At 54.0% G+C, this 112,494-nt stretch carries 128 protein-coding genes (1 of these 128 only partly in view); 106 read left to right on the top strand and 22 right to left on the bottom strand.

Features of this window, described 5'->3' with window-relative positions:
* From KNP78_RS00640 to KNP78_RS00625, 4 genes are all read left to right on the top strand, one after another.
* Positions 1-243: the final stretch of a M42 family metallopeptidase gene (locus KNP78_RS00640; protein WP_214823119.1), read on the top strand. Its footprint begins 780 nt before the window's first position; 243 of the gene's 1,023 nt are visible here — the last part of the coding sequence; its start codon lies off the left edge, out of view; the stop codon is at positions 241-243.
* Positions 240-434 carry a YqgQ family protein gene (locus tag KNP78_RS00635; protein ID WP_034778034.1) on the top strand — a complete coding sequence of 65 codons (195 nt, stop codon included), beginning with the start codon at positions 240-242 and terminating at the stop codon, positions 432-434. Before KNP78_RS00640 ends, KNP78_RS00635 begins: the two co-directional genes overlap by 4 nt.
* Positions 435-527: 93 nt before the next feature.
* Complete coding sequence (locus KNP78_RS00630; protein ID WP_034778031.1) at positions 528-1,490, top strand: ROK family glucokinase; 963 nt, start codon at positions 528-530, stop codon at positions 1,488-1,490.
* Positions 1,491-1,733: 243 nt separating this feature from the next.
* Positions 1,734-3,650, top strand: a complete 1,917-nt coding sequence (locus tag KNP78_RS00625) for an LTA synthase family protein (protein WP_214753112.1) — start codon at positions 1,734-1,736, stop codon at positions 3,648-3,650.
* Between the two features lie 80 nt (positions 3,651-3,730).
* Here KNP78_RS00625 and KNP78_RS00620 read toward each other — a convergent pair whose 3' ends face one another.
* Positions 3,731-3,910, bottom strand: coding sequence for a DUF2759 domain-containing protein (locus KNP78_RS00620; RefSeq protein WP_029595254.1), 180 nt, complete (start codon positions 3,908-3,910; stop codon positions 3,731-3,733).
* Between the two features lie 158 nt (positions 3,911-4,068).
* Here KNP78_RS00620 and KNP78_RS00615 point away from each other — a divergent pair, with 158 nt between their 5' ends.
* Positions 4,069-4,689: an MBL fold metallo-hydrolase gene (locus KNP78_RS00615; protein WP_214823118.1), complete on the top strand. Its 621-nt coding sequence runs from the start codon at positions 4,069-4,071 to the stop codon at positions 4,687-4,689.
* A gap of 38 nt (positions 4,690-4,727) precedes the next feature.
* On the opposite strand, the gene KNP78_RS00610 is transcribed toward KNP78_RS00615, so the two are convergent.
* Positions 4,728-4,991, bottom strand: coding sequence for a DUF2626 domain-containing protein (locus tag KNP78_RS00610; RefSeq protein ID WP_021067727.1), 264 nt, complete (start codon positions 4,989-4,991; stop codon positions 4,728-4,730).
* A 250-nt stretch (positions 4,992-5,241) separates the two neighbouring features.
* Between KNP78_RS00610 and KNP78_RS00605 the strand changes: the two genes are divergently transcribed.
* The 13 genes from KNP78_RS00605 to gcvPB all read left to right on the top strand — a co-directional run bounded on the left by KNP78_RS00605 (position 5,242) and on the right by gcvPB (position 14,006).
* A complete protein-coding gene (locus KNP78_RS00605) occupies positions 5,242-5,628 on the top strand; it encodes a Spx/MgsR family RNA polymerase-binding regulatory protein (RefSeq protein ID WP_052090134.1) in 387 nt (128 codons plus the stop codon).
* 58 nt (positions 5,629-5,686) lie between these two features.
* Positions 5,687-6,493, top strand: a complete 807-nt coding sequence (locus tag KNP78_RS00600; RefSeq protein ID WP_214706164.1) for an ATPase, T2SS/T4P/T4SS family — start codon at positions 5,687-5,689, stop codon at positions 6,491-6,493.
* On the top strand, positions 6,475-7,452 hold the full coding sequence (locus tag KNP78_RS00595; RefSeq protein WP_214823117.1) for a type II secretion system F family protein: 978 nt from the start codon (positions 6,475-6,477) through the stop codon (positions 7,450-7,452). Before KNP78_RS00600 ends, KNP78_RS00595 begins: the two co-directional genes overlap by 19 nt.
* 17 nt (positions 7,453-7,469) lie before the next feature.
* Positions 7,470-7,781: a prepilin-type N-terminal cleavage/methylation domain-containing protein gene (locus tag KNP78_RS00590; protein ID WP_034778021.1), complete on the top strand. Its 312-nt coding sequence runs from the start codon at positions 7,470-7,472 to the stop codon at positions 7,779-7,781.
* A complete protein-coding gene (locus tag KNP78_RS00585; protein ID WP_138859259.1) occupies positions 7,778-8,215 on the top strand; it encodes a prepilin-type N-terminal cleavage/methylation domain-containing protein in 438 nt (145 codons plus the stop codon). Before KNP78_RS00590 ends, KNP78_RS00585 begins: the two co-directional genes overlap by 4 nt.
* Positions 8,202-8,438 (top strand): hypothetical protein, encoded by a 237-nt coding sequence (locus KNP78_RS00580; protein ID WP_214823116.1) that lies wholly within the window; start codon positions 8,202-8,204, stop codon positions 8,436-8,438. The genes KNP78_RS00585 and KNP78_RS00580 overlap by 14 nt, the downstream gene beginning before the upstream one ends.
* Positions 8,374-8,856 (top strand): prepilin-type N-terminal cleavage/methylation domain-containing protein, encoded by a 483-nt coding sequence (locus KNP78_RS00575; protein ID WP_214823115.1) that lies wholly within the window; start codon positions 8,374-8,376, stop codon positions 8,854-8,856. Before KNP78_RS00580 ends, KNP78_RS00575 begins: the two co-directional genes overlap by 65 nt.
* A complete protein-coding gene (locus tag KNP78_RS00570; RefSeq protein ID WP_034778012.1) occupies positions 8,856-9,134 on the top strand; it encodes a hypothetical protein in 279 nt (92 codons plus the stop codon). Before KNP78_RS00575 ends, KNP78_RS00570 begins: the two co-directional genes overlap by 1 nt.
* Positions 9,127-9,612: a shikimate kinase gene (locus tag KNP78_RS00565; protein WP_251128399.1), complete on the top strand. Its 486-nt coding sequence runs from the start codon at positions 9,127-9,129 to the stop codon at positions 9,610-9,612. The genes KNP78_RS00570 and KNP78_RS00565 overlap by 8 nt, the downstream gene beginning before the upstream one ends.
* A complete protein-coding gene (locus tag KNP78_RS00560) occupies positions 9,609-9,947 on the top strand; it encodes a hypothetical protein (RefSeq protein WP_214823114.1) in 339 nt (112 codons plus the stop codon). The genes KNP78_RS00565 and KNP78_RS00560 overlap by 4 nt, the downstream gene beginning before the upstream one ends.
* Positions 9,948-10,094: 147 nt before the next feature.
* A complete protein-coding gene (gene gcvT, locus KNP78_RS00555; protein ID WP_214823113.1) occupies positions 10,095-11,168 on the top strand; it encodes a glycine cleavage system aminomethyltransferase GcvT in 1,074 nt (357 codons plus the stop codon).
* A 25-nt stretch (positions 11,169-11,193) separates the two neighbouring features.
* Positions 11,194-12,531: an aminomethyl-transferring glycine dehydrogenase subunit GcvPA gene (gene gcvPA / locus KNP78_RS00550; protein ID WP_214823226.1), complete on the top strand. Its 1,338-nt coding sequence runs from the start codon at positions 11,194-11,196 to the stop codon at positions 12,529-12,531.
* Positions 12,531-14,006, top strand: a complete 1,476-nt coding sequence (gene gcvPB, locus KNP78_RS00545; RefSeq protein ID WP_214753118.1) for an aminomethyl-transferring glycine dehydrogenase subunit GcvPB — start codon at positions 12,531-12,533, stop codon at positions 14,004-14,006. Before gcvPA ends, gcvPB begins: the two co-directional genes overlap by 1 nt.
* A gap of 91 nt (positions 14,007-14,097) precedes the next feature.
* Here gcvPB and KNP78_RS00540 read toward each other — a convergent pair whose 3' ends face one another.
* Positions 14,098-14,478: a rhodanese-like domain-containing protein gene (locus KNP78_RS00540; protein ID WP_034778003.1), complete on the bottom strand. Its 381-nt coding sequence runs from the start codon at positions 14,476-14,478 to the stop codon at positions 14,098-14,100.
* A gap of 164 nt (positions 14,479-14,642) precedes the next feature.
* Here KNP78_RS00540 and mntR point away from each other — a divergent pair, with 164 nt between their 5' ends.
* On the top strand, positions 14,643-15,071 hold the full coding sequence (gene mntR, locus KNP78_RS00535; RefSeq protein ID WP_034778001.1) for a transcriptional regulator MntR: 429 nt from the start codon (positions 14,643-14,645) through the stop codon (positions 15,069-15,071).
* A gap of 178 nt (positions 15,072-15,249) precedes the next feature.
* On the top strand, positions 15,250-15,777 hold the full coding sequence (hpt, locus tag KNP78_RS00530; protein ID WP_034777998.1) for a hypoxanthine phosphoribosyltransferase: 528 nt from the start codon (positions 15,250-15,252) through the stop codon (positions 15,775-15,777).
* 55 nt (positions 15,778-15,832) lie between these two features.
* On the opposite strand, the gene KNP78_RS00525 is transcribed toward hpt, so the two are convergent.
* Entirely contained in the window at positions 15,833-16,246 is a 414-nt protein-coding gene (locus KNP78_RS00525; RefSeq protein ID WP_034777995.1) for an SA1362 family protein, read from the bottom strand.
* A gap of 16 nt (positions 16,247-16,262) precedes the next feature.
* On the bottom strand, positions 16,263-17,207 hold the full coding sequence (locus tag KNP78_RS00520; protein ID WP_214711441.1) for a DUF1385 domain-containing protein: 945 nt from the start codon (positions 17,205-17,207) through the stop codon (positions 16,263-16,265).
* Positions 17,208-17,349: 142 nt separating this feature from the next.
* Here KNP78_RS00520 and aroQ point away from each other — a divergent pair, with 142 nt between their 5' ends.
* The 15 genes from aroQ (at position 17,350) to spo0A (ending at position 31,075) form a co-directional block, all read left to right on the top strand.
* Entirely contained in the window at positions 17,350-17,787 is a 438-nt protein-coding gene (gene aroQ / locus KNP78_RS00515) for a type II 3-dehydroquinate dehydratase (protein ID WP_034777992.1), read from the top strand.
* Positions 17,783-18,850 carry a M24 family metallopeptidase gene (locus tag KNP78_RS00510; RefSeq protein WP_371819156.1) on the top strand — a complete coding sequence of 356 codons (1,068 nt, stop codon included), beginning with the start codon at positions 17,783-17,785 and terminating at the stop codon, positions 18,848-18,850. The genes aroQ and KNP78_RS00510 overlap by 5 nt, the downstream gene beginning before the upstream one ends.
* 29 nt (positions 18,851-18,879) lie before the next feature.
* Positions 18,880-19,446: an elongation factor P gene (efp, locus tag KNP78_RS00505; protein ID WP_021067706.1), complete on the top strand. Its 567-nt coding sequence runs from the start codon at positions 18,880-18,882 to the stop codon at positions 19,444-19,446.
* A gap of 113 nt (positions 19,447-19,559) precedes the next feature.
* Entirely contained in the window at positions 19,560-20,015 is a 456-nt protein-coding gene (gene accB, locus KNP78_RS00500) for an acetyl-CoA carboxylase biotin carboxyl carrier protein (protein WP_214823111.1), read from the top strand.
* A 7-nt stretch (positions 20,016-20,022) separates the two neighbouring features.
* The gene (gene accC / locus KNP78_RS00495; RefSeq protein WP_034777987.1) at positions 20,023-21,366 is read left to right on the top strand and encodes an acetyl-CoA carboxylase biotin carboxylase subunit; all 1,344 of its coding nucleotides are present in this window, start codon (positions 20,023-20,025) and stop codon (positions 21,364-21,366) included.
* Between the two features lie 112 nt (positions 21,367-21,478).
* Positions 21,479-21,862: a transcription antitermination factor NusB gene (gene nusB, locus KNP78_RS00490; RefSeq protein WP_138859270.1), complete on the top strand. Its 384-nt coding sequence runs from the start codon at positions 21,479-21,481 to the stop codon at positions 21,860-21,862.
* A gap of 84 nt (positions 21,863-21,946) precedes the next feature.
* The gene (locus KNP78_RS00485) at positions 21,947-22,783 is read left to right on the top strand and encodes a bifunctional 5,10-methylenetetrahydrofolate dehydrogenase/5,10-methenyltetrahydrofolate cyclohydrolase (protein WP_214823110.1); all 837 of its coding nucleotides are present in this window, start codon (positions 21,947-21,949) and stop codon (positions 22,781-22,783) included.
* Complete coding sequence (gene xseA / locus KNP78_RS00480; RefSeq protein ID WP_214823109.1) at positions 22,776-24,125, top strand: exodeoxyribonuclease VII large subunit; 1,350 nt, start codon at positions 22,776-22,778, stop codon at positions 24,123-24,125. Before KNP78_RS00485 ends, xseA begins: the two co-directional genes overlap by 8 nt.
* A complete protein-coding gene (gene xseB, locus KNP78_RS00475) occupies positions 24,094-24,324 on the top strand; it encodes an exodeoxyribonuclease VII small subunit (protein WP_034777980.1) in 231 nt (76 codons plus the stop codon). The genes xseA and xseB overlap by 32 nt, the downstream gene beginning before the upstream one ends.
* Entirely contained in the window at positions 24,321-25,199 is an 879-nt protein-coding gene (locus tag KNP78_RS00470) for a polyprenyl synthetase family protein (RefSeq protein WP_034777978.1), read from the top strand. The genes xseB and KNP78_RS00470 overlap by 4 nt, the downstream gene beginning before the upstream one ends.
* A 123-nt stretch (positions 25,200-25,322) precedes the next feature.
* Positions 25,323-27,215, top strand: a complete 1,893-nt coding sequence (gene dxs / locus KNP78_RS00465; protein WP_214720373.1) for a 1-deoxy-D-xylulose-5-phosphate synthase — start codon at positions 25,323-25,325, stop codon at positions 27,213-27,215.
* A 6-nt stretch (positions 27,216-27,221) separates the two neighbouring features.
* Positions 27,222-28,043, top strand: coding sequence for a TlyA family RNA methyltransferase (locus KNP78_RS00460; RefSeq protein ID WP_214823108.1), 822 nt, complete (start codon positions 27,222-27,224; stop codon positions 28,041-28,043).
* Between the two features lie 139 nt (positions 28,044-28,182).
* A complete protein-coding gene (gene ahrC / locus KNP78_RS00455) occupies positions 28,183-28,632 on the top strand; it encodes a transcriptional regulator AhrC/ArgR (RefSeq protein ID WP_021067696.1) in 450 nt (149 codons plus the stop codon).
* Positions 28,633-28,645: 13 nt separating this feature from the next.
* A complete protein-coding gene (gene recN / locus KNP78_RS00450) occupies positions 28,646-30,343 on the top strand; it encodes a DNA repair protein RecN (protein WP_034777974.1) in 1,698 nt (565 codons plus the stop codon).
* Positions 30,344-31,075, top strand: coding sequence for a sporulation transcription factor Spo0A (gene spo0A, locus KNP78_RS00445; RefSeq protein WP_034777972.1), 732 nt, complete (start codon positions 30,344-30,346; stop codon positions 31,073-31,075).
* A gap of 613 nt (positions 31,076-31,688) precedes the next feature.
* Here spo0A and KNP78_RS00440 read toward each other — a convergent pair.
* Positions 31,689-31,937, bottom strand: a complete 249-nt coding sequence (locus KNP78_RS00440) for a DUF2627 family protein (RefSeq protein ID WP_034777970.1) — start codon at positions 31,935-31,937, stop codon at positions 31,689-31,691.
* Positions 31,938-32,067: 130 nt separating this feature from the next.
* Between KNP78_RS00440 and KNP78_RS00435 the strand changes: the two genes are divergently transcribed.
* From KNP78_RS00435 to KNP78_RS00400, 8 genes are all read left to right on the top strand, one after another.
* Positions 32,068-33,705, top strand: a complete 1,638-nt coding sequence (locus KNP78_RS00435) for a sigma 54-interacting transcriptional regulator (protein WP_214823107.1) — start codon at positions 32,068-32,070, stop codon at positions 33,703-33,705.
* A 122-nt stretch (positions 33,706-33,827) separates the two neighbouring features.
* On the top strand, positions 33,828-34,724 hold the full coding sequence (gene yqiS, locus KNP78_RS00430) for a phosphate butyryltransferase (RefSeq protein WP_138859278.1): 897 nt from the start codon (positions 33,828-33,830) through the stop codon (positions 34,722-34,724).
* A 24-nt stretch (positions 34,725-34,748) separates the two neighbouring features.
* Positions 34,749-35,870, top strand: a complete 1,122-nt coding sequence (locus tag KNP78_RS00425) for a Glu/Leu/Phe/Val family dehydrogenase (protein ID WP_214753129.1) — start codon at positions 34,749-34,751, stop codon at positions 35,868-35,870.
* A 1-nt stretch (position 35,871) separates the two neighbouring features.
* Positions 35,872-36,963 carry a butyrate kinase gene (gene buk, locus KNP78_RS00420; RefSeq protein WP_214823106.1) on the top strand — a complete coding sequence of 364 codons (1,092 nt, stop codon included), beginning with the start codon at positions 35,872-35,874 and terminating at the stop codon, positions 36,961-36,963.
* Positions 36,947-38,356 carry a dihydrolipoyl dehydrogenase gene (gene lpdA, locus KNP78_RS00415; RefSeq protein WP_214753133.1) on the top strand — a complete coding sequence of 470 codons (1,410 nt, stop codon included), beginning with the start codon at positions 36,947-36,949 and terminating at the stop codon, positions 38,354-38,356. Before buk ends, lpdA begins: the two co-directional genes overlap by 17 nt.
* Positions 38,357-38,377: 21 nt before the next feature.
* The gene (locus KNP78_RS00410) at positions 38,378-39,376 is read left to right on the top strand and encodes a thiamine pyrophosphate-dependent dehydrogenase E1 component subunit alpha (protein ID WP_034779950.1); all 999 of its coding nucleotides are present in this window, start codon (positions 38,378-38,380) and stop codon (positions 39,374-39,376) included.
* Positions 39,376-40,353 carry an alpha-ketoacid dehydrogenase subunit beta gene (locus tag KNP78_RS00405; RefSeq protein ID WP_214753135.1) on the top strand — a complete coding sequence of 326 codons (978 nt, stop codon included), beginning with the start codon at positions 39,376-39,378 and terminating at the stop codon, positions 40,351-40,353. The genes KNP78_RS00410 and KNP78_RS00405 overlap by 1 nt, the downstream gene beginning before the upstream one ends.
* 11 nt (positions 40,354-40,364) lie before the next feature.
* Positions 40,365-41,687, top strand: coding sequence for a dihydrolipoamide acetyltransferase family protein (locus KNP78_RS00400; protein WP_214753137.1), 1,323 nt, complete (start codon positions 40,365-40,367; stop codon positions 41,685-41,687).
* 83 nt (positions 41,688-41,770) lie between these two features.
* On the opposite strand, the gene KNP78_RS00395 is transcribed toward KNP78_RS00400, so the two are convergent.
* A complete protein-coding gene (locus tag KNP78_RS00395) occupies positions 41,771-42,547 on the bottom strand; it encodes a sporulation protein (protein ID WP_214753139.1) in 777 nt (258 codons plus the stop codon).
* Positions 42,548-42,646: 99 nt separating this feature from the next.
* Between KNP78_RS00395 and KNP78_RS00390 the strand changes: the two genes are divergently transcribed.
* The 8 genes from KNP78_RS00390 to KNP78_RS00355 all read left to right on the top strand — a co-directional run bounded on the left by KNP78_RS00390 (position 42,647) and on the right by KNP78_RS00355 (position 48,401).
* Complete coding sequence (locus KNP78_RS00390; protein WP_214753141.1) at positions 42,647-43,831, top strand: class I SAM-dependent methyltransferase; 1,185 nt, start codon at positions 42,647-42,649, stop codon at positions 43,829-43,831.
* A 34-nt stretch (positions 43,832-43,865) separates the two neighbouring features.
* Positions 43,866-44,294 (top strand): BrxA/BrxB family bacilliredoxin, encoded by a 429-nt coding sequence (locus KNP78_RS00385; RefSeq protein WP_034777946.1) that lies wholly within the window; start codon positions 43,866-43,868, stop codon positions 44,292-44,294.
* A 55-nt stretch (positions 44,295-44,349) separates the two neighbouring features.
* Positions 44,350-44,691 carry a DUF952 domain-containing protein gene (locus KNP78_RS00380; protein WP_021067681.1) on the top strand — a complete coding sequence of 114 codons (342 nt, stop codon included), beginning with the start codon at positions 44,350-44,352 and terminating at the stop codon, positions 44,689-44,691.
* 184 nt (positions 44,692-44,875) lie between these two features.
* On the top strand, positions 44,876-45,664 hold the full coding sequence (locus KNP78_RS00375) for a transporter substrate-binding domain-containing protein (RefSeq protein WP_214753400.1): 789 nt from the start codon (positions 44,876-44,878) through the stop codon (positions 45,662-45,664).
* 57 nt (positions 45,665-45,721) lie between these two features.
* Positions 45,722-46,381, top strand: a complete 660-nt coding sequence (locus tag KNP78_RS00370) for an amino acid ABC transporter permease (RefSeq protein WP_034777942.1) — start codon at positions 45,722-45,724, stop codon at positions 46,379-46,381.
* Positions 46,378-47,100: an amino acid ABC transporter ATP-binding protein gene (locus tag KNP78_RS00365; RefSeq protein WP_034777940.1), complete on the top strand. Its 723-nt coding sequence runs from the start codon at positions 46,378-46,380 to the stop codon at positions 47,098-47,100. The genes KNP78_RS00370 and KNP78_RS00365 overlap by 4 nt, the downstream gene beginning before the upstream one ends.
* Before the next feature lie 39 nt (positions 47,101-47,139).
* Entirely contained in the window at positions 47,140-47,814 is a 675-nt protein-coding gene (locus KNP78_RS00360) for a metal-dependent hydrolase (RefSeq protein ID WP_034777938.1), read from the top strand.
* Positions 47,814-48,401: an HD domain-containing protein gene (locus tag KNP78_RS00355; RefSeq protein WP_214823105.1), complete on the top strand. Its 588-nt coding sequence runs from the start codon at positions 47,814-47,816 to the stop codon at positions 48,399-48,401. Before KNP78_RS00360 ends, KNP78_RS00355 begins: the two co-directional genes overlap by 1 nt.
* Positions 48,402-48,433: 32 nt before the next feature.
* Here the strand turns inward: KNP78_RS00355 and fadH are convergent, their stop codons facing one another.
* On the bottom strand, positions 48,434-49,198 hold the full coding sequence (gene fadH / locus KNP78_RS00350) for a 2,4-dienoyl-CoA reductase (protein WP_034777934.1): 765 nt from the start codon (positions 49,196-49,198) through the stop codon (positions 48,434-48,436).
* A 92-nt stretch (positions 49,199-49,290) separates the two neighbouring features.
* Complete coding sequence (locus tag KNP78_RS00345; RefSeq protein WP_235420230.1) at positions 49,291-50,370, bottom strand: N-acetylglucosaminidase; 1,080 nt, start codon at positions 50,368-50,370, stop codon at positions 49,291-49,293.
* A 67-nt stretch (positions 50,371-50,437) separates the two neighbouring features.
* Between KNP78_RS00345 and KNP78_RS00340 the strand changes: the two genes are divergently transcribed.
* Both KNP78_RS00340 and KNP78_RS00335 read left to right on the top strand, forming a co-directional pair.
* A complete protein-coding gene (locus KNP78_RS00340) occupies positions 50,438-51,427 on the top strand; it encodes an aromatic acid exporter family protein (RefSeq protein WP_214823104.1) in 990 nt (329 codons plus the stop codon).
* 179 nt (positions 51,428-51,606) lie between these two features.
* Positions 51,607-52,737 (top strand): M20/M25/M40 family metallo-hydrolase, encoded by a 1,131-nt coding sequence (locus KNP78_RS00335; RefSeq protein ID WP_214823103.1) that lies wholly within the window; start codon positions 51,607-51,609, stop codon positions 52,735-52,737.
* 44 nt (positions 52,738-52,781) lie between these two features.
* On the opposite strand, the gene KNP78_RS00330 is transcribed toward KNP78_RS00335, so the two are convergent.
* The gene (locus KNP78_RS00330; protein ID WP_167491781.1) at positions 52,782-52,955 is read right to left on the bottom strand and encodes a hypothetical protein; all 174 of its coding nucleotides are present in this window, start codon (positions 52,953-52,955) and stop codon (positions 52,782-52,784) included.
* A 75-nt stretch (positions 52,956-53,030) separates the two neighbouring features.
* Between KNP78_RS00330 and rnz the strand changes: the two genes are divergently transcribed.
* The 7 genes from rnz to KNP78_RS00295 are packed head-to-tail and all read left to right on the top strand — an operon-like array spanning position 53,031 to position 57,686.
* Positions 53,031-53,936 carry a ribonuclease Z gene (gene rnz / locus KNP78_RS00325; protein ID WP_138859294.1) on the top strand — a complete coding sequence of 302 codons (906 nt, stop codon included), beginning with the start codon at positions 53,031-53,033 and terminating at the stop codon, positions 53,934-53,936.
* Position 53,937: 1 nt separating this feature from the next.
* Positions 53,938-54,828, top strand: coding sequence for a hypothetical protein (locus KNP78_RS00320; protein ID WP_138859295.1), 891 nt, complete (start codon positions 53,938-53,940; stop codon positions 54,826-54,828).
* Entirely contained in the window at positions 54,825-55,235 is a 411-nt protein-coding gene (locus KNP78_RS00315) for a DUF4430 domain-containing protein (protein ID WP_214823102.1), read from the top strand. The genes KNP78_RS00320 and KNP78_RS00315 overlap by 4 nt, the downstream gene beginning before the upstream one ends.
* Entirely contained in the window at positions 55,213-55,881 is a 669-nt protein-coding gene (locus KNP78_RS00310; protein WP_214823101.1) for a hypothetical protein, read from the top strand. Before KNP78_RS00315 ends, KNP78_RS00310 begins: the two co-directional genes overlap by 23 nt.
* A complete protein-coding gene (locus tag KNP78_RS00305) occupies positions 55,850-56,812 on the top strand; it encodes an ATP-binding cassette domain-containing protein (protein ID WP_214823100.1) in 963 nt (320 codons plus the stop codon). Before KNP78_RS00310 ends, KNP78_RS00305 begins: the two co-directional genes overlap by 32 nt.
* On the top strand, positions 56,785-57,330 hold the full coding sequence (locus KNP78_RS00300; protein WP_214763205.1) for a hypothetical protein: 546 nt from the start codon (positions 56,785-56,787) through the stop codon (positions 57,328-57,330). Before KNP78_RS00305 ends, KNP78_RS00300 begins: the two co-directional genes overlap by 28 nt.
* Before the next feature lie 35 nt (positions 57,331-57,365).
* Entirely contained in the window at positions 57,366-57,686 is a 321-nt protein-coding gene (locus tag KNP78_RS00295) for a hypothetical protein (RefSeq protein WP_214823099.1), read from the top strand.
* Between the two features lie 68 nt (positions 57,687-57,754).
* Here KNP78_RS00295 and KNP78_RS00290 read toward each other — a convergent pair whose 3' ends face one another.
* Positions 57,755-58,549, bottom strand: a complete 795-nt coding sequence (locus KNP78_RS00290; RefSeq protein WP_251128396.1) for an SDR family NAD(P)-dependent oxidoreductase — start codon at positions 58,547-58,549, stop codon at positions 57,755-57,757.
* A 150-nt stretch (positions 58,550-58,699) separates the two neighbouring features.
* Between KNP78_RS00290 and KNP78_RS00285 the strand changes: the two genes are divergently transcribed.
* The 3 genes from KNP78_RS00285 (at position 58,700) to KNP78_RS00275 (ending at position 62,333) form a co-directional block, all read left to right on the top strand.
* Positions 58,700-59,602, top strand: a complete 903-nt coding sequence (locus KNP78_RS00285; RefSeq protein ID WP_084592826.1) for a peptidase U32 family protein — start codon at positions 58,700-58,702, stop codon at positions 59,600-59,602.
* Positions 59,603-59,612: 10 nt separating this feature from the next.
* Positions 59,613-60,866, top strand: a complete 1,254-nt coding sequence (locus KNP78_RS00280) for a peptidase U32 family protein (RefSeq protein WP_138859303.1) — start codon at positions 59,613-59,615, stop codon at positions 60,864-60,866.
* Between the two features lie 81 nt (positions 60,867-60,947).
* Entirely contained in the window at positions 60,948-62,333 is a 1,386-nt protein-coding gene (locus KNP78_RS00275) for an MATE family efflux transporter (RefSeq protein WP_034777906.1), read from the top strand.
* Here the strand turns inward: KNP78_RS00275 and KNP78_RS00270 are convergent.
* Positions 62,328-63,197 (bottom strand): DMT family transporter, encoded by an 870-nt coding sequence (locus tag KNP78_RS00270; protein ID WP_138859304.1) that lies wholly within the window; start codon positions 63,195-63,197, stop codon positions 62,328-62,330. The genes KNP78_RS00275 and KNP78_RS00270 overlap by 6 nt on opposite strands.
* Before the next feature lie 126 nt (positions 63,198-63,323).
* Here KNP78_RS00270 and KNP78_RS00265 point away from each other — a divergent pair, with 126 nt between their 5' ends.
* Positions 63,324-65,450 (top strand): DNA topoisomerase III, encoded by a 2,127-nt coding sequence (locus KNP78_RS00265; RefSeq protein ID WP_214823098.1) that lies wholly within the window; start codon positions 63,324-63,326, stop codon positions 65,448-65,450.
* 30 nt (positions 65,451-65,480) lie between these two features.
* On the opposite strand, the gene ytzI is transcribed toward KNP78_RS00265, so the two are convergent.
* On the bottom strand, positions 65,481-65,648 hold the full coding sequence (gene ytzI / locus KNP78_RS00260) for a YtzI protein (protein ID WP_131436521.1): 168 nt from the start codon (positions 65,646-65,648) through the stop codon (positions 65,481-65,483).
* A gap of 161 nt (positions 65,649-65,809) precedes the next feature.
* Between ytzI and KNP78_RS00255 the strand changes: the two genes are divergently transcribed.
* The gene (locus tag KNP78_RS00255) at positions 65,810-66,922 is read left to right on the top strand and encodes a PP2C family protein-serine/threonine phosphatase (RefSeq protein ID WP_138859306.1); all 1,113 of its coding nucleotides are present in this window, start codon (positions 65,810-65,812) and stop codon (positions 66,920-66,922) included.
* 41 nt (positions 66,923-66,963) lie between these two features.
* On the opposite strand, the gene KNP78_RS00250 is transcribed toward KNP78_RS00255, so the two are convergent.
* Complete coding sequence (locus KNP78_RS00250; protein WP_034777898.1) at positions 66,964-67,899, bottom strand: magnesium transporter CorA family protein; 936 nt, start codon at positions 67,897-67,899, stop codon at positions 66,964-66,966.
* Positions 67,900-68,040: 141 nt separating this feature from the next.
* On the opposite strand from KNP78_RS00250, the gene KNP78_RS00245 reads away from it, so the two are divergent.
* Complete coding sequence (locus KNP78_RS00245; RefSeq protein ID WP_214823097.1) at positions 68,041-68,418, top strand: Hpt domain-containing protein; 378 nt, start codon at positions 68,041-68,043, stop codon at positions 68,416-68,418.
* 43 nt (positions 68,419-68,461) lie between these two features.
* On the opposite strand, the gene KNP78_RS00240 is transcribed toward KNP78_RS00245, so the two are convergent.
* Positions 68,462-69,337: a chemotaxis protein CheV gene (locus tag KNP78_RS00240; protein ID WP_214823225.1), complete on the bottom strand. Its 876-nt coding sequence runs from the start codon at positions 69,335-69,337 to the stop codon at positions 68,462-68,464.
* A 227-nt stretch (positions 69,338-69,564) separates the two neighbouring features.
* On the opposite strand from KNP78_RS00240, the gene KNP78_RS00235 reads away from it, so the two are divergent.
* The 9 genes from KNP78_RS00235 to KNP78_RS00195 all read left to right on the top strand — a co-directional run bounded on the left by KNP78_RS00235 (position 69,565) and on the right by KNP78_RS00195 (position 77,879).
* Positions 69,565-71,001 (top strand): NADP-dependent glyceraldehyde-3-phosphate dehydrogenase, encoded by a 1,437-nt coding sequence (locus KNP78_RS00235; protein ID WP_214823224.1) that lies wholly within the window; start codon positions 69,565-69,567, stop codon positions 70,999-71,001.
* Between the two features lie 101 nt (positions 71,002-71,102).
* Positions 71,103-72,080: an MBL fold metallo-hydrolase gene (locus tag KNP78_RS00230; protein ID WP_214707548.1), complete on the top strand. Its 978-nt coding sequence runs from the start codon at positions 71,103-71,105 to the stop codon at positions 72,078-72,080.
* Entirely contained in the window at positions 72,077-72,823 is a 747-nt protein-coding gene (locus tag KNP78_RS00225; RefSeq protein ID WP_034777889.1) for an SDR family NAD(P)-dependent oxidoreductase, read from the top strand. Before KNP78_RS00230 ends, KNP78_RS00225 begins: the two co-directional genes overlap by 4 nt.
* Positions 72,824-72,857: 34 nt before the next feature.
* Positions 72,858-74,027 (top strand): ABC transporter substrate-binding protein, encoded by a 1,170-nt coding sequence (locus KNP78_RS00220; protein WP_214823096.1) that lies wholly within the window; start codon positions 72,858-72,860, stop codon positions 74,025-74,027.
* On the top strand, positions 74,014-74,787 hold the full coding sequence (locus tag KNP78_RS00215; protein WP_138859311.1) for an ABC transporter permease subunit: 774 nt from the start codon (positions 74,014-74,016) through the stop codon (positions 74,785-74,787). Before KNP78_RS00220 ends, KNP78_RS00215 begins: the two co-directional genes overlap by 14 nt.
* Positions 74,784-75,485 (top strand): ABC transporter permease, encoded by a 702-nt coding sequence (locus KNP78_RS00210; RefSeq protein ID WP_214823095.1) that lies wholly within the window; start codon positions 74,784-74,786, stop codon positions 75,483-75,485. Before KNP78_RS00215 ends, KNP78_RS00210 begins: the two co-directional genes overlap by 4 nt.
* Positions 75,482-76,369 carry an ABC transporter ATP-binding protein gene (locus tag KNP78_RS00205; RefSeq protein ID WP_138859313.1) on the top strand — a complete coding sequence of 296 codons (888 nt, stop codon included), beginning with the start codon at positions 75,482-75,484 and terminating at the stop codon, positions 76,367-76,369. The genes KNP78_RS00210 and KNP78_RS00205 overlap by 4 nt, the downstream gene beginning before the upstream one ends.
* Positions 76,369-76,950, top strand: a complete 582-nt coding sequence (locus KNP78_RS00200; protein ID WP_138859314.1) for a CDP-alcohol phosphatidyltransferase family protein — start codon at positions 76,369-76,371, stop codon at positions 76,948-76,950. The genes KNP78_RS00205 and KNP78_RS00200 overlap by 1 nt, the downstream gene beginning before the upstream one ends.
* Positions 76,947-77,879, top strand: a complete 933-nt coding sequence (locus tag KNP78_RS00195; RefSeq protein WP_214823094.1) for an NAD(P)/FAD-dependent oxidoreductase — start codon at positions 76,947-76,949, stop codon at positions 77,877-77,879. Before KNP78_RS00200 ends, KNP78_RS00195 begins: the two co-directional genes overlap by 4 nt.
* Before the next feature lie 35 nt (positions 77,880-77,914).
* On the opposite strand, the gene KNP78_RS00190 is transcribed toward KNP78_RS00195, so the two are convergent.
* Positions 77,915-78,229, bottom strand: coding sequence for a thioredoxin family protein (locus KNP78_RS00190; protein WP_214823093.1), 315 nt, complete (start codon positions 78,227-78,229; stop codon positions 77,915-77,917).
* Between the two features lie 127 nt (positions 78,230-78,356).
* Between KNP78_RS00190 and KNP78_RS00185 the strand changes: the two genes are divergently transcribed.
* On the top strand, positions 78,357-78,896 hold the full coding sequence (locus tag KNP78_RS00185; RefSeq protein ID WP_034777872.1) for a PadR family transcriptional regulator: 540 nt from the start codon (positions 78,357-78,359) through the stop codon (positions 78,894-78,896).
* A gap of 3 nt (positions 78,897-78,899) precedes the next feature.
* Here KNP78_RS00185 and KNP78_RS00180 read toward each other — a convergent pair whose 3' ends face one another.
* Positions 78,900-79,730, bottom strand: coding sequence for an aldo/keto reductase (locus tag KNP78_RS00180; RefSeq protein WP_240731321.1), 831 nt, complete (start codon positions 79,728-79,730; stop codon positions 78,900-78,902).
* Positions 79,731-79,806: 76 nt separating this feature from the next.
* On the opposite strand from KNP78_RS00180, the gene KNP78_RS00175 reads away from it, so the two are divergent.
* Both KNP78_RS00175 and fur read left to right on the top strand, forming a co-directional pair.
* Positions 79,807-80,337, top strand: a complete 531-nt coding sequence (locus KNP78_RS00175; RefSeq protein WP_138859318.1) for an NUDIX domain-containing protein — start codon at positions 79,807-79,809, stop codon at positions 80,335-80,337.
* A 112-nt stretch (positions 80,338-80,449) separates the two neighbouring features.
* Positions 80,450-80,929, top strand: coding sequence for a ferric iron uptake transcriptional regulator (gene fur / locus KNP78_RS00170; RefSeq protein WP_024371580.1), 480 nt, complete (start codon positions 80,450-80,452; stop codon positions 80,927-80,929).
* A gap of 46 nt (positions 80,930-80,975) precedes the next feature.
* Here fur and KNP78_RS00165 read toward each other — a convergent pair whose 3' ends face one another.
* Genes KNP78_RS00165 through KNP78_RS00150 form a run of 4 tightly spaced genes read right to left on the bottom strand, consistent with a single transcriptional unit; the run spans position 80,976 to position 84,387 of the window.
* Positions 80,976-81,812: a Cof-type HAD-IIB family hydrolase gene (locus tag KNP78_RS00165; protein ID WP_214823092.1), complete on the bottom strand. Its 837-nt coding sequence runs from the start codon at positions 81,810-81,812 to the stop codon at positions 80,976-80,978.
* Positions 81,813-81,824: 12 nt separating this feature from the next.
* Positions 81,825-82,205: a VOC family protein gene (locus tag KNP78_RS00160; protein WP_214712621.1), complete on the bottom strand. Its 381-nt coding sequence runs from the start codon at positions 82,203-82,205 to the stop codon at positions 81,825-81,827.
* Entirely contained in the window at positions 82,202-83,383 is a 1,182-nt protein-coding gene (locus KNP78_RS00155) for an MFS transporter (RefSeq protein ID WP_214823091.1), read from the bottom strand. The genes KNP78_RS00160 and KNP78_RS00155 overlap by 4 nt, the downstream gene beginning before the upstream one ends.
* An 11-nt stretch (positions 83,384-83,394) precedes the next feature.
* Positions 83,395-84,387: an ROK family transcriptional regulator gene (locus KNP78_RS00150; protein ID WP_214823090.1), complete on the bottom strand. Its 993-nt coding sequence runs from the start codon at positions 84,385-84,387 to the stop codon at positions 83,395-83,397.
* 225 nt (positions 84,388-84,612) lie between these two features.
* Between KNP78_RS00150 and xerD the strand changes: the two genes are divergently transcribed.
* The 6 genes from xerD to KNP78_RS00120 all read left to right on the top strand — a co-directional run bounded on the left by xerD (position 84,613) and on the right by KNP78_RS00120 (position 89,841).
* Positions 84,613-85,497 carry a site-specific tyrosine recombinase XerD gene (gene xerD, locus KNP78_RS00145; RefSeq protein WP_034777856.1) on the top strand — a complete coding sequence of 295 codons (885 nt, stop codon included), beginning with the start codon at positions 84,613-84,615 and terminating at the stop codon, positions 85,495-85,497.
* Between the two features lie 23 nt (positions 85,498-85,520).
* Complete coding sequence (gene deoB, locus KNP78_RS00140) at positions 85,521-86,687, top strand: phosphopentomutase (RefSeq protein WP_131471227.1); 1,167 nt, start codon at positions 85,521-85,523, stop codon at positions 86,685-86,687.
* A 13-nt stretch (positions 86,688-86,700) separates the two neighbouring features.
* Positions 86,701-87,510, top strand: coding sequence for a purine-nucleoside phosphorylase (locus tag KNP78_RS00135; protein ID WP_034777854.1), 810 nt, complete (start codon positions 86,701-86,703; stop codon positions 87,508-87,510).
* A 28-nt stretch (positions 87,511-87,538) separates the two neighbouring features.
* Positions 87,539-88,840: a pyrimidine-nucleoside phosphorylase gene (locus KNP78_RS00130; protein ID WP_131471226.1), complete on the top strand. Its 1,302-nt coding sequence runs from the start codon at positions 87,539-87,541 to the stop codon at positions 88,838-88,840.
* Positions 88,841-88,954: 114 nt separating this feature from the next.
* On the top strand, positions 88,955-89,395 hold the full coding sequence (locus KNP78_RS00125) for a peptidylprolyl isomerase (protein WP_029334855.1): 441 nt from the start codon (positions 88,955-88,957) through the stop codon (positions 89,393-89,395).
* 89 nt (positions 89,396-89,484) lie between these two features.
* Positions 89,485-89,841: a GNAT family N-acetyltransferase gene (locus KNP78_RS00120; RefSeq protein WP_034777852.1), complete on the top strand. Its 357-nt coding sequence runs from the start codon at positions 89,485-89,487 to the stop codon at positions 89,839-89,841.
* A gap of 12 nt (positions 89,842-89,853) precedes the next feature.
* Here KNP78_RS00120 and KNP78_RS00115 read toward each other — a convergent pair whose 3' ends face one another.
* Positions 89,854-90,324: a DUF309 domain-containing protein gene (locus KNP78_RS00115; RefSeq protein ID WP_029595323.1), complete on the bottom strand. Its 471-nt coding sequence runs from the start codon at positions 90,322-90,324 to the stop codon at positions 89,854-89,856.
* Positions 90,325-90,402: 78 nt separating this feature from the next.
* Here KNP78_RS00115 and KNP78_RS00110 point away from each other — a divergent pair, with 78 nt between their 5' ends.
* The 22 genes from KNP78_RS00110 (at position 90,403) to KNP78_RS00005 (ending at position 112,476) form a co-directional block, all read left to right on the top strand.
* Entirely contained in the window at positions 90,403-91,170 is a 768-nt protein-coding gene (locus tag KNP78_RS00110; protein ID WP_029595324.1) for a segregation and condensation protein A, read from the top strand.
* Positions 91,148-91,741 (top strand): SMC-Scp complex subunit ScpB, encoded by a 594-nt coding sequence (gene scpB, locus KNP78_RS00105; RefSeq protein WP_029595325.1) that lies wholly within the window; start codon positions 91,148-91,150, stop codon positions 91,739-91,741. The genes KNP78_RS00110 and scpB overlap by 23 nt, the downstream gene beginning before the upstream one ends.
* The gene (locus KNP78_RS00100) at positions 91,742-92,500 is read left to right on the top strand and encodes a pseudouridine synthase (RefSeq protein WP_029595326.1); all 759 of its coding nucleotides are present in this window, start codon (positions 91,742-91,744) and stop codon (positions 92,498-92,500) included.
* A gap of 136 nt (positions 92,501-92,636) precedes the next feature.
* Positions 92,637-93,218 carry a redoxin domain-containing protein gene (locus tag KNP78_RS00095; RefSeq protein ID WP_029595327.1) on the top strand — a complete coding sequence of 194 codons (582 nt, stop codon included), beginning with the start codon at positions 92,637-92,639 and terminating at the stop codon, positions 93,216-93,218.
* Positions 93,219-93,237: 19 nt separating this feature from the next.
* The gene (gene resB, locus KNP78_RS00090; RefSeq protein WP_029595328.1) at positions 93,238-94,785 is read left to right on the top strand and encodes a cytochrome c biogenesis protein ResB; all 1,548 of its coding nucleotides are present in this window, start codon (positions 93,238-93,240) and stop codon (positions 94,783-94,785) included.
* The gene (ccsB, locus tag KNP78_RS00085) at positions 94,785-95,969 is read left to right on the top strand and encodes a c-type cytochrome biogenesis protein CcsB (RefSeq protein WP_029595329.1); all 1,185 of its coding nucleotides are present in this window, start codon (positions 94,785-94,787) and stop codon (positions 95,967-95,969) included. Before resB ends, ccsB begins: the two co-directional genes overlap by 1 nt.
* A 158-nt stretch (positions 95,970-96,127) precedes the next feature.
* Entirely contained in the window at positions 96,128-96,844 is a 717-nt protein-coding gene (locus tag KNP78_RS00080; protein ID WP_214753188.1) for a response regulator transcription factor, read from the top strand.
* Entirely contained in the window at positions 96,844-98,547 is a 1,704-nt protein-coding gene (locus KNP78_RS00075) for a sensor histidine kinase (RefSeq protein ID WP_214753190.1), read from the top strand. Before KNP78_RS00080 ends, KNP78_RS00075 begins: the two co-directional genes overlap by 1 nt.
* Before the next feature lie 53 nt (positions 98,548-98,600).
* Positions 98,601-99,152: a cob(I)yrinic acid a,c-diamide adenosyltransferase gene (locus KNP78_RS00070; RefSeq protein WP_034777834.1), complete on the top strand. Its 552-nt coding sequence runs from the start codon at positions 98,601-98,603 to the stop codon at positions 99,150-99,152.
* 8 nt (positions 99,153-99,160) lie between these two features.
* Entirely contained in the window at positions 99,161-100,399 is a 1,239-nt protein-coding gene (gene yfmF, locus KNP78_RS00065) for an EF-P 5-aminopentanol modification-associated protein YfmF (RefSeq protein WP_138859321.1), read from the top strand.
* Positions 100,396-101,655 carry an EF-P 5-aminopentanol modification-associated protein YfmH gene (gene yfmH / locus KNP78_RS00060; protein WP_214753192.1) on the top strand — a complete coding sequence of 420 codons (1,260 nt, stop codon included), beginning with the start codon at positions 100,396-100,398 and terminating at the stop codon, positions 101,653-101,655. Before yfmF ends, yfmH begins: the two co-directional genes overlap by 4 nt.
* Positions 101,652-102,347, top strand: a complete 696-nt coding sequence (ymfI, locus tag KNP78_RS00055; RefSeq protein ID WP_214753194.1) for an elongation factor P 5-aminopentanone reductase — start codon at positions 101,652-101,654, stop codon at positions 102,345-102,347. The genes yfmH and ymfI overlap by 4 nt, the downstream gene beginning before the upstream one ends.
* A 97-nt stretch (positions 102,348-102,444) precedes the next feature.
* Positions 102,445-103,221 carry a YmfK family protein gene (locus KNP78_RS00050; protein WP_034777827.1) on the top strand — a complete coding sequence of 259 codons (777 nt, stop codon included), beginning with the start codon at positions 102,445-102,447 and terminating at the stop codon, positions 103,219-103,221.
* Positions 103,222-103,269: 48 nt separating this feature from the next.
* Positions 103,270-104,121, top strand: a complete 852-nt coding sequence (locus KNP78_RS00045) for a helix-turn-helix domain-containing protein (protein WP_233004332.1) — start codon at positions 103,270-103,272, stop codon at positions 104,119-104,121.
* A gap of 31 nt (positions 104,122-104,152) precedes the next feature.
* A complete protein-coding gene (pgsA, locus tag KNP78_RS00040) occupies positions 104,153-104,731 on the top strand; it encodes a CDP-diacylglycerol--glycerol-3-phosphate 3-phosphatidyltransferase (RefSeq protein ID WP_021067614.1) in 579 nt (192 codons plus the stop codon).
* A 69-nt stretch (positions 104,732-104,800) separates the two neighbouring features.
* Entirely contained in the window at positions 104,801-106,027 is a 1,227-nt protein-coding gene (locus KNP78_RS00035; RefSeq protein ID WP_214797214.1) for a competence/damage-inducible protein A, read from the top strand.
* Between the two features lie 76 nt (positions 106,028-106,103).
* On the top strand, positions 106,104-107,153 hold the full coding sequence (recA, locus tag KNP78_RS00030) for a recombinase RecA (RefSeq protein WP_021067612.1): 1,050 nt from the start codon (positions 106,104-106,106) through the stop codon (positions 107,151-107,153).
* Positions 107,154-107,340: 187 nt separating this feature from the next.
* Entirely contained in the window at positions 107,341-108,903 is a 1,563-nt protein-coding gene (gene rny, locus KNP78_RS00025; protein WP_029595337.1) for a ribonuclease Y, read from the top strand.
* A 48-nt stretch (positions 108,904-108,951) separates the two neighbouring features.
* Positions 108,952-109,746: a TIGR00282 family metallophosphoesterase gene (locus tag KNP78_RS00020; protein WP_034777819.1), complete on the top strand. Its 795-nt coding sequence runs from the start codon at positions 108,952-108,954 to the stop codon at positions 109,744-109,746.
* Positions 109,747-109,772: 26 nt separating this feature from the next.
* Positions 109,773-110,033 (top strand): stage V sporulation protein S, encoded by a 261-nt coding sequence (locus KNP78_RS00015; RefSeq protein ID WP_012726477.1) that lies wholly within the window; start codon positions 109,773-109,775, stop codon positions 110,031-110,033.
* A gap of 169 nt (positions 110,034-110,202) precedes the next feature.
* Positions 110,203-111,279 carry an L-threonine 3-dehydrogenase gene (gene tdh, locus KNP78_RS00010; protein ID WP_138859327.1) on the top strand — a complete coding sequence of 359 codons (1,077 nt, stop codon included), beginning with the start codon at positions 110,203-110,205 and terminating at the stop codon, positions 111,277-111,279.
* Between the two features lie 15 nt (positions 111,280-111,294).
* On the top strand, positions 111,295-112,476 hold the full coding sequence (locus KNP78_RS00005; RefSeq protein WP_214707601.1) for a glycine C-acetyltransferase: 1,182 nt from the start codon (positions 111,295-111,297) through the stop codon (positions 112,474-112,476).
* The last annotated feature ends 18 nt before the right edge of the window (positions 112,477-112,494 follow it).

The raw sequence follows: 112,494 nt of genomic DNA, 5'->3' as shown, positions 1-112,494 counted from the left end.
TTACGCCGTCAGTTCACCGCGTTGTGCCGGGAACACGGTATCGCCCATAAAGTCGATATTTATCCGTATTATGGATCCGATGCCTCGGCAGCAATCAGTGCCGGCTACGATGTACGCCATGCACTCCTCGGACCAGGCATCGAGTCGAGCCATAGCTATGAGCGGACGCATACAAAATCGCTCGAAGCGACACGGGAACTGCTCTATCGTTATGTGCTCACGACGATGGGAGACGGACGATGAGAAATTTTTATGATGTCCAACAATTCTTGAAATCATTCGGGACGATCATTTATATCGGCGAACGCGATGCCGAGATTGGCCTCATGATGATGGAACTCGACGAGTTGCATGCCGGCGGGATGATTGAACAACGAGAGTATGACACGGCCAAGATCATTTTGACGCATGAATTGAAAAATTCAATAGATTGACAGAAAAACCCCTAGTGCAAAGGTTTGCACTAGGGGTTTAATAGTGTAAACTATGGGATGAAAGCGATTTAATCGAGATGAGGAGTGGAACAGATGAAGTGGTTATTAGGAATCGACATTGGTGGGACGACGGTGAAAATGGCCGTCTTAGATATGAACGGGATCATTTCTGACAAATGGGAGATCACGACGGACATTCGAGAAAACGGGGTACATATTCCGACTGATATCGCTGCTTCATTCGAGGCTTATCTAGAAAAATCGGGCAAAGCGAAAGAGGAGTTCGCCGGTGCGGGGATCGGGGCACCTGGATTCATCAACTTCTCCGAGGGTGTCGTCGAATACTCGCCGAACATCGGTTGGAAAAACTTTGCGCTCGTCAGCGAGTTTGAGAAAGCCGTGGGATTGCCGGCCGTCCTAGAGAACGACGCGAACGCCGCCGCACTCGGTGAGATGTGGAAAGGTGCCGGTGAAGGCGCGTCAGAACTCCTTGCCATTACACTCGGCACGGGCGTCGGTGGCGGTGTCATCACGAATGGAAACATCGTCCACGGGGCAGCAGGGATGGCTGGAGAGATTGGTCACATCACTGTTGAACGTGACGAGTCGAAAGCCGTCATGTGCGGTTGCGGACGCAAAGGTTGCATCGAGACGATCGCTTCGGCGACAGGTGTCGCCCGCTTGGCGCTCCAAAAACGAAAAAATCGGACGACGTCGTTGAACGAGTTGAAAGAAGTGACGGCACGTGACGTGTTTGAAGCGTTCAAGGCGAACGATCCCGTCGCCACAGAAGTCGTCGAAGAGATGACCGAATATCTCGGCCTAACGATCTCAAATATCGCCAACACGTTGAATCCAAAGATGATTGTCATCGGTGGAGGGGTCTCGAAAGCGCGTGAAGCGCTCCTTGAACCGCTCGATGAGCAGTTCAAACGGTTCGCGCTTGAACGCGTCTACGCCTCGACCACGTTCAAAATTGCGGAACTCGAGAACGACGCCGGTGTCATCGGGTGTGCTTGGCTCGCCCGCAAACATTTCTTGCCAACCCGTGTCTAATAATTGTCCATGCACGCCTGCGTCTTGACGCAGGCGTGTTTTTCATATGGAACGGGTATGGGATAATGTAAAATTTGTAATGACAGAGTTGATTTTTTGTTAAAAAAGGGGTAAGATTTGGACTTGATACCGGACTGTTATCGTACGTGAAATGGATAACAAGCTTACTGGACTTATAAAAAAAATAGGGGGACGGACTCCGTTTGAGCTCGTCACCCGTTGAACAGAGGAGGAGGCCGTCAGATGAAGTCATCTCAGAGCTTTTCGAAGCTTACTATGCGACTGAATGATACGGTCCGCGCTTCGTTTCAAGAATATCGGTTATTTTGGATCTTTTCGCTATTACTTTGGACGAAGACGTACGTAGTTTACCAATTTTTCTTCAATATCCCGATTGAAAACACCGCACAAGCATTCATCTTGCTGATCAGCCCGATCAGCTCCACTTTATTCCTATTCGCCTTCAGTTTCTTCTTTAAAGGAAACAAGCAGAAATGGGTATTGTACATGCTCTATGCTGCGGCGTCGTTCATCTTATTCGCAGACGCCGTCTATTACCGCGAGTTCACCGACTACTTGACGATGCCGGTCATTTTGCAACCGTCGAACATGGAGACGTTGTCGACGTCGTTCACGTCACTGTTGGAGTGGAAAGATTTGATCATCCTTGGGGACGTCCTTATCTTGCCGTTCATCCTCTGGCGCATTAATGCGACAGCAACGGCTGCTTCCCATCGCAGAGCGCTCGTGACGTTCGCGACGGCGGTCGTCGTCTTCTTGTTCAACTTGTCGCTCGCTGAAACGGAACGTCCTGAACTGTTGACGCGTTCGTTCGACCGGGAGCTGTTGGTCAAGAATATCGGGACGTTCAACTTCCACGTCTATGACGCCATGCTTCAAACGAAGACATCGGCTCAAAAAGCGATGGCCGATGGGTCGGAGCTTGCAAAGATTGAACAGTACACCCGTCAACATTACGCGGCACCGAACCCGGACTACTTCGGGAAATATAAAGGCAAAAACGTGATCGTCGTCTCTTTCGAGTCGGCCCAAAACTTCACGCACAACATGAAGGCCTCGAACGGCGAATACATCACGCCGAACTTGAACAAATTGATCGAAGAGTCCCACTACTGGCCGAACTATTACCATACGGTCGGACAAGGGAAGACGTCAGATGCCGAGTTCGCGCTCGATAACTCGCTCTATGGCCTCCCGCGTGGTGCCGTCTACTTCACGAACGCCGACAACGAGTATCAGGCGCTTCCTGAATTGATCAAGGAAGACAACTATTATTCGGCCGTGTTCCACGCCAACAACAAGTCGTTCTGGAACCGGGACTTGATGTATAAAAATATCGGCGTTGATCAATTCTTCGACGAGAAGAGTTATGACCTCGGTAACCCCGAGGATATGACGGAGTGGGGACTTCTCGACGACAGTTTCTTCGAACAGTCGATCCCGATGCTCGAAGAGTTGCCGGAGCCGTTCTACGCGAAGTTCATCACGCTCACGAACCACTTCCCGTACACGATGCCGAGCGAAGACTATGAGCTCGTCCCGAAATTCGAGACGAACTCGACGACGCTCAACAACTTCCCGCAGGCGCTCGCGTATCAGGATTACGCGCTCGGGTTGTTCATCGATGAGTTGAAGGCGAACGGTATGTGGGATGACACGATCTTCGTCGTCTACGGTGACCATTACGGCATCTCGACGAACCATAACGACGCGATGGCCGACCTGCTCGGGAAAGACGAGTTGACGCCATACGACGTCGCCAAGCTCCAAGCGGTCCCGTTCGCGGTCCACTTACCGGGACAAGCCAAGGGCGAAGTACATGACACGATCGGCAGTCATGTCGACATGAAACCGACGATCCTTCACTTGCTCGGAATCGACACGTCGGACACGGTCGGATTCGGTAGCGACTTGTTATCGGAAGACCGGACGAGCCGCGCCATCTTCCGTGACGGCACCGTTATCACCGAGGAGTATGTCTGGACGCAATCGACATGCTATGACGCCTCGAGTGGTGAAGTCGTTGAGGACGTTTCACTTTGTGGACCGGATAGTGAAGAAGCAGAGAAGATTCTCCAAATGAATGATGACTTGATTTATTCGGATCTGCTTCGTTTTAAAGAACAGACCGAACAGTAACAAACAGCGCCATCCCGGCTAAGCCGGGATGGCGCTGTTTGTTATACAAAAAAAGACGACCGAGGTCGTCTTCATGCTCATTAGCCTGGGATTCCACCGTAAATCAATGTCGCGACGCCGAAGAATCCAAATACGAGTACAGTGACCGCGGCGAAAGCCAGTGGAAAGAATTGGCGTTTCTTAAACGAACGGGCCATTCCCCAGATTGCAACGAGTGCAACGATGAGCGAGATCCATCCAAATGGTTCATACAAATGCATGACGAGTTCCCCCTTTATTATACGTCATGAAATTCATAAAAATTTCACTGAAATATCATTATTATTTTATCCGATAATGTACACGCTGTCGAGCAAAGAAAGCCTCCGCTACAATTTTGCCACAATATCGATTAGAATGGGATGTGGAGGTGTTCTGAATGAATATTGTAAAAATCACATCGGGCTTGGCCCAAGAGAACGGATACGTGCTCGAGAAAGACGGGACGGTCCTCATCGTCGACCCAGGTACGGACGATCCGAAATTCTTTGAGGCGGTCGAACGCTTCGGTGGCTTGAACGCCATCTTGTTGACACACGCCCATTTTGATCATATCGGTGGCATCGATGCCCTGCGTGATCGTTACGCCGTACCGGTGTACGTCCATGAAGCGGAACGGACGTGGTTGATGGACGACGAGAAGAACGGGGCGGCGAAGTTCCATCTGCCGAGCGCATCGATGCGTCCGGCCGAACGGGTCTATCAAGGTAAAATGCTCGAAATCGGTGCCTTCACGATTGAGTTGCATCACACGCCTGGTCATTCGCCGGGCAGCGTCACGCTCCACATCCCGACGGAACGCATCGCCTTCTGTGGGGATTTGATTTTCAAACAGTCGGTCGGACGGACCGATTTATACGGTGGCGACCAGGCCACTTTGCTCGGATCGATCGATCGGATGCGACAGCTGTTACCAGGCGAGACCGTGCTCTATTCCGGACATGGGCCGAAGACGACGCTCGAGGCCGAAATCCGGACGAATCCATTTTTCGAGCGATGAATCAAAAAAAGATTGTCTCACGAGGAGACAATCTTTTTTTACATTTGGAAGTTACTCCAATACGTGAAGACGACGAAGAAGACAGTCAAATACGCGCCGAACACGTATACATACGTTTTTTCAGTGAGTTTCAAGTAGCCGAGTGCGACGAAGAAAATAGTTTGAGCTAAAAAGACAAGACCCATTACGACGAAGTCACCACTATGTTCGCTACTGCTTTGATCTCCACCGAGTGCGCCTACGAAAGCAAGCGCCGCGATCAACCCAGTCCAAAAGCCTAGGACACGGAACATTCTCGCCATGTTAATCCCCCCATACGTGCATTATTCCATTCTCATTCACTATTTTACCAACACATTCAGAAAAATGCTATGGAAACGTGTGAATTGAGCAAAATAATCGTGAAAAATATGTGAAATAATTAGGTTGTACAAACTTGTACAAAAAAAATAAAAAAACTTGTACAAACTATGTACAAAACGGGTATAAGGTTGTATAATCGATTTACACACATCGAACGAATTGGTTCTCAACTTCAAAGGAGGTATTAAAATGGCAAATGAATTGATGTTCTATACGTATCCGAGCTGTACCTCATGCCGTAAGACGAAAGCGTTTTTACAAGAGCAACACCTCGAGGTGAGCGAGCGCCATATCTTCCGGAACGCCCCGACGGTAGATGAGTTGATGACGCTGTTAGCACTCAGTGAAAACGGTGTCGACTCGCTTCTCGCGACGAGAAGTCAGGCGTTCAAACAACTCGACATCGACGTCGAAGATTTGAAGCTAAGTGAATTGCTCAAATTGATGAGCGACAACCCGAAACTATTGAAACGTCCAATCTTGACGGATGGCAACGAAGTCATTGTCGGCTATGACAAAGCGACAATCGAGGCGTATGCCCGCCGTTTCGAATCAACAACTGCAAACGTATCCTGACACAAGTCCACTTTCCAAGGAGTGGGCTTTTTTTTATGCTCTTATTGAGGTGGTGGAGATGAAACGAGTGATCGAGCGTGTCGTGGGAGCGGCGCGAAATTTGAATGCGAGCGATGTCCATTTTATGCCATACGGAGACGAGGTGATGATTCAAGTTCGCCACGGGACGCTCTTGCATCGACTGGAGTCGATGACACGGTTTGACTACGAACGGTTGACGTTACATATGAAATATTGGTGCTCGCTAACGGAAACGGATCATCGCGTGCCTCAGTCTGGTATGTACGTCGGGACGGAGGACGCGATCCGGGTCACGTTTTTACCTTCGTTCGACCATACGCTTATGTCGTGGCGACTCCCGAACGCCTCGTTTCAGTTGTCCGAGTTGCTAGACGATGAGGATGTGAACCGCTTTTTGAAGTTGGCTATGCTCCGGCAGGGATTGTTATTGATTGGCGGCGCGACGGGGGCAGGTAAGACGACGGTCCTCTACGCATTTTTGCAAAGTTTGGGCGGCCGCCGAATCGTGACGATCGAGAACCCTCCGGAGAAGCAGGTGCCGGGAGTGATTCAACTCGAGGTCAACCCGAAAGCGGGACTTGACCATCGCAGTCTATTGAAAGAGACACTTCGGGCCGACCCAGACGTCATCGTCATCGGAGAGATCCGGACGAGCGAGGAGTTGCGGGTGGCACACGACGCGGCGCTCAGTGGCCATTTGACGATCGCGACGTTCCACACGGCGAGTGTCGAGGACGGCGAACATCGGCTCGAACAGCTCGTCGGCAAGATGGAGGTCGCCCGTCATTGGTGCATCCTGCACCGCGAAGAGGAGGTGAGCTGTTCATGGTCCGAGACCAGATGAGTAAAGACTTGTTCACGATCCGTCGCTTTCTCAGGCTGCAGGCCCGTGGTGTCGGATTGAAAAAGACGTTCGAAACACTTGAGCTTCATGAACGAGGGAGAGCAAAACAAGTGATTCGGGACATGCGGCTTCAACTCGAGCAAGGTCGGCCGCTCGCCGAAGTGTTCTCGGGACTCGTCACCGATCCAAGAATGCGCGAGATGCTCGTCACGGCGGAGCGGGGCCATCACTTTTTAGAAGGGCTCGAGCAAGTGCTCGTCTTGTCGACGATGCGCCGGAACCTGCAGCAAGAGCTCAAGCAGTTAGCGCGGTATCCACTCGTGATTTTGACGATGCTGCTCGGACTCGGGGCGATTTATGCGCTCTATATTTTCCCGAAATTGCTGTCGATGGTGGACGTCGCGGCGCTAGATGGGGTAAGCGCAATTCTGTTGTCCCGTTGGTTTTTCCCGGGTCTATTCATCGGCTTGCTCGTGACCGGGGCGGCCCTCTACTGGAACGGGAGACGCGGTCGGCTCTTGCCGCTACGTCTCGTCGAACGGGGCAGGCGGCTGTACGTCACGTATTTGTTCGTCAGTGAGCTCTCGCTCTTAAGTGAAGGGCAAGGTTCGGTCCGTCATATCATCGAGCGTTTGTCTCGGGGTGACGGGGAAGTCGCGGCCATCGCGAGACGGATCCATGAGCGTATGTCGGACGGTCTTGAACTCGAAGAGGCGGCCCGGCAAGAACGGTTGCTCGAGCATGAGGTCGTCAGTCTCTTCGGCGTCGGTACGGTAAGTGGTGAGCTGGGATCGATCATGACGTTGCATCGTGATCTCGTGTTTGAAGAGATGGAATTGTATTGGAAACAACTAATCACTAAGGCCGAGCCGGTATTATACGGATTTTTGACGATGATGGTGACAATGATTTTTTACACGATTTATTTGCCGGTCAAATTGATCATGGCCCAACTATAACAAGGAGGAACAACAACATGACACGATTCAAATCAGAACAAGGGTTCACGCTCGTTGAAATGGCTGCCGTCTTACTCATCATCTCGGTTTTACTGTTACTGCTCGTTCCCTCGATGTCAGACGGGAAATCCCGGGCAGATAGTGTCAGTTGTGAAGGGAGTGTGCGCATTGTCGAGTCGGAAATCAACTTGTATTATGCGGAACACAAATCCTATCCGGAGACGTTGGCGGTCATCGAACGGGCCTCGACGGAGAGTCCGCTCGAGTACAGTTGTCAATCGATGGTCTACACGTACGCCCCGACGACCGGTACGTTGACAAAACAATGAGGCAAGACGGATATACGTTCGTCGAGATGGCATCCGTCCTCGTCATCTTGTCGCTCCTGCTGTTAATGACGACCCCGGTCGTCCGTTCGATGGATCGATTGGCCTTGTTTGATTTCACCGAGGCACTTGTGAGCGATATCAACGAGGTTGGCCAATATCCATACGTCGCCGCCGATGAATCATGTGTGCCGCGTCTACGGTGGTACATAAAAGAACGGCGCTATCAAATCGCCTGTGGGATGACGCCGATCGCATCGCGCGTTGTACCCGATGGGGTCGAGATGAGTCTCCCGGCCACAAGTGAGATCGTCTTCTCACGTACAGCGGCGACGTATGCAGGGCAGTGGAAGTTTTATACGGGACCGACGATGGTGACGTTGAAGTTTAGAATGGGGACGTATGAGCCGGAGGTGCTTCGCGTTGAAGGGCGATGAACAAGGTATCACGTTTTGGGAAATCTGCCTTAGCCTGGCGCTCCTCCTGGCATGGGTCGGGGTCGTGGCACCTTTTGTCGAGGGCGCGACGGAACGGGTCGACCGTCTCGAAACGACCGTTCGGCGTTATGAGCGGCTTCAAGGGGAGGTGTTGCACGATGCGGTCGAACCGAGCGGACGTACGGAAATCTGTGATGGCGACCTATGTCTCCCGGCGCTTTGAGCGGGGGTTCACGCTACTTGAAGTGAGCTTCACGTTGCTCTTAATCCCGCTGTTCATTGGACTCACGGTTCACTTGTTGGCACTTGGCCAGGCGTTTTATGAGCAACCACGAGAAATAGTGCCGACGACGCCCCAACTGATCGTGCGTAAACTTTTCGATAGCCGGGATTGCGTTGTCGAATCGGGACGTCTTGTCGGCACATACGTGCGCCCGGACGACACAACGTGGACGTGGACGCTCAAACAGATCGATCGCAATTTGGTCATGGTCGGAGACGAGGGAGGGAATTTACTATTTTTAAGAGGAATCGAGACGTATCAGGTCGAACCGGTAGGAGAGGGTTTTCGCATCCGGTGGACCGACGCGACCGGCCCCCGCGAGAAGAGCGTGATGTGCATGCGCGCGGATACTTTGTGATGTCGACGTTAATCGTGTTGACGTGGTTACTCGGCGGAGCGATGTTTTGGTATACTGATATGGAACGAACGACCGACCGACTGGCGCTCGATATTTTGGCGATCCGCTTCGAATCACACGTCATGGTCGCCAAACGGTCCTGTGGTCCGTCCGCCGTCACGGTGACAAAACCGACCGGGACGATTAACTGTCGACCGCTCGGCAGCGGGACGGTCGAGGTCGAGATTCGCCTTGAGACCGGAGAACGACATAAAGAGGTGATTTATTTCGATGACTAAACCGTTTTACATCATCGGGTTTATGGGTACAGGTAAATCAAGCTTAAAACGATATCTTGAAAAATCGAATCACGTCGTCGATTTGGATGAGCTGTTCGAAATGGACGTCCAAATGGACATCCCCGCATATTTTGACTGTTACGGGGAGGAAGCGTTTCGCCTGCAAGAAAGTGAGATTTTGCGACAGGCGAGCGCTGCCTATATCGTGACAGGCGGCGGAATCGTCGAACGAGACGAAAATCTCGATTGGATGCGCGAAAACGGTGTCGTCATCGCACTTGATCTACCGTATGAGATGTGTTGGGACCGAATCAAAGACTCGGACCGGCCTCTCGTGCGCCACGGCAAGGCGGCCGTCGAAGCGTTGTACGAACGTCGGCGGCCGCTCTACGCGCGTGCCGATTACGTGCTTGACGCCTCGCTCAGCACAGAAGCAATCGCGCATACCTTATATCGGTTGAAGGAGGAAGATACATGATTTGGATCAATCTCGGCATCATTGTGCTCGCACTAGTCGGGCTCGGTTTGTATGGGTTCTTATTGTACCGTAACAAGATGAAGACGGACGTGCGGCGGGTCACCCGTTTGACGGAACGTTTCCAGATTCGCGCGAACGTCATCCAAGGTCTCGTCAATGAAATCAAGCAACACGTCGATACGGTCAACGCCTCTGTGAAGCAGATGAAGGCCTATTCCGTTAACGTGAAAGATGAGACGACGGAGCTTAAGCAAGCGACGATCGGACTGACGAAAGAAATTAAACGGACAGCTGGAATCGAACGCCCAGACGTTTCCACTGAGACCAAAATATGAAATAATGAGGATGAAAACGTTTTCGTTTTCCATCCTCTTTATTTTTGCCCATTTTAGCTAGGCATAGCCATGAAAAATTGATAAAGTGGAATAGAAAACGAAATATTTCACGCATTACATTATTTACGTTCGGGATTGGGGGATAATATGGAGAAAGTATCGTTAAAACGTACGCCTTTGTATGATTTGATTTCCGTAAAGGCGAAGATGGTGGATTTTGCGGGGTTTGAGATGCCGATCATGTTCTCATCGATTAAAGAAGAACATCAGGCGGTGCGTAACGAGGTCGGCATGTTCGATGTGTCGCATATGGGGGAGATTCGGGTCGAAGGTCCGGATGCGCTCGAGAGCGTGCAACGTCTCGTCACGAATGACGTCTCGAAATTACAGATTGGTCAGGCCCAATACAACTTGTTCTGTTTGCCTGACGGCGGTGTCGTCGATGATTTGCTCGTCTATCGACTCGATGAAGATGCGTTTTGGCTCGTCGTCAACGCCTCGAACATCGAAAAAGACGTGGCCCACGTTCGTCAGTATGTGACTGGTGACGTCACGGTGACCGATGAGTCTGACGCCTATGGTCAAATCGCGATTCAAGGACCGATGGCCGAACATGTGCTGGCTCGCTTGACGGACTTGCCGCTAGCAGACATCAAATTTTTCCGGTTCATGACCGGCGACGTGGCCGGCGTGTCGACCATCGTCTCACGCAGTGGCTATACGGGAGAGGACGGGTTCGAACTCTACGCCCGGGCCGAGGACGTGGCCGTAATCTGGTCGGCGTTAGAAGCAGAAAACGTCACTCCATGCGGACTCGGGGCCCGCGATACGCTCCGTTTCGAGGCATGTTTGCCATTATACGGGCATGAGCTCGATGAGACGGTCACGCCGTTCGAGGCGAACTTGAACTTTGCCGTCAAACTCGATACCGATTTCGTCGGTAAGGATGCCCTCGTGAAGCAAAAAGAAGATATCCCGCGCCGATTGATCGGCTTACGCTTGCTTGGGCGCGGCATCGCCCGTCAAGGGGCAACGGTCGAAGTTGACGGGGAGACGATTGGTGTCGTCACGACCGGCACGATGCCGCCGACGGTGAACGAATCGATCGCCTGGGCGCGTGTCGACCGCCGTTTCGCGGAGGCGACACACTTTATCGTTGAAGTTCGGGGCAAAAAAATAGAAGCCGAACGAGTGCCGACACCGTTCTATAAACGTAAATGATACAGGGGGATTCAGAATGAACAGAATGGAGTTTCGTTATTTACCGATGACAGAGCAAGATGAGCGTGACATGTTGCAGACAATCGGCGTCGAGTCGATTGAAAACCTACTCGAAGATATTCCGGCATCGCTCCGGGAGACGGCTTCTTTAGCGGCCATCGGTGCGCCGCTTCCGGAAGTTGACCTTGTTCGTCATATGACGAAGCTCGCCGAGAAGAACGTGCACACGAAATCGACTCCGAGTTTCCTCGGGGCCGGAATGTACGATCACCTCTCTCCGAGCGTCATGAACCACATTCTTCTCCGTTCCGAGTTCTATACAGCCTATACGCCGTATCAGCCGGAAATCTCGCAAGGTGAACTCCAAGCGATGTTCGAGTTCCAAACGATGATTTGCGAATTGACGGGCATGGACGTGGCCAACTCGTCGATGTACGACGGCATCACAGCCCTCGCTGAAGCAACGTATCTCGCGAGTGCCCATACGAAGAAAAAACGTGTCGTCGTCTCGGGAGCGGTCCATCCGGAAGCGAAGGACGTCATCCGGACGTATGCCGGTGGGCCAGGGCTCACGGTCGAGTATACGGACGTTAACGCCGGATTGACCGACGTGACAGACATCGATTTGACGGACGCCTCGTGTCTCGTCGTCCAATATCCGAACTTTTATGGACGCGTCGAGGACTTGTCAGCCCTCGCGAAAGCAGCGCACGACGCCGGCGCCTTGTTCGTCGTGTCGAGCAATCCGCTCGCGCTCGGGATTTTGGAGTCGCCGGGTGCGCTCGGGGCCGACATCACGGTCGGTGACGCCCAACCGTTCGGGATTCCGCAAAGCTTCGGCGGCCCGTCATGTGGATACTTCGCCGTCAAAAAAGCGCTCATGCGCAAACTTCCGGGTCGTCTCGTCGGACAGACGGTCGATGAGGATGGCAAGCGCGGCTTCGTCTTGACGCTTCAGGCCCGAGAGCAGCACATCCGTCGTGACAAGGCAACGTCGAACATTTGCTCGAACCAAGCGCTCAATGCGCTCGCAGCATCGATCACGATGTCCGCACTCGGGAAGTACGGGATTCGTGACATGGCCGTCCGTAACATTCAAACGGCCCATTACATGAAAGAAACGCTCAAAGCGGCCGGCTATACGGTTATCGATGAAGGACCGATGTTCAACGAGTTCGTCGTCGACTTCGGAATCGATGCGGAGCAAGTATCGCGTCACCTGCTCGACAATGGTATCATCGGCGGTTTGCCGCTCGGGACGTATGAAACGGACCGTCAGACCCAGATGTTGCTCTGTGCGACGGAGCTTCGAACGAAAGAAGAAATCGATTTATTTGTTGAAGTGGTTGGGGGGATGAACTGATGCAACACGAACAAACGCTTATCTTTGAGGTGTCACGTGAGGGGCGGACTGGCTACAATTTGCCGACGCCGACGGTACCGGAAGTCGATTTGGAGACGCTCTTGCCGGCTTCGATGGTTCGACAAGAGGCGGCCGAACTGCCAGAAGTGTCTGAACTCGATGTCGTACGCCATTACACGTCGCTCTCGACACGTAACCACGGAGTCGACTCCGGTTTCTATCCGCTCGGTTCGTGCACGATGAAATATAACCCGAAAGTGAATGAAGACATGGCCCGACTTCCTGGCTTCGCCCATATTCACCCGTTGCAGCCGGTCGAGTCGATTCAAGGGGCGCTCGAGCTCATGGTCGATCTGCAAGAACAACTTGCTGAGATCACTGGCATGGATGAAGTGACCCTGCAACCTGCAGCCGGGGCCCATGGGGAATGGACCGGTCTCATGCTCATCAAGGCGTTCCACCATCACAACGGTGATATGGAACGGACGAAAGTACTCGTGCCTGATTCGGCACACGGAACGAACCCGGCCTCGGCCGTCGTCGCCGGTTTCGAGACGGTAACGGTCAAGTCGGATGAGCGCGGGCTCGTCGATTTGGAGGATTTGAAAGCGAAAGTCGGGACGGATACGGCAGCGCTCATGCTGACGAACCCGAACACGCTCGGTTTGTTCGAGGCTGATATTTTAGAGATTGCCAAAGTCGTGCACGAGGCCGGCGGCAAACTGTATTACGACGGTGCTAACTCGAACGCGATTCTAGGCATCGCCCGTCCTGGGGATATGGGCTTCGACGTCGTCCACTTGAACTTGCACAAAACGTTCACAGGGCCGCACGGCGGTGGCGGGCCGGGTTCTGGTCCGGTCGGGGTGAAACGCGATTTGATTCCGTACTTGCCGACGCCGATCGCGCGCCGCTCTGAGTCTGGCTTCACGCTCGATTATGATCGCCCGCAATCGATCGGTCGCATCAAACCGTTCTATGGCAACTTCGGGATCAACGTCCGGGCTTATAGCTACATCAAGACGATGGGTGCGGAAGGGTTGACGCGCGTCTCACGCGAAGCGGTATTGAACGCCAACTATATGTTCGCCCGTTTGAAAGATGCGTTCGATGTGCCGTATGACACGTTCTGCAAGCATGAGTTCGTCTTGTCTGGAAAACGTCAGAAAGCACTCGGCGTTCGGACGCTCGATATCGCCAAACGCTTGCTCGATTTCGGTTATCACCCACCGACGATTTACTTCCCGCTCAACGTCGAGGAGTGCATCATGGTCGAACCGACGGAGACGGAGTCGAAAGAGACACTCGATGCCTTCTGCGATGCGATGCTCCAAATCGTCAAAGAGGCGGAAGAGAATCCGGAAATCGTTCAGACGGCCCCGCATACGACGGTCGTCAAACGCTTGGACGAGACGCTTGCGGCTCGGAAACCGGTGCTCAAATACGAACGACGCCAACCGTCGTCAATCAATTGAATCCGAACCCGCTCACTATTCGTGAGCGGGTTTTTTTCTGGAAATAAAAAAACGTCCCTCCTCGGAGTGAGGAGTGGACGTGGTGGGCAGGTCAGTCTTTCTTGACTTTCCCTTTCCAGTTTTTGAAACCGCCATCGAGCATGTAAATGTCGGTATAACCATTTTTCATAAGCAATTTGGCCGCCTGGTTCGAACGCGACTTGCCTTGGCAATACATGAGGATCGGCTGATCTTTGCGAAGTTCTTTCATGCGTAGTTTTAATTGGCCGACCGGGATGTTACGGGCGCCGACGATGTGGCCTCCCTTATACTCGTTCGGTTCACGGACGTCAATCAATTGTCCTTTACGGAGCGACGCACGAAACTCTTCTTGTTTCATTTTCTTCAAACCGCGTGCCGGCAAGAAACGCCAGACGATGTATGCGATGAGCGCAGCCCATAGGATGATGACGAGGATAGTTTCGATTCCCATTGATGTTCTCCCTTTCTCTATTAAGTTTCACCAACATCCATTATAAAGAATTTAAGGTCATGAGACAATGATTGACTGATGGATTTACCCGTTCTGCTTTCGGTTTCTAGGTGGTTGCGTTAAAATAGAGGTTGCAGAACGGAACATAAGGGGAGGCTACGCCCATGCCGACACCGAGTATGGAAGATTACTTAGAACGAATTTATTTGCTAATGGTCGAGAAAGGATACGCCCGCGTGTCCGATATCGCCGAACATTTAGGGGTGCATCCCTCCTCTGTCACGAAAATGGTGCAAAAGCTCGACCGGGAAGACTATTTGATTTATGAGAAATATAGAGGACTCATGTTGACGAAAAAAGGTCAAAAAATCGGGAAACGACTCGTCGAGCGTCATGCGATGCTCGAATCATTTTTACGTTTGATCGGTGTCGACGAGGCCCATGTCTACGAAGACGTCGAAGGGATCGAGCACCATTTGAGCTCGAACACGCTTGATTGCATGACCCAGTTCGTCGAATTTTTTGAAGATAAGCCCGAACTGATGGCCCAGTTTCGCGCGTTTCAAGAACTGAATACGAACGACGATGAGTGAGTCTAGATGACCGCGACCGATGAATCGATTCGGGAGCGGTCTTTTTTTATCAAAACGCCTCTAGAACCGAACAATGAAACGTTTTAATTGAATTTTAGTCTGTTTTTGGTTTGTTTTTGTGATAGAATGGGTGCTGGTAAGAATGATAAGGGGGTGACGGCGAACAATCGCCGACATGATGGATATTCAAATCAAAGGGAAACTGTTTGACGAAGCACAAATCAAACAGCGCGTGGCGGAACTCGCTGAACAAATCGAACGGGATGCGGCCGGGACACCAATCGTCCTTGTGGCCGTCTTGAAAGGGTCGCTCGTCTTTGCGGCTGATTTGATGAGACAGATGACGGGCAGTGTCCAACTTGATACGGTGGCGACGTCTTCTTATGGGAAGAAATCGACTTCGAGCGGGAACGTCCAACTCCGGAAAGATTTAGACCTCGATGTCGAAGGGAAGTACGTCGTCATCATCGAAGACATCATCGACACGGGACAGACGCTCAAATTCTTATGTCAGCATATGACGTTACATCAACCGGGGCAATTGAAGATTTGTACACTTCTCGACAAGCCGGCCCGCCGACTCGTCACGCTCGACGCCGATTACGTCGGCTTCGAGATCCCGGATGAGTTCGTCATCGGGTACGGTATCGACTACGCCGAACAGTATCGCAATCTACCGTATATCGGTTTCGTTGAAACGGACTGACTTCCGAATCACGATAAAAAACGAACCAGGTCGCCCGTGGCGATCTGGTTCGTTTTCACATGTTCGCTTTCTTTTTCTTCTTGCCTTTCTTCCCCTCGATGACGGTGAGGTGAGGGGCGTCGCTACGATGCGTCGAACGAGCCGGGCGCTTCGAGAGTTTCGTCACGTTTGAACCAGGTTTCGCTTTCTTTTTCGTCGTCGCGGACGGTTTCACTTTAGGGTTCGCACCGGGACGTTGCATCCGTTTTTTGGAAGCCTGAGCGGTCTTCCGGTACCGCATATCCTCGGCTGAGATTTTAGGAGCCATGAACACACGGTAAATCACATAGAAGATTAACCCGAAAATACCGATGAAGAGCAACTGTCTGAACAAGCGACCGGGGTCGGTCGCGAGCATATGTCCGACTCCGATGAAGCCTAAGATGAACACGATCGTGGCAGCGGTCGTACCGATTCTTTGTCTGATCATGGTGCTTTCCTCCTCTTTATCCCTCTCTTTGCGCGGCCGGTTGACCTAGTTCTGAACGTTCCCATGTTTCGAAAGCCTCGATGGCGACGCGGATTTGCTCATCGTTTGGTTCACGCGTCGTCAACAGCTGTAGCGATAGTCCCGGCTTGCCGAGGACGGATAGGAAGCGATGTTCACGAAAACGGTTTGTGAATTGGAGCACCTCGAACGAGATGCCGATGACCACCGGTAATAAGGCGATGCGGCTGACGAGTCGGACCCAGAGCGGGTCGATCGGGACGACCATATAGACGCCGATGCCAACGAAAACGGTGAACAGGATGAAGCTTGACCCACAGCGATAGTGGAGGCGTGAGCTCGAGCGGACGTTGTCGACGGTGATCGGTCGTCCGGACTCATAACAGTTGATGACCTTGTGTTCAGCGCCGTGATATTGAAACACGCGTCGAATGAGCGGTGTCAAGGAAATCAAATAGAGGTAACTGAGCAGCAATACTAATTTTATTCCCCCTTCGAGGAGGTTTTGAATCACGTGACCGGACAATGCGGGCACGCTTTGGAACATGGCGGCGAGCAGGGCCGGTGTGACGTTAAAAATCAGCTTGCCGAACACGTACGAGATGATCCCGACGACCGCGATCATGATGACCATCAAGATGTTCTGTTTCTTCTCATCCGGTTTCGTCGCCTCGTCCTCGCTCGGGTCGACGTCATAGCGATCACTGGCGAAGTTCATGTGGGCGGAACCGTTTTTGAGCGATTCGTATAAGGCGACCACGCCGCGCAGGAACGGGACTTTCTTTAACGATTGGACCCAGGGGACGAGGATGCGAGGTTGCTCGAACGTCTCGATGGATCCGTCCTTCCGGCGGATTGCCGAGGCACTCTCGGCGCGTCCTTGAAACATGACGCCTTCCACAAGCGCTTGGCCTCCAACGGGGATCAGTGGTTTAGTTTTCATGACATTTCCTCGATTCCTACAGTTATATAGTTGAATTATACCGTGATTCACCTAAAAAACGAAACCACATGAACGTCAATTGTCGCTACAACCGTTAAATTTGTTACAATAGAGGCGACTTGACGAACAGGGGGGAAGACTTGTGCACATACTCGTCTTGAATGGGCCGAATTTGAATCTACTCGGGAGACGTGAACCGGACGTATATGGTGACGTCTCGTTGAAGGGACTGACAGCGGAGCTGTTGCTCGCCGCACCAGATGACGTCCAGTTGACGTTCGTCCAATCCAACCATGAAGGCGAACTGATCGACGCGCTACACGAAGCGTACGATTATGCGGGGGTCATCTTCAACGCCGGGGCGTATACACATACGTCAATCGCGCTCCGAGATGCCATCGCCGCCATCAAGGCCCCGGTCGTCGAAGTACATATCTCGAACGTGCATGCACGAGAGTCGTTTCGTCATGAATCCAAGCTCGCCGGCGTCTGTCTCGGCGTCATCAGCGGCTTCGGGTTGACGAGTTACACGCTCGCGTTGCAGGCGCTGATCGAACATTGGAGGAATCGACATGATTGAACGGGTCAACAAACTGCAAGCTCAGCTAGAAGCGAACGGAATTGACGGATTGCTCGTGACGAAACGGAAGAATATCCGCTACTTGTCGGGGTTCACCGGGTCGAGTGGCGTCCTTGTGATCACGCCAAAGTCGGCGAGCTTCATCACCGACTTCCGCTACACGGAACAGGCCGCGAGCCAAGTGAAAGGGTTCGACATCATTGAACACAAGACATCGCTCATCAAGTCGGTCGCAGAAGTCGTGGACCGGGAAGCGGTCGCACGCCTCGGTATCGAGCAAGATGACATGACGGTCGGGCAATTCCGGACGTATGAAAAAGACGTCAACGCCGAACTCGTCGAGACATCAGGCATCGTCGAAAAGCTACGCTTGATTAAGGATGAGTCAGAGATTAAGATAATGAAGGAAGCTGCGGCGATTGCGGATGCGGCGTTCACCCATATCCAGTCGTTTATCCGCCCGGGCCGGACAGAGAAAGAGGTCGCGAATGAACTCGAGATGTTCATGCGTGCTCAAGGAGCCGACTCGTCGTCGTTTGATATGATCGTTGCATCGGGCCATCGCTCGGCATTGCCGCACGGTGTGGCCAGTGATAAGGTCATCGAGGCAGGCGAACTCGTGACACTCGACTTCGGGGCTTACTATCAGGGGTACTGCTCGGACATCACGCGCACGCTCGCCGTCGGAGAGATCTCAGACGAGTTGCGCAACATCTATGATACGGTACTCCGCGCACAACTCGCGGGTGTCGAAGGCACGAAAGCCGGGATCACGGGAATCGAGGCGGACGCGTTGACGCGTGATGTGATCAAAGAAGCCGGTTATGGTGAGTACTTTGGGCATTCGACGGGACACGGTCTCGGCATGGAAGTCCATGAGGCGCCAGGGTTGTCATTCCGTTCGGAGACGATGCTCGAACCGGGGATGGTCGTCACGGTCGAACCAGGCATCTACATCGCCGGAATCGGCGGATGTCGCATCGAGGACGATATCGTCATCACTGAGACTGGCAATTTCCGTCTCACGCAGTCGCCAAAAGAGTTAATTACGATTGAGGCTTGAGTCTCAGCTCATCTTAGGAGGAAATCAACATGGTATCAGTTAACGATTTAAAAACAGGCTTAACGGTCAAAACGTCGGACGGATCGATTTGGCAAGTCATCGAATTCCAACACGTCAAGCCGGGTAAAGGCGCGGCTTTCGTTCGTACGAAGATGCGTAACTTGCGCACGGGGGCGATTCAAGAGACGACGTTCCGTGGCGGCGAGCGCATCGAGCGTGCCCACATCGAACGTAAGCGTATGCAGTACCTCTACCCGATGGGCGACACGTACGTGTTCATGGACACAGAGTCGTATGAGCAGCTCGAACTCACGGGCGAGCAAGTGAAAGCGGCGCTCCCGTACATGCTTGAAAACATGGAAGTGAGCATCGCTGACTACGATGGCGAGATTCTCGGCATCGAGCTCCCGACGACGGTCGTCTTGACGATTGTCGAGGCCGATCCAGGCGTCAAAGGTGACACGGCATCGAACGTGAAGAAAAACGCGACGGTCGAAACGGGCCACATCATTCAAGTGCCGCTCTTCATCGAGCCAGGCGAAAAAGTAACGGTCGACACGCGCACAGGCGAGTTCACGGGCCGCTATAACGGGTAAGGCAAAGGGTGTCCATTCTTCGGAATGGGCCCTTTTTTTGTCGTTGCATTCACTGGTCTGACCAGTTATAGTAGAGTAGAGATTAGTACCAGGTATAAACAGGGGGTTATTTCATGCAAATCGAACATATTAAAGAGCTGATCACAATGCTCGATCAGACGTCCGTCCACGAGTTGGAGCTCGAGACGTCTGAATTTAAACTATCATTGAAAAAAGAAGCGGCCCCGCAACTCGCCGCCCATCATACACCAGTCGCCCAAGCGGCGCCGGTCGCTGCACCTACACCGGCCGCTCAGGCGGAGCAAGCAGTCACACCGGAAGCGGCCCCGAGCAACCTACGGACGATCACGTCACCAATGGTCGGGACGTTCTATTCGCGACCGGCACCGGACAAGGATGCCTACGTCCAAGTCGGCGATCGTGTCGAAGCTGGACAAGTGGTCTGTATTTTAGAAGCGATGAAGCTGTTCAATGACGTCGAGGCGGAAATCAGCGGAGAAATCGTCGAGATGCTCGTCGCTGACGGCGATTTAGTCGAATACGGTCAAGCGCTCTTCAGCGTGAAGTGAGGTGTCTATGAAACTACTCATTGCAAACCGTGGAGAAATTGCGGTCCGGATCATCCGGGCCGCGAAAGAGTTGAACATTCCGACGGTCGCCGTCTTCTCCGAGGCCGACCGTGAGGCGTTGCACGTCCGTCTCGCCGACGAGGCGTACTGCATCGGACCGAACCCGTCCAAAGACTCATACTTGAATATCCCGAACATCCTATCGGTCGCTTGTGCGGTCGATGCGACGATGATTCATCCGGGGTACGGCTTTTTGGCCGAAAACGCCGAATTCGCCGAGATGAGCGAGGCGTGCGGCATCCAATTCGTCGGACCGAGCAGTTATGCGATTCGGAAGATGGGCATTAAAGACGAGGCGAAGCGAACGATGATCGAGTCGGGCGTTCCGGTCGTCCCGGGATCGAGCGGTGTCGTGACCGACGAGGAAGCGGTAGAACTCGCCCGTGAAATCGGTTATCCGGTCATCATCAAAGCGACGGCCGGAGGCGGTGGACGCGGAATCCGTGTCGCCTATGATGAGACAGAGCTTGTCAAAGGGCTCACGGATACTCGTAAAGAAGCGAAGCAGGCGTTCGGCAACGGCGACGTCTATCTCGAGAAGTACATCGAGTCGTTCCGCCACGTCGAGGTGCAAGTGCTCGCCGACCAGTACGGCAACGTCATCCATCTCGGAGAACGTGATTGCACGATTCAGCGCCGGATGCAGAAGCTGATCGAGGAGGCACCGTCGCCGGCGATCGATGAGGCGACGCGCCAAGCGATGGGAGATGCGGCCGTGAAAGCGGCCAAAGCGATTCGTTATTCTGGTGCCGGTACGATCGAGTTCATCTACGTCCCGGAGTCGAACGAGTTCTATTTCATGGAAATGAACACGCGAATCCAAGTCGAACATCCGGTCACCGAGATGATCACCGGCTTCGACCTCGTCCAAGCACAACTCGAGGTCGCGCTCGGTCATCCGCTCGCGATCAGTCAAGCCGACATCACGTTCAGCGGACACTCGATCGAGTGCCGCATCAACGCCGAGGACCCGTTTGCCGACTTCCGTCCGATGGCTGGGAAAATTGATCAGTACATCGTGCCGGGCGGTATGGGTGTCCGGGTCGACAGCGGCCTGTTCGCAGGCGCGGTCATCCCGCCGTTCTATGATTCGATGGTGGCGAAGTTGATCGTCCATGCCCCGACGCGGGAAGAGGCGATCGCGAAGATGCTTCGCGCGCTCGATGAGTTCACGGTATCGGGCATTCATACGACAATCCCATTCCATCAACAAGTCATGGCGCACGAACGTTTCCGAGCGGGCGCGTTCGACACGAAATTTGTCGAAAAAGAAATGACGCTCACAAAATGAACCATACCAGGAAGCCCGAACATTATTTGGGCTTCCTGGTTTTTTGTACTGAATTTATGGAGGCTTTATGCTAAACTATCACAATGAAAGCATGCAAAAGGAGAGTATCTGAATGAAACGTCATGAAGCACGAGAAAAAGCGATTCAAACGCTTTTTCAAATCGAAGTATCAAAACTTAAGGTGGACGAGGCCATCGAATTCGCCCTCGACGGTATGGATTCGGATCCATTCTACGAACAACTCGTCGTCGAGACGTTAGAAAAGAAAGACGAAATTGACGAACTGCTCGTCGAAAACTTGAAAAACTGGAGACTCGATCGCCTCGGCAACGTCGAGCGGACGATTCTCCGCATGGCGACGTACGAGTTGCTCTATGTCGAGACGATTCCGGACAAAGTGACGATCAACGAGGCGGTCGAACTCGCCAAGTCGTTCGCCGACGAAGAAGCGGCCAAGCTCGTCAACGGCGTCCTCGGCAACATTATCAAAGCGTAAACGAAGAGAGAGAAACGCGTCATACAAATAGAGAAGACACCACACCAACTACAGAGAAACCTAAAACAACGGGGGATGAGAGAGATGGCAGTAGTGATCGACGGGAAACAAATCGCAGCATCATATCGGGAAACGTTGAAAGAACGGGTCAGTGCGCTTCGTGCGCGCGGCATCGTTCCGAAACTGAAAGTCATTTTAATCGGGGATGATCCGGCGAGCCACAGCTACGTCCGGGGTAAAGAACGGGCAGCAGCTGAGATCGGGATCGATTCACAAGTGATTCGTTTCGATGAGACGATCTCGGAACGTGAAGTGCTCGAACTGATTGATTCGATGAACGAGGACGACGAGCTCCATGGCATCCTCGTTCAATTGCCGCTACCGAAGCATATCGATGAGAACCGTGTCATCATGCGCATCTCGCCAGACAAGGATGTGGATGGGTTCCATCCGACCAACGTCGGGAAGATGATGCTCGGTCTCGAGACACTGTTGCCGTGCACGCCGCACGGAATTCTCCATCTCGTCAAGACACAGACTGACCTCGTCGGTAAACACGTCGTCGTCGTCGGTCGCAGCCAAATCGTCGGGAAACCTGTCGGGATGCTGTTTTTGAACGAGTCGGCCACGGTGACATATTGTCACTCGAAAACGGTCGACCTCGGTGCGATGACGCGTCAAGCCGACATTTTGATCGTCGCCGTCGGTCGGGCCGGTCTCGTCACGAACAAGATGGTCAAACCGGGAGCGATCGTCATCGATGTCGGTGTCAACCGCGTCGACAGCCGTCTCGTCGGAGATGTTGACTTTGATGGTGTCCGCGACGTCGCTGGCGCCATCACCCCGGTTCCGGGTGGTGTCGGTCCGATGACGATCACGATGCTCATGCACAATACGGTCGAGGTCGCCTCACGTGGCTAATCCGATTCAAGTCTCTGAAGTCGTCCGTTATGTGAAACGTCAACTCGACGGTGACCCGGTGTTGCAACAAGTCGCCGTCATCGGCGAAATCTCGAACTTTAAACGGTACGCCTCAGGGCACTGCTATTTCACACTGAAAGACGAATCGTCCCGCATGAAGGCGGTCATGTTCTCACGAGATGCCCGCACGCTCAACTTTGAACCTACGGACGGGATGAACGTGGTCGTCGTCGCTCGAGTGACGATGTATGAGTCGACCGGTGATGTTCAATTGTACGTCGAGCTCATGCGGCAAGACGGCATCGGCATCTTGTTCGAACGCTATGAGGCAAGGAAACGTGAGCTCGAGGCGAAGGGCTGGTTCGCGGCGGAACGGAAACGTCCGCTACCGGCGTTCCCTGAGCGCATCGGAATCATCACGTCTCCGAAAGGCGCAGCCTTGCACGATATCGCGACGACGCTTAGACGGCGGGCACCGCACGTGGCCATCACGTTCGCTCCTGTCGCAGTCCAAGGTGAACAAGCCGCTCCGCAAGTGGCGAGTGCGATTCGGTGGATGAATGAACGCACCGACTGCGATGTATTGATCGTCGGACGCGGAGGTGGATCGATCGAGGAATTGTGGGCGTTCAACGAGGATGTCGTCGTCGAAGCAATCTACGATTCCGAGATTCCTGTCATTTCGGCCGTCGGTCACGAGACAGATTTTACGTTGGCTGATTTCGTCGCCGACGTACGGGCTGCCACTCCGACAGCGGCGGCGGAGCTCGCGACGGCAACGATCGAAGCGCAACGAAAAGATGTGGAGCGCTTAAGTCGCGCACTCACGCGGGTCGTGACGACGCAAATGGCCTCGCTTCGCGAACGTGTCGAGCGCATGAAAAACAGTTACGGCCTCAAGTCGCCCCGCTATACGATCATTCAAAAGCGAGAGCGGTTCGCCCAGGCCGAGATTCGGCTCGAACAGAGTGCCACGAAACAAGTGACACATGCGCGGCACCGTTTCGCAGCGTCGTCCCAACGCCTCGACGTCCGCAATCTGATGCAAGTGTTCCGAACGCAAGACGACCGTTTCCGGCAATATGAAGGACGGTTAGAACGCATTCGACCTCTCGAGAGACCGGCGGATCAATTCGCACAGTTGGCAGGACGATTGCAATCTGTCAGCCCGCTCGCCGTGCTCGCGAGAGGATACACGTTCGTCGAACAGGACGGGACGTACGTGAAAGATGTCAAACAACTACATGACGGCCTGGTGACGATCCGATTTCGGGATGGCCATGCCGTCGCGGAAGTGAAGGAGAGACACGATGGCGAAGAAACAAGAAGAACTGACGTTTGAAGCGGCGCTCGCCCGGCTCGAGGAAATCGTGACACAACTCGAGACGGGAGAAGTCGCCCTTGAAGAAGCGATGACCCTTTACGAGGAAGGCGTACGATTGTCTGCCCTCTGTCAGACCAAATTGACGGCGGCGGAACAAAAAATGGACGAAATTCTTGAACTCGACGGGACGCTCCGTGAAAAAGGAGGGACCGTATGAGCGTGCAGGTCCATCTACAGGCATGGAAAGAAGAGGTCGAACAGGCGACGCGTCGCTTGCTCGATTCGTCTCTGATGCCGGAGCGCTTGTTTCAATCGATGACATACTCCCTCGAGGCGGGGGGGAAACGGATTCGTCCGGCCCTTCTTTATGCCGTCCTCGATACATATGGCCGTCCGCGGGCGCTCGGGCATGAAGCGGCCGTCGCCCTCGAGATGGTCCACACCTACTCGCTCATCCATGATGACCTTCCGGCGATGGATGACGATGACGTCCGTCGCGGGCGTCCGACGAACCATCGTCAGTTCGATGAGGCGACGGCGATTCTCGCAGGCGACGCCTTGCTGACGGATGCGTTTCATCTCATCGCACGGGCCGATTTGGAAGCGACGAAAGTCGTCGCCCTCATGACACGGTTCAGTGAAGCGGCAGGCAGCGCCGGCATGGTCGGCGGTCAGCTCGATGACATGCTCGCTGAAAAACGGAGCGGTGTGACACTGTCGACTCTGCAATCGATCCATGAGCGGAAGACTGGGGCGCTTCTCGTGTATGCCCTTGAAGCGGGGGCCATCCTTTCGGACGCTTCCGAGACGGATCGTCAGGCGCTCGCACGGTTCGGAAAACACCTCGGGGTCGCCTTCCAAATCCAAGATGATATTTTAGACGTCGAAGGAGACGAGGCGCTCATCGGGAAGCGGGTCGGTTCGGACGAAGGAAACGATAAAGCGACGTATCCGAAACTGCTCGGTCTCGATGGAGCGAAAAAAGCGCTGGAACAAGAAGTCACGGAAAGTGAGGCCGCACTGGCCGAACTTTCGGTCGAGGCCCCGCTTTTACGGGAGCTTCTCGACTTCGTCGTACGACGCAATCATTAATCTCGGTGACACGATGAGCACATCGTGTCACCTTTGTTTTTGTGAATGTATAGCATCTATGGACACATTCTTGTAAAATGTAAGGTACGAATCAGTAATAAGACAGGAGAAAGGATGGTCATCATGGACTTGACATCCATTCAAGACCCGTCATTCTTAAAAAAGATGTCGGTACCCGAGTTAGAAGCGCTCGGCGCAGACATCAGACGGTTTTTGATTGAAAAATTGGCTGAAACGGGAGGGCACTTGGGACCAAACCTAGGGGTTGTCGAATTGACGCTTGCCTTGCACCGTGTATTTGACAGTCCGAAAGACCAACTCGTATGGGACGTGGGGCATCAAGCGTACGTCCACAAAATCTTGACAGGACGAACGAGTCAGTTCGATACGCTCCGTCAATACAACGGCTTATGCGGCTTCCCGAAGCGTTGTGAGAGCGATCATGACGTCTGGGAGACGGGGCACAGCTCGACGTCCTTATCGGCCGCGATGGGAATCGCCATCGCGAACGAGTTGAAAGGACGCTCGAACGACCGGGCCATCGCCATCATCGGGGACGGGGCGCTCACTGGGGGAATGGCGCTCGAAGCGCTCAACCATATTGGCGCCGAGAAACAAAACGTCATCGTCATCTTGAACGATAACGAGATGTCGATCGCGCCGAACGTCGGTGCGATGCACAATATGCTCGGCCGGATGCGGTCGTCACGTAAACTGAAACACGCCCGTGAGGAAGTCGAGACGCTCATCAAACATATCCCGATCGTCGGCAACTCGCTCGAACGGAGCGGGGAACGCGTGAAGGATATGCTGAAATCAGCGCTCATCCCAGGGACGTTCTTCGAAGAGCTCGGATTCACGTACTTCGGACCGACGGACGGTCACGATTTACGCGACCTGCTCGAGACGCTCGAGTACGCCAAGAAAATCGATGGACCGGTCATCGTTCACGTCATCACGAAAAAAGGCAAGGGCTATCGTCCGGCCGAACTCGATGGTGTCGGCACGTGGCACGGTCTCGGACCGTATAAAATCGAGTCGGGAGAAGTCATCAAAGGCAAGGTCAAAGGACCGAGCTATTCGAAGGTCGTCGCTGAGACGATCACGAAAGTCGCCGAGACGGACGAGCGCGTGACACTCATCACACCAGCGATGAGCGTCGGCTCGAAACTTGATTGCTTCAACAAGCAATTCCCGGAGCGGATGTTTGACGTCGGCATCGCCGAGCAACATGCGGTCACATTGGCCGGAGGACAGGCGACACAAGGCTTGAAGCCGGTCGTCTCGATCTATTCGACGTTCTTCCAACGCGCCTATGATCAGCTCGTGCACGACATTTGCCGTCAAAACTTGAACGTCGTCTTCACGATCGATCGTTCTGGTCTCGTCGGAGCGGACGGGGAGACGCACCAAGGCGTGTTCGATATCGCCTTTATGCGCCACGTGCCGAACATTCGCATCTTGATGGCGAAAGACGAAGAGGAATTGCAACATCTCGTCTATTCGGCGCTGAAGTATGATGACGGTCCAATCGCCGTCCGTTTCCCGCGCGGCGAAGGAATCGGGACACCGATGAGCGAGACGCTCCGCGAATTGCCGCTCGACGTCTGGGAGACGGTCGCGGACGGAACGGATGTCGCCATCTTGACGTTCGGTCCACAAGTGCAAGACGCGCTTGAAGTGCGTGCACTGCTTGAAGGACAAGTGAGCGTCCGTGTCATCAACGCTCGGACGATCAAACCGCTCGACGACGTCATGCTCTCCGCTTTATACGCGGAAGGCATCCCGCTCGTCACGTTAGAGGAAGCGGCGCTCGCCGGAGGTTTCGGCAGCAGTGTGCTCGAACATGCGAGCGATGCCGGGCAGTTCCCGCGTGTGCTCCGACTTGGCATTCCGGACCGCTATATCGAACACGGCGGCGTCAATCAATTGCTCGAAGAAATCGGGCTCCGTCCGACGCAAATCGCTGACTCGGTTCAGCAGTTCGTTCAAGTGACAAATCGACAGAATGTGTGAGGAACTATGGAAAAACGAAAGAAAACTAGATTAGATGTACTCCTCGTCGACCGCGGGTTAGCGGAGACGAGAGAGAAGGCGAAGCGGTCTGTCATGGCCGGGCTCGTCTATAGCGGGACCGAACGGCTCGATAAGGCAGGGGACAAAGTGTTTGACGACATCCCGCTCGAAGTGAAAGGCCAAGTGTTGCCATACGTCGGACGGGGGGGACTGAAGCTTGAAAAAGCGCTCCAAGTCTTCCCGTTCAATGTGGCTGGTAACATCGGCATCGATATCGGTTCATCGACAGGCGGTTTCACCGATTGTGCGCTCCAAAACGGGGCCACGCAAATGTATGCCGTCGACGTCGGTTATAACCAATTGGCATGGAAGCTGCGGAGCGATGACCGTGTCGTCGTCATGGAGCGGATGAACTTCCGCCATGCGACCGCGGACCAGTTTCCGGTGGCGCCGGACTTTGCGACGATTGACGTCTCATTTATCTCGCTTCGGCTCATGATTCCGCCGTTGAAGACGATTTTGAAGCCTAACGGCATCGTCATGGCGCTCGTCAAACCGCAATTTGAGGCCGGGAAGGCCGATGTCGGCAAGAAAGGCATCGTCCGGGACCGTGCCATCCATGAACGGGTCGTCGACGACATGGTCCGTTACTTCGCCTCGGAAGGGTTCGAAGTTGCGGGACTCGACTTCTCGCCGATCACCGGTGGGGATGGGAATATCGAATTCTTATTGTTCGCCCGTTTCACCGGCGTCGGCAGTGTCGACCCAGCCATCGACGTGGACGCGGTCATCGACGCCGCCCACGCGCAATTGAAGAAGAACGCTTGAGCTGCAGACGTCCTGTCTGCAGTTTTTTTGTGTCCGCTCGCCGATCCAGGGAATTCATCCCGCGAAAGCTAGACCTTTTTTCGACAATACTTTAGAATGATACTGAGTATGCGAAACATAAAATGAGGTGTCAGCGAGTATGAACAAAGGACAGCGCTTGATTAAAATTCGAGAAATCGTGACCAATCGTGAAATCGAGACACAAGACGAGCTCGTCGATGAGCTCCACCGCTCCGGCTATCCGGTGACGCAAGCGACAGTTTCGCGGGATATCAAAGAACTTCATCTCGTGAAAGTGCCGCTCAACGACGGTCGCTATAAGTATAGTCTCCCGGCCGATCAACGCTTCAATCCGTACGGCAAGATGAAGCGGATCCTCGGTGACAGCTTCGTCTCGGTCGACTCGGCTCAAAACTTGGTCGTCATGAAAGTGTTGCCGGGCAATGCGGATGCGATCGGTGTCTTGATCGATCATTTGTCATGGGACGAGCTGATCGGAACGGTATGTGGAGACGACACGATTTTGATGATCGCCCGTGACGAAGACCAGGCGAAACGAATCATCGAACGACTACTCGGAATGTTATGAGGTGAATTATCGTATGTTAGCAGAACTATCGATCAAACAATTTGCGATCATCGATGAACTGAATATCACGTTCAAACGTGGGATGACCGTATTGACAGGGGAGACCGGGGCCGGGAAGTCAATCTTGCTCGACGCCATCGGTTTGCTCGTCGGGGGACGCGGCTCGAGCGAGTTCGTCCGTTACGGTCAAGACAAGGCGGAGATCGAAGGGCTGTTCATCGTCGAACCGGACCACCCGATCCTCGAGGCGGCGACCCAATACGGGATCGAGATCGAAGAAGGGACCGTCATTTTACGCCGCGACTTACATAGCAGCGGAAAGAGCGTTTGCCGTGTCAACGGCAAGATGATGCCGCTATCGACGCTACGCGAACTCGGCCGACTGCTCGTCGATATCCATGGCCAGCACGAGCATCAGCACTTGATGGAAGCCGAGTACCATCTCGGTATTTTGGACAGCTTTGCCGAAGCCGAGCTCGCCCCGCTCCTCGAGCGATATCGCGAGGCTTACGTCGATTGGAAAAACGTCGCCGATGAGTTGAAACGGTTGAGTCAAAGTGAACAAGAGTTGGCCCAACGCATGGACTTGCTCGCGTTCCAGACGAATGAGATCGAGGCGGCCGAGCTGAAAGTCGGTGAAGAACAGGCGCTCACGGAGGAACGGAACGAGCTCGCCAACTTCGAGCGGATTCATCAGCACGTCCGGTTATCGTATGAGGCGGTCGCGGATGAGGCGAAAGGGCTCGACCAGATCGGCATCGCCATGCGCGAGATGGAGGAAGCTTCCGCATTGTCGACATCGCTCGCGCCGATGGCCGAGACGATCTCGAACGCTTACTTCTTGCTCGAAGACGCGAAATTTCAGTTGCGTGACCAGCTCGACTCGCTCGAATTCGATCCGATCCGGCTCGATGAGATCGAGACGCGGCTCGCTTTGTTCCAACAGCTGAAGCGGAAATACGGGGCCACGATCGACGAGGTCATCACGTACGGGGAAAAAATTGCTGATGAGTTAAAATCGATGACGAATCGGGAAGAACATTTGCAAGAACTATCGGACCGGCTCGCCCAGCTCGAACAAAAAGTACGTACGTCCGGGCTGGCGCTATCGGCGGCCCGTAAACAAGCGGCTACCGAGCTCGAGAAGGCGATTCAGCGTGAATTGAAAGAATTGTATATGGAGAAGACCCAGTTCGAAGTTCGGTTCAAAGAAGGGCCGTTCAAGGCGGACGGGCTCGATCAAGTCGAATTCTATATGATGACGAACGTCGGGGAGCCTTTCAAGCCGCTCGCCAAAGTGGCCTCCGGCGGAGAATTGTCCCGCGTCATGCTCGCCTTGAAGTCGATTTTCTCGCGAACGGTCGGCGTCGCGTCGATCATTTTCGATGAAGTGGACACGGGTGTCTCAGGACGGGTCGCCCAAGCGATGGGTGAGAAGATCTTCCGTCTGTCGGTTGGCTCACAAGTGCTCTGTATCACCCATTTGGCTCAAGTGGCCGCCATGGCAGATCAGCACTTGTACATCACGAAGACGGAGACGGATGATCGCACGAAGACGAACGTCTCCACGCTCGGTCATGCCGAACGAGTCGATGAGCTCGGGCGCATGATCGCCGGGGCGCAGATGACGGATTTGACGAAACAACATGTGGAGGAACTGCTCACTATGTCTCTCCAATTAAAACGGAAGTTTATCGAAGGGGTGTCTTAATTGATCACATTATGCATCGCGGACGACAATCGAGAAATCGTCGACTTGTTGACCCGCCAACTCGAGTCCGAGGACGACTTAAAAGTCGTCGGGACCGCCTACGACGGCGAGGCATGCTTAGACGTCGTCAAGACACACCAGCCGGACGTGCTGCTGCTCGACATCATCATGCCGCACCTGGACGGCATCGGCGTCCTCGAACGGTTACAGACGGAATTGGCTCACGCCAAACCGGAAGTGATCATGCTCAGTGCGTTCGGGAAAGATGAAGTGACGAAACAGGCCGTTCAACTCGGCGCTTCTTACTTTTTGGTCAAGCCGTTCAACATTCAACAATTGATCACGAAAATCCGCGAACTCGCCGCTGGTTCGAGCCGAGAATTCGAGGCGATGTCGCCGGAAGAACTCGATATCTCGCTGTTATTGCAACAACTCGGGATTTCACCGCGCATCAAAGGGTTCAAATATATTCGTCAAGCCGTCGTCTACGTCCGGGAGCGTCAAGAGCTGCTCGGATTGATCACGAAGGAACTGTATCCGATGATCGCGAAAGAGCATGAGACGACGTCGTCCCGTGTCGAGCGAGCGATGCGCCATGCCATCAAGACGGCATGGGAGAACGGGATGCGCGACCATGAGATGTTCGATGGCCGGCCTGAGCGCGAGCGCAGTCCGAAAAACTCCGAATTCATTTCATATTTCGTCACGTATCAATCGTTTAAACAGCAATGACCGATCAGGGGGTTCTCCTCCTGATTTTCTTTAATATTGTGAAAGAAAGCGCTTGCAAAATTACCGGAACTTGTTATAATAAAGGTGTACCAAGTTACTTGGACGAGCGTCAGATGAACGCTTTCTAACGTGTTCCGGAACAGGTTAGAGCAAGAAATCATCTCGGACCGCTATCCGTCAATAGCTCAGAGGTGGGAACGACATCTCAAATCGTCATCGTCCCGACGAGAGGTCGCGACGTACGCTCATTCGCGAGGCGATTCCGGCATCGGTTCGAAGCTAGGGACCGTGTTCGGGGAAAACGAATCGTTCAGTTGACCAAAAGGAGTGTTGTCAACCGTTGAACAGTTTATGGCAAGCGTTCGACTTCACGATGGATGGTTCGACATGACCCGATGACTATTTGTTAGTAACTCGAATGGGTACGTTTCCGTTCACGCAAGACGGCAGTTACTAATTTCTTTCAAACTTCTTCATTAAGAAGACCATTGGACCTCATGTCACAAGATTGTAGCAAGTAGGAGAGGAGATCATCCGTAGTGATCACAATTCAATACGAATAAAAAGGTTCCGCACTTGAAATGAAGTCAAGTTAGGGAACCTTTTTTTGTGTTCAAGAATCTATTCGCGGGACTTTGCCTGTTTTCTTGTCACGATTGAAGATATAACCTGCCACAAAACCAATCCCGCCCATCGCGATCAACAGCCCGAACGTTCCTTGGAGCATGGAGGCGGCTGCCACCGACTCGATCCAAGAGAATGGGACGCTCGTCTTGAGGAAGAAACTGTCGCGAAGCAACTTGATGCCATAGACACCAAGTAGGCCAGGGATGATCAAGATCAGCAGTGCGATGATACGCATAGGATCTCCTCCTTAACACTCATTATTTTAACAGAAAATACATAGCTCGACACGGCCTTTTTTGTGAGGTTGCGAAATCAGTTCAGGTTCAGTAGCATGGATGCAGAACGGTAAAATGGGGGATATTAGAATGAATAAACGATTGATGATTGTCGGTGCGGGGAAAGGCGGGACCGAGGTGTTGAAGATGTTGCTCGACTCGCCGCTCGTCACCGTCGTCGCCGTCATCGACCCGGAAGCGATGGCCGAAGGCGTGCAGCTCGCGCGCAACCACGGGATTATGACGGCGGGGGATTGGCGGGTATGTGCTGCAACACGTCTCGATTTCGTGATTGAGACGACCGGACGCTCTGAGACGTTTGATGAGTTGAAAGAACATTTTGCGGACGCGGTCGTCTTGCCCGGGGAGTTCATCCGTATCGTCGTCGAACGCTTGAAACAGAACCAACAGATGCTCGAGGCAATCATCGACTGTACGAGCGAGGCAATCTCCGTCGCCGACCATAACGGGAATACGATTTTAATCAACCCTTCTTATACCCGATTGACGGGATTCAAAAAAGAAGACGTGGTCGATAAGCCGGCGACGGCCGATATCGGCATGCAGGAGAGCGTCCATTTGAAAGTGCTCTCGACAGGCCAAGGTGTCCGTGACATCCGGATGCAAATCGGTGCGACGCGGCGCGACATTCTCGTCAACGCCGAACCGATCATCGTTGAAGGGAAACTGCGCGGCTCGGTCGGCGTCATTCGCGACGTGTCCCAAATTCGGGCGCTCCGGGACGAGTTGCAAGAAGCAAAGACACGAATCCGAAACCTCGAGGCGAAATATCAGTTCGCCGATATCATCGCGACGAGCGATACGATGCGGTTCGTCATCGACCAGGCCCGTCTCGCCGCTGTCACACCTGTCACCGTCCTGATCCGAGGTGAGTCGGGAACAGGTAAGGAGTTGTTCGCCCATGCGATCCACGGAGAGTCTCCGCGGAAATATAAAAAGTTCGTCCGCGTCAACTGCGCCGCCATCTCACCGACGCTCCTCGAGAGTGAGTTGTTCGGTTATGAGGACGGTGCCTTCAGCGGGGCGAAACGTGGTGGGAAGGTCGGCTATTTCGAAGAGGCCGATGGCGGCTCACTCTTCTTAGACGAAATTGGCGAACTGCCGGTCGACGTCCAAGTCAAGTTGCTCCGCGTCCTGCAGGAGCATGAGATCGTCCGGGTCGGAGGCACGAGTGCGATCCCGGTTGACGTACGCATCATCGCGGCGACGAATGCCGACCTCGAACAAAAAGTGGCCGATGGGACGTTCCGTGAAGATTTGTACTATCGGATCAATCGGATGCCGATCCATATCCCGCCGCTCCGGGACCGGCTTGAAGAAGTCGAGCCGCTCTGTGAGCGCATCGTCCGTAAATTGAATCAAGAGTACGGCCGCAGTGTGCGCGGTGTGAACCGTGAGGCGACCGAACTGTTGAAGAGCCAATACTGGAAAGGCAACGTCCGAGAACTCGAGAACGTGCTCGGCCGGGCGATGATCTATATGGCGAGCAGCGAACAGTGGATCGTCCCGCACCATCTTCAACTCTCGGCCCGTGTCCCGTCGACACGACCGACCGACGCGCTTTCCTTGCAAGACGCCGTCGCACGTTACGAACGAGATTTGATTGAACGGGCGATCGAGGAAGCGGACGGCAACAAGTCGGAAGCGGCTCGTCGATTACACATCTCGATCCGAACGCTGTATAATAAACTTGAACGTCTGCAATAAATTACCTGCACTTTTTTTCATACCATGCAATAATGTGCGTAATACGCAACCGATTAAAGCGCTTTCAAAAATGGAAACAATCTTGCATGATAGTAAGTGAAGACAGGCAAGGGGGGACACGCATGAATTTTGAACGGATGCTCGAACAAGCGAAACAACTGAACGGGCGCACCGTCTCGATCGCCGGGGCGGCCGACGTAGAAGTCATCCGCGCCGTCAAGCTCGCGACCGATCACGGATTATCTCGGTTCAAACTGATCGGGGAGGCCCGAGAGATTAAACGATTGTGTGATGATCACGGCATCGACGAGGACGCGGTCGACATCATCCACGTCAAAGGCGACAAAGAGATTGCCAAACGGGCCACACTCGCCGTCAAAACGGGGGAAGCCGATGTGCTCATGAAAGGAATGGTCGCGACGTCGACGTTCATGAAAGCCGTGCTCAGCCGGGAGACGGGGCTGAGGACGAACCGGACGCTCAGCCATATCGCCTTGTTCCAAATCCCGAATCGGGACCGGCTGATCGGGGTGACCGACGCGGCGATCCATATCGCGCCGACACTCGATGAAAAAGTCGACATCATTCATAACGCCGTGGCGGCGATGCATGACATCGGTTACGCGTCGCCGAAAGTGGCCGCCATCGCGGCGGTCGAAGTCGTCAATCCGCAGATGACGGCGACACTGGACGCCGCACTGCTCAGTCAGATGAACCGGCGCGGACAAATCAAAGGTTGTATCGTCGACGGGCCGCTCGCGCTCGATAACGCCGTCGACATGGTCGCGGCCAAACAAAAAGGCATCGCCAGCGACGTCGCCGGACAAGCCGACCTATTGCTCGTCCCATACATAGAGGTCGGCAACGTCCTTTATAAGTCGATGATGTACTTTGCCGGAGCAAGTGTGGCGGCCATCGTCGTCGGCGCGGCCGCCCCGGTCGTCTTGACGAGTCGGGCCGATACGGCCGAGGCCAAGCTGTACTCACTCGCGTTCGCATTACTGCACGCCAAAAAATAAACTACGCATATGGAGGAATCATCAATGATGGAAACTAACATGGAACCACGCTTTCGCATTTTCGACGTCTTACAGGCTGAAGACTATGAGCAAATCGTCTTCTGTCAAGATCAGGCGTCGGGATTGAAGGCGATTATCGCGATTCATGATACGACGCTCGGACCGGCTCTCGGGGGGCTGCGGATGTGGAACTACGCTTCAGAAGAAGAAGCGCTCACGGACGTTCTCCGTCTCGCCAAAGGGATGACGTATAAGAACGCGGCAGCGGGACTTAACCTTGGTGGCGGCAAGGCCGTCATCATCGGGAATGCGAAGACGGACAAGTCCGAGGCGCTGTTCCGGGCGTTCGGCCGTTACGTCCAATCGCTCAGCGGCCGTTATATAACGGCCGAGGACGTCAATACGACGGTCGCCGATATGGACTTCATTCACATGGAGACTGATTACGTGACCGGTGTCAGCCCGGCGTTCGGATCGAGCGGCAACCCGTCACCGGTGACGGCGTATGGCGTATACCGCGGCATGAAGGCGGCAGCCAAATGGAAATTCGGCTCGGACTCACTTGCTGGCAAGACGGTCGCCGTCCAAGGGGTCGGGAACGTCGCCTATAACTTGTGCCGCCACTTACATGAAGAAGGGGCACACTTGGTCGTCACCGACATCAACGAAGAGGCGCTCAAACGGGCCGAGACGGACTTCGGCGCGACGGTCGTCAAGCCGGACGAGATTTATGCGGTCGATTGTGACATCTTCGCCCCGTGTGCGCTCGGTGCGGTCATCAATGACAAGACGATTCCGATGCTCAAAGCCCAAATCGTCGCCGGAGCGGCGAACAACCAGCTCGCTGAGGATCGTCACGGGGACGTGCTCGAGGAGCGCGGTATCCTTTACGCCCCAGACTTCGTCATCAACGCGGGCGGTGTCATCAACGTGGCCGACGAGCTCGAAGGCTATAACCGCGAGCGGGCGATGAAGAAAGTCGAGCTCATTTACGACAACATGCAGCGCGTCTTCGAGATTGCCGAACGGGACGGTGTACCGACCCACGTCGCGGCCGAGAAGATGGCTGAAGAGCGCATTCAGATGATGGCACGTTCACGCAGCCAGTTCTTGAAAGTCGAAAAGAGTCTGTTAGGTGGTCGCTAAAATGACAAGACAGCTCATTCTTGCCATCAACCCTGGTTCGACTTCGACGAAGGTCGGCTTGTTTGACGGAGCGGTCGAGATCATGTCTCGGACCGTCCGTCATGGGGCCGACGTCACAGGATTGTCAATTCCGGAGCAACTTTCGCATCGGGAACGGGAAGTACGGGCCTTGTTGGCCGAGACGGGCATCGCGGGCGAGGACTTGTCCGCGATCGTCGGTCGCGGTGGCTTGCTTGCCCCGATGACGTCGGGGACGTACGCCGTCAATCCGCTCATGCGGGAAGACTTGGCGAGCGGACGTTTCGGCATGCACGCCTCGAACTTAGGCGGTTTGCTCGCCCACAAGCTCGGCGAGTTATTTCAAGTATCAAATTTTATCGTTGATCCAGTAGTCGTCGACGAGCTAGGACCGCTCGCGCGACCAACGGGAATGCCTGAAATCAACCGACGCAGCATCTTCCACGCCTTGAACCAAAAGGCGGTCGCGAAGCGTTTTGCAGCCGAAAATGGAAGCGATTACACAGAGCTTAACCTGATCATCGCTCACCTCGGAGGCGGCATCACGGTTGGCGCCCATGCCAAAGGGACGGTCATCGATGTGAACAACGGACTCGATGGCGACGGACCGCTCGCGCCGGAACGAGCCGGTTCGATTCCTGTTGGACAGGTAGTAGAACTATGTTATAGTACCAGGTATAAAGAGTCGGAAATGAAACAGAAAATCGTCGGACACGGAGGTCTGTTTGCCCACCTCGGGACGTTCGACGCGATCGAGATCGAACAGCGGATGGCAGACGGTGATGAGCAAGCCGCACTCCTTTACGAGACGATGGCGTACCGGGTCGCCCAAGAGATCGCCAAACATGGCGCCACCTTATTTGGTGACGTCGACGCGATTCTGTTGACGGGCGGCATCGCCTATTCGACTTGGCTGACCGAGCAAATCAGTGCGCGCGTCGGCTATTTGGCGCCGGTCCACATCTATCCTGGTGAAGATGAGTTGAAGGCACTCGCCGAAGGTGCACTCCGGGCCATCCGACAAGAAGAAGCAGTTCGAGAATATGAGGGGGATACACATGGCACGAGAATTTGAGATCGTCGTCATCGGCGGCGGTCCTGGCGGATATGTCGCGGCCATCAAGGCGGCCCAAGCCGGTAAAACTGTCGCAATCGTGGAGGCCGAGAAACTCGGCGGGACATGTCTACATAAAGGCTGCATCCCGACGAAGGCGTTGTTGAAAGCGGCCCACGTCTATCAGACGGCGAAACATGGGAGCGCCTACGGCGTCGAGACGGGAACGGTCACGTTCAACATGGAACGCGCCCAGTCGTTCAAACGCGATTTGGTCGCAGGGCTTGAGAAAGGCATCGAGCACTTGATGAAACAAGGCAAGATCGAGGTATTCCGCGGCAAGGCCTCGATTTTAGGGCCGAGCATCTTCTCGCCGCAGCCGGGAACGGTCGCGGTCGAGGACAGCTCGGGCGAGTCTGAGCTCATCTTGCCGAACCAGCTCATCATCGCGACGGGGTCGATTCCGCGCGAACTGCCTGGTCTGCCGTTTGACCATACACGGATTTTAAACTCGGACGACCTGCTCCAGTTCGAACAGTTGCCGGCATCGATCGCCATCGTTGGCGGTGGGGTCATCGGTGTCGAATGGGCCTCGATGCTCATCGACCTCGACGTTGACGTCACCTTGATCGAAGTCGGAGAGCGACTGTTGCCGCTCGAAGACAAGGCGGTGTCACGGGAAGTCGAACGGCTGCTCAAAAAGCGCGGCGTCAAAGTGAAAAAGAACGTGACGGTCGATCCGGAGCGTACAGAAGTAGCAACCGATGCCGTCTCGCTCGCGGTCGGCGAAGAGACGCTCTCGGTCGAGTGTGTGCTCGTCTCGGTCGGACGGGTCGCCAATACGGAACATCTCGGGTTACAGAACACATCGATTGTCGTCGAGAACGGTGTCATCCAAGTCGATGAGCAGTATCGGACGAAAGAACGTCACATCTTCGCCATCGGGGACTGCATCGGCAAGCTTCAACTCGCCCATGTCGCCTCAGCGGAAGGTGTGAAGGCGGTCGAGACGATTCTCGGTCACGAGCCGACTCCGCTCGATTATGCGTTGATCCCGCGTTGCGTCTACGGGGTGCCGGAAGTCGCATCAGTCGGCATGACCGAGGAAGCGGCCAAAGCGGCCGGTCATGAAGTGAAGACGGGCACGTATCGTTTCAACGGTCTCGGCAAGGCCCGCATCGAAGGACAGGCGGACGGATTCGTCAAGCTCGTGTCCGACAAGACGACGGACGACCTGCTCGGTGTGCATATCGTCGGGCCAAAAGCGACAGAATTGATCACAGAAGGCGGACTCGCTCTCGTCTTGAACGCCACGGCATGGGAAATGGGCCAACTCGTCCATCCTCACCCGGCGCTGAGCGAAGCGTTCCAAGAAGCGGCACTGGCCGTTGACGGATTACCGATTCACGCCTAAGGAGGAAACAGAATGGAACAGATGACTGTGAATTCATATGAGGAACTAGGATTGACGAAACAAGACCTCGGTGCGATGTACGAGACGATGGTCCGCGCCCGTAAAATCGATGAGCGCATGTGGAAATTGAACCGTGCCGGAAAAATCCCGTTCGTCGTCTCGTGTCAAGGACAAGAGGCGGCCCAAGTCGGGGCAGCGTTCGCGCTCGAAAAAGGGACGGATTATATTCTCCCGTATTACCGCGATGTCGCCGTTGTCCTCCACTTCGGACAGACGGCTCGCGACTTGATGTTGTCGGCGTTCGCCAAGGCGGAAGACCCGAACTCGGGCGGTCGTCAGATGCCAGGGCATTTCGGTTCAAAACAGCACCGCATCGTGACGGGCTCGTCTCCGGTGACGACGCAAGTACCGCATGCGGTCGGTGTGGCGCTCGCCGCCAAACTGAAAAAAGAAGAACTCGTCACGTTTGTTTCGTTCGGAGAAGGCTCATCGAACCAAGGTGACTTCCACGAAGGTGCGAACTTCGCCGGTGTCCACAAGCTACCGGTCATCTTGTTCTGTGAGAACAACAAATACGCCATCTCGGTACCGCTCTCGAAGCAACTCGCTTGTGAGCGCGTATCGGACCGCGCCAAAGGTTACGGGATGCCGGGCGTCACGGTCGATGGGACGGATCCGATTGCCGTCTATGTCGCCGTGAAAGAAGCCCGCGCCCGCGCTCTTCGCGGCGAAGGCCCGACGCTCATCGAAGCCGAAGTCGAACGTCTCGTACCGCACTCGTCGGATGACGATGACAAAGCGTACCGCTCGGTCGAAGAGTTGGCTGACCTTAAAAATCGCGACGGGAATCAATTGTTCCGGAAGCGTTTGATTGAGGATGGCGTCATGACCGAGGAAGAACTCGCAGAGATCGAGGCGAACGTCGATCGTGAAGTCAATGAGGCGACTGCGTACGCCGACAAGGCACCATATGCGTCTCCTGAATCGACGATGGACCATGTGTACGAGGAGGAAATGTGATGAAAACGTTTATTGAAGCGATCAATGAAGCGATCCATGAAGAGATGGAACGCGATGAGAACGTCTTCGTGCTCGGGGAAGATGTCGGTGTCCGAGGCGGTGTGTTCCGCGCGACCCAAGGCTTGATTGAGAAGTACGGCGAGGACCGCGTCATCGATGCGCCGCTCGCCGAGAGCGCAATCGCAGGTGTCGGGATCGGGGCGGCCATGTATGGCATGCGTCCGATTGCCGAAATGCAATTTGCCGACTTCATCATGCCGGCGGTCAACCAAATCGTCTCGGAAGCGGCGAAAATCCGCTATCGTTCAAATAACGATTGGACGTGCCCGATGGTCATCCGTGCACCGTTCGGCGGCGGGATCCATGGTGCGCTCTATCACTCTCAATCGGTCGAGGCGATGTTCAACTCGACGCCTGGACTCAAAGTCGTCATCCCGTCCGATCCGGTCGATGCGAAAGGATTGCTCAAGGCAGCCATTCGTTCGAATGACCCGGTCCTCTTCTTTGAGCACAAACGGGCGTATCGTCTATTGAAGTCGGAACTCCCGACCGAAGAGTATACGGTCGAGATCGGCAAGGCCGCCGTCAAGCGGGAAGGTGACGATATCACGATCATCACGTACGGTCTGTGCGTCCACATGGCCCAGGAAGCGGCGAAGATGCTTGAAACCGAAGGGGTCAGCACGCACATCCTCGATTTGCGCACAATTTATCCGCTCGACCAAGACGCCATCGTTGAAGCCGTCAAGAAAACCGGGAAAGTGCTCCTCGTCACCGAGGACAATAAAGAAGGCAGCATCATCGGGGAAGTCGCGGCCATCATCGCTGAGAAAGCACTATTTGAACTCGATGCGCCGATCGAACGTCTGGCGGGACCGGACGTTCCGTCGATGCCGTATGCACCACCGATGGAGAAGTTCTTCATCGTATCCCCTGAAAAAATTGCGGAGCGGGCACGTCAGCTCGCCGCCTTTTAAGGAGGGGTCATATGGAACAGACAATTAAAATGCCACAGCTCGGGGAAAGTGTCACTGAGGGGACGATCACAACGTTTCTCGTCAAACCAGGTGACCGCGTTGAGGAGTATGAGCCGCTCGCCGAGGTCATGACCGATAAAGTAACCGCTGAGATTCCGGCGACGAGTGCCGGTGTCGTGAAACAGATTTTAATCAGTGAAGGGGACACGGTCGCCGTCGGCACACCGGTCCTCGTCATGGAAGTCGAAGGTGCCGATTCGGCGCCAGCGAAAGCAGAAGTGGTAGCAGAACCGGCACAAGTCGAAGCGGCCCCGGTCGAGACGAAGCAAGCGGTCACTGTAGCGTCGGCCGCACCACGAAAACAGAATAACGGCCGTTTCTCGCCGGCCGTCATCCGACTCGCCAATGAGAACGCGATTGACTTGAACGAGCTCGACGGCAGCGGCCTCGGTGGTCGCATCACGCGCAAAGATGTCCTCCGCTACTTGTCAGAAGGCCGTCCGGTCAAACCGGAAGCGGCGACGCAGGCGCCAGTCCAAGAGACGATGACCCAAGTGAAGCTCGAAGTGCCTGAAACAGTTGCTGCCCCGGCTGTAACGCCAGCTGCTACGACTTCTGCTGACGTCTCAACGGACCGCGTCGAATTGATTCCGACAGCCGGTGTCCGTCAAGCGATCGCCAACAACATGGTCCGCTCGAAACATGAGGCCCCGCATGCGTGGCTCATGATCGAGGTCGATGTGACGAACCTCGTCTCAGCGCGGGCCAAGTTGAAAGACGAGTTCTTCAAGCGGGAAGGTGTCAAACTGACATTCATGCCGTTCTTCATGAAGGCGGCGATCGAGGCGTTGAAAAAACATCCGATGATGAACTCGGAATGGGCGGGCGATCACATCAAAGTCCATCAAGATATCCATCTGTCGGTCGCCGTCGCAGCGAACGACGCCCTCTACGTCCCGGTCATCAAACATGCGGACGAGAAGAACATCAAAGGGCTCGCTGTCGCCCTTCAAGACGTGGCGGCCCGTGCCCGCGGCAACCGTTTGAAAGCGGACGAGATGCGCGGCGGCACGTTCACGATCAACAACACGGGTGCGTTCGGTTCGATTCAATCGGCACCGATCTTGAACTATCCGCAAGCGGCCATCCTGTCGGTCGAGTCGATCGTGAAACGTCCGGTTTGGGTGAATGGGATGTTCGCGGCGCGTGACATGGTCAACTTGTGTATGTCGGTCGACCACCGTGTCCTCGACGGTCTCGTCGCCGGTCAATTCTTGCAGGCGATCAAGCAATCGCTCGAATCGATCGATCCAGACACGTATACGCTCTATTGATTCACGTCCTGCCTTCAGTCGAAGGCAGGACTTTTTATATGAAAAATAAAAAAAGCCACGGGAATTGTCCGTGGCTGCATGGTTCAGATGGAACGTTCAATCAATGCCTCGAGATCGCGGCGAATCCGTTCGGGCGAGGCGAGCTCGGTGTTCGTATAGCTGAGTCGGTGCGTCGACTCGTCGGTCCCCGTCAAGTCGGCGAACAGGCTGCCGAGATTATGGACGCTCTTGTCGACTTGAATCAATAAGTCTAGAGACGACTCCGTTTGGAGCATGACGACTTCAAGCTCATCGAGTTTGCGTCCATAGCTCGTGCCGTTCGGTGAATATTCGAGTTCTTGGGCAATCGGGAGACGGCCGGAACGATGGCGGGCCGGGAGCATCTCCGTATCAGCTTTTTTCAAGCGGAAACCGATGTCATCGAGCACGTCGAGGACGACCTGTTGAGCGTGGTTCGGTTTGACGAGAATCGAGTCCTCGTCTTTCGGGTCGACGGCCTGGGCGATATCGAGACCGGTCTCAATCCACGATTTCGATTGGCTGACCGAAATCGGCGTGTTGAACGGCACGTCGATCGTGAACGGGATTTCTTTCACTTCTTCGGGACCAATCATGAACGGCGCCTCGTTCAACAAAATCTTCTCAATCGTGAACGTCGAGTACGTTGTCTTGTCGTTCACCTCATGCTTATAGAGCGTGTTGAAGAAGATGTAAATCCGGTCGACCGATTGCTCGGTGCTGCCGCCCTTGATATGGACGACACCATCGAGCGTCCCGCCTGGCACACAGGCGTTCTCCGCGAGCCGTGTATCGACCGTCGCGGCACCGATCCCAATCGATGATAATAACTTTTTGAACATACAATAATCCTCCTTTGACGTTTGCACGTGTTCGTGTAATAGTATGTACGAATACACGTGACTAAAAGTTTCGAAACTATTGAAAAAAGGATGAACGCAGTGGAATATACAGAGTTAAAACAGCGACTCGCTGATGTGATTCGCCAGAACGAGCTCGTGACGGCGACAGTCAGCCAACCGCGTCAAAAGTCGAACGATTTGCGCCGGGTCAAATTGAAGCCGGTCCTGTTGAAAGGCGAGTACCATATACAGTTCGAATACCAATTTGAACGGGTGATGAAACATAAAAATCTCACACCGGACGAGGCGGTCATCGAGCTCGATGAATTGCTCGAGACGTTCCGCCAAGGTCAGTTCCAGTTGACGGCGTCCGAGGTCCACTTTCAACTGTCTAAAAAGTTCAAAGTAACGTTCAAAGAACGTGAGACTGCCGTCAAACAAGTGAAGCTGAGCCATAACCGCGAGAAGCAGTATTTGTTACCGCTCGATGAACCGGTACCGTTCCTCATCCGCCTCGGCGTCCAGTCCGAGGACGGAAAAGTGAAGCGTCAAAAATACGACAAGTTCAAACAAATCAACCGCTTCCTCGAATTTATCGAAGACTCAATCAAACATTTACCGACCGACCGGACCGTCCGGATTCTCGATTTCGGCTCAGGGAAGTCATATTTGACGTTCGCCCTCTATCACTTCTTGCATGAAATGAAAGGCTATGACGTCCATATCACAGGGCTCGATTTGAAGAAAGAAGTCATCGAAGAATGTGCCGGGATTGCCCGTGACCTCGGCTATGAGCGCCTCGAGTTTCTCGTCGGGGACATCAACGAGTTCGAAGGCGAGACGGCGGTCGATATGGTCGTCACGCTTCATGCCTGTGACGTCGCGACGGACATGGCGCTCGCCCGGGCCGTTCGCTGGGGAGCTAAAGTCATCTTGAGCGTCCCTTGTTGTCAAAAAGAATTGAATCGTCAACTCGAGGCGCCGAGCCTCGACGTCATGTTGCAGCATGGGCTCATCAAAGAACGGTTCGCGGCGCTCGCCACCGATTCGATTCGGGCCGAATTACTTGGACTCGTCGGCTATGAGGCGCAACTGCTCGAGTTCATCGATATGGAGCACACGCCGAAGAACATCCTCATCCGGGCCTATTTGACGAACCGGGAAGCGACCGCTGAAGCGCGGGCCCGTTATGTGGCCTTCAAGACGCTGTTGAACGCGACACCGTTCCTCGAAGGACAATTGAGCGATAGACTTGTCCTAACCGATCCACTAGACGTAAAATAAGAAAGAACAGACGCAAGTCGAAAGGGGAAACAATATGGATTTTCAATTATACTTTCAAGATGTAGTCGAACAAGCTCGCAATGAGGTACGCGCTGCAGGGTACACAGAACTCACGACACCGGAAGAAGTCGACGCGGCGTTAACAAAAGAAGGCAAAACGCTCGTGCTCGTCAACTCGGTATGTGGCTGTGCTGGTGGCATCGCTCGTCCGGCAGCAGCGTACGTGAACAAGATGGAAGGCGTCAAACCGGACCAGTTCGTGACTGTGTTCGCGGGTCAAGACCGTGAAGCGACGGACCGGGCCCGTGAATACTTCGAAGGTTACGCCCCGTCGTCACCATCGATCGCGCTGTTAGAAGACGGCAATATCGTCACGATGGTCGAACGGAGCACGATCGAGTCATCGACGGCCGAAGAGCTCGTCGAGCAGTTACAGACGTTGTTCGATATTTACTACGCCTAAGAAGTGAGCGCAGAGGCCTTGCCTTTGCGCTTTTCCTTAAGAAGGGATCGATGAGATGGAACCAGTCGTCAAAATCATGAGCGAGGCCGAATATACGATTGCTTTGTCGCGCGGCGAGATCAATGAACCAACCCTCCAGACGGAAGGTTATATTCGTTGTTGCACCCCGCAACAGATCGGCAAATTCGTGCGTCGACATTATCATGGGGAGCGAGTCGTGCTCGTCTCGTTCCATGTCGGACGTCTCGGCAGCCTGCTCCACTACGAGTTTGACGAGGACGGGGAACGCTATCCCCACGTGTATAGCGCCATCCCGATCGCGTCGGTCAAACGGGTGCAGCCCTACGGCTCTCGCGACAACGGTACGGTCACTTATTTTGCTTACGAGCGAATGTGACCGTATTTTTTTATATTTTATGCATGAATATACTTTACAAGTAATAATTATGTGTATATAGTGGTTGAAGAACAAGTCGGACATATGATGAGTCGAAGAACAGTTGAGCACTATTCACATATATGTCATAATTTTGTTAAAGTTCTGATAATTTTATCCTATATAGAAGAAAGGGACGATGAACATGAAAAAAGGTTTTTTAGCATTATGTATCGCAAGTCTTGCCGCTTTCACGGTAGCTTGTGGGGCAGACGTGAACGAAGGAGGTTCGACGTCGACCGATGAGGAGGATAAAGTCATCGTCATGGGGACGAGTGCGGACTACTTCCCATATGAGTTCGTCGATACGGCGAACGGCGACGAGATCGTCGGTTTCGATATCGACATCGCCAAGCAAGTGGCCGAGAATATGGGCTATGAATTGAAAATTGAAGACATGGATTTCGGTAGCCTACTCGGGGCGCTGAACGCTGGCCGTGTCGATTTCGTCATGGCAGGTATGACACCGACAGAAGAACGAAAAGAGAACGCTGATTTCTCAGACATCTACTTCACTGCGAAAAACTTGATCTTGTCAAAAGGGGATGCCGTCCAGTCGCTTGAAGATTTAGACGGGAAACAAGTCGGGGTCCAACTTGGTTCGATTCAAGAAGGGATCGCTAAAGAACAAATCCCGGGCGCTGAAATTGTCGCCTTGAACAAGATCCCGGAGATCATCCAGGAAATCAAGACTGGTCGCATCGATGCAATGGTCATCGAGGACACGGTCGCGAAGAAATACCTCGACCAAGACAGCGAACTTTCAACGTTTGAAATCGTCGATGAAGAAGAGGCCGGTTCTGCCGCCGCCTTCCGTAAGGACGATGAGCTTCGCGATCAATTCAATGAAGAATTGAACAAGATGATCGATTCAGGAGACATCGAGAAGTTGGCACAAAAATGGTTCGAACAAGAAGCAGCACCAGCTGAATAAAGATTGAAGAAGGCTGACTGAAAATATCAGTCAGCCTTTTTTTAGGAGGAACTCACAATGGATTTTAGTCGGATTTATGATTCTATACCGTATATTCTCGAAGGGATCCCGGTCATGTTTCAAGTCGTGCTCGTCTCGGCCTTGCTCGGGATCACGCTCGGGGTCGTCGTCGCCACATTCAAGATCGTCCCAAACCGTCTCGTCAACTTCATCGGGCACGCCTACACGGCCGTGTTCCGCGGGACACCGCTCATCTTGCAACTCGCGATCATCCACTTCGGGTTGCCGCAATTGACCGGTTATATCACGACGCCGTACCAATCGGCCGTCATCGCCTTCTCACTCAACTCGGCGGCGTATATCTCGGAAATCATTCGGGCCGGGATTCAAGCGGTCGATAAAGGACAGTGGGAAGCGTCGGATGCCCTCGGCGTCCCGTACGTCAAACAACTGCGGTCAATCATCTTGCCGCAGGCGTTCAAAAATATCTTGCCGGCCCTCGTCAACGAGATGATCACGCTCACGAAAGAATCGGCGCTCGTCTCGACGGTCGGTGTGCTCGACATCATGCGTCGGGCGCAAATCGTCGGTGGGCAAAAGGCGATCTACTTTGAACCGCTCCTGTTTGCCGGTGTGATATACTTTACAATAGTGATGGTGTTGACGTATCTTGGTCAACGTCTAGAAAAACGGCTTAGAAAGAGTGATGGCAGATGATACAAGTAAAGGATTTATACAAACAATTTGGTGACCTCGAGGTCCTCAAAGGAATTACGACATCGATTGAGAAAGGGGAAGTCGTCGCCGTCATCGGTCCGTCCGGTTCCGGGAAATCGACGTTCCTCCGTTGCTTGAACATGCTTGAAGTGCCGACGTCCGGCACGGTCAGCGTCGCCGGCTATGAGCTCACGAAAAAAGGGGCGAACGTCTCGAAGGCTCGTCAAAACATCGGCATGGTGTTCCAACAGTTCAACTTGTTCCCGCATATGAACGTACTCGACAACTTGACGTACGCGCCGATTAACGTCTTGAAAGTGAGCAAGGCCGAAGCGATCGAACGAGCTAAAAAGCTCCTCGAACGCGTCGGATTATCGGAGAAGATTGACGCTTACCCGAGCCAACTGTCGGGTGGACAGAAGCAACGGGTCGCGATCGCCCGGGCGCTCGCCATGGAGCCGAACGTCATGTTGTTCGATGAGCCGACGTCGGCGCTCGACCCAGAGATGGTCAACGAAGTGCTCGACGTCATGAAAGGACTCGCCGATTCAGGGATGACGATGGTCGTCGTCACGCACGAGATGGGCTTTGCCCGCGAAGTGGCGGACCGCGTCCTCTTCCTTGACGAAGGTATCTTGATGGAGGAAGGCAAACCGGCCGACCTGCTCCTCAATCCGCAGACCGACCGTGCGAAACGCTTCTTAGAAAAAGTCTTATAAGTGAAAGATTCCATCTGATAACAGAAAGGGAGGATTTCTATGAAGATCACCTACTATGGCCATGCAACCGTACAACTCGATATCGACGGGACGTCCGTTTTGATTGACCCGTTCCTGACGAGCAATCCGCACACGGACGTCGATCCGGCGAGCGTCAAAGCAGATTATATCCTGCTCACCCACGCTCATTTCGACCATATCGAAGACGTGGAACTGATTGCGAAACAGACGGGTGCGACAATCGTCGCGACGCACGAACTGGCGACATATTATGAGAAAAAAGGCTATTCGGTCCACGGCATGAACATCGGGGGCGGACATTCGTTTTCGTTCGGTCGCGTCACGATGACGCAGGCGTTCCATAGCTCGAGTCTTGATATGGGGGACGTCCCGATCTACATGGGTATGCCGGGCGGGTTCATCATCGAGACAGAGGCGCTCACGGTGTATCACGCCGGGGACACGGCCCTGTTCTCGGACATGAAACTGTACGGGGAGCGGTTCGATATCGACGTCGCGTTCCTCCCGATCGGTGACAACTTCACGATGGGACCGGTCGACGCACTCGATGCCGCGCACTGGCTCCAAGCGAAACGGGTCGTACCGATTCACTTCGACACGTTCCCACCCATCAAACAAGACGCACAGGCTTTCTGCGATCAACTGCACCAACGCGGCCTCTTGATCGAGCCGAACACGACGATCGAGATTTGATGACGCAACCAGCAGTACTCGAGACCGAACGGTACGTGGCGGCGCTGCATGCCGGGGACTGTACCGGTCATGACATGGCCCACCTCGAGCGGGTGCGCCGCTTAGCCATGCATCTCGCCGAAGGGGGAGACGTCGATCGGCTTGTCCTGACGCTTGCGGCGCTCTTGCACGACGTCGAGGATGAGAAGCTCGGTCGCGAGGCGGGGCTCGTCGCGCGTCACTTGGACACGTTAGCGCTCGACCCGAATCGACGGGCACACGTCCTGACGATCATCGGCGAGACATCGTTCTCGAAACATAGAAGTCCATCGACGTTGGAGAGTGCCATCCTGCAAGATGCGGATCGACTCGACGCGATTGGGGCGATCGGCATCGCCCGCACGTTCCAATTCGCGGGGTCACGCGGAACGGCTTTATATGACCCGAACGATGCGACAAGTGCGGTCGCCCACTTCGATGATAAGTTGCTCCGGCTCGCGGATGGGATGCATACGGAACGGGCACGACAGATTGCCCGGGAACGCCACGCATTCATGGTCTCATTTTTGGACAGGTTCGAAGCGGAATGGACGGGACAAGACATATGAAACGGCCGAGGAATCTCCTCGGCCGTTTTCGGTTAGAACGGATGTTTATTGAGCCAATGGCCGCCGTCGAGCGAGATACATTCTCCGTTCAAATAGCGCATCTCGTCCGACGCCATCCAATAGGCGAGGTCGGCAATCTCTTCGGGTGTGCCGAACCGTCCGAGCGGCACGTTACGACGGATGCGCTCGACTTCTTTGACGTGGACGGCGAGTTTGTCGGCACCACCGGTCCGCTCGATTGGGCCCGGGCTGATCGCGTTCACGCGTGCCCCGAACTGATACCCCCATTCGACGGCGAGCGTCCGCGTCAAATTGAGCACCCCGGCCTTGGCGGCGGCGCTCGGGGCGACACCGGCGCCCGCTTGCCAGGCGTAGGAGGCGACCATGTTGATGATGGAGCCGTCCCGCAGTTGCTCCCGTTCCCAATGTTTGCCGAGGACGTGGGTACAATTGAACGTCCCGTTCAAGACGATGTCGATGACGCTCGTCCAGCCGTTCGGCGTCAAGTCGAGCGTCGGACAGACGAAGTTGCCGGCTGCGTTATTGACGAGCGCATGCACCGGTCCGAACCGTTCGCTGATTTGATCGAGTGCTTGTGAACACGCCTCGTAGTCACGCACATCGTGTTGCACGGCCATCGCTGCTCCGGCCCCGATGGCCTCCAGTTCGCCCATCGCTTCTTGTAGCCGCTCCTCGTTGCGGCCGCTGATGGCGACGTTCCAACCCTCGGTTTTGAATTTTAGCGCCATCGCCTTGCCCATCCCCGATGAGCCACCTGTGATCCAAATCGTTTTCATACAAATCCCCCTTTGGAATGAATGGTCGTTCATTTAGGTATTCGCTCAGCGAAGGGGGGATTCCTGCAAAAAAATGACGGCCGCCGTGGCCGTCATTTTAGCTGTTTGAAATAGGTCAATCCGAGTTCACGATCGATGCGATACATCGTCCCGGCGACTTTCTCGCCCCAATATGGGTCCGAGGCGTAAAAGACGTTGACGCCTTCTTGTTTATTGCCCGGAAACGGACCGCGGTCGTAATCTCCGGTCACGTACTTCTCGGCGAATAAACGAGCCGCCGCATCGATGCTCGCCTCGACGGATGGATAAGAGGCCGCATTTCCGCTCGGATCGTTGTCGGTCGCTTGGAAGCCGAACAAGTTATTTTTTTCACGGGCGATGGCAGACGTACCGAAACCGGACTCGTGTCCGGCTACCGCCATGAGGAACAAGGCGTTGATGCCGAATTCGGCCTCGGCGTCCTTGAAGGCGTCGCCTTTCCCAGCGAGCGGGCTATCGTCGAGTGAGCCGAGGAACTCGTCGAGCTCGCGAGCCGAATACGGTGCCTTCGACGCGATTGAAGCGAATTGGTAGGGCGAATCGAACACGTCGCGTACGTCCTCCGTGTAATATCGGTCGGACGACTGTTGCGGCGCCGGTCCGACGAGAAACGTCCCGGCCAAATTGCCGTTCGCCTCGACGGTATGGAACACTTGTCCGTCCCTCATCTGATAGAAACCGCGCCGCTCGACGACGGCGTCCGGGTAAAGCGTCATGTCGGCCGGCTTCACGTAGACATCGGCCCCAGAGATATTTACCAACAAATGCTTGTCGCCCGTTTGCATGAGACGGAGACGTGTTCCACCGGCGACATAGGACTGCCGTTTCTTAAACTCGGCGTCCTGATATAGGTTTGTGATTCGGTCGGTCGGGGTGACCGCGATTCCAGTACCCGTGAAATCGATGACGTCTCCCGACGCATCGAGTAGGGCGCGATTGCCCCCGCGTTCCATGTAGGCGCGCGCCTCATCGAGCGACTCGAACGCCCGGGTCGAGACGTCCCCGTTGTCATAGGTCTGAACGGTATACGACCCGCTCGGACGATCTTGGAGCCAAAGGAAACCGGATATGGCGAGAGCGAGCGTGAGAATCGTCGGGATCACGCCGCGTTTCTTTCTTTTCAATACGATCACTTCCAAACATATGGATTGCCAAACGGAAGAAACTAGTGAACAATTTTGTGAGAGAGGAGGAGATATTATGAAAATCGGATCACGTACGCTCAAGACGGCGGCAGCCGCCGGGATTGCCATGCTCATCTCGGAGACGATCCATCTCGACTATTACGTCTTCGCGGCCATCATCGCCATCCTCAGTATTCAGGAGACGCGGAAAAAGTCGTTTCGGGCCTCCTATGAACGGGTCATGGCCAGCTTGATTGCCATCGGCATGGGTGCGTTGATGTTCACCTTGCTCGGCTATTCGCCAGCGACGCTCACACTTTATTTTGTCATGTTCATCCCGCTCGTACAACAGCTCAAACTGCAAGATGGCATGATCACAAGTGTCGTCATCCTGACCCATCTGTATACGGAAGGACAGTTCTCACTCGATTTGTTCGTGAACGAGTTGTTGTTGATCGCCATCGGGGTCGGGGTCGGGCTCGTCGTCAACATGTATATGCCGACGCTCGATAAAGAGATCGAACGCATCAAGGACAATATCGACCGGGCGCTCGCCGTGCATTTTTATGATGTGGCCGCATGTGTCGAGACCGGCGTCTACAACGACCATTCGATGATGCTGTTGAAGACACGCGATTATTTGAAGCAAGGAAAAGATCTTGCGCTCCGCCGGATGGGGAATTCGATCGGGAAGCGGAACGAGGACATGGATTACTTGTACTTCCGAATGAGGGAGCGGCAATATGACACCTTGAAACGCATCGCCGAGAACTCACGGGAAATCACACTCGTCGTCAATGAAGCCAAACCGGTCGCGACATTCCTTCGACTCGTCGGCGACAACGTCAACCAACAAGCCGACGCCTCGACGTTCTTGCGGGAGCTCGAGGAGACGATTGAGCATTATCGAAAAAACGTACCCCTCCCCACGTCACGTGAGGAATTTGAGGTACGTTCATCGTTGCTCAATATTTTGTCTGATGTGAAGAGCTACTTGATTTTGAAAGAGCGCTATATCCTATTGTTACAGGAACATGGCCATCCCCGACAAAAACGTGCTCAATAAAAAGATGGATACGATGACGACGACACCGATTTGAATGATGCGTTGCCGCTTTTTCTGTTTCTTACTCATGACGTTCCTCCAAATGTGTTTGTCCTCATTGTACAGAATGGAAAAGGTTCGTGCAAACGGCACGAGTTTGTTATAATAACCTAGAAATGTTTGGATGGAGGGATGTTTTCATGGTAAACGAGAAACGGGTGCTTGACACATTTTTACAGTTGGTCGGCATCGATTCGGAGACGAAAGAAGAGGCAGTCATCTGTGAGCATTTAAAGGCGGTCTTCACTGAGCTCGGATGTGACGTCTACGAGGACGACGCATCGACGAAAACGGCTCATTCAGGTAACAACCTCATCATCACGCTACCTGCGACGAAACAAGGCGTCGACCCGATTTATTTCACGGCGCATATGGATACGGTCACACCAGGTAAAGCGATCAAGACGAGTATTCAAGATGGCTACGTCGTGACGGATGGGACGACCATCCTCGGCGCTGATGATAAAACTGGTTTGACGGCGATGATTGAGCTGGTCCGTGTTTTGACGGAACAAGCGATTCCGCACGGTCAAATCCAATTCGTCATCACGGTCGGCGAAGAGTCAGGTCTCGTCGGGACGAAAGTACTCGACTTGTCGAAAATTGATGCGAAGTTCGGTTTCGCGCTCGACTCGGACGGCCCGGTCGGCGATATCATCGTCGCTGCCCCGACACAAGCGAAAGTGAACGCTAGAATTTACGGTAAGACGGCGCATGCCGGTGTCGCGCCTGAGAAAGGGGTCTCGGCCATTCAAATCGCGGCGAAAGCGATCGCGAAGATGAAGCTTGGACGAATCGATGACGAGACGACAGCGAATATCGGACGGTTCGAAGGCGGACGTGCCACGAACATCGTCTGCGATTACGTCGAGGTGCTCGCCGAAGCGCGCTCGCTCATCCACGAGAAGATGGAAGCCCAAGCCGAGTCGATGAAACAAGCTTACGTCGAGGCGGCAGCGGCACATGGTGGCCGAGCCGAAGTCGACATCGACATCATGTACCCGGGCTTCAAGTTCGAAGAAGGCGACGAAGTCGTCGAAGTCGCGAAAGCGGCGGCGGCGGCCATCGGACGCCCGACACGAATCTTACATTCAGGTGGAGGGTCAGATGCGAACGTCATCGCTGGGGGCGGGATTCCGACCGTTAACCTCGCTGTCGGTTATGAAGAGATTCATACGACGAACGAGCGCATGCCGCTCGTCGAGCTATACAAGTTGGTTGAATATGTCGTTCAAATTGTCGAGCACGTCGCGACACCGAAAACGAAGTGAAAAAGAGCCGACGCGATGTCGGCTCTTCCTATGTGTTCGAGTGATTATGCGGCGAATTCCAATGATTCCAAGACGAGTTCGTCTGAACAGTGAAGTTCCATCGCTATGTCGTGAATGTGGATTGAGGTGCCTAGTTCTTGTTGGTGTTTGCGATTCATTGAAGTCGCCCGTTCCCGGATCAGTTCATAGATCGAGTCGGAATGTTCAACTTTATTCATCACGGATCACATCCTTTATCAACGATTGCCTACAGTATAGCATGGAATGCACTAGAAGAAAGGACAAAATTATTTATGAAGTTACAATTTTTAGGAACTGGCTCCGGCATGCCCTCGAAACAACGGAACGTTTCCGGTCTGGCGCTCACGCTTTCGAAACAGACGTGGCTCATCGATTGCGGTGAAGCGACCCAGCACCAAATGCTTCATACGAAAGTCAAACCGCGTAAAGTCTCGGCCGTCTGGGTGACCCACCTCCACGGTGACCACGTGTTCGGCCTGCCCGGTTTCTTGTCGACGCGTTCAGCGCTCGATGGGTCAAGCCCGCTCACGCTTTACGGACCGAAAGGCATCAAGAAGTGGCTCGAGTTGACGATGAAAGTGACTGGGTCGTATCTCGGTTATGACTTGTCGATCGTCGAATATGAGGACGGCGATACGTTCGAACAGGACGGTCATCTCGTCACGGTCAAACGATTGGACCATCGTTTTCCGTCGTACGGATTCCGGATCGAGGCACCCGAAAAGCCCGGTGCGCTTCTCGTCGATAAAGTGAAGGCGCTCGGGATTCCGAGCGGACCGATCTATCGGACGATCAAGCAAGAGGAGACGTTCGAGTTTGAAGGAGAAACCTATCTCTCTAAAGAATACGTCACTGACGCGGTCCGTGGACCAATCGTGGCGATTCTGGGGGATACGATTCCTTGTCCGAACGCGGTCGTCCTCGCCGAAGGCGTCGATGTGCTCGTCCACGAGGCGACGTTCATGGACGAAGAGGCAAAGCTCGCCCGTCAATATGGTCACTCGACGACGGTCGAGGCGGCGACGCTCGCGAAGACGGTTCAAGCCGGACGCTTGATTGTCACCCATATCTCGGCCCGCTATCAAGGTCGGGATGATGAATTTTTAGACGAAGTCCGAGCCGTCTTCAAAGACAGTTTTGTCGCCAGCGACTTCTTCGAGTTTACAGTGGGGGATTAACGTGACAGTACAACTATACGTATGGCTTGGATTTTTTGTCATCAGTACGTTGCTAGGTTTACGCTTGAATCAACTGAAAGAACCCGAACCGAACTTTTTCTTTAAATTTTTATTTTTCTCTTTGCTCGGAATCGTGTCGTTCCCGATTGGCGGGTTCCATATCCCCATCGGTTTTCTCATGTCATTCTTGTTTTTTCCGAAACGAAATAGCCGCTATAAATGGTACGGTGCGCTCGTCGGCTTCTTTTTCTTCATCGTCTTGTTGTTCGTCCCGTTGTTTGATCAATCTGAGTTCCGGGCCGAGTCGCAACAAATCGGGGCGGTGTCGATTCAAGACGAGACATTTGACCGGATGACGGACAATATCTTACGTCGCATCAATAGTGACTCGATTAAACTCGACCGAAGCAAGATGGTGTTCACCGAGGACGGGGAACTCCGCTCGCTCGAATATTTGCTCATGGTCGAGCGCTCGAACTCGTTTCAACAGATTCGAATCAACTATGACGAGTCCGGTGAGTTGTCGTATCGCCAAGTCGACGAACTGAACATGGACTCGGGAAGTGCGTTTTTCGAGAAGCTGGTCGACTTTGAACATATGCTCGATGCCGTACGCGACACGCCTTGGTCTGAATTTGCGGACCGAGTCGACGCGCCGCTTCTCCAGTTCTCGTTTGACGGCCTGTACGACATGTACACGTTCGAGAACGAGTCGATGCTCATGATCAATCGTGATCGCCGGCTCGTCAAGTTCTGGTTGCAACGAGAACCTGTGCTCGCCAACAGCATCCAATTGTCTGGGCTCAGTCAAGAAGGCCGGACGACTGGTGAAAAATATACGATTCTATACAATTATTCTATCCATCAACGAGAGGATTTGACCGACCAATGAAAAAACTGCTCTTGATGAGTTTACTCGTCCCACTTTTGACCGCATGCGGCGGGGAAGAAACGACGAACGGAGATGCGGCCTGTGACGTCAAACCGACGATTTCCGTTTATGATGCTGCGACCGAGGAGACGTTGTTCCATGAGAAGAGCGTCTGTTTAGAGGACGGGGCGACAGTGCTCGATGCCCTTGAAGCGACTGAACTCGACATCGAATCGGTCGGTAGCGGGGAGATGACGTACGTGACGGCGATCGACGGCATTCAAGAGAAGTCGGCCGGTCAATCGTCGGGCTGGGTCTACGCCTTTAATGGAAGCCCGGGCGACGAAGGCGCTGGGGCCAAAGAAGTCGAATCGACCGATATTATTCAATGGCGTTTCGAAGAAGATGCGATTTCTTTCTTCGAATAAGGCAGATTGGGAGCGCAGACATCCGGTCACGCTCCTTTTCTTCTTAGTGGCCCATCTGTTCATCCTGACTTATTTAAATGACTCGGTCTGGTTCCTTCTTGGACTTGTCGGCCTGTTGCTCCTCGAACGACGGTTTCCGCTGGCGACGCTCGGTGTTTTGGCCGCGTTCATGTTGATCTCGTTTGCACCGATTGTTTTTGGGTGGAACGTCTCTCTCATGGGCATCACGAATCAATTGATTCCATTAGCCACATTTTTGTTCGGTATGATCTGGGTGAACCGGTTCATGCGACTCGAACGATTGCTTCCGTTCTTGAACAGATGGCCGCGTTCGACCCGGTTGCTCTATGGGGGATGGGCCCTCGTCCCGTCGATGGAGCGGGCGGTGCGATTATCCATTGCGAGCCATCCGAGGCGCGAGTGGCAAGAGGCGATCGTGGTCGGTATCGACAGTCAACGCCTTGAACCGGTGTATGTGACGAATCGAATGCGACGTTTCGAACGGCATGACACCGTCCAATGCCTCGTCTTGCTCGGTTTCGTGGCGATCGCCTCGATGGGAGTGCCGGTCGTGTGGTTACTGTATCCATATTTGACGAAAGGAGGGTTGCGCGATGCGTTGGTTATCCTTGACAGACGGACATGATGAATTCGATGAGTGGGTGAGGGAAGAACGAGCGCGAGTCATCCGCCTTGATACCCCGCTTGCCGGGAAGGTTTCATCGCTCATTTCTGGGAGTGACGCCCTGCGAGGAGCCGAACTGGCTGCCATTCTTCAAATCGATCATCTATTTCATAAGCGATTCGATGAGTGCTCAAGTGGAGAACGGCAACTCGTCCGCATCGCTCACGCCCTCGCCGATTCAGCCGAGGCGCTCGTCTTGATTGAGCCGTTTCGACATTTAGATCGGTTTCGGGTCGAGCATTTAACGATGTTGCTCAGCAGGCTGACCGGGCTCGGCGTTCGGATTGCTTACACGGATAGGGCGCGCGAACATAGTCCGTCCGGCGCGTTTCACGTCAATCCGACCATGAATCAGCCTCAACTTATCGTCACGGACGTGTCCTATCGCCACCCGTTACAGGCGTCCTATGCGGTCGAGCATGTGTCTTACGAAATGAAGGGCCCGGGTCTGACCGTCTGTATCGGTACGAATGGCAGCGGGAAGTCGACGTTGCTCGAATTGATTGCCAAAAGCGTGCGTCCGTTGTATGGGAAGGTCAAATGGACCGAGCGGCCGGTTTATTTACCGGCCGAGCAAGAGTTTGGTCCGTTCCCGCATGCGACGAATCGTCGCCTCGCTCAACTGCAAGCCATATTCGATTCTGAGGCATCTCTGTTCTTGTTGGACGAGCCAAGCGTGGGCTTGACCGAGCAAGAGCGCTCTCAGTTTGAACGGGCGTTAATCGAGAAAGCCGGGACGGCGCACATCATGTGTGCCACCCATGACGAGCAACTGATTCAGGCGGCAGACCGCATCATTTGCCTGTCGAACGGGATGCTCGTCTTTGATGGGGATCGCAGCGACTATATGAAACGGAGTGCGCTATGGTCACATATGTCCTCATCCTCTTGATTGCAGCGGGGGTCATGTCGAGGTTCGAACGGAGTGACGCCCCGATTGCCGTCTTGACGCAAATTCTCGCTCTCGCGGTCATCGGACGTTGGCTGTTCGTGGCCATCCCGAATGTCCAACCTTCGACAGCGCTGCTCATGCTGACGACCCTTTATTTTGGATTCACGAGTGGGGCCATGTTGGCATTGTTCGTTCCGATTTTATCAGGTCTGTTGCTCGGGGTCGGCCCGTTCGTTCTGTTTCAATTTTTAGGGTGGCTCCTTGTCGTCGTCGTCGTCTCGTTCTTGAAGCCATTGCTCCGTCGCTCCCGGTTGTTCCTTGCCGCCGTCGGTCTCGGGGCCGGCTTTTTATTCGGATGGACGGCCAACCTGTCCTTCGCCGAGGTGATCGGGGTCGACTTCGTCAAATTGCTCGTGCTCAGTTTGCCGTTCGATATGGCCCATGGCATCGGGAATGCCGTCTTTCTCGTCTTATTGCACGATCTGTTCGTTCGCATATTTGTACGAGAAGACGGGTAACAAGTAGATATCACACCGAGTGAGGTGACGCGTGCATGAGCGGATACGTCAATCTAGTTGAAATCGGTTGGTTTCTTTTCATTGGACTGTTGTTTATGGGACTCAATTTATTGTTGATGTCTCGTCGTCTCATTCGAACGCGCTATGGGATGCTCAGTATTTTCGGCGCGAGTGTATGGCCTGCACTAATGATCGTCCTGTCTGTACAAGGGGGACGCGTCCTTGACGGACTGGCCGAGCGAGCGGTCACGCTCGAGAGCGTGTTGGCCTGGGCAGTCGTCGTGGCGACGGCTCTGATGGTGTGTATTCCGGGTGTTTCACTGATTCGGCGCATGGTGCAGTTGGCTCGACATTGAACAATCACTATACGTAAAAGGAGGAGGTCCCACAACGGGAACCTCCTCCTTTTTATTGATTATGATTGTCAGGTCGTCGGCACATCTTCCGTTCCGGCATTTGACGGTTTTTGGAACCGGCGCAAGATCTCGAGGCTGACCGCCCTAGGCATGAGTTTGGCCGCGGCCACGAGCAACTGGTTCGAGACGCCGGGAACGACCACGCGTTTGTTATTCATGACGCCTTTATAGCCGAAGAAGGCGACGAGGTGGGACGGCATTTTCGACACCATCATTTCGCTGCCGGCACGATTGAAGAAACCGGTATCGGTCGGTCCCGGGCACAGGACGCTCACGTTCACACCTGTTCCTTTCACTTCGGCATGGAGCGCCTCGGTGAGTGACAACACGTACGCTTTCGTCGCATAATAGACCGCCATGTAAGGGCCAGGTTGGAAGGCGGCGACTGAGGCGACATTTAAGACATAACCATGATTTCGCTCGACCATGCCAGGTAAGTAGGCTTTCGTCAGTTCGGTCAAGGCGTTGACGTTCAAGCGGACCTCTTCGGCCTCGGTCTCGGCGTCGAGGTCGATGAACTCGCCGGCCGTCCCGAAACCGGCGTTGTTGATTAAAAAGTCGACCGTCAGTCCGGCGTCTTCAATCGCGTTTGTCAGTCGTTTTGCGGCCTGATGTTCAGACAAGTCGAGGGCGAATACGTGCACGTGGACACGGTACCGCTTCTCCAGTACTTTTTTCAATTCGTGCAAACGGGGCTCGTTGCGAGACACGAGGATACAGTCAAACCCGTCCCGGGCCGCTAAAACGGCAAGATCGAGGCCAATTCCGGTCGAGGCTCCAGTAATTAAGGCGGTTTTTGTCAAAATCGTCCACTCCTTCGATGTAAAAAGTCATACTTTGTTACTGATTTCTTCACGAGTTGTTAAATTCCTGCACGGCCACCACATCAAAACGTGTGCTAGAGTATAGCAAGAATATGTGATTAGACTCACAAAGTGAGGAGAAGAAAGCAAATGATGATTCAGCTAGTGACTACGGCACAAAGCGTCGAGCAAGCAGAGGCGCTAATCATGGCGGGCTCCGACCGCATCTATATCGGAGATTCAAAATACGGGTTACGCCACAAAGGTGACTGGTCACTTCCGGCTGTGCGAGAAGTCACAGCAGTAGCCCACCGATACGGCAAAGAAGTGACGGTCGCTGTCAATAACTTGATGCATAACGAGCAGATCGAGACGCTCCCTGAATATTTGCAGGAACTCAAAGCGATCGGAATCGACAGTGTGACGGCAGGCGACCCTGGCGCCATCCGTCTGATCCGTAATGCCAATATCCCCTATTGGTATGATGCTCAAACGCTCGTCACGTCGGCGAGACACATTCAGTTTTGGGGGAAGCGTGACGCCATCGGGGCGATCGCAGCCCGTGAAGTGACGTTGACCGAACTCGGGATGATCCAACAACAGATCGGTTTGCCGGTCGAAGTGCAAGTGTATGGCCCGACGTGCATCCATCATTCGAAACGTCCGCTCTTGACGAACTACTTCAACGAGATCGGCCGGTCGAACACATTGGCAGAAGCACGAGAGTATTATGTGAGCGAACCGTCGGATGCGGACAGTCGCTACCCCGTCTATCAAGACGACAACGGTACGCACGTCTTCTCTGAAGATTTGACACTCATGGGACAATTGCCCACGCTCTTGAAGGGCGGGTTGCACACGTGGAAACTCGAAGGCTGGCATGCGGGCGATGCGTTCGTCGACATCGTCCGTCTGTTCGATAAAGCCCGGTCGGATCTATTGAACGGGCGGTTCGACCGTCATGGCATGGAACGGCGTCTCGCCGAACTCCAACCTGAACAATTCCGGCTCGGGACCGGACTGTTGTTACGAAATCCAGAAGAGATCAAGTGAGGGAACCGAGATGAAAAAACGTCCAGAACTATTAGCACCAGCTGGGAACTTAGAAAAATTGAAGATGGCGATTTTGTACGGGGCCGATGCGGTCTTTATCGGGGGGCAACAGTTCGGGCTCCGTTCCCGGGCGGGTAACTTCGGTTATGAAGAGATGGCCGAAGGAGTCGCGTTCGCCCATGCTCGTGGCGCAAAAGTGTATGTCGCGGCCAACATGGTGACGCATGAAGGGGATATCGACGGTGCTGGCGAGTTCTTTTGCAAGCTTCGCGATATCGGCATCGATGCCGTCATCGTGTCCGATCCGGCCATGATCGAGGTGTGCCTCACGGATGCACCGGGACTTCCGGTCCACTTGTCGACGCAGGCGTCAGCAACAAATTACGAGACACTCCGTTTCTGGCAAGAGGAAGGATTGGAGCGAATCGTCCTCGCCCGCGAAGTTTCGATGGAGGAAATCAAAGAAATGAAACGGCAAGTCGATGTCGAAATCGAGACGTTCATCCATGGGGCGATGTGCATCTCGTACTCGGGGCGTTGCACGTTATCAAATCATATGGCGCTCCGCGATGCGAACCGGGGTGGCTGTGCCCAATCTTGTCGTTGGAAATATGGTTTCTTCGAGGCGGACGAGCTGTTGACCGACGAGATGGCGGCACGCGACGAGGAACCGTTCTCGATGAGCTCGGTCGATTTGGCGATGGTACGCCACATCCCGGACTTGGTCGATGCTGGCGTCGACAGCTTGAAAATTGAGGGACGGATGAAATCGATTCACTATGTGGCAACCGTCTGTAACGTCTACCGTCAAGTCATCGACGCCTACTGCGCCGATCCTGAAGGGTTCGAGTTCGACCCGGCGTGGGAAGAAGAAATTTGGAAAGCGGCACAACGAGAACTCGCGACCGGATTCTATTACGGCGTCCCGACCGAGAACGAGCAACTGTTCGGCAAGCCGCGCGCCATCCCGCAATATGCATTTGCGGCACGCGTCATCTCCTATGATCCGACGACACAAATGGCAACACTCGAGCAGCGGAACCATTTCCGACGCGGAGAAGAAGTCGAGTTCTTCGGCCCCGGCTTCGTCCGTTTCTCCCAGCGAATCGATGAGCTGTACGATGAGTCGGGAGAAAGACTTGAGACGGCGAACCAGGCGATGATGACGGTGCGCGTCAAAGTCGAGCAGCCGGTCGTGACCGATTTCATTATGCGCAAACGAAAAGCCGGCGTCGTGAGCCCTCCAGTGCCGAGCCCGGTCTGACACATCCGGTAAGACAACATAGTCGACCGTTCCATCCAATCTTGCTACCCTATTAACATAGACGAAAAAGGGGATGGAAGCATGAATCAAAATACGGAGCAGCTCCGGACCGACCCGATCGGACGCCTGCTATTCAAGCTGTCGCTACCTGCGATGATCGGCATGCTGGTGACGGCGCTCTACAATATCATCGATACGATCTTCGTCGCCCGCGGCATCGGGGCGACCGCCGTGGCCGCCATCGGGATCGCTTTCCCGATCCAGATGATTCTCATGGCCGTCTCGAGCGCGGTCGGGTTGGGCGGCGCCTCGATCAGTTCACGGAAACTAGGTAAAGGGGATGATGCCGGTGCCGCCGTCACGTTTTTGAACGTCCTCGTCCTCGTCGGGGTGTTTGCGGCCTTCGCAGTCAGTTCCGCCTTTTTCATGTTAGATGACATTTTGACAGTGTTCGGAGCGACGTCGGCCATCATGGAACTGAGCCGTCAATACTTATCTGTCGTGCTGATCAGCTCGCCGTTCTTCATGTTCACACTCGCGGCGAGCGCGATGGTACGGGCTGAAGGGCAAGCGCCCTATCAGATGAAAGTGATGCTCACGACCGTCGTCGTCAATTTGGTGACGACACCGCTATTCATCTTCACGTTCGACTGGGGCATTTACGGTGCGGCCTGGTCGACTGCGCTCGCCCAAGTCGTCGGATCGGTCCTCATGCTTCGGTTCTTCTTCGCGAAAAAAAATCGCCGGACCGAGCTCGACTTCCAATGGCGGAAGTTTCGACTACGGTTCGGCGAATTAAAAGAGATTATGGCGATTGGGTCGTCCTCATTCATCATGATGGTGTCGCAATCGATTCTATTCGTCGGCGTCAACGTCATGCTCGGAACGTATGGTGGCACCGAGGAGCTCGCCATCTTTGCGATCATCAATAAATTCATGGCGCTCGTCGGGATGCCGATCATGGGCATCGTTCAAGGCATGCAGCCGATCGTCGGGTACAATTTCGGGGCCAGACAATTCGACCGGATGCGCGAGACGATTTGGACGGCGTTGCGGGTCGGGATTGCCATCGCGGTCATCATCTGGCTGACGCTCCAGTTGATTCCGGAACAGCTCATGCGGATGTTCACGACCGACGCGAACTTGATTGCCGGCGGGGTGACGGCCATCCATGTGTTGTTCGCCGTCTCGTTTCTCCCGAGCGTGCAAATGCTCATCAACGGCATTTATCAATCGCTCGGAAAGGCTCGTGTCGCGATGTTCTTGTCACTGTCGCGCCAAACGCTCTATACGATTCCGCTCGTCTTCATCTTGCCGAACTTCTTCGGCGTGTTCGGGGTGTGGCTCGCGTTTCCAATCGCCGATGCCATGACCTTCTTGACGGCGGTCGGTATGGCGGTGTGGGACCGCAAGTTATTGTTCCGCCCGTCTGAGGAAGAAGTCGAAGCGAAAGCGACCAATTTATAAAGCGACGTCCGTTCTGGTGGAACGGGCGTCTTCTTTTAGGAACAAATAGATTCCGCCGAGCAGGACGGCCGCGCCGATCCATTGCATCACGCCGAGACGTTCGTCGAAGAAGACGAACCCGAACAGCATGCCCCACAGTGCCTCGCCAAGGATGGTGATGCTGACGACGGTGGCACTGACCCGGGCGAGCGCATAGTTGAACAAGTTATGCCCTAAAATCGTCGGGAAGAAGGCGAGGGCGAGGAAATACCACCAGTTGACCGATTCGAACGCGGTGAACGTCGTCCCCCGCACGAGGAGCATGAAGCAGAGGACGACCGTCGCGACGAGATAGACGCTGAACGAGTAAGTATTCGTGTTCATCTCGGTCCGGACGTGTTGACCGACGAGCCAATAGCCGGCGATAAGAAGGGCGGCGATTAAGGCGAGCAGGTCCCCGAAGAGCGCTTCGCGTCCAAGTTGGATGTCACCCGCCGCGACAAGCATGCCCCCAAGGACGGCGATGAGTGCAAAGGCTAAACCTTTTCGGGTCGGATTCTTTTTAAAAATCAAGGCGTTCCCGATTAAAACGAAAATCGGACTCGACGTCACGAATAACGTTGAACTCGCGACGGTCGTATAATCGAGCGATAAAAACCAGAGCCAAAAGTGGAACGCCAGCAACGTCCCGCTGAGCAACAAGGCATATCTCGTCATGAGACGCGTCCCGATGAGTGACTTGAAGTCGACAAACGGCAACAACATCAGACACGTGATCAGCATTCGGTAAAACGCGGCCGTTTCGGCCGGCGCGGACGTCCATTTGACGAATAATACGCTCGTCGACAAGAAAAATACAGCGGCGAATAAAATGAGATAAGACAATCGACATCCCCCTTTATGTTGTACATACTCTTCTAATGATATTATAGAATAGATAAGAAAATACATTCTTTCTCGAAAGTGTCGTTCCGACGAGATATTTCGGATGACTTTGAAAGTAGGGATCCTATGAGACTAATCATCGCGGAGAAACCGTCGCAGGCTCAAAAACTGGCTGCGCCGTATCCATCAAAAAAGAAAAAAGACGAGATTGAGATTGCTTCTTGCGCCCGTTTCCCGGAAGGTGCCATCGTCGTGTGGGCGGTCGGTCACTTATGCGAGCTTCAAGAACCGTCCCACTATAAACCGGAATGGAAGTCGTGGAAATATGAGTCGCTCCCGATTGTGCCGGACCGATTCGACTATCGCATCTCGAAAGGTAAATCGAAACCGTTCCAGACGATCAAAAAATGGCTGCACGATCGCTCCATCACCGATATCATCATCGCGTCCGATGCCGAGCGAGAAGGAGAAGCGATTGTCCGGCTCATTTTACGACTCGCTGGCAATAAAAAACCGTTGTCACGCCTTTGGATCTCAAGTTTGACCGAACAGGCGGTCGAACGTGGTTTCGCCGAACTGTTGCCCGGCGACCAGACCGTCCCTTATTATCATGAGGCGATGAGTCGTGCTTGTGCCGACTGGCTCGTCGGTATGAACGCCTCAAGGGCATATACGACGCTGTTGAAGACGATCGGTATCGAGGACGTGTTCTCGCTCGGTCGTGTCCAGACGCCGACGCTCGCTTTGATCGTCAATCGTGAACGTGAGATTAAACAGTTCGTCCCAGAGCCGTATTTCGAGGTCGAGGCGACACTTCAAAAAGGACGTGGCACGTTCAAAGCGAAATACACGCTCGGGAAGACGACGAAACTGAAGACACGCGAACAAGCCGATGCGGTCGTCAACCGGGCGACCGGGACAGCGATTGTCCGTTCGATTGACAAAGAGGACAAGACGGAATACCCGCCGTTTTGGTTCAGTTTATCGGGTTTGCAGGCCGAGGCCGGCAAGCGGTTCGGCTTTGGGGCGAAGAAGACGCTCGATATCGCTCAAAAGTTGTATACAAAAGGGTGGATCAGTTATCCACGAACCGACTCGAGCTTCGTCACACCGGACGAAGCGACACTGTTCCCGCAGACGAAAGCCCGGCTGTTGAAGTCCGCGGCCTATGCCGGACTTCAGGACGTGTTGACCGAGAATCCGTCGCGAAACAGTCGCTACGTCAATGCGAAAAAGGTCAGTGATCACTATGCGATCATCCCGACGGAGGCGTGTGGCGATGTGGCTCGGCTCAGCGGGGACGAGGCAAAACTATACGATTTGATTAACCGTCGCTTTCTTGCGGCGTTCGCCCCTCCGGCGAAGCTTGAGAAGACGACGGTCGACCTCATGGACGGGGACGACCTATACCGGGCGAAAGGGACGGTCGTCGTCAGCCCCGGGTACCGGCAAGTCGTCGAGATGAAGTCCAAGGACGTGGAGCTCCCGGCACTTACGGTCGGTGAACCGTTGACCGAAAAAAAAGTCGAAGTATTATCGAAACAGACGGAGCCACCGAAACGGTATACGGAAGGGGCACTGATCATGGCGATGAAAGTGGCCGGCAAGCAACTCGATGATGAGGAACTGATTCACATCATGAAAGAAGTCGAAGGGCTCGGCACCGAGGCCACGCGGGCCAATATTATCGACGGATTGAAAAAACGGGGTTATGTCGACCTGCAAAAGAAAGAGCTCGTCCCGACCGACAAGGGCCGTCTCTTGATCGATGTGCTCGGCGACAGCATCCTCGCCTCGCCGGCCATGACAGCGAAGTGGGAGAAGCGGCTCCATGAGATTGGACAGGCATCGGCATCCGCCGCCGAGTTTATCGAACAGGCGAAAAAGATGTCGATTCATCTCGTCGAAGAGGCGAAAGCGCGTGTCGAGTCGGCAAACCCGGAAGGCTACACGATCGAAGCAAGACGTTTCGGGAAAAAATCTGCGGCACGGCCAAAAGCGTCGTTCGGCATCTGTCCGAGCTGCGGCAAAGGGCTCGTCGAGCATCCGAAGTTTATCGGCTGCAGCGGTTATCGCGAAGGATGCAAGTTCACGATGTCGAAACAAGTGCTCGGCGTCGGGATTGCCAAGGATGAGCTGAAACAGATGATCAACGGCGGCCAGTCGAACGTGCATACGTTCAAAAAAGGGGACAAGACGTTCGACGCTGCGCTCTATCTTGAAAAAGGGGCGCTCCGATTAGAATTTAAATAAAAAATAAGAGCCATCCGTCGTGGATGGCTCTTATTTTTTCTGCTGCTCATCTTCGGTGATGCGGCGGTTAATTTCCTCGTAATCGAGCACGATGTCGTCTTTGTTGTCCTTGTAGGCGTATCCTTTTTGAATGACGACGATCGAGGCAATCAAGACGAGCAAGATAATCAAACCGCTCACTGCAAAAATCCATCCCATGGGCCATTCCTCGCTTTCGTACTTCTAGTATGCCAAAAACGAAAGAGATTCTCCATCTTTCGGGTACTTCGAACTGTCACAGCATTGAAATACCTAATGAGGCGATTAGATATGATACAATAATATGCAGAAGAACACTGACAGAGAAAGTAGGGATGACTATGGCGATTTTGATTGTGGACGACGAACCGGTCAATACGATGGTTCTCGAACAATTATTGCATCAACATGATTATGAGACGATTTCGGTCTCAAGTGGTGAAGATGCGCTCGCGCTCCTGATGGATCCGCAAGCCCCGTCGCTATACGACCTTGTCCTGCTCGATGTCGAGATGCCAGGGATTTCTGGGATTGAGACATGCAAACGGATTCGACAGATGACCGGTTACGAGGAATTGCCCGTGATCATGGTCTCGGGCCGCACCGAAGAAAAGCAGATTGCGGAAGGACTTGACGCTGAGGCGTCCGATTATACGACGAAACCGATTAAAATCACGGAACTGCTCGCACGGATCCGTTCGGCGCTTCGCTATAAAGCAGCCGTGGATGAACGGAAGAAATATGAGGCACGTCTTCAATATGACCTCGATCTCGCGCAAAAGATTCAACAGAGTGCCTTGACCCCACCGATCAGTAACGATGAGATTGACGTCCGGGCCTTGTATTTGCCGTCTAAAAAACTGGCCGGTGACATGTATGCCTGGTTCCAGGTCGCACCTGATCGCTACGGCGTCATCATCTTTGATGTGATGGGGCATGGCGTGTCGTCGGCGTTGATTACGATGGGCATTCGTTCGATTTTACCGGGCCTCGTCGGCAACGTCCAATATCCGGTCGATGTGATGAGCGAGTTGAACCGCCAGATGACGTTCTTGTTCTCGGGAGAGGACATGCAGAGCTACTTCACGGCCGTATACTGCTATATCGATACGACGAAGCGTCAAATCGAGTACGTCAACGCCGGACATCCGCCAATCATCGTGACGTCTGATACAGGCGTCACGCGCCTCGAGACGACCGGAGTGCCGGTCGGTATGTTCGAGGAGCCGAACTATGAGTCAAACGTGATTGACATCGAGCCGGGTATGACGATGCATATGTATACGGATGGGCTGATGGAATGTTACAGCAAAGACATCGATGACGGCATCCGTTGGCTCGAGAAGGACATCGCGTCCTACGGGCTCGACTACGCACGCCATGTCGCCGAACAGCTCGTTCCTAAAATCGAGATCGACGATGACCTTTGTCTCGTCACGGTCAAATTGATGTAAATAAGAGGGTGTCACCGTAGCCGGCGACACCCTCCTTTTCTTTAGAAATAACGCTTACGCCACAAAATATAAAAGGCGAGGCTTGAGAAGCCGACCATCATCGCGAGCGCGAACACGAAACCGATCGATTGGCCTTCCCATGGGACTTGAACGTTCATCCCGAATATCCCAGAGATCATCGTCGGGATGCTCAGCACGATTGTGATCGAGGCCAAGAATTTCATGACGAAGTTGACGTTGTTCGAGATGATTGAACCGAAGGCGTCCATTTTAATGCTGATGATGTCGTTATAGATCGACGCCATCTCCATCGCCTGGCGGTGCTCGACGAACACGTCTTCGAGCAATTCCTCGTCTTCCTCGTGCTTCTCGAGGCTCGGTGTCTTGACGATGCGGTCGAGGACGCTGTCGTTCGCTTTAAGTGAGGTCATGAAATAGACGAGCGACTTCTGTAAGTTCATCAATTGAAAGATTTCCTGATTTCGCATCGAACGTTGCAACTCTTGCTCGAGCTCGTCCATGCGCCGGTCGATTTGGCGAAGGAAACGCAAGTACGTCATGCTGACTCGGTGCAAAATCTGGAAGACGAACCGGCTCCGATAGTTCGTTCGGAACAGCCGGGCTTTTCCGTTGGCGAACAGGTTGAGCACGTCGAGGTCTCGTGAGCAGACGGTGATGAAATGTCGGCCGGTGACGATGATACCGAGTGGAATCGTGTTGTAGGCGCGTCCCGTATCATCTTCTTCCACGTACGGGACGTCGATGATCATGAGGAGCCCCTCATCATCTTTTTCAAATCGTGGTTTTTCTTCAATATCAAGCGGGTCGTAGACGAAGTCTTCAGGAATGCCGGAGGCGGCGATGACTTGATCAGCCTCGTCTTTCGTCGGATTGACGAGTTGGATCCAGCTTCCTTTATCAAAGTCGTCGATTTCGTCGACACGCCCAGATGCGTCGGTACGGTAAATCGTTAGCATAATGTTCCTCCTACCTTAGCTCAACCTAATTATAGGTAGGCGATTGAGAGAGTGCAATCGGAAAAGGAGGAGTTTTTTTGTTTTTTCTCGAAAACATGCTACAGTGGGAAAGAATGGCAGTAGGAATGAGTCAAAGGAGGGATGAAGTTGTCACAAACGCCCCATAATGCTCTGTTTAACGAAGAAAAGTTGGCGGAGCTCCATCAAATCGCTAGCGGAAATAAAGAATTTTTGAAAAAGATTGCCGATACGTACGTGCGTCAATTCGAGGCGAAGTTCCCTGAATTGAAGCAGATGGTGCGTGAACAAAATCACGAACAAATCGAACAACTTGCTCACTTGTTGAAAGGGGCCTCTTATTCTGTCGGGCTCGATGAGACGGCCGCTCGATTCCATCAGCTCGAAATGGCTGGGGAGACGAACGAGACGTCGAACCTCGAACCGATTCTCGATGAGATTGAAGCCGATATGCATCGCTTCGATCAAGAATGGGACACCCACTTGAACGAGTTGCCATAGGAAAAACGGAATTCCGCCGCGAGGCGAAATCCCGTTTTTCAAATCAGGCTAAAAAATCGTCGAGTGTGGCGATCAGCATGCCGATCTCTGGTTTTGTGATCTGGGCGTTCGCCCCGACCGCGTCGCCTTTATGCTTCAAATCATCCGAGATGAGTGAAGAGAAGATGACGATCGGCAGGTCGGCGAATTGGTCCATCTCACGGAGTCGTTTCGTCAAATGCAAGCCGTCCATTTGCGGCATCTCGATGTCGGTGATGAGCAGGTCGCAATGAACGTCGCTCTGTTCGAACGCATCGAGCGCTTCCTTTCCGTTGTTGAAGATCGTCGTGTTGAAGTAGCCGGCATCGTCGAGCGTGTCGATGATGAGCGTCCGTAACATCTCTGAATCTTCCGCGATCCACACTTGTTTGTTCGACCGTTCCCGGGCACCGAGCCGTTTGACCGATTCGCGGGCCATGATATCCTTTCGTGACAATTCGAGCGCAATCCGCTCGTAATCGAGAAGGATAATCATCTGGTCTCCCGTTTTGACGACCCCGTTCGTGATGCCTTGCATGCCGCGCGCGAGATCGGACGGCGTGTCGATCTGTTCCCATGAGATTCGTTTAATTTCGGTCACTTGGTCGACGCGGAGCACCGACTTTTCTCCGTTGAACTCACAGACGATCAAGCGGTCGTTCTCTCCAACGTCACGCGGGTGACCGATGACCATTGGTAAATCGATGACGGTCATGACCTCGCCGCGAAGCTCGATGAGCCCCATGATCGCTTCCGGGGTACCCGGTAGCGGGGTGAGGGGAAGCATCGTGATGATTTCACGTACTTTCATGACGTTGATCCCGAAAATGAACGGGCCAGATTGGAAAATGACGATTTCTAATTCGTTCGTGCCTGCCTCAAGTAAAATATTATGATCCATGCTCACTGGTGGTCCCTCCTAGTTCACGTACTCTCTTCCTTTCTATCGGTCGATTTGATGAACATCTACAGTTGAAAGTGTCAAAGTCGAGGCGGAATTGACAAAAAATTGACGAGTAACCGTTTACATTACATAAACTGAATCTTTATAGTTGTTCTACCGATTTGATTTTGCATACAATGGGGGTGGCAACGAGATATCAAAGCTTACTCAGGAGGCAGATAGAGATTATGAGTATGAACACGTATCCATATTTAATTAATGGACAATGGCAGGAATCAACAACGAACGAAACAATCGAACTCGTTTCACCTTATACAGAAGAAGTCGTCGGACATGTCCAGGCGATGTCTCGTGATGAAGTCGATGAGGCAATTCACGGCGCGAAAAGCGCACAACAGGAATGGGCGGCGCTTCCGGTCAACAAGCGTGCCGAACTGTTGTACGCTTGGGCGGACAAACTCGATGAGCGCGTAGATGAGATCGGTCAAATCATCATGCGCGAAGTCGGGAAAAACTTGAGCGATGCGAAGAAAGAAGTCGTCCGGACAGCAGAAATCATTCGCTATACGGCGGAAGAAGGACTTCGCTTCACAGGCGGATTCATGCAAGGCGACTCATTCCCGGGCGGTTCGAAGAACAAGATGGCGATCATCAAGAAAGAAGCACTCGGTGTCGTCCTCGCTATCTCGCCGTTCAACTATCCGGTCAACTTGGCAGCAGCCAAAATCGCACCGGCTCTTATCACTGGTAACGCGGTCGTGTTTAAACCAGCGACACAAGGCGCTATCAGCGGTGTGAAAATGGTCGAGGCACTTCAAGATGCAGGTCTTCCGAGCGGTCTATTGAACCTCGTCACAGGACGCGGATCGGTCATCGGTGACTACTTGACGTCACACCCTGGCATCGACATGATCACATTCACAGGTGGTACCGGGACAGGTCAACACTTGTCGCAACAGGCATCGATGGTACCTGTCGTGCTCGAACTCGGCGGGAAAGATCCGGCCCTTGTCCTCGAAGATGCGGACCTCACCCTGGCTGCCGATCAAATCATCAGCGGGGCGTTCTCGTATTCAGGACAACGCTGTACGGCGATCAAGCGCGTATTCGTGCTCGAGCATCAAGCAGACGAACTCGTCGGTATGTTGAAAGAACGTGTCGAGAAGCTCACGGTCGGCTCACCGGTCGATAACAGCTTTATCGTCCCACTCATCGACAAGAAGTCGGCAGATTACGTCCAAGGTTTGATTGACGACGCCGTCAACAAACAAGCGACGGTCGTCTACGGAAACGAACGCGACGGCAACCTCCTTCATCCGACGCTCCTCGACCACGTCACGCGTGAGATGCGCGTCGCTTGGGAAGAGCCGTTCGGACCGGTGTTGCCGGTCATCCGCGTCAAGTCGCTCGACGAGATGATTGAACTCACGAACGAGTCTGAGTTCGGTCTTCAAGCGAGCGTGTTCACACAAAACGTGAACAACGCCTTCACGGTCGCCGACAAGCTCGAAGTCGGTACAGTCCAAGTTAACGGTCGCACAGAACGCGGCCCTGACCACTTCCCGTTCATCGGCGTGAAGCAATCAGGCCTCGGGGTCCAAGGGATTGGACGCAGCCTCGAGACGATGACACGCGATAAAGTTACCGTCATCAACTTATAAGTGATTGGAGAGGAGAAATCCTCTCCTTTTTTTGTGTGATTGAAATCCATTCTGATCGACAGGTATAATGAGTGAAGATAGGTGGAAGGGGTTGTGGGGACGTGGCGAACTGGATTTCAAGCCAACTGGCAAGACTCGATATACCGACGCCGTTCGAGGTCGGCAACGTGAACGTCTATGTCGTCGAACATATGAACCGTTTCTTCATGGTCGATTGTGGACCAGACACGGAAGAGGCGTGGACTTCATTGACGACACAATTGGCCGAGCTCGAACTGAATCTCGCGGATATTGATTTTTTATTTTTGACGCACCATCATGCCGACCATGCAGGGCAGGCCTGGCGTTTACGTGACGCCTCGATTCCTGTATATGGACACGAGAAGCTCGTTCGCTATTTGGAACAGACACCGAACTTCATCAAACGGGGCAACCAGTTCTTACACGACTTGGCGCACTGGTTTGGTACACCCGAGTCGATTGTGAACAAACTGCCTGATTATCGGGAAGCGTTGCGTTGGATCGGTCCGACGACCGTCACGATGACGTTCGAGGACGGTCAGGATGTGACGAGTGACGGGGCATGGAAGACGATCCATCTGCCTGGTCATGCGAGTGACCAGCTCGGTCTGCTTGGTCCAGGCGGTGTCTTGATCGCGGGTGATCATTTGATCGATACGGTCGAACCGAACCCGCTCATTGAACAACCGTACGAGGAGGAAGGGTTTGCCTCACCGGTCGTCCTGTATCTCGATTCGCTCCGAAAACTTCAAGACGTCGATTTGAAGCTCGTCGTGAGCGGGCACGGGGAACCGATTCAAAAACCGCGACCGTTGATCGAGACGCGCATCGCCCAGCGTTATGAACGGAGTGAGTTGCTGCTCGCCGATTGGGTCGACGGGTTGAGCGTGTTCGATTGGTCGATGCGCCTCTATGGCCGCAAGATGCGTCGGGCGATGCCGCTCGTCTTCAGTGAGGTGTTCGCGCGCTTGACGTTGCTCGAGGAACGTGGCCGCGTCGTCAAACGGTTGACGGACGGGAAATGGATCTATATGAGAGCGGAGGAATTTGTGGAATGAGACATATTGTGATCACGGGTGCGTCGAGCGGCTTTGGGGCCGCGCTGGCGCATTCTTTTTATGAGGCGGGTGCCCGCTTGACATTGATTGCACGAAGTGAGGACCGATTGCGTGAACTCGGCACGAAACTATCGGCCGATTGGCTCGTCGCCGACGTCTGTACCGAATACGAGACGCTCGTGGCAAACGTCGAACGAACATACGGGCCGATCGACGTCTGGGTGAACAATGCCGGTATCGGTGAGTTCGACCGGGTCGTCGATCAATCGACCGACGTCATCGAGGAGACGATGCGCTTGAACGCGATCGCCCCGATGATGCTCGCACGTGACTGTGCCCGGTCGATGCGCCGCGGCAGCACGATCATCAACGTCTGCTCGCAAGCGGCGAAAGTACCGACGCCGAAGTCGGCCGTCTATGCCGGTTCAAAGGCGGCGTTACTTCAGTTCTCGAACGCGCTTCGGTTGGAACTGAAGCCGGAAGGGATTCATGTGTTGACGGTCAATCCGGGTCCGATCGCGACACCGTTCTTTCTCCGGGCCGACAAGAGCGGACGTTACGAGGCGAGCGTGAAATCGATTATGCTCAATCCCGATCGTCTCGCGAAACGCGTCGTCGCGGCATGCGAGGCGTCGAAACGTGAAGTGAACGCCCCGTGGTGGATGGAACTTGGCGCGAAACTGTACGCAATGTGCCCGGTCATGTTCGAACGGCTCGCAAAACGGGGATTTGACAGAAAGTAAATGCGCCAACATAGAGAAAAAAGGGGGTGACACGATGCGCCGATTGAAACAATTTGGCTTGATGCTGTCACTCATCTTCCTCGCTGCCTGCGGGACGACGCGCGCCGAGATCGCACCGACGTTCGAACAGGCAGCCGAAGAAGCGAAACAGTCGACGGTCAATTTTTATATGTGGGGAGGCGATGACGGCATCAATCGCTACATCGATGAGTATGTCGCGCCCCGCCTGAAAGAGACGTATGACGTGGAGTTGAACCGCGTCCCGATGGACACGGCCGAGTTCGTGCGCCAATTGTCGCTCGACAAGCGGGCAAATCGAGAAGAAGGGACGATCGACCTCATGTGGATCAACGGAGACAATTTCCGTAACGCCGCCGAGGCGGAGTTGCTCCAAGGCGACCTGCTCGACAAAATCCCGAACGCCGCGCTGTTGAACGAAGAAGCCCAGGCAACTGATACGGGCACCCCGACCGACGGGCTCGAGGTCGCCTGGGGGAACGTGCAGTTCGTCATGCACTATGATGCGGACAAAGTGAAAAATCCGCCGACGACGTTCGACGAATTACATCGTTGGACCGAAGAAAATCCGGGCCGTTTCACGTATCCTGAAGTGACAGACTTCACGGGCAACGCGTTCGTGCGCCATCTGCTCTACGCCGAGTATGGGACTGCGGCCGGTGACGGAGAGATTCCAGACGCGTTCTGGGAGAAGCTTGCGACGTGGTCGCCGACCCTATGGAAACAAGGGTCAACATATCCGAAGTCACTCGCCCAACTCGACCAGTTGTACGCCGCGGGTGACGTCTGGATGACGATGGGCTTCAATGAGCGCCGGGCCGAGGCGGAACGTAACGAGGGCGTGTTCCCGAAGGGGACACGGGCACTCGTGCTCGAGCATTCAATCGCCTCGACGCATTTTCTCGCCGTTCCGTTTAACGCCAAAAATCCGAACGGTGCGCTCGTGGTCATCAATGAGTTACTGTCACCGGAAGCCCAGCTCGCCAAACAAGATGCGACATACTGGGGGGACGGGACATCGCTTGATTTGACGAAACTCGATGCGTCCGACCGTGACGCCTTCTTGAAGCTTGATGACGGGGTCACTTATCCTGATCCGGAACGTCTCGCCGAACGATCGATTCCCGACTATGGGCCGGCCGTGATTGACGCAATTCGCGAGGAGTGGGAACGTGTCGCGCAGTAGTCTATGGATCAGTCTGTTCGTTCTGGCCTTGCCGTTCACCGGTGTCGCCTTCTTGATCTACGAGACCGTCGGCTTCGACTGGTCTGAGTTGAACGATGAGGCCTGGCGCGCCAGTCTCGCCGTGACGCTGTATGTGACACTCGTCTCGACGGCCATGTCCCTTGTCATCGGGACATGGCTCGCCCGGTCGGTGTACCGACGCCGGTCGACATGGCTCGCGTCGCTACTCAGATGGCCGATGTTCGTCCCGCACGTCGCGGCCGCGTATTTATTTTATGTCTTGTTCTCGAGTGGCTTCCCGTTCTATGGGGTGGTGGAGGCGAACGAACGTCACCACCTCGTCGTCATTTTGACGTACGTTTGGAAAGAGGTGCCGTTCGTGTTTTTGATGGTAATCGGGACGTATGCCCAACTGAATCGGGGTTACGTCGACATGGCGAAGACGCTTCAACTGACGCCGTTCGAACAATTTAAAGTGGCCGAATGGCCGTTCCTCGTCAAACCGCTCCTCGACTCGTTTTGGGTGCTCGTCGCGTTCATTTCGTTCGCTTATGAAGTTCCGGCCTTATTGGGGGTCACATTCCCCAAACTGCTCGGGGTGCTCGCGTATGAACGGTTGACGACCGGGCTGTTTTTAAATGCATTCGAGTCGTATGCGGTCGCGCTCGCTTGGACATTTTTCATCTTCAGCGGCGTCATCGCATCCTACGCTTTGACGGCTAAGCGGAGACGCCGAATCGAACGGGGGGTGAGACGATGAGTCGACTTTTCGTCGCTTGTTTCGTCGTCTTTCCATTCGTCGGGTTGTTTTTGACGTTCCCGACGTCGCTCACGTGGGACGAGGCGATTTTGAACACGGTCGTCTACGTGGTCGCCGTGGCGCTCATCAACGTTTGGCTCGGCATCGGGACGGCCTGGTGGCTCTTGTTCACCGAGTCGAAATGGAAGGCGTGGGTCGAATGGCTCACGTTTCTGCCATTGTTTATCCCCGTCTTGGCGAGCATGTTCGGCATGTATATCGCCCTCGCCCAAGTCGGACTCATCGGGACGTACACGGGGGTCGGGCTCGTCCTACTCGTCACGACGTTGCCGTATTCGATTCGATTGGCATACAACGCCATGTACGTGATCGGGAGACCGCTCCTCGAACAGTCACTGACGCTCGCGCCGCTCACCCGGATCGGGTTCGTCCTATTCCCGCTCATGAAAGAGTCGGTCCGGACGATCGTCTTGTTCTCGACCGTCATCGTGTTGAGTCAATTCGTGCTCGTCCAATTGATCGGGGCCGGACTCGTCCCGACGGTCACAACGCGACTGTATCAGGCCTACGCAGGCAATGACGTCTCATTGGCGTTACAAAATACATGGGTGCTCGTCTCGTTGCCGGCCTTATTTTATATCGGGCTCGGTGCGATGTTTGGCATCTGGATTAGATTGGTGAAGGGGCGTTTGCAATGAGCTTGGTATTGTCAGGAATACGAAAACGTTTTAAAGACCGCGATGTGTTGTGCGGCATCGATCTCACTATCCCGAACGGAGAAATCCATGCCCTCGTGGGTGTGAGCGGTTCCGGGAAGTCGACACTGCTCCGCATCGTCGCCGGACTTGAGACACTTGATGCCGGGTCGGTGACGTGGGAGGAGATACCGCTCGATGGGGTACCGCCTCACTTGCGCCGGATTACGATGTTGTCCCAATCCCCGCTCTTGTTTCCGCATCTGACAGTCGGCGAGAACGTGACGCTCGCCACGCCGAACCGGTCACGGGAAGAAGCGGAAGCGTGGCTCACCCGGGTCAAGCTTCCTGGCCGCTACGACGCTGAAATTCATGAATTGTCTGGAGGGGAACAGCAACGCGCGAGCTTCGCCCGGGCGCTCGCGGCCGCGCCTCGACTCATTCTGCTCGATGAGCCGTTCACGAACCTCGACCCCGGTCTCAAATCCGAGTTGCAACGACTGATTCGTGACCTCGTCCGTGAACTCGAGTTGACGGCGCTCCTTGTGACCCACGACCGGGAAGAAGCGATGCTTGTCGCCGACCGGGTGACATTACTCGAGACGGGTCGGGTTCTGGTGACCGGTACGCCGGGACGTTTATCCGAGACGGAGTCGACGTTCGGTGACTTTGTCGAAGTGAGCGGTACGCTGCTTCCGTCGACCGATATCGACGTGTCGACAGAGGCGACGTCCGATTCGATCGTGCTCGTCCGGACGTTCATTCGCTTCGGGCATCATTTCGGCGAGTACCGGCGCCCGACCGGGGAATATGTCATCTTACCGCGGAGCGAATCGTTCAAAGTCGGAGAGACGTATTATTTGCGACAGAAACAAGGAGGAATTTGATGTTAGACACATACGGTAGCCGCTTCGTCCGTCCCGTCATCGAGCGCGGGGCCGATCGGCTTTTGAAATGGAACTTTACCCCGAACGAGGTGACGATCCTCGGAGGCATCATCGGTGTCTCGGTCGGTCTGTTCATTTATAACGATATGTTGTGGACGGCCGTGTTGCTGTTATGGGTGTCGGGTCTCTTCGACGTCCTCGATGGGACGATGGCCCGGCGCTCCCAAAAGACGGGGTTCGGCACGGTGCTCGACCTCGTCTTCGACCGTATCGTCGAGATTGCCGTCGTCATCGCGCTCGCTCTACGACATCCTGAACATATGCCGATCTTCCTGCTCTTGCTCGGGTCGTTCGTCGTGGCGATGACGTTATTCCTCGCCGTCGGGGCGAGCAGCTCACGCCGTTCAGAGAAATCATTTTATTATCAGCCTGGTATTTTGGAGCGGACGGAATGTTTCATCTTGTTCACGCTCATGATTCTTTTCCCGACATGGATCGGCGTCATCGCGACGATTTTCCTCGTGCTTGAAGTGTTCACGATCCTCCAACGTTTGTTTGAAGCAAGGCGGATTCTAAGATGAAGCCGCGCCTTGTCTTGGTCGGGCTCGGTCATGGGCAGCTCGAGATTCTAGAACACCTCGATGCGCTTAACGAAAACTACGAAGTGTCGTATATCGGTGGACGAGAGGCGATTTATACGGGTGCGTTTCCTCAAGTGATCGCTGGCGAGATGGAATCGGCGACGACGCGGTTGCGTCGTGACGTCTCTCCCGTCGCCGAGCGCCTGATCGGTCTCGATCCGGATGCGCGCCTCGTCGAAACCGATCGCGGCCACGTCGCATATGACATCCTCGTGCTCGCGACCGGTGCGAAGAGTCGTGGGATCGGGAACCGGTTAAAACCGATGACGACAAACATGCTGGACGAGATTTTACAGAGTGATGCAATCACGATCGTCGGCGGGGGCAAAGCCGGAGTCGAACTCGCCTTCGCTTGCCTCAGACAGAAGCAACGCGTGACGCTCTATGCTCGTGACATCTTACCCGAACTTCCCCGTCATGTCGGGCGACAGATGGCGCGACGTCTCGTCCGCAGCGGCGTGATGCTCATTCTGACGTCGTTCCAACCAGGGACTCAGACAGAGGGACTCGTCTTAGACGCGACCGGTGTCGTTCCTGATGAGTTTTGGTCTGAGGCTGGACTTGCGGACGATGGGGCGTTCATCGACACGGAAGACGATTTGCGACACCCGGTCTACCGCGAGATTTATATCACCGGGGATATGGCGGCCCGATTGAACGGTGGTGTCGATGCCGTCCGTTCGGGTCGGCATGTCGCCCGTCAACTGCTCGGTACGCCACGCCGGTTCAAATCGCGGACGTCGCTCAATATTTTGTTGACGACCCCAGGACTGGCACTCTTGACGTTCGGGAAGCTGACATGGCACGGTCGTCTGCCGTTTTGGCTAAAGCGGCGCATCGACCGGCGTTATCTCGAGCGCTTCAAGTGAACAAAAAAAGACGACCACGACGGCCGTCTTTTTGTTTACGCGTTCAACGTATCGAGGAACGAGCGGATTTGCATCTCCGTCTTGGCGTTCGCCGAGTGGAGGTGTTCTTGTTTGAAGCCTTCTTGATAGAAAAGAAGTGAGGGGATGCCTCGGACTTCTTGCGCGTCCGACAGTTCAGGCAACTCGTCGCGGTCGACGACGTACCAGTTGAACTGCGGATAATCTTTGACTAGTTCGTCGACGTACATATCAAGACGACGGCAGTCGGGACACCATGATGTCGTAAAGATGACCATACCTTTATTTTGGATGGCCTCTTGGAATTGTTGATCAGATTGGATCGGTTTCATAAAAATCTCTCCCTTCACATATATTGTCTGTGTATTCGTAACGGGCGTCAACCGATTGGCATTCTCGGTCGTATCGCAATATGTGATACACTTATAAAAATAGAACCGCAAGGGATAGGTGATGGTTATGGCGTTACGTCATGCACTACTCGGGTTATTGACCCATCAACCCGCTACCGGCTATGCCTTGAACGCGACGTTCAAAGCACAAATGATTCATTTTTGGCACGCCCATCATACACAGATTTATCGCGAACTGTTAAAGATGGAAGACGAATCACTCGTCTCCTCTGAGCACGTCGCTCAACATGACTTACCGGATAAAAAGATTTATTCAATCACCGAGGCGGGACGTCAAGAGCTAATCGACTGGCTCCGGCAACCGACCTCGTACCAACCGAAGATGAAAGATGAGAACTTGCTACGGGTCAGCCTCCTGCAACTACTCCCGCTCGACGAGGCGATCCGTTACGTCGAGGAGACGAAAGCGCATCATGAACAAGTCGCTCATCAGATTCGGGCGTTTCAAGCGGCGCACCAGTCCGAGGCTGACACGCTCGGTTATTTACTGACGAGCGAGTACGCCATCCGGATGATGGAAAATTACGCCGGTTGGGCTGATTGGGCCATCGAACAGATGAAACAGCGAGACAAACATGCGACCTGACGTTCAGGTCGCATGTTTTGTGTAGGGTTGGACCGGCAGCCGGTTCAACAGATCGTCGAGTTTGTGCGAATCGACGGCGTATTGATGAGCGGCGATCAAGTCGTTCAATTGGTCGACCGAGGACGCGCCCGGTAGGACGACGGCACATGTCCGCTCCGCGGCTGCGAGGGCGTACGCTTGAATCGGTTCGGGAATCGTCGGCATCAAGTCGCGCAACTCCGCTTCAGTCCACGATTCAAAGCCCTTCTCCGACAAGCGGGCAGACCATTCGTCGGTCAGTATGCCTTTGGCGAGCGGACCGCGCCCGACGATCGGGATGTCGAGTTCGAGCGTTTCGATGCGGCGGTCGAGCAGGGAGTACGGGGTCATCAAGACATCGAGCTCTCCGTGTTCGAGCCAGTAGCGGATGACGTTCGGGCGAATCGAGGACAGTCCGATTTGGCGGATGGCGCCAGCTTGTTTCTGTCGACGCATGAAATCGATTGTCGCGTCCAGGTCGTCTTCCATCGTGCCGCCATGAACGTAATATAAATCCAAGTAATCTGTCTGTAAGCGTTCGAGAGAATCGTGTAGGGCCTGTTCTAAATAGGAGGGGGCTGGATTCCAACGCATTCCGTCCCCTGTCCATTGATTCCCGCCTTTACTGGTCAAGAACAGTTCGTTCCGGCGACCGGCGAACGTCGAGCCGACGAGTTTTTCGACTTCGAAGTGGTCATAGACGTCGGCCGTATCAAAGTGGCGGATGCCAGCCGCATAGGCGGCCTCTAAAATCTGTCGCGCTTCCGCCTCGCCATGTTTCAAAATCGACATAGTTCCTAATCCTAACTCTGCCATTGATAATTCCTCCTTGTTCCGTCTGTCAATATGAATCATAATTACAGTATATAGGAAAAGGTGAGGGGTACATACAATGGAAGAGAAAACGATTGAACGGGAAGTCATTTACGAAGGAAAGATCTTTAACGTGGAGAAGCACGTCGTGTCACTCCCGAACGGAGGGACGTCGGTCCGCGAACTCGTCTATCACAACGGGGCCGTCGCCGTCCTCGTCGTCGATGAAGACGACCGCATCGTCCTCGTCGAGCAGTACCGGAAAGCGTTCGAATCGATGTCGCTCGAAATTCCGGCCGGAAAATTGGAAGTTGGTGAGGAACCGCTTGCGAGCGCGAAGCGCGAGCTCGAAGAAGAGACCGGTTATACGGCCGAGAATCTTGAAAAAATCTTCTCGTTTTACGGGGCACCCGGCTTTTGTAGCGAACGGGTCGACGTCTACGTCGCACGCGGCTTGACGGCCGGTGTGATGAACCTCGATGAAGATGAATTTTTACAAGTCCAACGCTTTACGTTCGACGAGGCGGTCGACTTGTTAGCGAGCGGACGAATCACCGACGCGAAGACGATCATGGCGATTCAATGGTGGCAATTATCTAAATTGAAATGATTCTAAACTAGAGTGACATATGTTACACTTACATAGGAATCATTTTAATTTGAAAAACCGAACGAACTTCGGTATGCTTTGAATAGTGAATTATGCAAAGAGGGGGCGCCTTATGGAAACGCGAATTGAACGGATCAAACAGCAATTGAGCGCCAAAGGATATAAATTGACACCGCAACGAGAATCGACGGTCCGCATCTTACTTGAGAATGAAACGGATCATTTGAGTGCGGAGAACGTCTTCATGCTCGTCAAAGGCATCGCTCCGGAAATCGGGCTCGCGACGGTTTACCGGACGCTCGAGCTTTTGACCGAGCTCGGTGTCGTCGACAAAGTCAACTTCGGTGACGGCGTTGCCCGTTTCGACCTCAGACCAGAAGGCGCGAACCATTCGCACCATCATCTCGTCTGTGTCGAGTGCGGTTCGGTCGAGGAGATCATGGAAGACTTGCTCGTCGACGTTGAGAAGAAAGTCGAAAGCAAATACGAATTTTTAATCAAAGACCATCGCTTGACGTTTCACGGCATCTGTAAAGTGTGCCAAGCTAAAGGCGTCACGCTTGAGGGTCATAAAGCAGTCATCAACGGATAAAGCAAGACAGGCAGCCTCTTAAAGGCTGCCTGTCTTTTGTATGTCGTCACATCGTCAAATAACGGGACAAGCCGGTGGCGATGCCATCGTGATTGTTCGACAGCGTGATTTCGTTCGCAATAGCCTTGATGTCTTCGACGGCGTTGTCCATCGCGACCCCGATGCCGGCATACTCGATGATGGAGCGGTCGTTATGGCCGTCCCCGAACGCGATGACGTGCTCGCGGTCAATCCCAATCTCCCGGAACACGTGATCGAGTGCCCGGGCCTTGTCGATTCCGAGATCCGTGAACTCATAGTACATGGCTGCCGTGAACATGCCCGTCACGCGGTCCGTGAACGGTCCGGCGAGCGAGGCGGCATGGGCCTGTAGATAGTCCGGCTGTCCGGCGACGAGGATTTTATAGATCGGGAAGGTGATGGCGTCGGCGAGTCGCGGCTCTTCCCGCAATTGGAATCGTCCGCCGCGCGACTCATACTCGATGATATTGAACGGCTTACCATTTAACTCGAGCATGCCGCTGAAGACGTCATTAACGTACATATACGTCTCGTCATTGATCATCGGGATGACGTCGAATCCGGTCAAATGATCCAAGATGGCAATCGCGTCGTCCTGATTGATGGCCTGTTCGAACAGCGTCTCGTTCGTTCTGGCATCGGTCACACATGCCCCGTTCGAGGAGACGAGGAGACCGCCATACTCGTGGAGTCGGAGCTCGTCGGCGAACGGTTCGATGCCCCGTTTCGGTCGGCCCGAGGCGAGGACGACTTTGACACCCTCGTCCTGCAAATCGAGGAGCGTCTGTTTCGTTTGGGGTGAGATGAGTTTTTGATCGTTCAATAGCGTTCCGTCGAGGTCTAATAAGATGGCTTTGATCATGGTGTCGTCTCCTTATATGGTCAATTCGAGTTTGTTTTGTTCCGGATCGAGGAAGACGCTCTCGTAATAGCCGTCCCCGGTCGTCCGCGGACCATCGACAAGCGGATAGCCGTCGGCCTCGAGCCGTCGCGTCAACGTGTCGACCGCTACTTTGCTGCCAAGCGCGAACGCGATATGTGCGTAGCCAACCGTTTCACGAGGTGTGCCTTGGATGTCCGGGCGGCGCATCAACTCGAGTCGGCACGTCGAATCAGGGAACGTCAGGAAATACGATTCGAACTGTTTCTGTTCGTTCGTATACTTGTCGTTCGCCGTTGCCCCGAGATACGTCTCATAAAAACGGCGCATCTGTTCAAGTTCGTTCACCCAGAGGGCGACGTGTTCGATCTTCATGTGGGTTCCTCCTTTGATTGTTGCTGCATGATGACATTCAAGCGTTCCGTGTTCAAGAGCATCCCGACCATGAACAAAACGGCCACGAGCGGGAATAGACCGAGCGATGTCTGGGACACGACGAGACCGAATAGCGGTGGCAGGAACGTGCTGCCCGTGTAGGCGAACGCCATCTGGAAGCCCATCAAGCGTTTGGCCCGTTCCGCACCGAACCGCTGCGGCGTCTCATGGAGCATGCTCGGGTAAATCGGAGCTAGCCCGAGACCGATACAAATTAAGCCGATCAACATGGTTTCAGTCGTCGGAATGAGAAACACGAGGCTACCGATTAAGGCGAGGGTTTGCCCGAGTCGGATCATCTGTCGATTCGTGAAGCGGAATGACAGGAACCCGCTCAAGAAACGCCCGAGCGTGATGCTGCCGTAATAGATCGATACCCACGTCGCGGCCGTCGCGACCGTAAACTGTTTCATCTGGACGAGGTAACTGCTGGCCCACAGTCCGATGAGCGCTTCAATGCCGCAATAAAGCAGGAACGTGGCTAGTGCATACGAGACGCCTTTCGGCAGTTTTCGATCGAGCGCGGTCACGGCCGTCTCTTGTCGTTCGAGCGAGGAGGGTTCCGTTTTGACTTCGCGCTTCCAGAGCGGGAACGACAGGAGCAAGATGAAGGCGAGCGCGAACTGAATCAACGCGACAATCAAATAGCCATCGCGCCAACCGTTCTCCGTCAAGACGCCGGCCATGACGAGCGGTCCGCCCGTCGCTCCGACGCCCCAAAAACAATGGAGCCAGTTCATATGGTGCGCCTTATAGTTTTCCGCGACGTAATGGTTGAGCGCGGCATCGACCGCGCCGGCGCCAAGTCCGAGCGGAATCGATAGGACAAACAGCCAAATCAAGGACGGGGCCGCGTAAAAACCGAGCAGACACAGAGCCGTCACGAGCCCGGAGCCGAATGTGACTTGTTTCGTATCGAACCGTTCGAGCAATCGGCCACTGAGCAGGCTCGATAAAATCGTCCCCGCGGCGATGGTCATAAAAATCCATCCGGCCATCGAAATCGGGGCGTTGAACTCGACGTGCATCAACGGCCAACCGACACCGAGCAAGGCGTCGGGCAGACCGAGACTGATAAAAGCGATGTAAATCACGGCCAATAATAAAAATCCTGTCATGGTACACCTCTTCAAATTGATTCAAGCATTAACCCGACGCAACGTCGAGCCAAGCCTGCAAAATAATCTTCCTCCCAGTTGCCAATCAATAAATCTGGCATGTGAGCCACCGGAATGTGACGCTGGCAAGCATGCCTGATTGCCTCCAACTCAGGATCGACGAGATCGACATCCGAAAAAATGATGGCGTTCGGATTCAGCGTCGCGGTGAACGTCGCGACAAGCCGACCGAGCGCATCGAAAGCGGAATCCGAAAGCGGGGTCGCTCGCTCGCTCTCCATCCGATTATGAAACGTCGAGTCGTCGTAAAGGGGTAAAAACGAGATTTCCCCGCTGAATCCCGTCTTGCCGCGGATGAGCTGTCCATTGATGAGAATCCCGGCACCGGGTCCGTTCTTTCCTAAATAGATGTAGACGATAGATTGGTCACCGGCGAGTTCGTGCGTGTGTCCGTATCCATAGACGGCAGCGTTCATATCGTTCTCGATGACGGTAGGGCGATTGGAACGCGACTCGATCCAACTTTTCAAGTCGAGGTGTGCGAACGTCGGATAGTCCGGGGCGAAGATGACCGTCCCATCTGCGACGGCCGCTGCGACACCGATGGAGATCGCGCTCACATCGGGGGTTCGGTCCAACTGTCGGTCGAGCACCGAGCCGAGCGCACCGAGGTGGTCCCCGTCTAGAATCACTTGCGTCCCGTCGTCGATCGTCGTACCGATGCTATCGATGACACGATAGCGGACGACCGACTTCTCGACGTATAGCGTCAATCCGTGCGTGAACCGCTCATTATAGATGTAACGTTTGGCTGGGCGACCACCGCGTGAATCCTCAAAACCTTGTTCAAACACTTCACCGGCCTCCATCAACTGCTCCAACTGCTTCTTGACGGTCGGAAAACTGAGCCGGGTCGCTTCTGAGATGGCGGCGATGGTCGAATGACCGGATAAGACGAGTTGACGTCTGACGGCGACCGTCAGATTAGTAATGGTCTGGTCCATGGACGACTCCTTTCAAACTTTTTAAATCATTTTAATAAGTCGACTTGAGTGTACCAAATCATGATGAGATTTGTAAGCCCTCAATCGAAATATATGCGTGAAAACCTCACCAATTCCTGTCACAAAAAAGCTTTAAAAAAAATGAGGTCAGACGTCTTCACAACGGTTTACATAAGTGATATGATGTAAGCGTATTCAGGTGTAGCGAGGAAGGAGGGGGATGTCATGCGTTCGCAAGTCGAGTCATTTTTGCAGTACATGACGGTTGAAAAACGAATGTCCACGAACACGAGACAAGCCTATGCGAGCGATTTGACCCAGTACTTATCGACACTCACCCAACTCGGGGTGACAGAATGGAATGAAGTCACGCGGGCACACATCGTCAAACATATGGAAGAGTTATCGCAAGCCGGTCGGGCTGCTTCATCACTCCGACGGGCCGTCAGTTCGATTCGGACGTTCCATCATCATTTGAAGATGACAGGTGGTGCAACGACTGACCCGGCACTTTATTTGGAGACGCCGAAAGCGGAACGGCATCTGCCGGACACGTGGTCTCAAGATGAAGTTGAACGGTTGCTCGACAGTGTGCCGACGTCAGACCCGCTCGCGCTCCGTGATCGGGCCATGCTCGAACTGCTCTACGGCACGGGGATGCGCGTCAGCGAACTTCTTGGGCTCGATTTGGATGATTTACAGTTCGAATTGGGGTATCTACAGTGTGAAGGCAAAGGCGAGAGCGCCCGGATCATCCCGGTGTCATCGGTCGCCCAAGGTTTTGTCGAACGCTATATCCAACAGGCCCGCAACGGGCTCGGCGGTCGGGAGACCGAGGCGTTGTTCTTGAACGGGCGCGGCGGAAGGCTCAGCCGTCAAGGGTTCTGGAAGATGATCAAACGACGGGCCAAGGAGGCCGGTATCCAAAAAGAGATCACGCCACACGTGCTCCGTCATTCGTTCGCGACACACTTGCTCGAGAACGGGGCCGATCTTCGGGCCATCCAACAGATGCTCGGGCATGCTGACCTCTCCACGACTCAAATCTACACACACGTCAATAAGGCACGACTCCACGATGTCTATCGAAAACATCATCCGCGTGCGTAAAGACACTAAAGGAGGAACTTTTTGTGAAGAAATTTAAACGTATTTTCTTGGTCGTCATGGACTCGGTCGGGATTGGGGAAGCCCCAGATGCCGACCAGTTCGGAGACGTCGGTTCAGACACGCTCGGGCATATCGCTCGTGAACACGGTGGGTTGAACATGCCGAATATGGGCCGCCTCGGGCTGTCGAACATCAAGCCGATCGACGGCATCGAAGTGTCGACGACACCGAGCGCCTACGGTCGCATGGAAGAAATCTCGGCTGGGAAAGACACGATGACGGGCCACTGGGAGATCATGGGCCTTCATATCGATACGCCTTTCCGTGTGTTCGAAGAATTCCCGGACGATTTGATCGACCGACTCAAAGAGTTCAGCGGACGCGACATCATCGGCAATAAACCGGCATCAGGGACAGAGATCTTGGATGAGCTCGGCGAAGAGCACGTCAAGACAGGTGCCTTGATTGTCTACACATCAGCTGACTCGGTACTCCAAATCGCGGCGCACGAAGAAGTCGTCCCGCTCGACGAGTTGTACCGCATCTGCGAATACGCCCGTGAAATCACGCGCGAAGACCCGTACATGCTCGGTCGCATTATCGCCCGTCCGTTCCTCGGAACACCTGGCGCTTGGGTCCGGACATCGAACCGCCACGACTACGCGCTCAAGCCGTTCGGCAAGACGGTCATGAACACGCTTGAGACAGCTGGGAAAGATGTCATCGCCCTCGGGAAAATCAGCGACATTTATGACGGCGAAGGCGTCACGAAAGCGATTCGGACGAAATCGAACATGGATGGGATGGACAAACTCGTCGAATCGCTCGATGAAGAGTTCGAAGGTCTCTGCTTCTTGAACCTCGTCGACTTTGACGCACTCTTCGGTCACCGCCGTGACCCAGAAGGCTATGCGATCGCGCTTGAAGAGTACGACGCCCGTCTGCCGGAAGTGATGGAGAAGTTGCGTGAAGACGACTTGCTCATCATCACGGCCGACCACGGGAACGACCCGACGGCACCAGGAACGGACCATACGCGTGAATATGTGCCGCTCATCGTCCATCATCACGGTTCGACAGCGGTCGACCTCGGCATCCGCGGAACGTTCGCCGATATCGGCGCCACAGTGGCCGATAACTTCGACGTCGATGCACCAGCACACGGAAAGAGTTTCTTAAACGAAATTTGAGGAGGCATTACTCATGGTAAATTGGAACGAAACAAAGGCATTTTTACAGGAACGCATGAACGGAACACCAGAAATCGGACTCATTCTTGGCTCAGGTCTCGGCGTCCTCGCGGATGAAATCGAGAACGCGGTGAAAATCCCTTATGAGGACATCCCGCACTTCCCGGTATCGACCGTCGAAGGTCACGCCGGCCAACTCGTCTTCGGGGACCTCGAAGGAAAACGCGTCGTCGCGATGCAAGGACGGTTCCACTTCTATGAAGGCTACTCAATGGAACAAGTCACGTTCCCGGTCCGCGTCCTCAAATTGATTGGTGTCGAGACGCTCATCGTCACGAATGCGGCCGGTGCTTGCAACGAGTCGTTCAACCCAGGGGACTTGATGATCATTACGGATCACATCAACTTCTTCGGTACGAGCCCTCTCATCGGTAAGAACGCGAGCGACTTCGGAACACGTTTCCCGGACATGTCAGAAGCGTACGATAAAGAGCTCGTCACATTGACGGAAGGCGTCGCCACAAAACTTGGACTTTCTGTTCAAAAAGGCGTCTACTTCGGGAACACGGGTCCGACTTACGAGACACCGGCCGAAGTCAAGATGGCTCGCCTGCTCGGAGGCGACGTCGTCGGCATGTCGACGGTGCCTGAAGTCATCGTGGCCCGTCACTCAGATATGCGAGTGCTCGGCATCTCGTGCGTGTCAAACATGGCAGCCGGGATTTTAGATCAACCGCTCAACCATGAAGAAGTCATCGAGACGACAGAACGCGTCCGCCAAGACTTCCTTTCACTCGTACGCGGCACGATTCAAAGCATGTAACCACTACCCAATTAGGAGGACGAAACTTATGCGCATGGTCGATTTGATTTTGAAAAAACGTAACGGTGGCGAATTGAACGAAGAGGAGATTCGCTTCATCATCGAAGGCTTCACGAACGAGACGATTCCTGATTATCAGATGTCGGCCCTTTCGATGGCGATTTACTTTAACGGCATGACAGAGAAAGAGACGGCGGCCTTGACGATGGAGATGGTCAAGTCTGGTGACGTCATCGATTTGTCGAACATTCAAGGTAAAAAAGTTGATAAACACTCGACTGGCGGCGTCGGTGACAAAATCAGCTTAATCGTCGCTCCGCTCGTCGCGTCAATCGGGATTCCGGTCGCGAAGATGAGCGGTCGCGGTCTCGGCCACACGGGCGGGACGATCGATAAGCTTGAATCGTTCCCTGGCTTCAACGTCGAGTTGACGGAAGAACAGTTCACGAAGCAAGTAAACGATATCAAGATGTCAATCATCGGTCAGACGGGCAACTTGACGCCTGCCGACAAACGTCTTTACGCACTCCGTGACGTGACGGCGACGGTCGATTCAATCCCGCTCATCGCGAGCTCGATCATGTCGAAGAAAATCGCGGCCGGTGCCGACAGCATCGTCCTCGACGTCAAGACGGGTTCAGGCGCGTTCATGAAGTCGTTCGACGACGCGAAAGCGCTCGCTGAAGAGATGGTCGCCATCGGTAAGAACGTCGGCCGTAAGACGGTCGCCGTCATCACGGATATGGATCAGCCGCTCGGTTTCGAAATCGGGAACGCCAATGAAGTGAAAGAAGCGATTGAAGTCCTCTCGGGCAAAGACGTGACTGACTTGAAGACGATTGCCCTCACGATTGCCGGTCATATGGCGGTACTCGGCGAGTTCTATCAGACGTTCGAGGAAGCGTACGCTGACCTTGAGAAACGGATGGCCGACGGTCATGCCCTCGAAGTGTTCCGTCAGTTCGTAGCGGCACAAGGTGGCGACGCGTCGCTCGTCGATGACTTGTCGAAACTTCCGCAAGCGAAGTATGAGACGACGTTCGTCGCGAAACAAGCAGGTTACGTCGAGTCGATTATCGCTGACGAAGTCGGTGTGGCAGCGATGCTCCTCGGCGCAGGTCGGGCGACAAAAGATGATCAGCTCGACTTCGCGGCCGGTATCACGCTCGAGAAGAAAGTCGGTGACAAGGTCGAGGCCGGTGACGTGATCGCCGTGCTCCGTTCGAACAAAGAAGACATGACATCTGCGCTCGAGCGGATGGACCACGCGTACACGATCGGTGCGACAGAGCCGACGGCGCGTCCACTCGTCCACGCTGTCATCCAGTAAGCGGCAAGTCAGAACGTCTGTTTCCACAAAATAGTGGAGACAGACGGTTTTTTTTGATAGAATGGGCAATGTGTGAGTGAGAATGACAATATGAACATAAAGGGGTAACTTTTCATGAAAAAAGGATCTATGAAATTAGAGAACGGCGAAATGATCGAATTCGACTTGTTCCACGATGCGGCACCGATCACGGTCGACAACTTCGAGGAGCTCGCGAACAGCGGCTTCTATAACGGTTTGACGTTCCACCGGGTCATCCCAGGTTTCGTCAGCCAAGGCGGTTGCCCAGACGGGACAGGCATGGGTGGTTCAGGCAAGACGATCCCATGTGAGACATCGACATCGTTCCCATACAAACATGAAGCGGGTTCGCTTTCAATGGCACACGCCGGACGCAACACGGGCTCGTCACAGTTCTTCATCGTCCATGAGCCACAACCACATCTCGACGGTGTCCACACGGTCTTCGGAAAAGTGACGTCTGGCCTTGAGCACGCGGTCAAACTTCGTCAAGGCACGAAGATGGCCGAAGTTAAAGTTTGGGACGAGAATTGATTTCTGCCTGAACGTTATGGCACAATGAGCCATGTCTCTCACGTGTTCACTTAGTGAAACATGAATGACTAAAGGTGGTGAAACCAGCAATGCTGGTGAAATACAAACAATCGTACGAAAAGACGGCAATGGGCTTGCTCGCGTTCTCATGTAGCGACAAATCTCCGCTCGCCTTGCTCGAACTCGTCCGGTCCTACGAAGAAGACCCTGCCAAATTCCTCTATCTGTGGAGAGTCGGGGAAGACTTCGTCGGGATCATCGGGATGGAGCAACAAGAGACGACGATGTTCATCCATCATATCGCGCTGTCTCCGTCGTTCCGCGGCGAGAAGCGTTCTTACGAATTGCTCGATGAGACCCGGAACTTATTGCCGCTCGACTTGACGCTTGTCGGTCAAGGCAAAACCGGTGACTTGCTCGATAAATGGAACCAAGTCGTCATTTAAAAAAAGCTAGGCTCAGCGCCTAGCTTTTTTACGTGCCTCAAGCGCCCGGAGCCGTTCGGTGACGACGGGTGTCCGGTCTCGATACATATGTTTATGGACGAGCTCGTCAAACGTCAAAGTGGTCGGTTCGAAGGCGGGCTTCAAACGCTCGATGCGTTGTCGTGTCGCTTCATTGAGCGGAAGCGCCTCCGGGAGCGGCCAACGCTCCAAGTCACGGGCAAACGTCGCGGTATCGATTCCGAGGGCTTCGAGTTCGGTCACGGCCAACGTGAGCTTCTGCTGTAACGCTGCGATACTCTTTTTTGCACCGGGCGTGTTACCGCGACGGGCATGGTAGTGGGCAACGGCGTATTGAATCAAGGCAGCGTAACCGAGATCCTCTCGCCCCCCGTCCTGCCATGCTTCTTCAAGCACTTCGTGGCACTCGAAATAATCGGCATGACATTCAAATAAGAGCGTATACTGGATAAAAGGCGTCGACATCAAATTTCTCCTTTCGTGGTCACGGTACTACAAAACATGTTATACTAAAGCGCAAAAATGTAAATGGCAGGTGTCTCTATGGAAGCGTACAACGTCAAAATCGATACGTTCGAAGGCCCGCTTGACCTGTTGCTCCACTTGATTGGAAAAATGGAGCTCGACATCGCAGACATCTCTGTCTCCGAGGTCACGGATCAGTATGTCGCCTATATCCGGACGATGCAAAAATTTGAACTCGATGTGGCCAGTGAATATTTGGTCATGGCGGCGACGTTGCTCCAATTGAAGAGCAAGCAACTGTTGCCACCGGTTCCAGTTGAAGAAGATGACATTCCCGACTTTGGGGAAGAACCGACCCGAGAAGGGTTGATTCGACAGTTGATTGAATATAAGGCGTATAAAGAAGCGGTCGTATTCATGCGCGAGCAAGAAGAGTCTCGCCTCGAACTGTATAGCCGTCCCGGTGAGGATTTGACGCGCTACATGTCCGACCTCGTCCAGCCGTATGACGGTCCACTCAACTTTGCGGACTTATTACACGCCTATTCGAAAATGGTCGAACGCAAGCGGTGGAAAGAGCGTCGCAAAAAGACGATCAAACGTGAAGAACGGACGCTTGAAGAACAGATGACACGGTTGCACGATCACGTCTCGGCAAAGCGGACAACATCGTTCTTCTCGTTTTTTGAGGAACGTCCCGATGTGTCGGACCTTGTCGTCACGTTCATGGCGCTACTCGAATTGATCAAGTTGCGCGTCGTTACGACTAAACAGGAAGAGCGAGACATTCAAATCTCGTTCGTCGAATCGTCAAAGGAAAGGGATGAAGCCGTTGCTGTCTTATGAAACGATTATTGAGAGTCTATTGTTCGTCGTCGGCGAAGAAGGAATGGAAGTGCGGGCCCTCGCGGACACGCTCGACATTTCGGAAGCCGCTGCACGCGAACAGTTGAGCAAACTAGAAGCATCGTTCAAAGATTCGGGTCGTCCGTTCCAACTGATTGAATCCGCGGGCGTGTATAAGCTCGTGACGATTCCTGAAGTGTCGGAGTACATTCAACGCTACGTCGGCACGATGGCCGAACAGGCGTTATCACGTGCCGCGATGGAGACGCTCGTCATCATCGCGTACAAGCAACCGGTCACCCGGGCTGATATCGAGGAAGTCCGGGGCGTTAAAGTCGAACGTGTCATCCATACGCTGTTGTCTAAAGGATTGATTGAAGCGGCCGGCCGGGCCAAGACAATCGGCCGGGCCAAGTTATACCGGACGACCGAACATTTCCTGGACCATTTTGGATTCAATTCACTCGATGAATTGCCCCCATTAACGTTTGAAGACGAGCTCTCGGACGAAGGCGATTTGTTCTTCGGCCAGCCGTCTGCGATTACGCAAGATAGATTGGAGAATGAATAAATGGAACGTTTACAAAAAGTGATTGCCCAAGCAGGTGTCGCCTCACGGCGTAAAGCCGAAGAAATGATTTTAGATGGACGGGTGCGCGTCAACGGGAAAGTCGTGCGCGAACTCGGTACGAAAGTCGGTCCAAAGTCTGAAGTCGAGGTCGACGGTGTGAAAATCGAACAAGAAGAGCATGTTTATTATGTGCTCTACAAGCCGAGCGGTTACGTCTCGACGGTCGAAGACGATAAAGGACGGAAAGTCATCACCGATCTCGTACCACCTGGATCGCGTGTCTTCCCGGTCGGACGTCTCGACTATAACACGACGGGACTCATCATTTTAACGAATGACGGTGAGTTCTCGAACATGATGACCCATCCGAAGTTCAAGATCCCAAAACGTTATGTCGCGAAAGTGAAGAACATTCCTTCGTATATCGCGATTAAACAACTCGAGTCGGGTGTCGAACTCGATGACGGCTACAAGACGGGTAGCGCCCAAGTGAAGATGAAGACGGTCGACCATAAGAAAAACTCGGCCATCTTAGAAATCGTCATCTCGGAAGGCCATAACCGTCAAATCCGTCGCATGCTCGAAGCAGTCGGTTCAGAAGTCATCAAACTGAAACGCGAACAGTTCGGTTTCTTGACGCTCGACGGTCTCACGACGGGCGAATGGCGTGAACTGTCACGCAAGGAAGTATCGAAGCTACGTGAGCTTGCCAACCCGACCGTACCACCCGTACAACGGGGCAAGAAAAAGAAAAAATAACAACTAAAAAATCGTCCTGAGATAGGATGATTTTTTATTTTGTGGAGATTGTGTGACAAAAAGATGAAAAAAGTCTGTTAATGTGCGTTTTTGGTGTTTTTTCAGTACAATAACAACTAAAGGATGGTGTGAACTCATGACGAAAGAAACAAAGTCGGGTGATCGCATGAACCAGGCGATGGCCCATAAGAAAAAACGGTCATTTTGGCGGCTCATGATTATGACGATGGTCCTGTTCGCAGGAGCGGTCGTTATCATGCAATTGTTTGAACAAGCCGGCAACGACGGACGTATCGAGGCCGGTGACGATGCGCCGAACTTCAAGCTCGTCAGTCTTGACGGGACGACGATGGTCGAGCGTGACACATACGACGGTAAAGGGTTGCTCTTGAACTTCTGGGGCACATTCTGTGAACCGTGTGAGAAAGAGATGCCGGTCGTCCAGGATAACTATGCCGCACTCCAAGACATGGGCGTCGATTTTTGGGCGGTCAACGTCGGCGAGACACCGCTTCGGGTCGATAATTTCGTGAACGGCCTCGGCGTCAAGCTCGACTATCCGATTTTGATGGACACGCGCAGCGAAGTCGAGAAGGCGTACGGGATTTATAACTTGCCGGTCACGTTCGTCATCGATGCCGACGGCAAAGTGATTGAAAAGTACGAAGGTGAACTCACGAAAGAGAAACTGATGGAGTTGGCCGAGAAGTCATTGTAAGCGAACGGGGGGCGCACAAATGCTAGATATGAAATACGACGGCGCCGATTTACGATCGAAGCGTCGTCCACGGTCATGGATTGACCGGGTGTGGAGCTTTTTTGCATCGGTCAAGGTCGGTCTATGGCTCATCGGGCTTATCATCGTCGGGTCGGCGATCGGAACGATTTTCCCGCAAGAGATGTATATTCCGCAACAGTTGCCGGCGAACCAGTATTACACGGACGAGTACGGGACACCGGGTACGATTTACTACACGCTAGGATTCCACAACCTCTATACATCGTGGTGGTACATCACGTTGATCGTGATGCTGACGTTATCGCTCATCGTTGTATCGATTGATCGATTTTTCCCGCTGTATAAAGCGTTGAAATTTCAACCGGTCCGACGTACCGATCGCTTCATGCGCGGACAACGTTTGATTGGTGAGGGAAAAGGGACGGACGAGCAAATCGATGCGTTCGGAGAGGCTTTAAAAGCCAAGCGTTATCAAGTGAAGCGTGATGGGGATGCCTTACTCGCCGAGAAATATCGATTCGGTCGCTGGGGTCCATACGTCAATCACATTGGGCTCGTCATCTTCTTCATCGGGGCGATGCTTCGCGTTTTCCCGGCATTCCATACGGATACGCTCGAATGGGTGCGCGAAGGCGATACGGTTCCGCTCGAAGCGACGGATGATGAATATTATCTTCGCAACGATCAGTTCATCTTAGAGATGTATGATCCGGAAAATAACGCGGAAGATGCGAAATTTGCCAAGGCGATCGAGAAAGCGGGCGCAGTCCCGAAAAACTATGAGACGGAATTGACGCTGTTCAAGAAGACCGGGACGAACGAGGACGGATCGCCGCAACTCGAGGAAGTCGATACCGGTTCGACGAAAGTGAACCACCCGTTCAAGTTTGAAAAGTACGAAGTGTATCAAGAACAGTATTCGAGTCGCCTGGAATTCTTGTCGATGTCCTTTAACGTTGCCGATAAAGAGACAGGTGATGTGTATGGACCGTTCACGGTCGATTTGACGAACCCGGAGACGACGTATGACCTCGGAGACGTCACGGTCAAACTGAACGACCTGTATCCTGACTTTGAGGTCAAGGACGGCCAACCGAACACGAAATCGCCACGGGCACTCAACCCGGCCTTCTTCATGGCGATTGACACACCAGACGGCACGACGGAATCGAATTTGATTGGAATTCGTTTAAACGTGGCCGATGAAGATAATCGCTATGTGTTCCAGTTCGCTGGTACGGAGATGGCAAGTACGAGTGGTCTACGCGTCAAGAGTGACTCGACGTATCCGATTTTGATTGTCGGTGGAGTCATCTTCATGATTGGAATTGTCATGGGGATGTATTGGCCGCACCGTCGTATCTGGATTCGCCGACACAATGAGACGGACGTGCTCGTCGCTGGTTTCACCAACAAGAACCCGTCCTCGCTCAATCGCGAAATCACACCGCTCCTAGAGAAAAATGGCCTGCCGATCTGGGAAGATCAGGCACGGTTTGAAAAAAAGACGGACGACAACTCAACCAATGAAAGAGGGGAATCATAATGGAGTGGATTCAGTGGAGCAGTCGTTTGCTCTTTATCGCGTTCATCCTTTACGCTGTCGCGACCGTGTTATTCACGATCGCGGTCAGCGGGATGCGCAAAGGCCGAAACGTCAACCGTATCGCCTACGGCAAATATGCGTTCATTTTGGCCGTCATCGGCTTCATCGCTCAAATGACATATTTTATTTTACGTTGGGTCGGGGTCGGTTATGCACCGGTATCGAACCTGTACGAATACACGACGTTCTTCGGCATGATGATGGTGTTCGGGTTCCTCGTCGTGTACGGGATTTATAAAAATGACGTGCTTGGCTTGTTCGCCATGCCGGTGGCGCTTCTCGTCATCGCTTTCGCTTCGATGTTCTCGAGCGAAGTGGCACCGCTTATCCCGGCCTTGAACAGTGTCTGGTTGAAAATTCACGTCACGACGGCCGCGCTCGGCCAAGGAATTCTCGCCATCAGCTTCGCCTCAGGTCTCATTTTCTTATTGAATGAGACGTCGATGCGGGAACAGTCGAAGTCACGAACGTGGCTTGAGATTACGATGTTCGTCCTCATGTGCACGCTCGGCTTCATTCTCGTCTCGATGCTCTTCAAGGCGATCGGTGCCGGTGGCGTGGTCGAGTTCACGAACGACCGCGGGACACAAGAGTCGTATGAATACTTCATGCCGATGTTGTTCGTGCCGGAAGGGGCTCAGCTTCTCTCTGGTTCGGGCGGACTGTCACTTGAGTTACCGACGTTCATCAATACATTGAAGTTGAACACGCTCATTTGGTCGGTCATCGCCGGCGTCGTGATTTATGTACTGCTTCGTTTCGTCATCTTGCGAAAACGGATTGCCGAGGCGCTTCAACCGCTCGCGAAAAAAGTCGATCTCGATCTCGCCGACGAGATCAGTTACCGGTCGATCGCCATCGGCTTGCCGGTGTTCATCCTCGGTGGACTCATCTTCGCGATGATTTGGGCACAAATCGCCTGGAACCGTTTCTGGGGCTGGGACCCGAAAGAAGTGTGGGCGCTCATCACGATGCTCATCTATATCTACTATTTGCATATGCGCATCCAACGTGGTTGGACGGGAACAAAAGCCGCTTGGTTATGTGTCGGCGGCTTCGCCGTCATCATGTTCAACTTGGTGTTCGTCAACCTCGTCATCGCAGGTTTGCACTCATATGCGTAAAAAAAGAAGTCACTTCGGTGGCTTCTTTTTTTACGCCGCTGTCAACTGACCGTTGTGAAGCCAAATAATAGAGTGGTATAGTTATGAAAGAGAGCGAAATGTTCACAATTGTGCAACATTCGCTACATCTTGTAATGGTTCTTTAGGAGGTTTAGTGGATGGCTAATAAAACTAAAATTTTAGTGGTCGACGACGAGGAAAGAATTCGCCGCCTATTAAAAATGTATTTGGAACGGGAACAATATGTGATCGTCGAAGCGACGAACGGGGAAGAGGCGCTTCAGCTCGCCCTTGAGCACAATTTTGATGTCATCCTGCTTGATTTGATGATGCCGAAAATGGACGGGGTCGAAGTATGTACCGAGCTTCGGAAATCGAAGGCGACACCGGTCATCATGCTGACGGCGAAAGGCGAAGAAGTCGATCGTGTCCAAGGTTTCGAAGTCGGAGCGGACGATTATATCGTCAAACCGTTCAGTCCGCGTGAGGTCGTCTTGCGCGTCAAGGCACTCCTTCGCCGCTCGGGCTCGACGAAATATTTGCGTACGGCCGAAAAATCAAAAGACTTGATCGTCTTCGCGCATTTGACGATCGACAACGATGCGCACCGCGTCACGGTCGACGGAGAAGAAATCGCGCTCACGCCGAAAGAGTATGAGCTCTTGTTCTTCTTGGCCAAACAAGTCGACAAAGTGTTTTCACGAGAGCAGCTCTTGAAAGAAGTTTGGAACTATGAATTCTTTGGAGACCTTCGAACGGTCGACACACACGTGAAACGACTCCGGGAGAAGTTGAACCGTGTCTCTCCAGAAGCCGCGCAAATGATCACGACGGTATGGGGTGTCGGGTACAAGTTCGAAGTCATCAGTGAGTGATGATTCGCCGGAATAGCATCGTCACAAAACTATGGTTGACGATTCTCGTATTGGTCAGTCTCATCTTGTTCATCGTCTCTGTGTTGATGCTCGAGTTTTTCAACTCGTTCCATATCGACCAGGAACGCGGCCACTTGGCCAAGCTCGGCGGGCAGGTCCAGTCGGTGTTGCTTCAAGAAGGGGACGCGTCACGGACGGTCGACCAAATCATTGAAGTGTACGGTGCGAACTATATATTAGAGAACGGGACGGTCCGTTCGAACTTTGGAACGGAAGTCGACGGTCTCATGACGGAGCTCGGCCGTCAGGATTGGGAAACGTATCAGGCGGTCGGGGAGACGGCGATTGGAAACTTTTCGTCATTTGACGATCAGGCGGCACTCGCGTATCGGACGACATTCTCACTCGAGACAGGCGAATATACGCTCTATTTGATCGAACCGCTCGACGCGATCTCGAGTGCGAACGAAGGGGCTCGGACGATCATCTTTTGGACGGTCGCGTCGGCGATCATCGTCACGACCGTATTTGCCTTCTTTTTATCGACCCGGATCACGGCACCGCTCCGCGAGATGCGTGACGCGGTCAATAAGACGGGAGAAGGGCAATTCGACCTCCGTCTCGTCCAGAAGTCGAACGATGAGATCGGGGAGTTGGCCGGGTCGTTCAATGCGATGAGTAGCCAACTGTCGACATACGTGAATGCGCTCGATCGAGAACGGCTCCAACTCGCCTCGATTTTACGGTCGATGGCCGATGGGGTCATCACGCTCGATCGTCATGCGAACGTCATTGTCACGAACCCGCAAGCCCAACCGCTCCTCATCGACGAACAGCCGCATGAAGTCGTCCTGTCTCTCTATGAGGACGTCGTTGCCGGGGCACCGGAGAAGACGATCGAAGTGAAACAAGACGAACATTATTATACGTTGACGGTGACACCGCTTCTCGGCGAGGATGATTTTGAAGGCGCGGTCGTCGTCATCCGTGACACGACCGAGAGCCATCGTCTTGACAAGATGCGAACCGATTTTGTTGCCAACGTCAGCCACGAGCTACGGACACCGCTCGTGACGCTTCAAGGGTATTCCGAGGCGATTATCGACGGCATGACCGAAAGTGATGACGCGACGAAAGAGTTCGCTTCCATCATCTACGATGAATCGCTTCGATTGGCCCGTCTCGTCAACGATTTGCTCGACCTGGCACGAATCGAGTCAGGCAAAGAGACGATGCAGTTCACGACGTTCGACCTCGGTGAATTTCTTCCGCGCGTCATGCGCAAATTCAACCAAATGGCGAACGAAAAAGGCATCACGCTGTCAACGGAGGCCCCGCGTCATGCCATCGAGGCGGACGGGGACCGATTGGAACAAGTGTTCACGAACTTGATCGGCAATGCCATCGCCCATACCGAGTCGGGATCAATCCGGCTCGAGGCGAGTGAAGAGGAGGCCGGCTTCGTGATCCGTTTGTCGGATACGGGCAGCGGCATCCCGAAAGAAGATTTGCCGTTCGTGTTCGAACGGTTCTACAAAGCGGATAAAGCGCGGACGAGCGGCGGCAAGACGGGTACCGGCATCGGTCTCGCCATCGTCAAAAACGTCATCGATGCCCATCAAGGCACGGTCGACGTCTCGAGCACGCACGGGGAAGGGACAACGTTCACGATTCATCTTCCGTACACACAACCGCACGCATAACGACAATGGTGACTCCTATGGGTCACCATTTGTGGCATCAAGGAGGAAATGACATGAAACTGTACACACGAGGCGGGGACAAAGGGGAAACATCACTCATCGGCGGACGTGTCTTAAAGATTCATCCGCACATCCAGGCGATGGGGCTGTTAGATGAATTGAACAGTCAGATCGGTCTCGCGCTCGCCCATCAGACAGACGAGACGCTCCGGTCCCAGCTGACGAAGATTCAACATGATCTATTCGATCTCGGTTCCGAGCTCATGTATACTGAGACGCCGCCACAACAAGTCGATTTGACAATCGTCACCGAGCTCGAGACGTGGATTGACGAACTTGAACCGAAATGTCCGGAGCTCGTCCGCTTCATCTTGCCGGGTGGCAGTGTCGGTGCGGCGAGCCTGCACGTGGCACGTACCGTCTGTCGCCGTGTCGAACGAGAGCTCGTCAACGTCGACGCCGCCGCTCGTCAGCTCCCGTACTATAACCGGCTGAGCGACTATTTGTTCACCGCGGCCCGTTACGCCAATGTCGTGGCCGGAGTTCCCGATCAAGAATACGCCCGCGGTGCGGACGTGTTCAAAACGAAAAAGAAAAAGGAGTAGATCAACTTATGAAAGGAATCGAACAATTCCAACAACGACTGCATTATTCGGTCTACCCGACCCAAAAATTTAAAACGACGACATGCCTCGTCTCATTTGCGGCCCCACTGTCGGCTGAGACGATTGCCGACCGGGCTTTACTGCCGTATGTGATGGAGAAAGCGACAGAAGCCTATCCGTCGATCGAATTGTTTCATACGCCGCTCGAACAATTATATGACGCGAGCCTTTACGCCGGAGCGTCGAAAGTCGGCAAAGAACATGTCATCCAGTTCCAGCTCGAAGTCGTGAGCGATGCGCTCGTCGGCGAACCGGTGCTCAGTGAGGCGATCAAGCTGCTCGAAGAAGTACTCCTACGTCCGAACGCCTATGACGGGGCGTTCCAACCGCTCATCGTCGAACAGGAGGCCCGTCTCCAGCGTCAGCGCATCGAATCGGTATACGATGACAAGATGCGCTTCGCCCAGCAACGTCTTCAAGAACTGCTCGGCGGCGAACTCGCCATCCAGTCGCTCGGTACACTCGAACAGTTGGAGCACGTGACGCCTAAGACGCTCTTTGATGCCTATACCTCGATGATCCGTCACGATCGTGTCGACGTCTACGTCGTCGGCGACGTGAGTCGTGAGCAAGTGACTGCCGCGTTCGCGCCGCTCGAAGGGCTCGGGGAACGACTCGTCCGTGAGTATCCACAGCCGGTCGACCGTGAGTTTCAGCGTCTCGAGGAACATCAAACGATCAATCAGAGCAAATTGCACCTCGCCTATCAAGTCGACGTCGACCCGCGCAGTGAAGACGCTGTCCGGATGCAAGTCGTCAATGGACTGTTCGGCGGCTTCCCGCACTCGAAACTGTTCATGAACGTCCGGGAGAAAGAGAGTTTGGCCTACTATGCCGCCTCGCAGTACAGCTCACTCAGCCGGATGTTATTCGTCTATGCCGGGATCGATGCCTCGAACCAGGCGAAGACCGAGGCGATCATCGCCGACCAACTCGCCGACCTCCAGGCCGGGACGTTCGAGGACGAGACACTCGAACAGACGAAAGCGATGCTGTACCATCAACGTCGTCAACTCGGGGATAACCCGCGCCAATTGATCGCTTGGATGAGCGGCTCGGACATCCGTCCGTTCTCGCTCGAGGAAGAGATGGCCATCATCGAGCGGACCTCGCGGGATGATGTGGCCGCGCTCGCCAAGGGCCTGGATTTACAGGCTGTCTATTGTTTAAAGGGGGGAACTGTATGAAACTCGATTTTCCAAACGTCGGAGAAACGCTCCATCACACCGTCCTCGAGAACGGATTGACGGTCTATTTATTGAAGAAGACCGGTTATGAGAAGACGTATGCCACGTTCACGACGAAATATGGTTCGATCGACCGTCGCTTTAAAACGGAAGATTGGGTCGACGTGCCGGACGGGATCGCCCATTTCCTTGAGCATAAGATGTTCGAGAAAGAAGACGGCGACGTGTTCCAACAGTTCGGACGCCTCGGCGCGTCGGCGAACGCGTTCACGTCGTTCACCCGGACGGCATACTTGTTCGGTGCGACGTCGAACGTCAGTGAGAACTTGAAGACGTTGATCGACTTTGTCCAAGCGCCGTACTTCACGGAGGCCTCGGTCGAGAAAGAGAAAGGGATCATCGGCCAAGAGATTCAAATGTATCAGGACAATCCGGGCTGGCGCCTCTACTTCGGTTTGATTGAGGCGATGTATGCCGAACATCCGGTCAAAATCGATATCGCCGGCACGATCGAATCGATTAGCGCCATCACGGCCGACGATTTATATCGCTGTCACGAGGCGTTTTACCATCCGAGCAATATGGTGCTGTTCGTCGTCGGCAATATCGACCCTGACGCTGTCCTTGCCGAGATTACCGCCAATCAGGCGGCGAAGACGTTTGATGCGCCGCTATTGACGGCGCGTGAGGTGGTCGAGGAGCCCGAGACGGTCCATATGACGGAACGGGTCATCGAGATGGACGTCTCGGTCCCGAAAGTGATGATCGGCTATAAAGATACGCCACGCCCCGGCAAAGAGGGCATGAAGCAAGAGCTCATCGTCGAGCTCCTCATGCACGCCTTGTTCGACACGACGGCACCGCTCTATGCGGAACTGTACGCCGAAGGATTGATTGATGACGCGTTCTCGTTCGACTATACGTCAGAAGAGACGTTCGCCTTCGCCGTCCTGTCAATGGAGACGCCACACGTCGAGACGTTCGTCGACCGGATCACGTCCGCTCTCGAGCGTCCGCTCGAACTCGGCGGCGAGACACTCGATCGCAAGAAGCGCATGATGAAAGGACAGTTTTTGAAGGCGCTCAACTCACCAGAGTTTATCGCCAACCAGTTCTCACGCTACGCACTCAGCGGCGGCAACATGTTCGACATCCCGGACTTGCTCGATGCGATTACGCTTGACGACCTGTATGCGGCGTACGACCGTCTGTTCCAAGCCGATCATCGGACGGTCTGTGTCGTCAAGAAACCGTGACGACGCTCATCACGGGAGCGAGCGGAGCGATTGGCCGTGCCGTCGCGCTAGCGTTTCGAGACGATGCACTCATTTTGCAGGCGCATTCGCAAACGGAGTCGCTTCGTGCGTTCGTTTCACACGAACAGTTGACGGCCGACGTCGTCACGTGTGACCTCGACGATGAAGCCGGACTCGAAGCTTGGCTCGAGACGCTCGGACCGGTCGACCGCCTCATCCATGTCGCCGGTAATCATGCCTACGGTCTGCTCGTCGATCAGTCACTCTTCGAGCTCGACCGGCTGTATCGCATACATGTCCGCTCGATGGTCCGTCTCGTCCAGCACGTTGTCGGGCTGAAACCGTATGACCGCCCGCTCGACATCGTCGTCGTCTCGAGTGTCTGGGGCGAGGTCGGTGCGGCCGGAGAAGTCCTCTATTCAACGGTCAAGGCCGCCCAGCTTGGATTCGTCAAGGCGTTCGCGCGTGAGGCCGGACCGTTTCACGTCCGCATCAACGCGGTCACGCCGGGGTGGATTGACACCCCGATGAATGATACGGTAGAAGAGACGAAACAAGACGTTCGGGATGAGATTCCGCTCGGCCGGTTAGGAGGCCCAGGGGAAGTAGCGGAGACAATACGCTTCCTCTGCTCTCCGGCAGCCGCATACATGACCGGCACCGTGCTTCGGATCGACGGCGGTTGGGTGTGAAACTTTGTTGGCTCGGTTGAAACGAGTTCTTTTCAATTCTTCTAAAATAATTTAGAATGAACAAGGTAGCGAGCACACATCAGAAAGGGTGGACGAGATGGATCATAAGTTCGAAGAATGGTATCTCGAATATGAACTTTGCCAAAATCGACCCGGTATCCTCGGGGATATCGCCTCACTGATGGGGATGCTTCAAATCTCAATCGTGACGATCAACGGCGTCGATCTACAGCGCCGCGGCATGCTGTTAAAGGCACCGGCGGCCGATCACGTCCATCGTTTGGAACATATTTTGCGCAAGATGGAAGCCATCGTCGTCATCAAGCTCCGGCGCCCGAAACTCCGGGACCGGATCGCAATTCGACACGGACGTTACATCGAGCACGATAACGATGACAAGAAGACGTTTCGTTTCGTGCGTGAGGACCTGGGTGTCCTCGTCGATTTCGTCGCCGAACTGATGAAAGAAGAGCGGCATTTGTTGATCGGCGTGCGCGGCAACCCGCGTGTCGGAAAGACCGAGTCGATTGTGGCAGCGAGCGTCTGTGCGAACAAGCGCTGGCTATTCCTGTCCTCGACGCTCATGAAGCAGACGGTGCGGACTTCGCTGTTCGAGGAAGAACGCGAAGGAGACCACGTCTACATCATCGACGGTGCCGTCTCGACGCGGACGATGGATGAACGCCATCGGCAATTGATTCGCGAAGTCATGCGACTTCCGTCTGTCAAAGTCATCGAGCACCCAGATCTTTATGTGCGCAACACCGACTGTGTGTTCGAGGATTTTGATTACATCATCGAACTACGGAACTCACAAGATGAGGAGATCATTATTCCTCAAGAGACACATCGTGAGGCAGAATGGTTTGAATAACTACTTGAATGGAAGGTGTGGACCCCTGTGACAGAACTAGGGACTTTTTTGAAACAAAGGCGTGAGGCGAGCGGTTTGACGCTCGACCAAATCCAGCAGACGACGAAGATTCAAAAACGCTATATCATCGCGATCGAGGAAGGTGATTACAAAAATCTCCCTGGCTCGTTCTATGCACGGGCGTTCATCAAAACGTACGCGGAATCGTTAGGGCTTGATGTCGATGAACTGTACGAGACGTATGCGAAAGACTTGCCGAAAATCGAGCCGCAGCCGACCGTTCAATTGTCGCGAAAACAAACCTACTCGAAAGCCTCGGAAACGTCGAGCCGTGTGTCGCGTTGGGTACCGAAAGTCATGCTCGTGCTCGTCGCCTTCCTCTTGATGACGGCCGTCTATTACGTCGTCCGAAACCTTGATTTTGGTGATCAAAACGCGTCACCGGCCGAGCCGTCGAACTCGGGTGTGACGATTGACCAAAATAAGGATGTCCCGAAAGAGGAACCGGTTGAAGAAGAACCGGTCGAGGAAGAGCCGGTCGAAGAAGAGCCTGCTGAAGAGACGGGGCCGATTGCGGTCGCGTCGACGAGCGGAGCTGATCTCACGTACGAGATTGCGACAGCCGATAAGTTGACGACGGAGATCCATGTGAAAGAATCGCCGGCGACGTATGTCGGCGTCCGAGACACATCACTCGAAGGACCGTTCCTCGCTCCGGAATATCCGAACCAATCGAAACAAAACCCGATTGTCATCGAGGACGCGGAGACGGATACGCTTCGCATCCGAATCGGCTTGATCGGTGGGGTCGAGAAAATTGTTGTCAATGGCCGGGAGCTTGAATTAGCCGACTCGCCGGTCACACAAAATATATTTGTAAAGAGAGTCGACGCAGAATAAGTTGACTCTCCTTCTAGAGGAGGAGTTCTCGATGAACCTACCTAACCGTTTGACGATGTTACGGGTGTTGCTCATCCCCGTGTTCGTCGTCTTACTCGCCGTAGATTTTGATTGGGGAGACATCGCTTTCCTCGGGGCGGACGTACCGCTCCATCAATTCATCGCCGCGGTCATCTTTACGATTGCCGCTATCACTGACTGGCTTGACGGACATCTCGCCCGCAAGCACAACTTGGTCACCAACTTCGGGAAGTTCATGGATCCGCTCGCTGACAAACTACTCGTCACGGCGGCACTCGTCCTGCTCGTCGAGATGGACCTCGTCGCGGCTTGGGTCGTCGTCGTCATCCTCTCGCGTGAATTCGCGGTGACGGGGCTGCGTCTCGTGGCTGCCGATGAAGGCATCGTCGTCGCGGCCGGAAAGTCGGGCAAAGCGAAGACATGGGTCCAACTCTTTGCCATCATCTTCCTACTGTTCGGCAACCCGATTTTCAGCTATGTCGGCATTCCGTTCGGTGAATGGGCGATGTGGCTCGCGCTCGTCTTGACGATTTACTCAGGGGCCGAATATTTTGCACAAAATTACAAGATCATTGTAAAGTCGATGTAACCGTCGGCACAGACGAGTTGTTCAGCTTGGCCGAACAGCTCGTTTTTTTATTTGGGGGGAGGAATTCGGATGAAACGGACCGAAATCATTGCGGTAGGCTCTGAACTGCTCTTAGGGGAAATTACCAACACGAACGCCCGTTACTTGTCAGAACAGCTGTCGAAATACGGACTGTCCGTCCTGTATCATGTAGTCGTCGGGGATAACCGGGAGCGCCTGAAAGCAACGCTCGAAGAAGCGAAAGCCCGGAGCGAACTCGTTATCGTCACTGGCGGACTTGGCCCGACGGCCGATGATATCACGAAGACGATGCTTGCCGACGTGCTCGACCGTCCACTCGTCCGCGACGAGGCCTCGCTCGAGACGATTCGTCGTTTTGTCGCCTCGCGCGGACGGACGATGAATGAAGGAGACGCTCGTCAGGCCGACGTCTTATCCGGGTCCGAAGTACTTGACAACCCGGTCGGTCTTGCGCCCGGCATGTGGATTGAAGGGGAGACGACATGGCTCTTACTGCCTGGCGTACCGTGGGAAATGAAAGCGATTGTCGAGTCTACGTTCCCGAACAAGTTCACGGGTGCGACGATTCATTCCGAGTCGCTTCGGTTTTATGAAATCGGCGAGTCCGCGTTAGATGAGGCGGTCGTCGATTTAACGACCAGTGCCAATCCGACGGTCGCCCCATATGCCGAGTCGGGCGAGTCACGGCTTCGAATCAGTGCTCGGGCCGAAACGGAATCCGAGGCGCGGCAAATGGTCGACCGGGTCAAACGGGACATTTTAAATCGGGTCGGCCGGTATTACTTTGGTTCCGATGAGGAGACGCTCGCTACCCATTTGATTCGAGAGTTGCAAGCGCGCAATGCCACACTGTCGATTGCCGAGTCGCTCACCGGCGGTCAGGCCCAAGCAATGCTCACGGCCGTGCCGGGGGCATCCTCGGTGTTCAAAGGTGGAGTCGTCACGTATTCGGACGAGCTAAAAAATAGGTTTTTAGGGGTGTCCCTTGATACAATTGAGTCACACTCGGTCGTCTCAACAGAAGTCGCCTTTGAAATGATCCTCGGTTTGATTCGTCAGACCGAGACGGATTATGGACTGGCGTTCACTGGAGAAGCCGGACCCACGTCAAGTTCGGGTCAACCGGTCGGCAAAGTGTTTATCGGTATCCGGTCACCGGCCGGGATTGACGTGATTGAACGCAACTATCCACATCAAGAGCGGCACGTCATTCAAGCCCGAGCGACAAAAGACGGAATATGGGCGCTCCTTCAACAAATGAAAAAAGGCGAATAAACGTTCGCAAAAAACTTGTGTATCGTTCTCGGTTCGCTTATAATGAAAGTATCAATCAAAGGAGGCTCATTAATCTATGAGTGATCGTAAACAAGCGTTAGAAATGGCATTACGCCAAATTGAGAAACAATTCGGTAAAGGCTCAATCATGCGCCTTGGTGAAAATACAGATCAGCAAGTTTCCGTTACCCCATCAGGCTCAATCGCCCTTGACATCGCCCTCGGTGCCGGTGGCTACCCACGTGGTCGTGTCATCGAAGTGTACGGACCTGAATCGTCAGGTAAGACGACGGTGGCGCTTCATGCCATCGCTGAAGTTCAAAAGCGCGGCGGGCAAGCAGCCTTCGTCGACGCCGAGCACGCGCTCGACCCGAAATACGCCCAAAACCTTGGCGTCAACATCGATGAGTTGCTCTTGTCACAACCGGATACAGGGGAACAAGCCCTTGAGATCGCGGAAGCCCTCGTCCGCTCTGGTGCGGTCGATATCCTCGTCGTCGACTCGGTTGCGGCACTCGTTCCGAAAGCCGAGATTGAAGGGGAGATGGGAGACTCACACGTCGGTCTTCAAGCCCGTCTCATGAGCCAAGCGCTCCGTAAATTGTCTGGTGCGACGAACAAGTCGAAGACGATCGTCATCTTCATCAACCAAATCCGTGAGAAAATCGGAATCATGTTCGGTAACCCGGAAACGACACCTGGTGGTCGTGCCCTCAAGTTCTACTCGTCGGTCCGTCTCGAAGTCCGTCGTGCTGAAACGCTCAAACAAGGCCAAGACATGGTCGGGAACCGGACGAAAATCAAAGTCGTCAAAAACAAGATTGCGCCTCCGTTCAAGACGGCGGAAGTCGATATCATGTACGGCGAAGGCATCTCGCGTGAAGGAGAGCTCATCGACATCGGGGCCGACCTCGATATCGTTCAAAAGAGCGGCGCGTGGTACTCGTACAACGAAGAGCGTCTCGGTCAAGGCCGTGAGAACGCGAAGCAGTATATGAAAGAGAACCCGTCGGTGGCCGCATCGGTCGAAGAACGAATCCGCGACCACTACGGTCTCAACGGTGAAAAGACGGTCACAGTCGAAGCTGACAACGATGACGTCCTCTCGCTTCTAGACGAAGAATAAGCAACGTTTCTCGCCTGACACGGTTCAGGCGAGATTTTTTTAGTATAATTTTTTTGATGAATTGGTAGTTCTATCCTGTCCGTGCATTGCATTCTAACAGGTAAATAAGTACAATAAAGCTATACGCGGGCTCGCTCGCGTTTTCATTCATGAAAAAATAAAATAACCTTGCGAAAGGGAGGTGAACATGATGGAATGGCTATTAGAGCTTATTCTGATCCTCCTTTTGCCGATAGCTTTTGTTGCAGGTTTTTTTGTGCGTAAATCGATCGCCGAAGCGAAGATTCAAGGTGCCGAGACGGAAGCGACCAAGATTGTGGAGCAAGCGCGCCAACAATCGGAAGCGATGCAAAAAGAAGCACGGCTTGAAGTAAAAGAAGAGATGATTCAACTTCGCAATGAAACCGAACAAGAATTGCGCGAACGACGTGAAGAGCAGAAAGTGAAAGAAAATCGTTTCGTCCAAAAGGAAGAGCTTCTCGACCGGAAAGCAGACATGCTTGAACGGAAAGAAGACGCCTTGGATGAACGTGAGGCTGCACTCGCGAAACGGAAGCGTGAAGCGGAAACGCTCGAGAGCAAAGTGGAGGAATTATATGAGGAGGCACGCCAAGAACTAGTACGCGTGGCAGCCTTGTCGAAAGAAGAAGCACGGACCATCATCATGGACGAAGCGAAGCAGGAAGCGCTTCACGATGCTGCTCTCCTTCAAAAAGAAATCGAGCAAAAAGCAAAATTAGAAGCTGATAAAAAAGCGAAACACCTCTTGTCTCTCACGATGCAACGTTACGCGGCCGAACACGTCGCCGAGACGACCGTATCAGTCGTCAACTTGCCGAGTGATGAGATGAAAGGACGCATCATCGGACGTGAAGGACGTAACATCCGCACGCTCGAGACGCTCACCGGCATCGACCTCATCATCGATGACACGCCGGAAGCGGTCATCCTGTCTGGATTCGACCCGGTCCGTCGTGAAATCGCCAAGATGACGCTCGAGAAACTCGTTCAAGACGGTCGGATTCACCCGGCCCGCATCGAAGAGATGGTCGAGAAGTCGCGTCGAGAAGTCGATGAGCGCATCCGTGAATACGGAGAAGAAGCGACATTCTCAGCCGGCATCCACGGTGTCCACCCGGACCTCGTCAAGACGCTCGGTCGAATGCGTTACCGGACGAGTTACGGTCAAAACGTGCTCGCTCACTCGGTCGAAGTGGCCCATCTCGCCGGCATGATGGCCGCCGAGCTCGGGGAAGACGTCACGCTCGCCAAACGAGCGGGTCTCCTCCACGATATCGGGAAAGCCATCGACCATGAAGTCGAAGGCAGCCACGTCGAGATCGGTGTCGAGCTCGCCACGAAGTACAAAGAGCATCCGGTCGTCATCAACTCGATCGCCTCGCACCACGGGGACGTCGAAGCGACCTCGACGATCGCGGTTCTCGTCGCAGCGGCTGACGCCTTGTCAGCGGCGCGTCCAGGAGCCCGTCAAGAGACGCTCGAAAGCTATATCCGACGCCTTGAGCGCCTCGAAGCGATTTGTGAGTCGTTCGAAGGAGTCGAGAAATCATATGCCATCCAAGCGGGACGTGAAGTCCGGATCATCGTCCGCCCAGACGTCGTCGACGACGTCGTGGCGAACAAGATGGCCCGCGACATCTGTAAACGGATCGAAGATGAGCTTGATTATCCAGGCCAAATCAAAGTGACGGTCATTCGCGAAACGCGTGCCGTCGATTATGCGAAGTAACAAGAGCGGAGACATTCTCCGCTTTTTCTATTGGAGGAGGACAAAACTATGAAAATCTTATTTATCGGCGACGTGGTCGGAAAACCGGGTCGCGACATCCTGAGTGCCCAAATCGGACGCTTGAAAAGCAAGTATAGCCCGACGTTCATGCTCGTCAACGGTGAAAACGCAGCCAACGGACGCGGTATCACAAAAAAAATCTACCAACAGTTCCTTGAGCTTGGGTTCCATGGCGTGACGATGGGGAATCATACTTGGGACAACCGTGACATCTTCGACTGGATCGATGATGCCGACCGTATCGTCCGTCCGGCCAACTATCCGGAAGGCACACCTGGTGTCGGCATGATGGTGTTGAAACAAGGTGGGAAGAAGCTCGCCGTCATCAATGCGATGGGGACGGTGTTCCTGCCATCGCTCGACTGTCCGTTCCGCACGGTCGATGCCCTCGTCGAAGAAATCCGTGGTGAGGTCGATGCCATCTTCGTCGATATGCACGCTGAAGCGACGAGTGAGAAGATTGCGATGGGCTATCATCTCGATGGACGCGTTCAAGCCGTCGTCGGGACCCATACGCACGTCCAGACCGCTGACAACCGCGTATTGAACAACGGCACGGCATACATCACCGACGTCGGGATGACGGGACCGCTCGATGGGGTGCTCGGCATGGATGCCGAGGTCGTCTTGAGAAAATTCATGACACAACTCCCGGTCCGGTTTGAAGTTGCCGAGGGACGGGAACAACTTAATGGAGTTTTAATCACTATCGATGACCAATCGAAACGAGCCACAAAAATCGAACGCATACACCTAGATGATCAGACCGTTTGGTTTGATTGAACAACCTACCCGAGGGGGAAACAAGAATGGACGTACTCAAAGTTTCGGCAAAATCGAATCCTAACTCCGTGGCGGGTGCACTCGCTGGCGTACTTCGTGAAAAAGGAACGTGTGAGATTCAAGCAATCGGCGCCGGGGCGCTCAATCAATCCATTAAAGCGGTCGCGATCGCGCGTGGTTTCGTCGCGCCGAGCGGATTGGATTTGATTTGCATCCCTGCGTTCACCGATATTATGATTGACGGAGAAGAACGAACGGCAATCAAGCTCATCATCGAACCACGATGAGCTTGCGGTCGGGACATAGGTCCTATTCTTGTAAGAGAAGCCATCGGCGCGGATGGCTTCTCTTTTTTGTCTGAAAATATGACGTTCTATCTTCTCAGGTTCGTCATTTTATGACAAGATGAAAGGGAACGTGAAGTTCGATCAAGAGATGAAGAGGGGGACGTTTTCAATGGAACAGCTCGTGTCTATGACAGAGAAGGAAGCAACGACACCTGTGATGAAAGCGATTCAAAAACATACGGCCGGATTCGGGGCGAAGTTGGTCGAAGTGCCAATCCCGACACCAGGAGCCGGGCAAGTGTTGATCAAAGTGAAGGCGACATCGATTTGCGGGACCGATGTCCACATCTATGAGTGGGACGACTGGGCGAAGAGCCGAGTCAAACCGCCATACGTGTTCGGTCACGAGTTCGCGGGGGAAGTCGTGGCGCTCGGGGAAGGTACGAAACGCATCCAAATCGGACAGACCGTATCGGCCGAGACGCATATCGTTTGTCATCAATGCAAACAATGTTTGCGCGGGCAATATCACATCTGTAAGAACACGAAAATCATCGGTGTCGACACGCAAGGCTGTTTCGCCGAGTACGTCGTCATGCCGGAAGAGAACTTGTGGGTCAATCCCGAGTCGATGCCGTCGAAGCTCGCCTCGATTCAAGAACCGCTCGGTAACGCTGTCCATACGGTGCTCGCCAGTGACGTGTCGGCCAAGTCGGTCGCCATCGTCGGTTGTGGACCGATCGGGCTCATGGCCGTCGGTGTCGCCAAAGCAGCGGGCGCGAGCCGGGTCTATGCAATCGATGTCAACCCGTATCGGTTGAAGCTCGCCGAAGACATGGGGGCGGACGTCGTCATCAATAGCCTTGAGCAAAATCCGCTCGAGCTGATCATGGATCAGACGGAGGGGGACGGCATCGATGTCGTCTGTGAGATGAGCGGGCATCCGGTCGCCATCGACCAGGCGTTCAAGATGGTCACGGCCGGCGGCGATGTCAACGTGTTGTCACTCCCGGCAAAACCGGTCGCGATCGACCTGACGCGTGACGTCGTCTTTAAAGGGGTACGTGTCCAAGGCATCACCGGACGCAAGATGTATGAGACGTGGGGCCAAGTGTCGACGCTTCTCGCGACGGGTCAGCTGAACGTCGAACCGATTATCACGCACGTGTTCAAGCTCGAGGAGTTCGAGCAAGGTTTCGAGCTCATGCGGGCCGGGAAATGTGGAAAGGTCGTCTTATTACCATAAACAGGGGGAATCAATATGGCATTTGAACATATTACAGAAGCAGTCAATGAAATGAAACAAGCGGGCACGTTCCGTTCGCTCGTGCCGCTCGAATCAGCACAAGGGAACGAGGTCACGATCGGTGGCAAGTCGCTCGTCCAGCTATCGTCGAACAACTATCTCGGTCTCGCCAACCATCCGCGCTTGAAGCAAGCGGCAATCGAAGCGGTCGAACAGTTCGGTGCCGGCACTGGGTCGGTGCGGACGATCGCCGGGACGTTCGAGATGCATGAGGCGTTCGAACGCGAGCTCGCCGAGTTCAAGCATACGGAAGCGGCGCTCGTGTTCCAGTCGGGCTTCGCGACGAACCTCGGCGTCTTGTCGGCGCTACTCGGCCCAGAGGACGTCGTCATCAGCGACGCGCTCAACCACGCTTCGATCATCGACGGCATCCGGTTGACGAAAGCGGCCCGCCGCATCTATAAACACGTCGATCTCGAGGACTTAGAAGCGGCCTTGAAAGAGACTCAAGATTACCGGACACGTCTCATCGTTACGGACGGCGTCTTCTCGATGGACGGCAATATCGCGCCTCTCCCGGAAATCGTCGAGCTCGCCGAGAAGTATGACGCGGCGGTCATGGTCGACGACGCCCACGCTTCGGGCGTGCTCGGGAAGAATGGTCGCGGTACGGTCAACCACTTCGGTCTCGACGGACGGGTCGCGCTCCAAGTCGGGACGCTATCGAAAGCGATCGGCGTCCTCGGCGGATACGTCGCCTGCTCGAACGACGTGCGTGACTTCTTGATTCAAAAAGGACGCCCGTTCTTGTTCTCGACGTCACACCCGCCAGCGGTCGTTGCGGCGAACCGTGAAGCGATTCGTGTCATGAAGGAAGAAGAGGAACTGTTCGATAAGTTATGGGCGAACACCGAGTTCTTTAAGACAGGACTTCGCGATCTCGGCTTCGATATCGGGCATGCGACGACACCGATCACGCCGGTCATGCTCGGTGAAGAGACACTCGCACACACGTTCTCGGACAAGCTGAAAGACCACGGCGTGTTCGCACAGAGCATCGCCTTCCCGACGGTCGAGAAAGGTAAGGCCCGGATTCGGACGATCGTGACGGCGGAACATACCCGTGACGACCTCGAACGTGCGCTCGCTGCCTTCAAGGCGGTCGCCGAAGAATTGAATGTCACGCTTCACGCGTAAGATTGAACTGCAGACGAA

The organism is Exiguobacterium sp. s28, assembly GCF_018618135.1.
Lineage (GTDB): Bacteria > Bacillota > Bacilli > Exiguobacteriales > Exiguobacteriaceae > Exiguobacterium > Exiguobacterium mexicanum_A.
Note: the sequence above shows the minus strand (reverse complement) of the source record. Positions and strands in the feature narration are given on the sequence as shown.

Coding starts and splice junctions, on each gene's coding strand:
- KNP78_RS00635 (WP_034778034.1), top strand. CDS start 240: ATGAGAAATTTTTATGATGTCCAACAATTCTTGAAATCATTCGGGACG.
- KNP78_RS00630 (WP_034778031.1), top strand. CDS start 528: ATGAAGTGGTTATTAGGAATCGACATTGGTGGGACGACGGTGAAAATG.
- KNP78_RS00625 (WP_214753112.1), top strand. CDS start 1,734: ATGAAGTCATCTCAGAGCTTTTCGAAGCTTACTATGCGACTGAATGAT.
- KNP78_RS00620 (WP_029595254.1), bottom strand. CDS start 3,910: ATGCATTTGTATGAACCATTTGGATGGATCTCGCTCATCGTTGCACTC.
- KNP78_RS00615 (WP_214823118.1), top strand. CDS start 4,069: ATGAATATTGTAAAAATCACATCGGGCTTGGCCCAAGAGAACGGATAC.
- KNP78_RS00610 (WP_021067727.1), bottom strand. CDS start 4,991: ATGGCGAGAATGTTCCGTGTCCTAGGCTTTTGGACTGGGTTGATCGCG.
- KNP78_RS00605 (WP_052090134.1), top strand. CDS start 5,242: ATGGCAAATGAATTGATGTTCTATACGTATCCGAGCTGTACCTCATGC.
- KNP78_RS00600 (WP_214706164.1), top strand. CDS start 5,687: ATGAAACGAGTGATCGAGCGTGTCGTGGGAGCGGCGCGAAATTTGAAT.
- KNP78_RS00595 (WP_214823117.1), top strand. CDS start 6,475: ATGGTCCGAGACCAGATGAGTAAAGACTTGTTCACGATCCGTCGCTTT.
- KNP78_RS00590 (WP_034778021.1), top strand. CDS start 7,470: ATGACACGATTCAAATCAGAACAAGGGTTCACGCTCGTTGAAATGGCT.
- KNP78_RS00585 (WP_138859259.1), top strand. CDS start 7,778: ATGAGGCAAGACGGATATACGTTCGTCGAGATGGCATCCGTCCTCGTC.
- KNP78_RS00575 (WP_214823115.1), top strand. CDS start 8,374: ATGCGGTCGAACCGAGCGGACGTACGGAAATCTGTGATGGCGACCTAT.
- KNP78_RS00570 (WP_034778012.1), top strand. CDS start 8,856: ATGTCGACGTTAATCGTGTTGACGTGGTTACTCGGCGGAGCGATGTTT.
- KNP78_RS00565 (WP_251128399.1), top strand. CDS start 9,127: ATGACTAAACCGTTTTACATCATCGGGTTTATGGGTACAGGTAAATCA.
- KNP78_RS00560 (WP_214823114.1), top strand. CDS start 9,609: ATGATTTGGATCAATCTCGGCATCATTGTGCTCGCACTAGTCGGGCTC.
- gcvT (WP_214823113.1), top strand. CDS start 10,095: ATGGAGAAAGTATCGTTAAAACGTACGCCTTTGTATGATTTGATTTCC.
- gcvPA (WP_214823226.1), top strand. CDS start 11,194: ATGGAGTTTCGTTATTTACCGATGACAGAGCAAGATGAGCGTGACATG.
- gcvPB (WP_214753118.1), top strand. CDS start 12,531: ATGCAACACGAACAAACGCTTATCTTTGAGGTGTCACGTGAGGGGCGG.
- KNP78_RS00540 (WP_034778003.1), bottom strand. CDS start 14,478: ATGGGAATCGAAACTATCCTCGTCATCATCCTATGGGCTGCGCTCATC.
- mntR (WP_034778001.1), top strand. CDS start 14,643: ATGCCGACACCGAGTATGGAAGATTACTTAGAACGAATTTATTTGCTA.
- hpt (WP_034777998.1), top strand. CDS start 15,250: ATGGATATTCAAATCAAAGGGAAACTGTTTGACGAAGCACAAATCAAA.
- KNP78_RS00525 (WP_034777995.1), bottom strand. CDS start 16,246: ATGATCAGACAAAGAATCGGTACGACCGCTGCCACGATCGTGTTCATC.
- KNP78_RS00520 (WP_214711441.1), bottom strand. CDS start 17,207: ATGAAAACTAAACCACTGATCCCCGTTGGAGGCCAAGCGCTTGTGGAA.
- efp (WP_021067706.1), top strand. CDS start 18,880: ATGGTATCAGTTAACGATTTAAAAACAGGCTTAACGGTCAAAACGTCG.
- accB (WP_214823111.1), top strand. CDS start 19,560: ATGCAAATCGAACATATTAAAGAGCTGATCACAATGCTCGATCAGACG.
- accC (WP_034777987.1), top strand. CDS start 20,023: ATGAAACTACTCATTGCAAACCGTGGAGAAATTGCGGTCCGGATCATC.
- nusB (WP_138859270.1), top strand. CDS start 21,479: ATGAAACGTCATGAAGCACGAGAAAAAGCGATTCAAACGCTTTTTCAA.
- KNP78_RS00485 (WP_214823110.1), top strand. CDS start 21,947: ATGGCAGTAGTGATCGACGGGAAACAAATCGCAGCATCATATCGGGAA.
- xseB (WP_034777980.1), top strand. CDS start 24,094: ATGGCGAAGAAACAAGAAGAACTGACGTTTGAAGCGGCGCTCGCCCGG.
- KNP78_RS00470 (WP_034777978.1), top strand. CDS start 24,321: ATGAGCGTGCAGGTCCATCTACAGGCATGGAAAGAAGAGGTCGAACAG.
- dxs (WP_214720373.1), top strand. CDS start 25,323: ATGGACTTGACATCCATTCAAGACCCGTCATTCTTAAAAAAGATGTCG.
- KNP78_RS00460 (WP_214823108.1), top strand. CDS start 27,222: ATGGAAAAACGAAAGAAAACTAGATTAGATGTACTCCTCGTCGACCGC.
- ahrC (WP_021067696.1), top strand. CDS start 28,183: ATGAACAAAGGACAGCGCTTGATTAAAATTCGAGAAATCGTGACCAAT.
- recN (WP_034777974.1), top strand. CDS start 28,646: ATGTTAGCAGAACTATCGATCAAACAATTTGCGATCATCGATGAACTG.
- KNP78_RS00440 (WP_034777970.1), bottom strand. CDS start 31,937: ATGCGTATCATCGCACTGCTGATCTTGATCATCCCTGGCCTACTTGGT.
- KNP78_RS00435 (WP_214823107.1), top strand. CDS start 32,068: ATGAATAAACGATTGATGATTGTCGGTGCGGGGAAAGGCGGGACCGAG.
- yqiS (WP_138859278.1), top strand. CDS start 33,828: ATGAATTTTGAACGGATGCTCGAACAAGCGAAACAACTGAACGGGCGC.
- KNP78_RS00425 (WP_214753129.1), top strand. CDS start 34,749: ATGATGGAAACTAACATGGAACCACGCTTTCGCATTTTCGACGTCTTA.
- buk (WP_214823106.1), top strand. CDS start 35,872: ATGACAAGACAGCTCATTCTTGCCATCAACCCTGGTTCGACTTCGACG.
- lpdA (WP_214753133.1), top strand. CDS start 36,947: ATGGCACGAGAATTTGAGATCGTCGTCATCGGCGGCGGTCCTGGCGGA.
- KNP78_RS00410 (WP_034779950.1), top strand. CDS start 38,378: ATGACTGTGAATTCATATGAGGAACTAGGATTGACGAAACAAGACCTC.
- KNP78_RS00405 (WP_214753135.1), top strand. CDS start 39,376: ATGAAAACGTTTATTGAAGCGATCAATGAAGCGATCCATGAAGAGATG.
- KNP78_RS00400 (WP_214753137.1), top strand. CDS start 40,365: ATGGAACAGACAATTAAAATGCCACAGCTCGGGGAAAGTGTCACTGAG.
- KNP78_RS00395 (WP_214753139.1), bottom strand. CDS start 42,547: ATGTTCAAAAAGTTATTATCATCGATTGGGATCGGTGCCGCGACGGTC.
- KNP78_RS00385 (WP_034777946.1), top strand. CDS start 43,866: ATGGATTTTCAATTATACTTTCAAGATGTAGTCGAACAAGCTCGCAAT.
- KNP78_RS00380 (WP_021067681.1), top strand. CDS start 44,350: ATGGAACCAGTCGTCAAAATCATGAGCGAGGCCGAATATACGATTGCT.
- KNP78_RS00375 (WP_214753400.1), top strand. CDS start 44,876: ATGAAAAAAGGTTTTTTAGCATTATGTATCGCAAGTCTTGCCGCTTTC.
- KNP78_RS00370 (WP_034777942.1), top strand. CDS start 45,722: ATGGATTTTAGTCGGATTTATGATTCTATACCGTATATTCTCGAAGGG.
- KNP78_RS00365 (WP_034777940.1), top strand. CDS start 46,378: ATGATACAAGTAAAGGATTTATACAAACAATTTGGTGACCTCGAGGTC.
- KNP78_RS00360 (WP_034777938.1), top strand. CDS start 47,140: ATGAAGATCACCTACTATGGCCATGCAACCGTACAACTCGATATCGAC.
- KNP78_RS00355 (WP_214823105.1), top strand. CDS start 47,814: ATGACGCAACCAGCAGTACTCGAGACCGAACGGTACGTGGCGGCGCTG.
- fadH (WP_034777934.1), bottom strand. CDS start 49,198: ATGAAAACGATTTGGATCACAGGTGGCTCATCGGGGATGGGCAAGGCG.
- KNP78_RS00340 (WP_214823104.1), top strand. CDS start 50,438: ATGAAAATCGGATCACGTACGCTCAAGACGGCGGCAGCCGCCGGGATT.
- KNP78_RS00335 (WP_214823103.1), top strand. CDS start 51,607: ATGGTAAACGAGAAACGGGTGCTTGACACATTTTTACAGTTGGTCGGC.
- KNP78_RS00330 (WP_167491781.1), bottom strand. CDS start 52,955: ATGAATAAAGTTGAACATTCCGACTCGATCTATGAACTGATCCGGGAA.
- rnz (WP_138859294.1), top strand. CDS start 53,031: ATGAAGTTACAATTTTTAGGAACTGGCTCCGGCATGCCCTCGAAACAA.
- KNP78_RS00315 (WP_214823102.1), top strand. CDS start 54,825: ATGAAAAAACTGCTCTTGATGAGTTTACTCGTCCCACTTTTGACCGCA.
- KNP78_RS00310 (WP_214823101.1), top strand. CDS start 55,213: ATGCGATTTCTTTCTTCGAATAAGGCAGATTGGGAGCGCAGACATCCG.
- KNP78_RS00305 (WP_214823100.1), top strand. CDS start 55,850: ATGCGTTGGTTATCCTTGACAGACGGACATGATGAATTCGATGAGTGG.
- KNP78_RS00300 (WP_214763205.1), top strand. CDS start 56,785: ATGGTCACATATGTCCTCATCCTCTTGATTGCAGCGGGGGTCATGTCG.
- KNP78_RS00295 (WP_214823099.1), top strand. CDS start 57,366: ATGAGCGGATACGTCAATCTAGTTGAAATCGGTTGGTTTCTTTTCATT.
- KNP78_RS00285 (WP_084592826.1), top strand. CDS start 58,700: ATGATGATTCAGCTAGTGACTACGGCACAAAGCGTCGAGCAAGCAGAG.
- KNP78_RS00280 (WP_138859303.1), top strand. CDS start 59,613: ATGAAAAAACGTCCAGAACTATTAGCACCAGCTGGGAACTTAGAAAAA.
- KNP78_RS00275 (WP_034777906.1), top strand. CDS start 60,948: ATGAATCAAAATACGGAGCAGCTCCGGACCGACCCGATCGGACGCCTG.
- KNP78_RS00265 (WP_214823098.1), top strand. CDS start 63,324: ATGAGACTAATCATCGCGGAGAAACCGTCGCAGGCTCAAAAACTGGCT.
- ytzI (WP_131436521.1), bottom strand. CDS start 65,648: ATGGGATGGATTTTTGCAGTGAGCGGTTTGATTATCTTGCTCGTCTTG.
- KNP78_RS00255 (WP_138859306.1), top strand. CDS start 65,810: ATGGCGATTTTGATTGTGGACGACGAACCGGTCAATACGATGGTTCTC.
- KNP78_RS00250 (WP_034777898.1), bottom strand. CDS start 67,899: ATGCTAACGATTTACCGTACCGACGCATCTGGGCGTGTCGACGAAATC.
- KNP78_RS00245 (WP_214823097.1), top strand. CDS start 68,041: ATGAAGTTGTCACAAACGCCCCATAATGCTCTGTTTAACGAAGAAAAG.
- KNP78_RS00240 (WP_214823225.1), bottom strand. CDS start 69,337: ATGGATCATAATATTTTACTTGAGGCAGGCACGAACGAATTAGAAATC.
- KNP78_RS00225 (WP_034777889.1), top strand. CDS start 72,077: ATGAGACATATTGTGATCACGGGTGCGTCGAGCGGCTTTGGGGCCGCG.
- KNP78_RS00220 (WP_214823096.1), top strand. CDS start 72,858: ATGCGCCGATTGAAACAATTTGGCTTGATGCTGTCACTCATCTTCCTC.
- KNP78_RS00210 (WP_214823095.1), top strand. CDS start 74,784: ATGAGTCGACTTTTCGTCGCTTGTTTCGTCGTCTTTCCATTCGTCGGG.
- KNP78_RS00205 (WP_138859313.1), top strand. CDS start 75,482: ATGAGCTTGGTATTGTCAGGAATACGAAAACGTTTTAAAGACCGCGAT.
- KNP78_RS00200 (WP_138859314.1), top strand. CDS start 76,369: ATGTTAGACACATACGGTAGCCGCTTCGTCCGTCCCGTCATCGAGCGC.
- KNP78_RS00195 (WP_214823094.1), top strand. CDS start 76,947: ATGAAGCCGCGCCTTGTCTTGGTCGGGCTCGGTCATGGGCAGCTCGAG.
- KNP78_RS00190 (WP_214823093.1), bottom strand. CDS start 78,229: ATGAAACCGATCCAATCTGATCAACAATTCCAAGAGGCCATCCAAAAT.
- KNP78_RS00185 (WP_034777872.1), top strand. CDS start 78,357: ATGGCGTTACGTCATGCACTACTCGGGTTATTGACCCATCAACCCGCT.
- KNP78_RS00180 (WP_240731321.1), bottom strand. CDS start 79,730: ATGGCAGAGTTAGGATTAGGAACTATGTCGATTTTGAAACATGGCGAG.
- KNP78_RS00175 (WP_138859318.1), top strand. CDS start 79,807: ATGGAAGAGAAAACGATTGAACGGGAAGTCATTTACGAAGGAAAGATC.
- fur (WP_024371580.1), top strand. CDS start 80,450: ATGGAAACGCGAATTGAACGGATCAAACAGCAATTGAGCGCCAAAGGA.
- KNP78_RS00165 (WP_214823092.1), bottom strand. CDS start 81,812: ATGATCAAAGCCATCTTATTAGACCTCGACGGAACGCTATTGAACGAT.
- KNP78_RS00160 (WP_214712621.1), bottom strand. CDS start 82,205: ATGAAGATCGAACACGTCGCCCTCTGGGTGAACGAACTTGAACAGATG.
- KNP78_RS00155 (WP_214823091.1), bottom strand. CDS start 83,383: ATGACAGGATTTTTATTATTGGCCGTGATTTACATCGCTTTTATCAGT.
- KNP78_RS00150 (WP_214823090.1), bottom strand. CDS start 84,387: ATGGACCAGACCATTACTAATCTGACGGTCGCCGTCAGACGTCAACTC.
- xerD (WP_034777856.1), top strand. CDS start 84,613: ATGCGTTCGCAAGTCGAGTCATTTTTGCAGTACATGACGGTTGAAAAA.
- KNP78_RS00135 (WP_034777854.1), top strand. CDS start 86,701: ATGGTAAATTGGAACGAAACAAAGGCATTTTTACAGGAACGCATGAAC.
- KNP78_RS00130 (WP_131471226.1), top strand. CDS start 87,539: ATGCGCATGGTCGATTTGATTTTGAAAAAACGTAACGGTGGCGAATTG.
- KNP78_RS00125 (WP_029334855.1), top strand. CDS start 88,955: ATGAAAAAAGGATCTATGAAATTAGAGAACGGCGAAATGATCGAATTC.
- KNP78_RS00120 (WP_034777852.1), top strand. CDS start 89,485: ATGCTGGTGAAATACAAACAATCGTACGAAAAGACGGCAATGGGCTTG.
- KNP78_RS00115 (WP_029595323.1), bottom strand. CDS start 90,324: ATGTCGACGCCTTTTATCCAGTATACGCTCTTATTTGAATGTCATGCC.
- KNP78_RS00110 (WP_029595324.1), top strand. CDS start 90,403: ATGGAAGCGTACAACGTCAAAATCGATACGTTCGAAGGCCCGCTTGAC.
- scpB (WP_029595325.1), top strand. CDS start 91,148: ATGAAGCCGTTGCTGTCTTATGAAACGATTATTGAGAGTCTATTGTTC.
- KNP78_RS00100 (WP_029595326.1), top strand. CDS start 91,742: ATGGAACGTTTACAAAAAGTGATTGCCCAAGCAGGTGTCGCCTCACGG.
- KNP78_RS00095 (WP_029595327.1), top strand. CDS start 92,637: ATGACGAAAGAAACAAAGTCGGGTGATCGCATGAACCAGGCGATGGCC.
- resB (WP_029595328.1), top strand. CDS start 93,238: ATGCTAGATATGAAATACGACGGCGCCGATTTACGATCGAAGCGTCGT.
- ccsB (WP_029595329.1), top strand. CDS start 94,785: ATGGAGTGGATTCAGTGGAGCAGTCGTTTGCTCTTTATCGCGTTCATC.
- KNP78_RS00080 (WP_214753188.1), top strand. CDS start 96,128: ATGGCTAATAAAACTAAAATTTTAGTGGTCGACGACGAGGAAAGAATT.
- KNP78_RS00075 (WP_214753190.1), top strand. CDS start 96,844: ATGATTCGCCGGAATAGCATCGTCACAAAACTATGGTTGACGATTCTC.
- KNP78_RS00070 (WP_034777834.1), top strand. CDS start 98,601: ATGAAACTGTACACACGAGGCGGGGACAAAGGGGAAACATCACTCATC.
- yfmF (WP_138859321.1), top strand. CDS start 99,161: ATGAAAGGAATCGAACAATTCCAACAACGACTGCATTATTCGGTCTAC.
- yfmH (WP_214753192.1), top strand. CDS start 100,396: ATGAAACTCGATTTTCCAAACGTCGGAGAAACGCTCCATCACACCGTC.
- KNP78_RS00050 (WP_034777827.1), top strand. CDS start 102,445: ATGGATCATAAGTTCGAAGAATGGTATCTCGAATATGAACTTTGCCAA.
- pgsA (WP_021067614.1), top strand. CDS start 104,153: ATGAACCTACCTAACCGTTTGACGATGTTACGGGTGTTGCTCATCCCC.
- KNP78_RS00035 (WP_214797214.1), top strand. CDS start 104,801: ATGAAACGGACCGAAATCATTGCGGTAGGCTCTGAACTGCTCTTAGGG.
- recA (WP_021067612.1), top strand. CDS start 106,104: ATGAGTGATCGTAAACAAGCGTTAGAAATGGCATTACGCCAAATTGAG.
- rny (WP_029595337.1), top strand. CDS start 107,341: ATGATGGAATGGCTATTAGAGCTTATTCTGATCCTCCTTTTGCCGATA.
- KNP78_RS00020 (WP_034777819.1), top strand. CDS start 108,952: ATGAAAATCTTATTTATCGGCGACGTGGTCGGAAAACCGGGTCGCGAC.
- KNP78_RS00015 (WP_012726477.1), top strand. CDS start 109,773: ATGGACGTACTCAAAGTTTCGGCAAAATCGAATCCTAACTCCGTGGCG.
- tdh (WP_138859327.1), top strand. CDS start 110,203: ATGGAACAGCTCGTGTCTATGACAGAGAAGGAAGCAACGACACCTGTG.
- KNP78_RS00005 (WP_214707601.1), top strand. CDS start 111,295: ATGGCATTTGAACATATTACAGAAGCAGTCAATGAAATGAAACAAGCG.